111 protein-coding genes (2 of these 111 running past the window's edge) are annotated in these 109,488 nt (G+C 68.4%); 63 read left to right on the top strand and 48 right to left on the bottom strand.

Annotated features, from left to right (window positions below):
- The 14 genes in view from AC3A6G_RS02055 to AC3A6G_RS01990 are tightly spaced (at most 37 nt apart) and all read left to right on the top strand, a layout consistent with a single transcriptional unit that may run on beyond the window.
- Positions 1-782, top strand: partial view of an NADH-quinone oxidoreductase subunit D gene (locus AC3A6G_RS02055; protein WP_487858043.1) — the 3' portion only. 472 nt of this gene lie to the left of the window's left edge; the window shows 782 of its 1,254 coding nt (coding positions 473-1,254); its start codon lies off the left edge, out of view; its stop codon occupies positions 780-782.
- 10 nt (positions 783-792) lie between these two features.
- Complete coding sequence (locus AC3A6G_RS02050; RefSeq protein ID WP_487863925.1) at positions 793-1,338, top strand: NADH-quinone oxidoreductase subunit NuoE family protein; 546 nt, start codon at positions 793-795, stop codon at positions 1,336-1,338.
- Complete coding sequence (gene nuoF / locus AC3A6G_RS02045) at positions 1,338-2,678, top strand: NADH-quinone oxidoreductase subunit NuoF (protein ID WP_487873249.1); 1,341 nt, start codon at positions 1,338-1,340, stop codon at positions 2,676-2,678. Before AC3A6G_RS02050 ends, nuoF begins: the two co-directional genes overlap by 1 nt.
- A 20-nt stretch (positions 2,679-2,698) precedes the next feature.
- A complete protein-coding gene (nuoG, locus tag AC3A6G_RS02040) occupies positions 2,699-4,861 on the top strand; it encodes an NADH-quinone oxidoreductase subunit NuoG (protein ID WP_487863923.1) in 2,163 nt (720 codons plus the stop codon).
- Entirely contained in the window at positions 4,858-5,934 is a 1,077-nt protein-coding gene (nuoH, locus tag AC3A6G_RS02035; RefSeq protein ID WP_487858039.1) for an NADH-quinone oxidoreductase subunit NuoH, read from the top strand. Before nuoG ends, nuoH begins: the two co-directional genes overlap by 4 nt.
- Positions 5,935-5,951: 17 nt before the next feature.
- Positions 5,952-6,476: an NADH-quinone oxidoreductase subunit NuoI gene (gene nuoI / locus AC3A6G_RS02030; protein WP_487858038.1), complete on the top strand. Its 525-nt coding sequence runs from the start codon at positions 5,952-5,954 to the stop codon at positions 6,474-6,476.
- Between the two features lie 37 nt (positions 6,477-6,513).
- A complete protein-coding gene (locus AC3A6G_RS02025; protein WP_487858037.1) occupies positions 6,514-7,179 on the top strand; it encodes an NADH-quinone oxidoreductase subunit J in 666 nt (221 codons plus the stop codon).
- The gene (gene nuoK, locus AC3A6G_RS02020; RefSeq protein WP_487858036.1) at positions 7,176-7,484 is read left to right on the top strand and encodes an NADH-quinone oxidoreductase subunit NuoK; all 309 of its coding nucleotides are present in this window, start codon (positions 7,176-7,178) and stop codon (positions 7,482-7,484) included. The genes AC3A6G_RS02025 and nuoK overlap by 4 nt, the downstream gene beginning before the upstream one ends.
- Before the next feature lie 15 nt (positions 7,485-7,499).
- A complete protein-coding gene (nuoL, locus tag AC3A6G_RS02015; protein ID WP_487872927.1) occupies positions 7,500-9,533 on the top strand; it encodes an NADH-quinone oxidoreductase subunit L in 2,034 nt (677 codons plus the stop codon).
- 25 nt (positions 9,534-9,558) lie between these two features.
- Entirely contained in the window at positions 9,559-11,034 is a 1,476-nt protein-coding gene (locus AC3A6G_RS02010) for an NADH-quinone oxidoreductase subunit M (protein WP_487863921.1), read from the top strand.
- 24 nt (positions 11,035-11,058) lie between these two features.
- Positions 11,059-12,546: an NADH-quinone oxidoreductase subunit NuoN gene (nuoN, locus tag AC3A6G_RS02005; protein WP_487858033.1), complete on the top strand. Its 1,488-nt coding sequence runs from the start codon at positions 11,059-11,061 to the stop codon at positions 12,544-12,546.
- Positions 12,547-12,566: 20 nt separating this feature from the next.
- On the top strand, positions 12,567-12,872 hold the full coding sequence (locus tag AC3A6G_RS02000) for a DUF2818 family protein (RefSeq protein WP_487858032.1): 306 nt from the start codon (positions 12,567-12,569) through the stop codon (positions 12,870-12,872).
- Positions 12,873-12,882: 10 nt separating this feature from the next.
- Entirely contained in the window at positions 12,883-13,491 is a 609-nt protein-coding gene (locus AC3A6G_RS01995; RefSeq protein ID WP_487872926.1) for an NUDIX domain-containing protein, read from the top strand.
- Between the two features lie 7 nt (positions 13,492-13,498).
- Positions 13,499-13,954 (top strand): DUF1178 family protein, encoded by a 456-nt coding sequence (locus AC3A6G_RS01990; protein ID WP_487858030.1) that lies wholly within the window; start codon positions 13,499-13,501, stop codon positions 13,952-13,954.
- Between the two features lie 31 nt (positions 13,955-13,985).
- Here AC3A6G_RS01990 and AC3A6G_RS01985 read toward each other — a convergent pair whose 3' ends face one another.
- Positions 13,986-15,770, bottom strand: coding sequence for an ABC transporter transmembrane domain-containing protein (locus tag AC3A6G_RS01985; protein ID WP_487858029.1), 1,785 nt, complete (start codon positions 15,768-15,770; stop codon positions 13,986-13,988).
- 79 nt (positions 15,771-15,849) lie between these two features.
- Here AC3A6G_RS01985 and AC3A6G_RS01980 point away from each other — a divergent pair, with 79 nt between their 5' ends.
- From AC3A6G_RS01980 to AC3A6G_RS01940, 9 genes are all read left to right on the top strand, one after another.
- Positions 15,850-16,383 (top strand): MarR family winged helix-turn-helix transcriptional regulator, encoded by a 534-nt coding sequence (locus AC3A6G_RS01980; RefSeq protein ID WP_487858028.1) that lies wholly within the window; start codon positions 15,850-15,852, stop codon positions 16,381-16,383.
- Entirely contained in the window at positions 16,376-17,857 is a 1,482-nt protein-coding gene (locus AC3A6G_RS01975; RefSeq protein WP_487872925.1) for an efflux transporter outer membrane subunit, read from the top strand. Before AC3A6G_RS01980 ends, AC3A6G_RS01975 begins: the two co-directional genes overlap by 8 nt.
- A gap of 38 nt (positions 17,858-17,895) precedes the next feature.
- Positions 17,896-19,212, top strand: coding sequence for an EmrA/EmrK family multidrug efflux transporter periplasmic adaptor subunit (locus AC3A6G_RS01970; RefSeq protein WP_487858026.1), 1,317 nt, complete (start codon positions 17,896-17,898; stop codon positions 19,210-19,212).
- Between the two features lie 27 nt (positions 19,213-19,239).
- A complete protein-coding gene (locus AC3A6G_RS01965; RefSeq protein WP_487872924.1) occupies positions 19,240-20,805 on the top strand; it encodes a DHA2 family efflux MFS transporter permease subunit in 1,566 nt (521 codons plus the stop codon).
- Positions 20,806-21,011: 206 nt separating this feature from the next.
- Complete coding sequence (locus tag AC3A6G_RS01960; RefSeq protein ID WP_487858024.1) at positions 21,012-21,782, top strand: ABC transporter ATP-binding protein; 771 nt, start codon at positions 21,012-21,014, stop codon at positions 21,780-21,782.
- Positions 21,782-22,501, top strand: a complete 720-nt coding sequence (locus AC3A6G_RS01955) for an ABC transporter ATP-binding protein (protein ID WP_487858023.1) — start codon at positions 21,782-21,784, stop codon at positions 22,499-22,501. Before AC3A6G_RS01960 ends, AC3A6G_RS01955 begins: the two co-directional genes overlap by 1 nt.
- A 31-nt stretch (positions 22,502-22,532) precedes the next feature.
- A complete protein-coding gene (locus tag AC3A6G_RS01950) occupies positions 22,533-23,822 on the top strand; it encodes an ABC transporter substrate-binding protein (RefSeq protein ID WP_487858022.1) in 1,290 nt (429 codons plus the stop codon).
- Between the two features lie 52 nt (positions 23,823-23,874).
- Positions 23,875-24,750, top strand: coding sequence for a branched-chain amino acid ABC transporter permease (locus AC3A6G_RS01945; protein WP_487858021.1), 876 nt, complete (start codon positions 23,875-23,877; stop codon positions 24,748-24,750).
- A gap of 14 nt (positions 24,751-24,764) precedes the next feature.
- Positions 24,765-25,751 carry a branched-chain amino acid ABC transporter permease gene (locus AC3A6G_RS01940; RefSeq protein ID WP_487858020.1) on the top strand — a complete coding sequence of 329 codons (987 nt, stop codon included), beginning with the start codon at positions 24,765-24,767 and terminating at the stop codon, positions 25,749-25,751.
- Positions 25,752-25,811: 60 nt separating this feature from the next.
- Here AC3A6G_RS01940 and AC3A6G_RS01935 read toward each other — a convergent pair whose 3' ends face one another.
- The 5 genes from AC3A6G_RS01935 to AC3A6G_RS01915 all read right to left on the bottom strand — a co-directional run bounded on the left by AC3A6G_RS01935 (position 25,812) and on the right by AC3A6G_RS01915 (position 33,047).
- Positions 25,812-27,629, bottom strand: a complete 1,818-nt coding sequence (locus AC3A6G_RS01935; RefSeq protein ID WP_487872923.1) for a bifunctional metallophosphatase/5'-nucleotidase — start codon at positions 27,627-27,629, stop codon at positions 25,812-25,814.
- Between the two features lie 84 nt (positions 27,630-27,713).
- The gene (locus AC3A6G_RS01930; protein ID WP_487872922.1) at positions 27,714-28,166 is read right to left on the bottom strand and encodes a hypothetical protein; all 453 of its coding nucleotides are present in this window, start codon (positions 28,164-28,166) and stop codon (positions 27,714-27,716) included.
- A 72-nt stretch (positions 28,167-28,238) separates the two neighbouring features.
- On the bottom strand, positions 28,239-29,315 hold the full coding sequence (locus tag AC3A6G_RS01925; protein ID WP_487872921.1) for a lipocalin-like domain-containing protein: 1,077 nt from the start codon (positions 29,313-29,315) through the stop codon (positions 28,239-28,241).
- The gene (locus tag AC3A6G_RS01920) at positions 29,315-30,340 is read right to left on the bottom strand and encodes a PLP-dependent cysteine synthase family protein (protein ID WP_487873248.1); all 1,026 of its coding nucleotides are present in this window, start codon (positions 30,338-30,340) and stop codon (positions 29,315-29,317) included. The genes AC3A6G_RS01925 and AC3A6G_RS01920 overlap by 1 nt, the downstream gene beginning before the upstream one ends.
- 115 nt (positions 30,341-30,455) lie before the next feature.
- Positions 30,456-33,047, bottom strand: coding sequence for an FtsX-like permease family protein (locus tag AC3A6G_RS01915; protein ID WP_487872920.1), 2,592 nt, complete (start codon positions 33,045-33,047; stop codon positions 30,456-30,458).
- Between the two features lie 77 nt (positions 33,048-33,124).
- Here AC3A6G_RS01915 and AC3A6G_RS01910 point away from each other — a divergent pair, with 77 nt between their 5' ends.
- Positions 33,125-34,564, top strand: a complete 1,440-nt coding sequence (locus AC3A6G_RS01910) for a serine hydrolase domain-containing protein (protein WP_487872919.1) — start codon at positions 33,125-33,127, stop codon at positions 34,562-34,564.
- 12 nt (positions 34,565-34,576) lie between these two features.
- On the opposite strand, the gene AC3A6G_RS01905 is transcribed toward AC3A6G_RS01910, so the two are convergent.
- From AC3A6G_RS01905 to AC3A6G_RS01890, 4 genes are all read right to left on the bottom strand, one after another.
- Positions 34,577-35,794: an RNA polymerase sigma factor gene (locus AC3A6G_RS01905; protein ID WP_487872918.1), complete on the bottom strand. Its 1,218-nt coding sequence runs from the start codon at positions 35,792-35,794 to the stop codon at positions 34,577-34,579.
- Positions 35,795-35,902: 108 nt separating this feature from the next.
- Positions 35,903-37,264, bottom strand: a complete 1,362-nt coding sequence (locus tag AC3A6G_RS01900) for an NAD(P)H-dependent oxidoreductase (RefSeq protein ID WP_487872917.1) — start codon at positions 37,262-37,264, stop codon at positions 35,903-35,905.
- 4 nt (positions 37,265-37,268) lie between these two features.
- Positions 37,269-38,144 carry a phytanoyl-CoA dioxygenase family protein gene (locus AC3A6G_RS01895; protein WP_487872916.1) on the bottom strand — a complete coding sequence of 292 codons (876 nt, stop codon included), beginning with the start codon at positions 38,142-38,144 and terminating at the stop codon, positions 37,269-37,271.
- Complete coding sequence (locus AC3A6G_RS01890) at positions 38,141-38,860, bottom strand: GntR family transcriptional regulator (RefSeq protein WP_487872915.1); 720 nt, start codon at positions 38,858-38,860, stop codon at positions 38,141-38,143. The genes AC3A6G_RS01895 and AC3A6G_RS01890 overlap by 4 nt, the downstream gene beginning before the upstream one ends.
- Positions 38,861-38,980: 120 nt before the next feature.
- Between AC3A6G_RS01890 and AC3A6G_RS01885 the strand changes: the two genes are divergently transcribed.
- Positions 38,981-39,943, top strand: a complete 963-nt coding sequence (locus AC3A6G_RS01885) for a threo-3-hydroxy-L-aspartate ammonia-lyase (RefSeq protein WP_487872914.1) — start codon at positions 38,981-38,983, stop codon at positions 39,941-39,943.
- Positions 39,944-39,949: 6 nt separating this feature from the next.
- Here the strand turns inward: AC3A6G_RS01885 and AC3A6G_RS01880 are convergent, their stop codons facing one another.
- From AC3A6G_RS01880 to AC3A6G_RS01860, 5 genes are all read right to left on the bottom strand, one after another.
- A complete protein-coding gene (locus AC3A6G_RS01880; RefSeq protein ID WP_487858009.1) occupies positions 39,950-40,600 on the bottom strand; it encodes an ABC transporter ATP-binding protein in 651 nt (216 codons plus the stop codon).
- Positions 40,597-41,580, bottom strand: coding sequence for a tRNA (adenosine(37)-N6)-dimethylallyltransferase MiaA (gene miaA / locus AC3A6G_RS01875; RefSeq protein ID WP_487872913.1), 984 nt, complete (start codon positions 41,578-41,580; stop codon positions 40,597-40,599). Before miaA ends, AC3A6G_RS01880 begins: the two co-directional genes overlap by 4 nt.
- Before the next feature lie 67 nt (positions 41,581-41,647).
- Entirely contained in the window at positions 41,648-42,619 is a 972-nt protein-coding gene (locus tag AC3A6G_RS01870; RefSeq protein WP_487872912.1) for an alpha/beta hydrolase, read from the bottom strand.
- A gap of 191 nt (positions 42,620-42,810) precedes the next feature.
- Entirely contained in the window at positions 42,811-44,670 is a 1,860-nt protein-coding gene (gene mutL, locus AC3A6G_RS01865; protein ID WP_487872911.1) for a DNA mismatch repair endonuclease MutL, read from the bottom strand.
- 55 nt (positions 44,671-44,725) lie between these two features.
- Positions 44,726-45,946: a dienelactone hydrolase family protein gene (locus AC3A6G_RS01860; protein ID WP_487872910.1), complete on the bottom strand. Its 1,221-nt coding sequence runs from the start codon at positions 45,944-45,946 to the stop codon at positions 44,726-44,728.
- A 61-nt stretch (positions 45,947-46,007) separates the two neighbouring features.
- Here AC3A6G_RS01860 and AC3A6G_RS01855 point away from each other — a divergent pair, with 61 nt between their 5' ends.
- A complete protein-coding gene (locus AC3A6G_RS01855; RefSeq protein ID WP_487872909.1) occupies positions 46,008-46,676 on the top strand; it encodes a DedA family protein in 669 nt (222 codons plus the stop codon).
- 54 nt (positions 46,677-46,730) lie between these two features.
- On the opposite strand, the gene AC3A6G_RS01850 is transcribed toward AC3A6G_RS01855, so the two are convergent.
- The 3 genes from AC3A6G_RS01850 to tsaE all read right to left on the bottom strand — a co-directional run bounded on the left by AC3A6G_RS01850 (position 46,731) and on the right by tsaE (position 49,245).
- On the bottom strand, positions 46,731-47,024 hold the full coding sequence (locus tag AC3A6G_RS01850; RefSeq protein WP_487858003.1) for a YMGG-like glycine zipper-containing protein: 294 nt from the start codon (positions 47,022-47,024) through the stop codon (positions 46,731-46,733).
- Positions 47,025-47,155: 131 nt separating this feature from the next.
- A complete protein-coding gene (locus AC3A6G_RS01845; protein ID WP_487858002.1) occupies positions 47,156-48,733 on the bottom strand; it encodes an N-acetylmuramoyl-L-alanine amidase in 1,578 nt (525 codons plus the stop codon).
- On the bottom strand, positions 48,730-49,245 hold the full coding sequence (tsaE, locus tag AC3A6G_RS01840) for a tRNA (adenosine(37)-N6)-threonylcarbamoyltransferase complex ATPase subunit type 1 TsaE (RefSeq protein ID WP_487872908.1): 516 nt from the start codon (positions 49,243-49,245) through the stop codon (positions 48,730-48,732). The genes AC3A6G_RS01845 and tsaE overlap by 4 nt, the downstream gene beginning before the upstream one ends.
- Here tsaE and queG point away from each other — a divergent pair.
- A complete protein-coding gene (queG, locus tag AC3A6G_RS01835; protein ID WP_487872907.1) occupies positions 49,231-50,316 on the top strand; it encodes a tRNA epoxyqueuosine(34) reductase QueG in 1,086 nt (361 codons plus the stop codon). The genes tsaE and queG overlap by 15 nt on opposite strands.
- Here the strand turns inward: queG and AC3A6G_RS01830 are convergent.
- On the bottom strand, positions 50,313-51,230 hold the full coding sequence (locus AC3A6G_RS01830) for an AEC family transporter (RefSeq protein ID WP_487872906.1): 918 nt from the start codon (positions 51,228-51,230) through the stop codon (positions 50,313-50,315). The genes queG and AC3A6G_RS01830 overlap by 4 nt on opposite strands.
- A gap of 102 nt (positions 51,231-51,332) precedes the next feature.
- Between AC3A6G_RS01830 and AC3A6G_RS01825 the strand changes: the two genes are divergently transcribed.
- The 7 genes from AC3A6G_RS01825 (at position 51,333) to AC3A6G_RS01795 (ending at position 57,536) form a co-directional block, all read left to right on the top strand.
- Positions 51,333-52,307 carry a tripartite tricarboxylate transporter substrate binding protein BugE gene (locus AC3A6G_RS01825; protein WP_487872905.1) on the top strand — a complete coding sequence of 325 codons (975 nt, stop codon included), beginning with the start codon at positions 51,333-51,335 and terminating at the stop codon, positions 52,305-52,307.
- An 87-nt stretch (positions 52,308-52,394) separates the two neighbouring features.
- On the top strand, positions 52,395-53,306 hold the full coding sequence (gene xerD, locus AC3A6G_RS01820) for a site-specific tyrosine recombinase XerD (protein WP_487857997.1): 912 nt from the start codon (positions 52,395-52,397) through the stop codon (positions 53,304-53,306).
- Between the two features lie 78 nt (positions 53,307-53,384).
- On the top strand, positions 53,385-54,158 hold the full coding sequence (locus AC3A6G_RS01815; RefSeq protein ID WP_487872904.1) for a DUF72 domain-containing protein: 774 nt from the start codon (positions 53,385-53,387) through the stop codon (positions 54,156-54,158).
- Positions 54,155-55,165, top strand: coding sequence for a Bug family tripartite tricarboxylate transporter substrate binding protein (locus tag AC3A6G_RS01810; RefSeq protein WP_487872903.1), 1,011 nt, complete (start codon positions 54,155-54,157; stop codon positions 55,163-55,165). The genes AC3A6G_RS01815 and AC3A6G_RS01810 overlap by 4 nt, the downstream gene beginning before the upstream one ends.
- Before the next feature lie 45 nt (positions 55,166-55,210).
- Entirely contained in the window at positions 55,211-55,798 is a 588-nt protein-coding gene (locus AC3A6G_RS01805; protein ID WP_487872902.1) for a TetR/AcrR family transcriptional regulator, read from the top strand.
- 92 nt (positions 55,799-55,890) lie between these two features.
- Positions 55,891-57,024 carry a thiolase family protein gene (locus AC3A6G_RS01800; protein WP_487872901.1) on the top strand — a complete coding sequence of 378 codons (1,134 nt, stop codon included), beginning with the start codon at positions 55,891-55,893 and terminating at the stop codon, positions 57,022-57,024.
- Positions 57,025-57,062: 38 nt separating this feature from the next.
- A complete protein-coding gene (locus AC3A6G_RS01795; protein ID WP_487857992.1) occupies positions 57,063-57,536 on the top strand; it encodes a MaoC family dehydratase in 474 nt (157 codons plus the stop codon).
- 4 nt (positions 57,537-57,540) lie between these two features.
- Here AC3A6G_RS01795 and AC3A6G_RS01790 read toward each other — a convergent pair whose 3' ends face one another.
- The gene (locus tag AC3A6G_RS01790) at positions 57,541-58,356 is read right to left on the bottom strand and encodes a ferritin-like domain-containing protein (protein ID WP_487857991.1); all 816 of its coding nucleotides are present in this window, start codon (positions 58,354-58,356) and stop codon (positions 57,541-57,543) included.
- A gap of 36 nt (positions 58,357-58,392) precedes the next feature.
- On the opposite strand from AC3A6G_RS01790, the gene AC3A6G_RS01785 reads away from it, so the two are divergent.
- Complete coding sequence (locus AC3A6G_RS01785) at positions 58,393-58,917, top strand: gamma carbonic anhydrase family protein (RefSeq protein WP_487872900.1); 525 nt, start codon at positions 58,393-58,395, stop codon at positions 58,915-58,917.
- Positions 58,918-58,947: 30 nt separating this feature from the next.
- Complete coding sequence (gene hslO, locus AC3A6G_RS01780; RefSeq protein ID WP_487872899.1) at positions 58,948-59,946, top strand: Hsp33 family molecular chaperone HslO; 999 nt, start codon at positions 58,948-58,950, stop codon at positions 59,944-59,946.
- A gap of 12 nt (positions 59,947-59,958) precedes the next feature.
- Here hslO and AC3A6G_RS01775 read toward each other — a convergent pair whose 3' ends face one another.
- Both AC3A6G_RS01775 and AC3A6G_RS01770 read right to left on the bottom strand, forming a co-directional pair.
- Positions 59,959-60,822, bottom strand: coding sequence for an NAD(P)-dependent oxidoreductase (locus AC3A6G_RS01775; RefSeq protein ID WP_487872898.1), 864 nt, complete (start codon positions 60,820-60,822; stop codon positions 59,959-59,961).
- Between the two features lie 29 nt (positions 60,823-60,851).
- Entirely contained in the window at positions 60,852-61,643 is a 792-nt protein-coding gene (locus AC3A6G_RS01770; RefSeq protein ID WP_487872897.1) for an SDR family oxidoreductase, read from the bottom strand.
- Between the two features lie 105 nt (positions 61,644-61,748).
- Here AC3A6G_RS01770 and AC3A6G_RS01765 point away from each other — a divergent pair, with 105 nt between their 5' ends.
- Entirely contained in the window at positions 61,749-62,624 is an 876-nt protein-coding gene (locus AC3A6G_RS01765; protein WP_487857986.1) for a helix-turn-helix domain-containing protein, read from the top strand.
- A 21-nt stretch (positions 62,625-62,645) separates the two neighbouring features.
- Here AC3A6G_RS01765 and AC3A6G_RS01760 read toward each other — a convergent pair whose 3' ends face one another.
- From AC3A6G_RS01760 to pyrG, 8 genes are read right to left on the bottom strand one after another with little or no spacing between them, the layout of a single operon-like run.
- Positions 62,646-63,605, bottom strand: a complete 960-nt coding sequence (locus AC3A6G_RS01760; RefSeq protein ID WP_487872896.1) for a hypothetical protein — start codon at positions 63,603-63,605, stop codon at positions 62,646-62,648.
- Positions 63,605-64,312: an AAA family ATPase gene (locus AC3A6G_RS01755; RefSeq protein ID WP_487872895.1), complete on the bottom strand. Its 708-nt coding sequence runs from the start codon at positions 64,310-64,312 to the stop codon at positions 63,605-63,607. Before AC3A6G_RS01755 ends, AC3A6G_RS01760 begins: the two co-directional genes overlap by 1 nt.
- Complete coding sequence (pnuC, locus tag AC3A6G_RS01750; RefSeq protein ID WP_487872894.1) at positions 64,309-64,932, bottom strand: nicotinamide riboside transporter PnuC; 624 nt, start codon at positions 64,930-64,932, stop codon at positions 64,309-64,311. Before pnuC ends, AC3A6G_RS01755 begins: the two co-directional genes overlap by 4 nt.
- Positions 64,933-64,948: 16 nt before the next feature.
- On the bottom strand, positions 64,949-65,227 hold the full coding sequence (gene ftsB / locus AC3A6G_RS01745; protein ID WP_487857982.1) for a cell division protein FtsB: 279 nt from the start codon (positions 65,225-65,227) through the stop codon (positions 64,949-64,951).
- Between the two features lie 18 nt (positions 65,228-65,245).
- Entirely contained in the window at positions 65,246-66,529 is a 1,284-nt protein-coding gene (gene eno, locus AC3A6G_RS01740) for a phosphopyruvate hydratase (RefSeq protein ID WP_487857981.1), read from the bottom strand.
- 44 nt (positions 66,530-66,573) lie between these two features.
- Positions 66,574-66,864, bottom strand: coding sequence for a DUF1330 domain-containing protein (locus tag AC3A6G_RS01735; RefSeq protein WP_487857980.1), 291 nt, complete (start codon positions 66,862-66,864; stop codon positions 66,574-66,576).
- On the bottom strand, positions 66,861-67,718 hold the full coding sequence (gene kdsA / locus AC3A6G_RS01730; RefSeq protein WP_487872893.1) for a 3-deoxy-8-phosphooctulonate synthase: 858 nt from the start codon (positions 67,716-67,718) through the stop codon (positions 66,861-66,863). The genes AC3A6G_RS01735 and kdsA overlap by 4 nt, the downstream gene beginning before the upstream one ends.
- A gap of 55 nt (positions 67,719-67,773) precedes the next feature.
- On the bottom strand, positions 67,774-69,453 hold the full coding sequence (gene pyrG / locus AC3A6G_RS01725) for a CTP synthase (RefSeq protein WP_487857978.1): 1,680 nt from the start codon (positions 69,451-69,453) through the stop codon (positions 67,774-67,776).
- Positions 69,454-69,577: 124 nt separating this feature from the next.
- Here pyrG and coaBC point away from each other — a divergent pair, with 124 nt between their 5' ends.
- From coaBC to AC3A6G_RS01705, 4 genes are all read left to right on the top strand, one after another.
- On the top strand, positions 69,578-70,801 hold the full coding sequence (coaBC, locus tag AC3A6G_RS01720; protein ID WP_487872892.1) for a bifunctional phosphopantothenoylcysteine decarboxylase/phosphopantothenate--cysteine ligase CoaBC: 1,224 nt from the start codon (positions 69,578-69,580) through the stop codon (positions 70,799-70,801).
- The gene (locus AC3A6G_RS01715) at positions 70,801-71,259 is read left to right on the top strand and encodes a hypothetical protein (RefSeq protein ID WP_487872891.1); all 459 of its coding nucleotides are present in this window, start codon (positions 70,801-70,803) and stop codon (positions 71,257-71,259) included. The genes coaBC and AC3A6G_RS01715 overlap by 1 nt, the downstream gene beginning before the upstream one ends.
- Positions 71,260-71,706, top strand: a complete 447-nt coding sequence (dut, locus tag AC3A6G_RS01710; RefSeq protein WP_487872890.1) for a dUTP diphosphatase — start codon at positions 71,260-71,262, stop codon at positions 71,704-71,706.
- Between the two features lie 165 nt (positions 71,707-71,871).
- A complete protein-coding gene (locus AC3A6G_RS01705) occupies positions 71,872-72,372 on the top strand; it encodes an outer membrane lipoprotein (protein ID WP_487857974.1) in 501 nt (166 codons plus the stop codon).
- A gap of 71 nt (positions 72,373-72,443) precedes the next feature.
- Here the strand turns inward: AC3A6G_RS01705 and AC3A6G_RS01700 are convergent, their stop codons facing one another.
- Entirely contained in the window at positions 72,444-72,968 is a 525-nt protein-coding gene (locus tag AC3A6G_RS01700) for an FKBP-type peptidyl-prolyl cis-trans isomerase (RefSeq protein WP_487857973.1), read from the bottom strand.
- Positions 72,969-72,982: 14 nt separating this feature from the next.
- Between AC3A6G_RS01700 and AC3A6G_RS01695 the strand changes: the two genes are divergently transcribed.
- The 3 genes from AC3A6G_RS01695 to AC3A6G_RS01685 all read left to right on the top strand — a co-directional run bounded on the left by AC3A6G_RS01695 (position 72,983) and on the right by AC3A6G_RS01685 (position 75,001).
- Positions 72,983-74,125: a JmjC domain-containing protein gene (locus AC3A6G_RS01695; protein ID WP_487857972.1), complete on the top strand. Its 1,143-nt coding sequence runs from the start codon at positions 72,983-72,985 to the stop codon at positions 74,123-74,125.
- The gene (locus AC3A6G_RS01690; protein ID WP_487872889.1) at positions 74,115-74,636 is read left to right on the top strand and encodes a hypothetical protein; all 522 of its coding nucleotides are present in this window, start codon (positions 74,115-74,117) and stop codon (positions 74,634-74,636) included. Before AC3A6G_RS01695 ends, AC3A6G_RS01690 begins: the two co-directional genes overlap by 11 nt.
- Positions 74,637-74,731: 95 nt before the next feature.
- Positions 74,732-75,001 (top strand): hypothetical protein, encoded by a 270-nt coding sequence (locus AC3A6G_RS01685; RefSeq protein WP_487857970.1) that lies wholly within the window; start codon positions 74,732-74,734, stop codon positions 74,999-75,001.
- 108 nt (positions 75,002-75,109) lie between these two features.
- Here the strand turns inward: AC3A6G_RS01685 and AC3A6G_RS01680 are convergent, their stop codons facing one another.
- The 6 genes from AC3A6G_RS01680 to AC3A6G_RS01655 form a co-directional block, all read right to left on the bottom strand.
- Entirely contained in the window at positions 75,110-75,886 is a 777-nt protein-coding gene (locus tag AC3A6G_RS01680; RefSeq protein ID WP_487872888.1) for an MBL fold metallo-hydrolase, read from the bottom strand.
- A 5-nt stretch (positions 75,887-75,891) separates the two neighbouring features.
- Positions 75,892-76,983 carry an NlpB/DapX family lipoprotein gene (gene bamC, locus AC3A6G_RS01675; RefSeq protein ID WP_487857968.1) on the bottom strand — a complete coding sequence of 364 codons (1,092 nt, stop codon included), beginning with the start codon at positions 76,981-76,983 and terminating at the stop codon, positions 75,892-75,894.
- Positions 76,984-77,118: 135 nt separating this feature from the next.
- Positions 77,119-78,009 (bottom strand): 4-hydroxy-tetrahydrodipicolinate synthase, encoded by an 891-nt coding sequence (gene dapA, locus AC3A6G_RS01670; protein WP_487872887.1) that lies wholly within the window; start codon positions 78,007-78,009, stop codon positions 77,119-77,121.
- Between the two features lie 36 nt (positions 78,010-78,045).
- A complete protein-coding gene (locus tag AC3A6G_RS01665; protein ID WP_487872886.1) occupies positions 78,046-78,657 on the bottom strand; it encodes a class I SAM-dependent methyltransferase in 612 nt (203 codons plus the stop codon).
- A 22-nt stretch (positions 78,658-78,679) separates the two neighbouring features.
- On the bottom strand, positions 78,680-78,820 hold the full coding sequence (locus AC3A6G_RS01660) for a hypothetical protein (protein WP_487857965.1): 141 nt from the start codon (positions 78,818-78,820) through the stop codon (positions 78,680-78,682).
- A gap of 16 nt (positions 78,821-78,836) precedes the next feature.
- A complete protein-coding gene (locus AC3A6G_RS01655; protein WP_487872885.1) occupies positions 78,837-80,060 on the bottom strand; it encodes an MFS transporter in 1,224 nt (407 codons plus the stop codon).
- Between the two features lie 166 nt (positions 80,061-80,226).
- Here AC3A6G_RS01655 and AC3A6G_RS01650 point away from each other — a divergent pair, with 166 nt between their 5' ends.
- The 4 genes from AC3A6G_RS01650 (at position 80,227) to AC3A6G_RS01635 (ending at position 85,825) form a co-directional block, all read left to right on the top strand.
- A complete protein-coding gene (locus AC3A6G_RS01650) occupies positions 80,227-82,224 on the top strand; it encodes a DNA topoisomerase IV subunit B (protein ID WP_487857963.1) in 1,998 nt (665 codons plus the stop codon).
- Between the two features lie 29 nt (positions 82,225-82,253).
- Positions 82,254-83,153: a lytic transglycosylase domain-containing protein gene (locus AC3A6G_RS01645; protein WP_487872884.1), complete on the top strand. Its 900-nt coding sequence runs from the start codon at positions 82,254-82,256 to the stop codon at positions 83,151-83,153.
- An 87-nt stretch (positions 83,154-83,240) separates the two neighbouring features.
- Entirely contained in the window at positions 83,241-85,637 is a 2,397-nt protein-coding gene (parC, locus tag AC3A6G_RS01640) for a DNA topoisomerase IV subunit A (protein WP_487857961.1), read from the top strand.
- The gene (locus AC3A6G_RS01635) at positions 85,637-85,825 is read left to right on the top strand and encodes a hypothetical protein (protein WP_487857960.1); all 189 of its coding nucleotides are present in this window, start codon (positions 85,637-85,639) and stop codon (positions 85,823-85,825) included. Before parC ends, AC3A6G_RS01635 begins: the two co-directional genes overlap by 1 nt.
- On the opposite strand, the gene AC3A6G_RS01630 is transcribed toward AC3A6G_RS01635, so the two are convergent.
- Both AC3A6G_RS01630 and AC3A6G_RS01625 read right to left on the bottom strand, forming a co-directional pair.
- On the bottom strand, positions 85,826-86,806 hold the full coding sequence (locus AC3A6G_RS01630) for a tripartite tricarboxylate transporter substrate binding protein (protein ID WP_487857959.1): 981 nt from the start codon (positions 86,804-86,806) through the stop codon (positions 85,826-85,828). It abuts the gene before it with no gap.
- Positions 86,807-86,868: 62 nt separating this feature from the next.
- On the bottom strand, positions 86,869-88,428 hold the full coding sequence (locus AC3A6G_RS01625; RefSeq protein WP_487872883.1) for a class I adenylate-forming enzyme family protein: 1,560 nt from the start codon (positions 88,426-88,428) through the stop codon (positions 86,869-86,871).
- Between the two features lie 284 nt (positions 88,429-88,712).
- Here AC3A6G_RS01625 and AC3A6G_RS01620 point away from each other — a divergent pair, with 284 nt between their 5' ends.
- Genes AC3A6G_RS01620 through AC3A6G_RS01605 form a run of 4 tightly spaced genes read left to right on the top strand, consistent with a single transcriptional unit; the run spans position 88,713 to position 91,913 of the window.
- Positions 88,713-89,441 carry an SDR family oxidoreductase gene (locus tag AC3A6G_RS01620; RefSeq protein ID WP_487872882.1) on the top strand — a complete coding sequence of 243 codons (729 nt, stop codon included), beginning with the start codon at positions 88,713-88,715 and terminating at the stop codon, positions 89,439-89,441.
- A 2-nt stretch (positions 89,442-89,443) separates the two neighbouring features.
- A complete protein-coding gene (locus AC3A6G_RS01615) occupies positions 89,444-90,085 on the top strand; it encodes a DsbA family protein (protein ID WP_487872881.1) in 642 nt (213 codons plus the stop codon).
- Positions 90,082-91,053, top strand: a complete 972-nt coding sequence (locus AC3A6G_RS01610; RefSeq protein WP_487857955.1) for an NAD(P)H-dependent flavin oxidoreductase — start codon at positions 90,082-90,084, stop codon at positions 91,051-91,053. The genes AC3A6G_RS01615 and AC3A6G_RS01610 overlap by 4 nt, the downstream gene beginning before the upstream one ends.
- Positions 91,054-91,073: 20 nt before the next feature.
- A complete protein-coding gene (locus AC3A6G_RS01605; protein ID WP_487857954.1) occupies positions 91,074-91,913 on the top strand; it encodes an IclR family transcriptional regulator in 840 nt (279 codons plus the stop codon).
- Positions 91,914-92,001: 88 nt separating this feature from the next.
- Here AC3A6G_RS01605 and AC3A6G_RS01600 read toward each other — a convergent pair whose 3' ends face one another.
- Together AC3A6G_RS01600 and AC3A6G_RS01595 are read right to left on the bottom strand one after the other, a co-directional pair.
- A complete protein-coding gene (locus AC3A6G_RS01600; protein ID WP_487872880.1) occupies positions 92,002-93,210 on the bottom strand; it encodes a porin in 1,209 nt (402 codons plus the stop codon).
- A gap of 194 nt (positions 93,211-93,404) precedes the next feature.
- Entirely contained in the window at positions 93,405-94,532 is a 1,128-nt protein-coding gene (locus tag AC3A6G_RS01595; RefSeq protein ID WP_487872879.1) for an MBL fold metallo-hydrolase, read from the bottom strand.
- Between the two features lie 208 nt (positions 94,533-94,740).
- On the opposite strand from AC3A6G_RS01595, the gene AC3A6G_RS01590 reads away from it, so the two are divergent.
- Complete coding sequence (locus AC3A6G_RS01590; protein WP_487872878.1) at positions 94,741-95,271, top strand: cysteine hydrolase family protein; 531 nt, start codon at positions 94,741-94,743, stop codon at positions 95,269-95,271.
- 27 nt (positions 95,272-95,298) lie between these two features.
- Here the strand turns inward: AC3A6G_RS01590 and AC3A6G_RS01585 are convergent, their stop codons facing one another.
- Genes AC3A6G_RS01585 through AC3A6G_RS01560 form a run of 6 tightly spaced genes read right to left on the bottom strand, consistent with a single transcriptional unit; the run spans position 95,299 to position 100,897 of the window.
- Complete coding sequence (locus tag AC3A6G_RS01585) at positions 95,299-95,547, bottom strand: FmdB family zinc ribbon protein (RefSeq protein WP_487857950.1); 249 nt, start codon at positions 95,545-95,547, stop codon at positions 95,299-95,301.
- Positions 95,548-95,560: 13 nt separating this feature from the next.
- On the bottom strand, positions 95,561-96,973 hold the full coding sequence (hydA, locus tag AC3A6G_RS01580; protein WP_487872877.1) for a dihydropyrimidinase: 1,413 nt from the start codon (positions 96,971-96,973) through the stop codon (positions 95,561-95,563).
- A gap of 40 nt (positions 96,974-97,013) precedes the next feature.
- Positions 97,014-97,949 carry a dihydrodipicolinate synthase family protein gene (locus tag AC3A6G_RS01575; RefSeq protein ID WP_487857948.1) on the bottom strand — a complete coding sequence of 312 codons (936 nt, stop codon included), beginning with the start codon at positions 97,947-97,949 and terminating at the stop codon, positions 97,014-97,016.
- A gap of 23 nt (positions 97,950-97,972) precedes the next feature.
- The gene (locus AC3A6G_RS01570) at positions 97,973-99,115 is read right to left on the bottom strand and encodes an NAD(P)/FAD-dependent oxidoreductase (protein WP_487872876.1); all 1,143 of its coding nucleotides are present in this window, start codon (positions 99,113-99,115) and stop codon (positions 97,973-97,975) included.
- Positions 99,112-100,572 carry an FAD/NAD(P)-dependent oxidoreductase gene (locus tag AC3A6G_RS01565; protein WP_487872875.1) on the bottom strand — a complete coding sequence of 487 codons (1,461 nt, stop codon included), beginning with the start codon at positions 100,570-100,572 and terminating at the stop codon, positions 99,112-99,114. The genes AC3A6G_RS01570 and AC3A6G_RS01565 overlap by 4 nt, the downstream gene beginning before the upstream one ends.
- The gene (locus AC3A6G_RS01560; protein ID WP_487857945.1) at positions 100,565-100,897 is read right to left on the bottom strand and encodes a (2Fe-2S)-binding protein; all 333 of its coding nucleotides are present in this window, start codon (positions 100,895-100,897) and stop codon (positions 100,565-100,567) included. Before AC3A6G_RS01560 ends, AC3A6G_RS01565 begins: the two co-directional genes overlap by 8 nt.
- Before the next feature lie 222 nt (positions 100,898-101,119).
- Here AC3A6G_RS01560 and AC3A6G_RS01555 point away from each other — a divergent pair, with 222 nt between their 5' ends.
- Genes AC3A6G_RS01555 through AC3A6G_RS01540 form a run of 4 tightly spaced genes read left to right on the top strand, consistent with a single transcriptional unit; the run spans position 101,120 to position 104,029 of the window.
- Positions 101,120-101,953 carry a transporter substrate-binding domain-containing protein gene (locus AC3A6G_RS01555; RefSeq protein WP_487872874.1) on the top strand — a complete coding sequence of 278 codons (834 nt, stop codon included), beginning with the start codon at positions 101,120-101,122 and terminating at the stop codon, positions 101,951-101,953.
- 3 nt (positions 101,954-101,956) lie between these two features.
- The gene (locus AC3A6G_RS01550) at positions 101,957-102,625 is read left to right on the top strand and encodes an amino acid ABC transporter permease (RefSeq protein ID WP_487857943.1); all 669 of its coding nucleotides are present in this window, start codon (positions 101,957-101,959) and stop codon (positions 102,623-102,625) included.
- Positions 102,625-103,314: an amino acid ABC transporter permease gene (locus AC3A6G_RS01545; RefSeq protein ID WP_487857942.1), complete on the top strand. Its 690-nt coding sequence runs from the start codon at positions 102,625-102,627 to the stop codon at positions 103,312-103,314. Before AC3A6G_RS01550 ends, AC3A6G_RS01545 begins: the two co-directional genes overlap by 1 nt.
- Positions 103,292-104,029, top strand: a complete 738-nt coding sequence (locus tag AC3A6G_RS01540) for an amino acid ABC transporter ATP-binding protein (RefSeq protein WP_487857941.1) — start codon at positions 103,292-103,294, stop codon at positions 104,027-104,029. The genes AC3A6G_RS01545 and AC3A6G_RS01540 overlap by 23 nt, the downstream gene beginning before the upstream one ends.
- Before the next feature lie 45 nt (positions 104,030-104,074).
- Here the strand turns inward: AC3A6G_RS01540 and AC3A6G_RS01535 are convergent, their stop codons facing one another.
- Positions 104,075-104,857, bottom strand: coding sequence for a GntR family transcriptional regulator (locus tag AC3A6G_RS01535; protein ID WP_487872873.1), 783 nt, complete (start codon positions 104,855-104,857; stop codon positions 104,075-104,077).
- Between the two features lie 207 nt (positions 104,858-105,064).
- Here AC3A6G_RS01535 and AC3A6G_RS01530 point away from each other — a divergent pair, with 207 nt between their 5' ends.
- From AC3A6G_RS01530 to AC3A6G_RS01505, 6 genes are all read left to right on the top strand, one after another.
- Positions 105,065-105,736: an amino acid ABC transporter permease gene (locus AC3A6G_RS01530; RefSeq protein WP_487857939.1), complete on the top strand. Its 672-nt coding sequence runs from the start codon at positions 105,065-105,067 to the stop codon at positions 105,734-105,736.
- A 24-nt stretch (positions 105,737-105,760) separates the two neighbouring features.
- Positions 105,761-106,414: an amino acid ABC transporter permease gene (locus AC3A6G_RS01525; protein ID WP_487872872.1), complete on the top strand. Its 654-nt coding sequence runs from the start codon at positions 105,761-105,763 to the stop codon at positions 106,412-106,414.
- 162 nt (positions 106,415-106,576) lie between these two features.
- The gene (locus AC3A6G_RS01520) at positions 106,577-107,374 is read left to right on the top strand and encodes a transporter substrate-binding domain-containing protein (RefSeq protein WP_487857937.1); all 798 of its coding nucleotides are present in this window, start codon (positions 106,577-106,579) and stop codon (positions 107,372-107,374) included.
- Positions 107,375-107,411: 37 nt separating this feature from the next.
- Entirely contained in the window at positions 107,412-108,167 is a 756-nt protein-coding gene (locus AC3A6G_RS01515) for an amino acid ABC transporter ATP-binding protein (protein WP_487857936.1), read from the top strand.
- A complete protein-coding gene (locus AC3A6G_RS01510) occupies positions 108,168-108,926 on the top strand; it encodes a sugar phosphate isomerase/epimerase family protein (RefSeq protein WP_487872871.1) in 759 nt (252 codons plus the stop codon).
- Positions 108,923-109,488: the 5' portion of a sugar kinase gene (locus AC3A6G_RS01505; protein ID WP_487872870.1), read on the top strand. 388 nt of this gene lie beyond the right edge of the window; 566 of the gene's 954 nt are visible here — the first part of the coding sequence; it begins with the start codon at positions 108,923-108,925; its stop codon lies off the right edge, out of view. The genes AC3A6G_RS01510 and AC3A6G_RS01505 overlap by 4 nt, the downstream gene beginning before the upstream one ends.

Genomic DNA, 109,488 nt, shown 5'->3' with positions numbered 1-109,488 from the left:
GCGTCTACCGCGACCTGCCCGACGCGATGCCGCAGTACAAGGTCAGCAAGATCAAGAACGCCAAGGCGATCGAGAAGCTCAACGAGAACCGCCAGGGCTCGCTGCTCGACTTCATCGACGACTTCTGCAAGCGCTTCCCGAAGATGGTCGACGAGTACGAGACGCTGCTCACCGACAACCGCATCTGGAAGCAGCGCACCGTGGGCATCGGCGTGGTGACGCCGGAGCGCGCGCTGAACCTCGGTTTCACGGGTCCGATGCTTCGCGGTTCGGGCGTCGAGTGGGACCTGCGCAAGAAGCAGCCATACGACGTCTACGACCGCATGCAGTTCGACGTGCCCGTCGGGCGCACCGGCGATTGCTATGACCGCTACCTCGTGCGCGTGGAAGAAATGCGCCAGGCCAACCGGATCATCCAGCAGTGCTCGGCCTGGCTGCGCGTCAACCCGGGCCCGGTCATCACCGACAACCACAAGGTCGCCGCGCCTGCGCGCGAATCGATGAAGGCGAACATGGAGGAGTTGATCCACCATTTCAAGCTCTTCACCGAAGGCTTCCACGTGCCCGAAGGCGAGGCGTATGCCGCCGTCGAGCATCCGAAGGGCGAGTTCGGCATCTACCTCGTGAGCGACGGCGCCAACAAGCCCTATCGCCTGAAGATCCGTGCGCCCGGTTTCCCGCATCTCGCCGCCCTCGACGAAATGTCGCGCGGTCACATGATCGCCGACGCTGTCGCGGTGATCGGCACGATGGACATCGTGTTCGGCGAAATCGACAGGTGAGAAAGAGCGAATGACTTCCTCGACCCACCACGACACGGCGCCCTCGGCGCCTTCTGCTCCTTTGAGGGCCGACATTCTCGAGCGCTTCGCGCGCGAGGTCGCCAAGTACCCCGAGGCCGGCAAGCAGTCGGCCGTGATGGCGTGCCTGGCCATCGTCCAGCAGGACGAGGGCCACGTGAGCATCCCGCGCGAGCGCGAGATTGCCGACTACCTGGGCATGGCGCCGATCGCCGTGCACGAGGTCACGACCTTCTACAACATGTACAACCAGCATCCGGTGGGCCGCTTCAAGCTCAACGTGTGCACCAACCTGCCGTGCCAGCTGCGCGACGGCGCCACCGCGCTCGTGCACCTCGAGAAGAAGCTCGGCATCAAGATGGGCGAGACCACGGCCGACGGCCTGTTCACGCTGCAGCAGAGCGAATGCCTTGGTGCCTGCGCCGATTCGCCGGTGATGCTGGTCAACGACCGCACGATGTGCAGCTTCATGAGCAACGAGAAGCTCGACCAGCTCGTCGACGGCCTGCGCGATTCGGCCAAGGGAGAGGCTGCATGATGTCGCCCGAACAAGTGCTCCAGCAGTTCCGCGCCACGGGCGTGCAGACCTGCTTCCACGATCGCCACCTCGAGCCGCAGATCTATGCCGGCCTCGACGGCACCAACTGGCGCCTGGCCGACTACGAGGCGCGCGGCGGCTATCAGGCGCTGCGCAAGATCCTCACCGAAGGCCTCACGCCCGACCAGGTGATCGCCGAAGTCAAGGCCTCGGGCCTGCGCGGCCGCGGCGGCGCGGGCTTCCCGACCGGGCTCAAGTGGAGCTTCATGCCCCGCCAGTTCCCGGGCCAGAAGTACCTCGTGTGCAATTCCGACGAGGGCGAGCCGGGCACCTGCAAGGACCGCGACATCCTGCAGTTCAACCCGCACATCGTGATCGAAGGCATGGCCATTGCTGCCTACGCCATGGGCATCAGCGTGGGCTACAACTACATCCACGGCGAGATCTTCCAGAGCTACGAGCGCTTCGAAGAGGCGCTCGAGGAAGCGCGCGCGGCGGGCTACCTCGGCGACAACATCATGGGCAGCGCGTACAGCTTCCAGCTGCATGCGTCGCATGGCTTCGGTGCCTACATCTGCGGCGAGGAAACCGCGCTGCTCGAATCGCTCGAGGGCAAGAAGGGCCAGCCGCGCTTCAAGCCGCCGTTCCCGGCGAGCTTCGGCCTCTACGGCAAGCCGACCACCATCAACAACACCGAGACCTTCGCGGCGGTGCCCTGGATCATCCGCAACGGCGGCCAAGCCTACCTCGAATGCGGCAAGCCGAACAACGGCGGCACCAAGATCTACTCGGTGAGCGGCGACGTCGAGCTGCCCGGCAACTACGAAGTGCCGATGGGCACGCCGTTCTCGAAGCTGCTCGAGCTCGCGGGCGGCGTGCGCAAGGGCCGCACGCTCAAGGCTGTGATTCCCGGCGGATCGTCGGCGCCGGTGCTGCCGGCCGAGATCATGATGCAGTGCACGATGGACTACGACTCCATCGCCAAGGCCGGCTCCATGCTGGGCTCGGGCGCCGTGATCGTCATGGACGACAGCCGCTCGATGGTCGAGTCGCTGCGCCGCCTCTCGTACTTCTACATGCACGAATCCTGCGGCCAGTGCACGCCGTGCCGCGAGGGCACGGGCTGGCTCTACCGCGTGGTCGACCGCATCTACAACGGGCAGGGCAGGGCGACCGACATGGACCTGCTCAACTCCGTGGCCGACAACATCCAGGGCCGCACCATCTGCGCGCTGGGCGATGCCGCGGCCATGCCGGTGCGCGCCATGATCAAGCACTTCCGCCACGAGTTCGAGGCACTGATCCCGGGCTATGTCCCGAAGGCGCCTGTTCAGGCCTGAGCGCGAGAAGAAACACACTCATGATCGAAATCGAACTCGACGGCAAGAAGGTCGAAGTGACCGAAGGCAGCATGGTGATGCATGCGGCCGACAAGGCGGGCACGTACATCCCGCACTTCTGCTATCACAAGAAGCTCAGCATCGCGGCCAACTGCCGCATGTGCCTGGTCGACGTGGAGAAGGCGCCCAAGCCGATGCCGGCCTGCGCCACGCCCGTGACGCAGGGCATGATCGTTCGCACCAAGAGCGAGAAGGCCATCAAGGCGCAGCAGTCGGTGATGGAGTTCCTGCTGATCAACCATCCGCTCGACTGCCCGATCTGCGACCAGGGCGGCGAATGCCAGCTCCAAGACCTGGCCGTGGGCTACGGCGGCTCTTCCTCGCGCTACGAGGAAGAGAAGCGCGTCGTGTTCCACAAGGACGTCGGCCCGCTGATCAGCATGGAAGAAATGAGCCGCTGCATCCATTGCACGCGCTGCGTGCGCTTCGGCCAGGAAGTGGCCGGCGTGATGGAGCTCGGCATGATCCACCGCGGCGAGCATTCCGAGATCACCACCATCCTCGGCGAGACCGTGGATTCCGAACTCTCGGGCAACATGATCGACCTGTGCCCGGTCGGTGCGCTCACGAGCAAGCCGTTCCGCTACAGCGCCCGCACCTGGGAGCTGTCGCGCCGCAAGTCGGTGAGCCCGCACGATTCGACCGGCGCGAACCTGATCGTGCAGGTCAAGAACAACCGCGTGATGCGCGTGGTGCCGCTCGAGAACGACGACGTCAACGAATGCTGGATCGCCGACCGCGACCGCTTCTCGTATGAGGCGCTCAACGGCCCCGAGCGCCTCACGCAGCCCATGCTCAAGCAGGGCGGCCAGTGGCAGCAGGTCGACTGGCAGACCGCGCTCGAGTACGTCGCCAACGGCCTCAAGCAGATCAAGGCCGACCACGGCGCGCAAAGCATCGGCACGCTCGTGAGCCCGCACAGCACGCTCGAGGAGCTCAAGCTCGCGGCCATGCTCACGCGCGAGCTCGGCAGCGACAACATCGACTACCGCCTGCGCAACGCCGAGTTCCCGGCATTCGAAGGCGTGCGCTGGCTCGGCACTTCGGTCGCATCGCTGTCGCAACTGCAGCGTGCGTTCGTCATCGGCTCGAACCTGCGCAAGGACCATCCGCTGTTCGCGCTGCGCATCCGCGAAGCCGTGCGCAAGGGTGCGGCGCTGTCGGTGCTGACCTCGCAAGGCCTGCTGGCCGATCCCGAGGCATGGGCCATGACCGTGGCCCAGGCCGCCGTCGTCGACGCCGGCCAATGGGTCGAGGTGCTCGCAGGCGTTGCCGCGGCGATCGGCCAGACCACGGGCGTCACATCGCCGCTCGCACCCGCCAACGCACCCGACGACACCGCCAAGGCCATCGCGGCTTCGCTGCTCGGCGGCGAACGCAAGGCGATCCTGCTCGGCAACGCCGCGGCGCACCATGCGCAGGCCAGCAGCCTGCTGGCCCTCGCGAACTGGATCGGCGCGCAGACCGGCGCCACCGTCGGCTACCTGACCGAAGCCGCCAACACCGTGGGCGCACAGCTCGTGGGTGCGTTCCCGAAGAACGGCGGCCTCGATGCCGGGCGCATGCTCGCGGCCGGTTCGGGCCTCAAGGCGGTGCTGCTGCTCAACAACGAACCGGTGTTCGACTCGGCTGCGGGCGCCGCGGCCGCCGATACCATCGGCAATGCCCAGATGGTCGTCACGCTGAGCCCATTCAAGGCCAACCTCGAATTCAGCGACGTGCTGCTGCCGATCGCGCCGTTCACCGAAACGCCGGGCACCTTCGTCAATGCCGAAGGCCGCGTGCAGAGCTTCCATGCCGTCGTCAAGCCGCAAGGCGAGGCGCGTCCGGCCTGGAAGGTGCTGCGCGTGCTCGCGAACCTGCTCGGCCTGCCGGGCTTCGCCTTCGAATCGACCTCGGAAGTGCTCGCCACGGTGGGTGACAACGGCGCGCTGCCGGCCGGTGCGCTGGCCAACGCCACCGCCGCAAAGGCCGTGGCCGCCGACGCGGGCCTGCCCGCGCCCGTGGTCGCGAGCATCTACCAGCTCGATTCGATCGTGCGCCGCGCGCCGTCGCTGCAGCTCACCGCCGATGCGCGCAGTGCATCGGCCGCACCGGCCCGTGCCGAGGAGGCCTTGGCATGATCGACGCACTGCACGCTTTCGGCCAGGGCCTGGTTCAGGCCGGCTGGTGGACCGGCATGGCCTGGCCCGTGATCTGGACGCTCATCAAGATCATCGCGGTCGTGATCCCGCTGATGCTTGCGGTCGCCTACCTCACGCTCTGGGAGCGCAAGGCCATCGGCTTCACGCAGATCCGGGTCGGGCCGAACCGCATCGGGCCGCTGGGCCTGCTGCAGCCGATTGCCGACGCGCTCAAGCTGATGACCAAGGAAATCATCCTTCCGACGGTTGCCAACAAGGGCCTGTTCCTGCTCGGTCCGATCATGACGATCATGCCGGCGCTCGTCGCATGGGTCGTGATTCCCTTCGGTCCCGACCAGGCGCTGGCCAACATCAATGCCGGCCTGCTGTTCGTGATGGCCATCACCTCGCTCGAGGTCTACGGCGTGATCATCGCCGGCTGGGCCTCGAACTCGAAGTACGCCTTTCTGGGCGCGCTGCGCGCGTCGGCCCAGATGGTGAGCTACGAGATCGCGATGGGCTTCTGCTTCGTCGTGGTGCTGATGGTCTCGGCCAGCCTCAACATGACCGACATCGTGACGGGGCAGGGCAAGGGCATGTTCGCGGACATGGGCATCGGCTTCCTGTCGTGGAACTGGCTGTCGCTGCTGCCGATCTTCGTCGTCTACTTCATCTCGGGCCTGGCCGAAACGAACCGCCATCCTTTCGACGTGGTCGAGGGCGAATCCGAGATCGTCGCGGGCCACATGATCGAGTACTCGGGCATGAGCTTCGCGATGTTCTTCCTGGCCGAGTACGCCAACATGTGGCTGGTCTCGATCCTGTGCGTCGTGCTGTTCCTCGGTGGATGGCTGCCGCCCTTCGAGTTCCTCGCCTTCATTCCGGGCTGGATCTGGCTCGGCATCAAGACCTTCTGCGTGGTCACCATGTTCCTGTGGGTCCGCTCGACCTTCCCGCGCTTCCGCTATGACCAGATCATGCGGCTCGGCTGGAAGATCTTCATTCCGGTCACGCTCGTGTGGCTGGTGGTGGTCGGTGCCTGGATGCAGACCCCGTTCAATATCTGGAATTAACTGGAAGCGCCAACATCATGTCTGCGCACACCGCAACCACCACCGCGTCCGCACCGTTCTCGCTCAAGGACTTCCTGAGCAGCTTCATGCTGCTCGAGCTGTTCAAGGGCCTGGCGATCACGGGCAAGTACGCCTTCGCACGCAAGATCACCGTGCAGTTCCCCGAAGAGAAGACGCCGCTGTCGCCGCGCTTCCGGGGCCTGCATGCGCTGCGCCGCTATGAGAACGGCGAAGAGCGCTGCATCGCCTGCAAGCTGTGCGAGGCCGTGTGCCCCGCGCTCGCGATCACGATCGAATCCGACGTGCGCGACGACGGCTCGCGGCGCACCACGCGCTACGACATCGACCTGACCAAGTGCATCTTCTGCGGCTTTTGCGAAGAGAGCTGCCCGGTCGATTCGATCGTCGAGACCCACATCTTCGAATACCACGGCGAAAAGCGCGGCGACCTGTACTTCACCAAGGACATGCTCCTGGCGGTGGGCGATCGCTACGAAAAAGAAATCGCGGCGAACAAGGCGGCCGACGCCAAGTACCGCTGATCCGATCGGCCCGAACCCCGTACCCATCCGAATTCCAATGGACGTCAAGACCGGTCTGTTCTATCTGTTTGCCGCGGTGCTGCTGTTCGCGGCATTCCGCGTCATCACCGCACGCAATCCCGTGTACGCCGCGCTGTACCTGGTGCTGGCCTTCTTCCAGGCCTCGGCCATCTGGCTGCTGCTGCGTGCCGAGTTCCTTGCGATCGCGCTGGTGCTCGTCTACGTGGGGGCGGTGATGGTGCTGTTCCTGTTCGTCGTGATGATGCTCGACATCAACATGGACGGCTTGCGGCAGGGCTTCTGGAAGCACTTTCCGCTGGCCGCCGGCGTGGGCGCGCTCATCGCGCTCGAGATGGCCGCGGTGCTGATGGGCGGCTTCCGCCTGTCCGAGGCGCCGCGCGCGGCGACCGAGGCCGCGGCCAACAGCTCGAACACGCTCGAGCTCGGCAAGTTGCTGTATTCGGAATATCTGTATCCGCTCGAGATCGCAGCTGTGATCCTGCTCGTGGCCATCGTGGCGGCCATTGCCCTGACGCTGCGCACCCGCAAGGACAGCAAGTACGTCAACCCGGCCGACCAGGTTCGCGTCAAAGCGCGTGACCGCGTGCGCATCGTGCAGATGTCCGCCACGCGCGCAGCCGAGCCCGTGGTGGAAGCACCAGCCGCCGCCGACGCGCCTGCAGCAAAGGAAAACAAGGCATGACGCTCACGCTCGGACACTTTCTCTCGCTCGGCGCGATGCTCTTCGCGCTGTCGGTGATCGGCATCTTCCTGAACCGCAAGAACCTCATCGTGCTGCTGATGGCGATCGAGCTGATGCTGCTCGCGGTGAACATGAACTTCGTGGCGTTCTCGTACTTCCTGGGCGACATGCACGGCCAGATCTTCGTGTTCTTCATCCTGACGGTGGCGGCGGCCGAGTCGGCCATCGGCCTCGCGCTGCTGGTCCTGTTGTTCCGCAACAAGTCCAACATCAACGTCGATGAGCTCAACACGCTCAAGGGATAACGACAAGAACTCACCATGAGCGCAACCCTCTCTGCATCCACGCTGCTGGCCGTTCCGCTGGCACCCCTGGTCGGCGCGGTCCTCGCGGGCCTGTTCGGCACCAAGTTTGCCGGCAACCACATCGGCCGCAAGGTCACGCATTCGCTGACGATCCTCGGCGTGCTCGTCGCATTCGTGATCTCGGCCATGACGCTGAAGTCGGTCATCGTCGACGGCGCCCGCTTCAACGAGACCATCTACGAATGGATGATGGTCGGCGGCCTCCGGATGGAGGTCGGCTTCCTTGTCGACGGCCTCACCGCCATGATGATGTGCGTCGTGACCTTCGTGTCGCTGATGGTGCACATCTACACCATCGGCTACATGGAGGAAGACGAGGGCTACAACCGCTTCTTCGCGTACATCTCGCTCTTCACCTTCTCGATGCTGATGCTCGTCATGAGCAACAACATGCTCCAGCTGTTCTTCGGCTGGGAAGCGGTGGGCCTGGTGTCGTACCTGCTGATCGGCTTCTGGTTCAACCGGCCGACCGCGATCTTCGCGAACATGAAGGCGTTCCTGGTTAACCGCGTGGGCGACTTCGGCTTCATCCTCGGCATCGGCCTGATCGCGGCCTATGCGGGCACGCTGAACTACGGCGAAGCCTTTGCCAAGGCCGACACGCTGGCCGGCATCACCTTCCCGGGCACCGAATGGATGCTCGTGACCGTGATCTGCATCTGCCTGTTCATCGGCGCCATGGGCAAGAGCGCGCAGTTCCCGCTGCACGTGTGGCTGCCCGACTCGATGGAAGGCCCGACCCCGATCTCGGCACTGATCCACGCGGCGACCATGGTGACAGCGGGCATCTTCATGGTGGCGCGCATGTCGCCGCTGTTCGAGCTCAGCGACACGGCGCTGTCGTTCATCCTCGTGATCGGTGCCATCACCGCGCTGTTCATGGGCTTCCTGGGCATCATCCAGAACGACATCAAGCGCGTGGTCGCGTACTCCACGCTGTCGCAGCTCGGCTACATGACGGTGGCGCTCGGCGCCTCGGCGTACTCGGTGGCGGTGTTCCACCTGATGACCCACGCCTTCTTCAAGGCGCTGCTGTTCCTCGGCGCCGGCTCGGTGATCATCGGCATGCACCACAACCAGGACATCCGCTGGATGGGCGGCGTGCGCAAGTACATGCCGATCACCTGGATCACGTCGCTGCTGGGCTCGCTTGCGCTGATCGGCACGCCGCTGTTCTCGGGCTTCTACTCGAAGGACAGCATCATCGAGGCGGTGAAGGAAAGCCATCTCTGGGGCGCGCAGTTCGCGTACTGGGCGGTGCTGGCCGGCGTGTTCGTGACCGCGTTCTATTCGTTCCGCATGTACTTCCTGGTGTTCCACGGCAAGGAGCGCTACGACCAGAACCCCGATGCCCACCATGACGACCATGGTGCACACGGCGACGACGGCCATGGCCACCACGACCACAAGCCGCACGAATCGCCGATGGTGGTGTGGCTGCCGCTGGTGCTCTTGGCCATTCCGTCGGTCGTGATCGGCTACTTCACGATCGAGCCGATGCTGCACGGCGATTTCTTCAAGGACGCGATCTTCGTGGACGCCGCGAAGCACCACGCCATGAAGGAACTCGGCGAGGCCTTCCACGGCCCGATGGCGATGGCCCTGCACGGCCTGCAGACGGCGCCGTTCTGGCTGGCGCTCGCGGGTGTGGTGCTCTCGTACTACATGTACATGGTCAACCCGGCGCTGCCGGCGGCCATCAAGCGCGGCTTTGGGCCGGTCTATCGCCTGCTCGAGAACAAGTACTACCTCGACTGGATCAATGAGAACATCGTGGCGCGCGGCGCGCGCGCGCTCGGTACCGGCCTCTGGAAGGGCGGCGACCAGGCGCTGATCGACGGTGCCGTGGTCAACGGTTCCTGGAAGCTCATCGGCCGCCTCGCGGGCGTGGTGCGCTGGCTGCAGTCGGGCTTCATCTATCACTACGCCTTCGCGATGCTGCTCGGCATCTTCATCCTGATGACGTACTTCGTCTGGTTCAAACGCTGAGTCCAAGCGCTGGAGAAAAAGAAAAATGGGTTTGTTGAGCCTTGCCATCTGGGTGCCGATCGCATTCGGCACCGCGCTGCTGGCGTTCGGCCGCGACGAAAACGCCCGGGGCGTGCGCTGGGTCGCGCTCGTCGGCGCCATCGCGAGCTTCCTGGTGACCGTGCCGCTCTTCACCGGCTTCGAGAACGGCACTGCCGCCATGCAGTTCGTCGAGAAGGCGAGCTGGATCACGCGCTTCAATGTCAGCTACCACCTCGGCGTGGACGGCCTCTCGCTCTGGATGGTGCTGCTGACGTCGTTCATTACTGTCGTGGTGGTGATCTCGGCCTGGGAAGTGATCACCGAGCGCGTCAACCAGTACATGGGCGCGTTCCTGATCCTGTCGGGCCTGATGATCGGCGTGTTCTCCGCGCTCGACGGCATCCTGTTCTACGTGTTCTTCGAAGCCACGCTGATCCCGATGTACCTGATCATCGGCATCTGGGGCGGCCCGAACAAGATCTACGCGGCGTTCAAGTTCTTCCTCTACACGCTGCTCGGCTCGCTCCTGATGCTGGTGGCGCTGATCTACCTGTACAACACCTCGGGCGGCAGCTTCGACATCCTGACCTGGCACAAGCTGCCGCTGGATGGCACCGCGCAGACCTTCCTGTTCTTCGCCTTCTTCGCCGCCTTTGCCGTCAAGGTGCCGATGTGGCCGGTCCACACCTGGCTGCCCGACGTGCACGTCGAGGCGCCCACGGGCGGCTCGGCCGTGCTGGCGGCGATCATGCTGAAGCTCGGCGCCTACGGCTTCCTGCGCTTCTCGATGCCGATCGCCCCCGATGCGTCGCACGAATGGGCCTGGCTCATGATCGCGCTGTCGCTGATCGCGGTGATCTACGTTGGCCTCGTGGCGCTGGTGCAGCAGGACATGAAGAAGCTCGTGGCTTATTCGTCGATCGCGCACATGGGCTTCGTGACGCTCGGCTTCTTCATCTTCAACGAACTCGGCGTGTCGGGCGGCATCGTGCAGATGATCGCGCACGGCTTCGTGTCGGCCGCGATGTTCCTGGGCATCGGCGTGCTGTACGACCGCGTGCATTCGCGCCAGATCGCCGACTACGGCGGCGTGGTCAACACCATGCCCAGGTTCGCGGCCTTTGCGCTGCTGTTCGCCATGGCCAACTGCGGCCTGCCGGGCACGGCCGGCTTCGTGGGCGAGTGGATGGTGATCCTCGGTGCGGTCAAGTTCAACTTCTGGATCGGCCTGGCGGCCGCCACCGCACTGATCTTCGGCGCGGCCTACACCCTGTGGATGTACAAGCGCGTCTACCTCGGCCCGGTCGGCAACGACCACGTCAAGGAACTCACCGACATCAATGCCCGCGAGTTCCTGATGCTCTCGCTGCTGGCGATCGCGGTGCTGTGGATGGGCCTCTATCCGAAGCCCTTCACCGATGCGATGGACGCGTCCGTGGTCGAACTGCTGCGCCATGTCGCCGTGTCGAAACTGCCCTGATGCCACGCTGAACAAGAGAACGAGATGATTGACAAACTCAGCTGGGTCGCGATCTACCCGGAAATCGTGCTGCTGGTCATGGCCTGCATCATTTTGCTGGTCGACCTGTCGACCACGAGCCCACGCCGCACGCGCACCTATGTGCTCACGCTGCTCACGCTCGCTGTGGTGGCGGTGCTGACCGGCCTCGCGGCCAACGACGGCAAGACCGTCTACGGTTTCGGCGGCATGGTCGTGAGCGACCCCATGGGCAACTGGCTCAAGTGCTTCGCCACGCTGGCGCTGATGGTCACGCTGGTCTATGGCCGTCCGTATGCGGCCGACCGCGAGATGCTGCGCGGCGGCGAACTGTTCACCATCAGCATGTTCGCGCTGCTGGGCATGTTCGTGATGATCTCGGGCAGCAACTTCCTGCTGATCTACCTCGGCCTCGAACTGCTCACGCTGTCGAGCTATGCGCTGGTGGCGCTGCGCCGCGACAACGCGGTGGCCAGCGAGGCGGCCATGAAGTACTTCGTGCTCGGCGCGATGGCGAGCGGCTTCCTGCTCTACGGGCTTTCGATGATGTACGGCGCGACCGGCTCGCTCGACGTCAACGAGGTGTTCAAGATCATCGCGAGCGGCAAGGTCAACCACCAGGTGCTGGTGTTCGGCCTGGTGTTCATCGTGGCGGGCCTGGCGTTCAAGGTCGGCGCGGCACCGTTCCACATGTGGGTGCCCGACGTCTACCAGGGCGCGCCGACGGCCGTCACGCTGCTGATCGGTGCGGCGCCCGAGCTGGCTGCGTTCGCCATCATCATCCGCCTGCTGGTCGAGGGCCTGCTGCCGCTTGCCTTCGACTGGCAGCAGATGCTGGCCGTGCTGGCCATCGCGTCGCTCGTGATCGGCAACCTGGCCGCGATCGCGCAGACCAACCTCAAGCGCATGCTGGCCTATTCGACCATCGCGCAGATGGGCTTCATGCTGCTCGGCCTCGTGGCGGGCGTGGTCAACGGCAACACCTACAACGCGCAGTTCGCGTACAGCGCCTCGATGTTCTACATCGTGACCTACGTGCTGACGACGCTCGCGAGCTTCGGCATCATCCTGCTCTTGGCACGCGAAGGCTTCGAGAGCGAGGAGATCACCGACCTCGCGGGCCTGAACCAGCGCAGCCCGCTGTACGCTGGCGTGATGGCCGTGGCGATGTTCTCGCTCGCGGGCCTGCCGCCGCTGGTCGGCTTCTACGCCAAGCTCGCGGTGTTGCAGGCGCTGATTGCCTCGGGCCAGGCGATCTACATCGGCCTCGCGGTGTTCGCGGTGGTCATGTCGCTGATCGGTGCCTTCTACTACCTGCGCGTGGTCAAGGTCATGTACTTCGATGCGCCTGTCACCGTCAGCACCGTGTCGGCACCGCGCGACGTGCGCGTCGTGCTGTCGGCAAACGGCCTGCTGATCCTCGTGCTGGGCATCGTGCCGGGCGGCCTGATGGCGCTGTGCGCCAAGGCCATCGTGGCCACGTTGGCCAACTGATTCCGGACTGAGCACGCTCGGTGTCGCAAACCGCATCGGTCTGGGTCGTGCTGCTGGTGGCCCTGGTGGCCGCCAACCTGCCGTTCCTCAACGAACGGCTGTTCGGCGCCGTGCCGCTGGCCACGCAGCCCAAGCCGCTGGCCGTCCGCTTCGCGGAGCTGGTGGTGATGTACTTCATTGCCGGCGGCGTCGGCCTGCTGTTCGAGCGCAGGGCAGGGCAGATCGCGCCGCAGGGCTGGGAGTTCTATGTGGTGACCGGCGCGCTCTTCATCGTGCTGGCCTTCCCAGGGTTCACCTGGCGCTACTTGATGAAGCACAGGCACTGAAACTGAAGAAATGACTTCTTCTCCAATCGCCGATTCGCACCTGAGGGAAGAACGCACGGGCAGCGAGATGCTGCTCGAGGGCAACTTCCTCAAGGTCTGCCGCGACACGGTGCGCCTGCCCGACGGGCACAGCGCGACGCGCGAGTACGTGATCCATCCGGGCGCCGTCGTCGTGGTGCCGCTGCTCGACGACGGCCGGGTGGTGATGGAGCGCCAGTACCGCTATCCGGTCGAGCGCGTGATGGTCGAGTTCCCGGCCGGCAAGCTCGATGCGGGCGAGGACCCCTTCGTCTGCGGGCGCCGCGAACTGCTCGAGGAAACCGGCTACACCGCGCGCGAATGGGCCCATGCAGGCGCCATGCACCTGGCGGTGGCCTATTCCACCGAGATCATCCATATCTACTTTGCGCGCGGCCTCTCGCTCGGCGAGCGCCAGCTCGACCACGGCGAGTTTCTCGACGTGTTCACCGCCACGCCGCATGACGTGGCGCTCTGGTGCCGCGACGGCACGATCACCGATGCCAAGTCGCTCACCTGCGCGCTCTGGCTGCAGAACGTCCTTTCGGGGGCATGGGCTCTGGACTGGCAGGCCGCCCCGGAACAAGGCGGCGCGGGATAATCCGCGCATGAAGGTTCTCGATCTCCGCTGCACGCACGGCCACGGCTTCGAAGGCTGGTTCGCGTCCAATGAGGCATTCGAGTCCCAGCTCGCCGCCGGGCTGGTCGAGTGCCCGATCTGCGCCGACACAGGCATCGTCAAGCTGCTGAGCGCCCCGCGCCTCAACCTAGGCAACCCCAGGCCGCCCGAAGCGGCCTCGGCGCCGTCGAAGTCGCAGCTGCCCGCCGAGTTGCCACAGTCGCCCGAGGCGCGCTGGATGCGCGCCGTGCGCGAGGTGCTCGCCAGGACCGAGGACGTCGGCGACCGCTTTGCCGACGAGGCCCGCCGGATGCACTACGGCGAAGCCGAGGAGCGCGGCATCCGTGGCCAGGCCACGCCCGAGCAGACGGTCGCGCTGCTCGAAGAAGGCATTCCCGTGCTGCCGCTGCCGATCCCGGCCGCGCTCAAGGAAACCCTGCAGTAGTCAAACCGCCGGGCCGTCCGTTCACAGCTTTTCAGCTCGTGAACTGCAGCGCGGCCAGCCGCGCATAGACCCCGCCCTGCGCCACCAGCGCCGCATGCGTGCCCTGTTCGACGATGCCGCCGTGGTCGAGCACCACGATGCGGTCGGCGCGCTGCACTGTCGCCAGCCGGTGCGCGATCACCACCGTCGTGCGGTTTTCCATCGCCGACTCGAGCGCGGCCTGCACCATGCGCTCGCTTTCCGCGTCGAGCGCGCTCGTGGCCTCGTCGAGCAGCAGCAGGGGCGGGTTCTTGAGGATCGCGCGCGCGATCGCGATGCGCTGGCGCTGCCCTCCCGACAGTCGCACGCCACGCTCGCCGAGGAAGGTGTCGTAGCCCTCGGGCAGCGCGCTGAGGAAGTCGTGCGCGAAGGCTGCACGGGCCGCGGCATGCACCTCGTCGGCGCTCGCCTCGGGCCGGCCGTAGCGGATGTTCTCGAAGGCGCTGGCCGAGAAGATCACCGCATCCTGCGGCACCAGGCCGATGCGCGTGCGCAGGTCGGCGAGCGCGAGCCCGGCGAGCGGCGCGCCGTCGAGCAGCAGCCCGCCCGACTGCGGGTCGTAGTAGCGCAGCAGCAACTGGAACACCGTGCTCTTGCCCGCGCCGCTCGAACCCACGAGCGCCACCGTCTCGCCGGGGGCCACGTCGAGGCTGAAGTCCTTCAGCGCCGGTGTCCCGGGCCGTGAAGGGTAGTGGAAGGTCACCGCGTCGAAGCGGATCGTGCTGCCTGCGGCGGGCGTCGGCGCCATGGCCGGGCTGGGCGGCGACACGATGGCCGAGGGCGCGTGGAGCAGCTCCATGAGCCGCTCGGTGGCGCCGGCCGCACGCAGCAGGTCGCCGTAGACCTCGCCGAGCACCGCGGTGGCCGCCGCGAGGATCGCGACATACACCACCGTCTGGCCCAGGTGGCCGGCCGTGATGTCGCCGCGCAGCACCGCCTGCGTGCCCTGGTACAGGCCCCACAGCAGCGCCGCCGAAGTGGCGATGATGATGAAGGCCACGAGCACCGAACGCGCGCGCGTGCGCCGCACGGCGGTGCCGAACGCGTTCTCGGTCGAGGCGCGGAACCGATCGGCCTCGCGCGCCTCGGCCGTGTAGCTCTGCACCACGGGAATGGCATTGAGCACCTCGGCCGCGATCGCACTCGCGTCGGCCACCCGGTCCTGGCTGGCGCGCGAGAGCTTGCGCACGCGGCGACCGAACCACATGCTTGGCAGCACCACCAGCACCAGGATGCCCATCACTTGCACCATCACGTAGGGATTGGTCCAGATCAGCACCGCGAGCGCGCCCACGCCCATCACCGCATTGCGCAGCCCCATGCTGAGCGACGAGCCCACCACCGTCTGCACCAGCGTGGTGTCGGCCGTCAGGCGCGACAGGACCTCACCGGTCTGCGTGGTTTCGAAGAAGGCCGGGCTCTGGCGCAGCACGCGCTCGTAGACCGCATTGCGCAGGTCGGCCGTGACGCGCTCGCCGAGCCAGCTCACCGTATAGAACCGGGCGGCCGAGAAGAGGCCCAGCGCCACCGCCACCGCGAACAGGGCACCGAAGTGCTCGCGCAGCGCCATGGTCTGCGCGCCCTTGTCGCTGCTGACCAGGCCGCCGTCGATCAGGCTGCGCAGCGCGAGCGGAAACGCCAGCGTGGTGACCGCTGCCATGACAAGAAAGATGCCGGCGAGCGCGATCTGCACGCGGTAGGGCCGAAGAAAAGGGCCCAGGCCCGAGAGCGATCGGGGTGAGCCCTTGGCCGGCGAGGACAGGGGAGGAGATGCCATGCGGCGATTCTAACGAGCGACCTTTGCCGTCTCAAAGGTAGCCTTGACAATGATTGCCTGGGCAAGTAATATTTCGGCCATGAGCGATGCAGATACCCCGCAGGGCACCCAGGCCCCGGCTTCCAACCGCGAGCCGGCCGATTTCTATCGTCCCGAGACCTACCGGGCCGAGGACAGCATCGGCTACCTGATGCGCCGCATCGTGAGCTCGGTCGCGCAATCGGTGGAAACCGGGCTGTGCGAACCGGGCGGGCCGACCTATCCGCAATGGATGCCGCTCTACAAGCTGCACGTGGGAGCGGCCACCACGGTGGCCGAACTGGCACGCGCCTGCGAACTCGATGCGGGCGCAATGACGCGCCTGCTCGACCGTCTGGAGGCCAAGGGCCTGTGCCGCCGCGTGCGCTCGCTCGAAGACCGCCGCGTGGTCAACATCGAACTCACCGACGAAGGCCGCGCCGCCGCCAAGGAGGTGCCGCATGTGCTGTGCCGCGTGCAGAACGATGTCCTCGCGGGCTTCAGCAAGGAAGAGTGGGTGCAGCTCAAGGGCTACCTGCGCCGCGTGCTCGACAACGCACAGACCCTCTCGGCCCGTGGAGAAAAGAATGACTGAATCCTTCGTCGCGCGCGCGATGCGCCGCACCCCCGTGGTTGCCGCCGCGCTGCTCGTGGTGGCGTTGGCCGGCTGTGCCGACATGGGCGGCATCCGATCCCAGGCCACGCTGCGCGACGCCACGTCGCTCGGTATCGCCGCCGACACCCATGCCGCCGCCATGCCGGCCGTCGACAGCCACTGGTGGCGCGCCTTCGGCGATGCGCAGCTCGATGGCCTCGTCGACCGCGCGCTGGCCGGCAACCCGAACCTCCAGGTCGCCCGGGCGCGCCTCGCGCGGGCCCAGGCGTCGGCCGACATCGCCGGCGCGGCGCTGAAACCCCGGGTCGATGCCACGCTCGACCTGAAGCGCCAGAAGTTCAACAGCAACTACATCTATCCCGCGCCGCTCGGCGGCTCGACCCAGAACACCGGCCTGCTGCAGCTCGGCGCGAGCTGGGAGCTCGACTTCTTCGGCAAGCACCGCAGCGCGCTCGATGCGGCGATCGGCAGCGCCAACGCCGCGGCCGCCGAGGCCGATGCCGCGCGCGTGCTGCTGGCCAGCAACGTGGCGCGCAGCTACTTCCAGTGGGCGCGCCTGAACGAACAGCTCGGCGTGGCCCAGCGCACGCTGGCGCAGCGCGACGAGACGCTGAAGCTCGTGCGCGACCGCGTCGCCGCCGGCCTCGACACGCGGCTCGAGCTGCGCCAGAGCGAAGGCGGCCTGCCCGAGGCGCGCCAGCAGATCGAGGCGCTCAACGAGCAGATCGCGCTGCAGCAGCATGCGCTCGACGCGCTCGTGGGCCAGCCCGGCGTCACCGCGTCGCTGAAGCCGCCAATGCTCGAGGCCGTCAAGCCGATCGCGCTGCGCCCCGACATGCCTGCCGACCTGCTCGGGCGGCGCGCCGACATCGCGGCCGCGCGCTGGCGCGTCGAGGCGGCCACGAGCGACGTGGCGAACGCGCGCACCCAGTTCTATCCCAACGTCAACCTCACCGCCTTCGTCGGCTTCCAGAGCTTGGGGTTGGGCAAGCTGCTCAAGTCGGGCAGCGAGCAGTGGGGCGTTGGCCCCGCGGTCCATCTCCCGATCTTCGAGGGTGGCCAGTTGCGCGCCAACCTGCGCGGCAAGGCAGCCGACCTCGATGCCGCGATCGAGAGCTACAACGCCACCGTGCTCGACGCAGTGCGCGATGCGGCCGACCAGGTGTCGAGCGCGCAGTCGATCACGCGCCAGCAGGCCGAGCAGCGCGCCGCGCAGGCCGCGGCGGAGGGCGCCTACGAAATCGCCGTGCAGCGCTACCGCGCAGGCCTCGGCAACTACCTCAACGTGTTGACGGCAGAAACCGCTGTGCTCTCGCAGCGCCGGCTGGCGGTCGACCTCGCCGCGCGCGCACTCGACACCCAGGTCGGCCTGGCGCGTGCGCTCGGCGGCGGTTGGCAGGCGCCTTCCATCGCGACCGCCGCCGCGCCGTCGCCAGGGGCCGCACCGAACTGAGCGCGCCGTCGACCAACTTCGGAAAGAACTTCATCACCATGAACGACAACAACACACCGACGCCCGCTGCACCCGCAGCCTCCCTCGCGACCGAAGCCCCGGCCGGCAACGGCAAGCGCCGCCGCGCACTGACTGCACTCGCGGCCGTGGTGATCGTGGCCGGCAGCGGCTGGGGCCTCTACGAATGGCTGGTCGCCAGCCACTACGAAGAGACCGATAACGCCTACGTGCAAGGCCACGTGATCCAGATCACGCCGCAGATCGGCGGCACCGTCATGGCCATCAACGCCGACGACACCGACTTCGTGAAGGCCGGCCAGCCGCTGGTGCAGCTCGACCCCGCCGATGCGAAGGTCGCGCTCGAGCAGGCCGAGGCCGCGCTGGCGCAGGCCGTGCGCCAGGTGCGCACGCTCTATGCCAACAACGGCTCGCTGGCGGCGCAGGTGTCGCTGCGCCAAGCCGACATCGCCAAGGCGCAGAGCGACGTCGCCAAGGCCCAGGACGACCTGCAGCGCCGCCGCTCGCTCACGGGCAATGGCGCGGTCTCGAAGGAAGAACTCAACCATGCCGAGACGCAACTCGCCAACGCGAAGAGCGCGCTGGCGGCGGCGCAGGCCGGCGTGCTCGCCGCGCGCGAGCAGCTCGCGAGCAACCAGTCGCTGACCGAGGGCACCACGGTGGCCGAGCATCCGAGCGTGCTGGCTGCCGCCGCCAAGGTGCGTGAGGCCTACCTCGCGACGCAACGCGTCGCGATGCCCGCGCCGGTCGACGGCTACGTCGCGCGCCGCACGGTGCAGCTCGGCCAGCGCGTGGCGGCCGGCACGCCGATGATGTCGATCGTGCCGCTCAACCAGCTCTGGGTCGATGCCAACTTCAAGGAAGTGCAGCTGCGCAACATCCGCATCGACCAGCCCGTGAAGCTTACGGCCGACGTCTACGGCAAGAAGGTCGAATACACCGGCCGTGTGGCGGGCCTGGGCGTGGGCACGGGCAGCGCGTTCGCGTTGCTGCCGGCGCAGAACGCGACCGGCAACTGGATCAAGGTGGTGCAGCGCGTGCCGGTGCGCATTGCGCTCGACCCCGCGCAGCTCAAGGCCAACCCGCTGCGCATCGGCCTGTCGATGCTGGCCGAGGTCGACATCACGCAAAAGGACGGCAAGATGCTGGCCGATGCGCCGCGCACCACGCCGCTCTCGCAGACGCAGGTCTACAGCCGGCTCGACCACGGCGCCGATGCCGAGGTGGACCGCATCATCGCGGCCAACCTCGGACGCGGAGCGGCGGCCGGCCATGCCGCGAAGCCGGCCGCCGGCACGAAGCAACAGCAGCTCGCCTCTCAATCGCATCCCGGCTGATCGCCGCCGGACCCCGAGGCAAAGCCCATGGCCACTGCTGCTGCTCCCGCCTACGTCGCGCATCCGCCGCTCGAGGGCGCCGCCCGCGTCTGGGGCACGATCGCGCTGTCGGCCGCGACCTTCATGAACGTGCTCGATTCGTCGATCGCGAACGTGTCGCTGCCGGCCATCTCGGGTGACCTGGGCGTGAGCACCACGCAAGGCACCTGGGTCATCACCAGCTTCGCGGTGGCCAACGCCATTGCGGTGCCGCTCACGGGGTTCATGACCCAGCGCTTCGGCCAGGTGCGGCTCTTCATGGCGAGCGTGATCCTCTTCATGATCAGCTCGCTCCTGTGCGGCCTGGCACCGAACATGACCATGCTGATTGCGTTCCGCGCGCTGCAGGGCTTCGTCGCGGGGCCGATGATCCCGCTGTCGCAGACGCTGCTGCTGTCGAGCTATCCGCGCGCCAAGGCCGGGCTCGCGATGGCGATGTGGTCGATGACCACGCTGGTCGCGCCGGTGATGGGGCCGCTGCTCGGTGGCTGGATCACCGACAACATCTCGTGGCCGTGGATCTTCTACATCAACATCCCGGTCGGCATCGTCGCGGCGGTCATCACCTGGGCGCTCTACCGCAAGCGCGATAGCGGCACGCACAAGGTGCCGATCGATGCCATCGGCCTCGCGCTGCTGGTGCTCTGGGTCGGTGCGATGCAGCTGATGCTCGACAAGGGCAAGGAGCTCGACTGGTTCCACTCGCCCGAAATCATTGCGATGGCGGTGATCTCCGTGGTCGGCTTCGCGTTCTTCCTGATCTGGGAGCTGACCGACAAGCACCCGGTGGTCGACCTTTCGCTCTTCAAGCGGCGCAACTTCTGGTCGGGCGCGGTGGCCACGGCGGTGGCCTACGGTCTGTTCTTCGGCAACGTGGTGCTGCTGCCGCTGTGGTTGCAGCAGTGGATGGGCTACACCGCGACGCAGGCCGGCATGATCATGGCGCCCGTAGGGCTGCTCGCAATCTTCTTCTCGCCGCTGGTCGGGCTCACGGTGTCGAAGATCGATCCGCGGCAGTACGCAACCTTCTCGTTCCTGATCTTTGCGCTGGTGCTCTGGATGCGCTCGAACTTCAACACGCAGGCCGACTTCGTGACGATCATCATCCCGACGGTCATCCAGGGCATTGCGATGGCGTTCTTCTTCATCCCGCTGGTGACCATCACGCTGTCGGGCCTCACGCCGGACCGCATACCGGCCGCCTCGGGGCTGTCGAACTTCCTGCGCATCACCGCGGGCGCGATGGGCACCTCGATCACCACCACGCTGTGGGAGAACCGTGCGGCGCTGCACCACGCGCAGCTTGCCGAGTCGGTGAACCAGGGCAATGCCGCGGCGACCAGCGCAATGTCGGGCCTGGCGAGCAGCGGGCTCAGCAGCGACCAGGTGCTGGCCCAGATCAACCGCGTGGTCGACCAGCAGGCCTTCATGCTGGCCACGAACGACATCTTTTATGCGTCGGCGCTGCTGTTCCTGCTCCTGATCCCGCTCGTGTGGCTCGCGAAGCCGCAGCGCGGCGGTGCCGGCGGCGACGCCGCGGCCGGCGCGCACTGAGCGCGCAGCGCGCGCCGGGCGCGCTGCCAATGTCGTTGCGGCGACAGTCGCCTGCGGGCAGCCGCGAGGTTGCACCGCAGCATAGGCATTTGCCCCAGTATGCAATCACGGGGCGCCCCTCAACAATCGGTCCGCGTTCGACAGTGGCGCGACAAGATGGACCGCATGACTTTTCTATCCTTTCTGAACCCGGGCGACTTCGCGAGATGAGCGACGTCATCCTAGAAACGCGCCAGCTCACCAAGGAGTTCAAGGGGTTCACCGCGGTCAGCAAGGTCGACCTCTCGGTGGTGCGCGGCTCCATCCATGCGCTCATCGGCCCGAACGGCGCCGGCAAGACCACCTGCTTCAACCTGCTCACCAAGTTTCTCGAACCCACGAGCGGCACCATCCTGTTCAACGGCAACGACATCACCGGCGAGCGGCCGGCGCAGATCGCGCGGCGCGGCATCATCCGCTCGTTCCAGATCTCGGCGGTGTTCCCGCACCTCACCTTGCGCGAGAACGTGCGCCTCGGGCTGCAGCGCGCGCTCGGCACCTCGTACCATTTCTGGAAGAGCGAGAAGACGCTCGCGCCGCTCGATGCGCGCGCGCTCGAGCTGCTGGCCGAGGTCGGCCTCGCCGAGCAGGCCGACGAACTCACGGTGAACCTGCCCTACGGACACAAGCGTGCGCTCGAGATCGCCACCACGCTCGCGATGGATCCCGAGCTGATGCTGCTGGACGAACCCACGCAGGGCATGGGCCATGAAGACGTGCACCGCGTGGCCGAACTCATCAAGCGCGTGTCGGCAGGGCGCACCATCCTCATGGTCGAACACAACATGAGCGTGGTCTCGACCATCGCCGATACCATCACCGTGCTCCAGCGCGGCGCCGTGCTGGCCGAAGGCCCGTATGCCGAAGTCTCGAAGAACCCGCAGGTGATGGAGGCCTACATGGGCACCACCGACGGCCAGCTGCAGGGAGCCCACTGATGGCCGCGCCCGCACTCGAGATCAAGGGCCTGAACGCCTGGTACGGCGAATCGCACGTGCTGCACGGCGTCGACATGGTGGTGCAGCCCGGCGAGGTCGTCACCCTGCTCGGGCGCAACGGCGCCGGGCGCACCAGCACGCTGCGCGCGATCCTTGGCCTGACCGGCACGCGCAAGGGCAGCATCCAGGTCAATGGCGTGCAGACCATCGGCATGGCCACGCACCGCATCGCGCACCTCGGCATCGGCTATTGCCCCGAGGAGCGCGGCATCTTCGCGAGCCTCTCGGCCGAGGAGAACCTGCTTTTGCCGCCTCCGCTCAAGAGCGCCAAGGGCGCGGGGCAGGGCATGTCGGTGGCCGAGATCTACGAGATGTTCCCGAACCTCGCCGAGCGGCGCCACAGCCCCGGCACCCGGCTCTCGGGCGGCGAGCAGCAGATGCTCGCGGTGGCGCGCATCCTGCGCACCGGCGCCCGGCTGCTGCTGCTCGACGAGATCTCCGAAGGCCTCGCGCCGGTGATCGTGCAGGCCCTCGCCCGCATGATCCAGACGCTGCGCGGCAAGGGCTACACCATCGTGATGGTGGAGCAGAACTTCCGCTTCGCCGCGCCGCTGGCCGACCGCTTCTACGTGATGGAGCACGGCCGCATGGTCGAGGCTTTCAGTGCCCGCGAACTCGACGCGAAGATGCCCGTGCTCGGCGAGCTGCTCGGCGTCTAGGCTTTCCCCGATTTTTCCAAGGAGACATTCCATGAACTCGAAATTCCTGATTCCATCGCTGGTGGCGGTTGCCGTGCTCGCGGCCTGCGGCAAGAAGGAAGAGCCCGCGCCGGCGCCCGCACCTGCGGCGCCGACGGCACCCGCCCCGGCTGCGGCCCCTGCACCTGCCGCCGCACCCACCGCGGACGCACCATCGCCCAACAAGGTCACGATCGGCTACATCAGCGATCTCTCGGGCCTCTACGCCGACCTCGAAGGCAAGGGCGGCGCCACGGCCATCCAGATGGCCATCGACGACATGGGCGGCAAGGTGCTCGGCCAACCCGTCGAGGTGCTGTCCGTCGACCACCAGAACAAGCCCGACATCGCGGCCTCGAAGGCGCGCGAATGGATCGACACCGCCGGCGCCACGATGATCTTCGCGGGCACCAATTCGGGTGTGGCACTGGCGACCGCCAAGGTCGCGCAGGAAAAGAAGCGTGTGTTCTTCACCAACGGCGCCGCCACCTCGGCGCTGACCAATGCGCAGTGCAGCCCCTACACCGTGCACTACGCCTACGACACCGTGGCGCTCGCCAAGAGCACCGGCGGCGCGGTGGTCGACACCGGCGGCAAGAGCTGGTTCTTTCTGACGGCCGACTACGCCTTCGGCCATGCGCTCGAAGCCGACACCTCCAAGGTCGTCAAGGCCAAGGGCGGCACGGTGGTAGGCACGGTCCGCGCGCCGCTCAATGCGTCCGACTTCTCCTCGTTCCTGCTGCAGGCGCAGAACTCCAAGGCCCAGGTGCTGGGGCTCGCCAACGCCGGCGGCGACTTCGTCAATTCGATGAAGGCCTCGAAGGAGTTCGGCATCGACAAGACCATGAAGCTCGCGGGCCTGCTGGTGTTCCTGACCGACGTGAAGAGCCTCGGCCTCGAGGCCACGCAGGGCCTGCTGCACACCACCAGCTGGTACTGGGACGCCGATGACGCCTCGCGCAAGTGGGCGGCCCGCTACGAGGAAAAGACCGGCAACAAGCCTTCGGACATCCAGGCCGCCGACTACTCGGCCACCATGGCCTACCTCAAGGCCGTCGAGGCGGTGCAGACCACCGACGCCGACAAGGTCATGGAGCAGCTCAAGAAGACGCCGATCGACGACTTCTACGCCAAGGGCGTGATCCGTCCCGACGGCCGCATGGTGCACGACATGCTGCTGGCCGAGGTCAAGAAGCCTTCGGAGTCGAAAGGCCCGTGGGACCTGCTGAAGATCGTCAAGAAGGTGCCGGGCGACGAGGTCTACACGACCAAGGAAGAAAGCACCTGCGCCCTCTGGAAGTAAACCTGCTGTCCCGCGCGAAACCGCTGCCGCCACTCCGAACCCAGTTGCCACGATGAATATTTCCATGCCCGCCCTGTTGAGCCAGCTCCTGCTGGGGCTGGTCAACGGGTCGTTCTACGCGATCCTGAGCCTGGGGTTGGCGGTGATCTTCGGCCTGCTCAACGTCATCAACTTCGCACACGGTGCGCTGTTCATGATGGGGGCGGTGCTGTCGTGGATGGCGATGACGTACTTCAACGTCAACTACTGGGTCATGCTGGTGGCAGCGCCGCTCATCGTCGGCGTCTTCGGCATGCTGATCGAGCGGCTGCTGCTGCGCTGGATCTACAAGCTCGACCACCTCTACGGCCTGCTGCTCACGCTCGGCCTCACGCTGCTCATCGAGGGCGGCTTCCGGTCGGTGTACGGCGTGTCCGGCCTGGCCTACAGCCCGCCCGCGGCGCTCAGCGGCGGCACCAACCTGGGCTTCATGTTCCTGCCGAACTACCGCGCCTGGGTGGTCGTCGCGTCGCTCGTGGTGTGCTTCGCCACCTGGTATGCGATCGAGAAGACCCGGCTCGGCGCCTACCTGCGTGCCGGCACCGAGAACCCGCGGCTGGTCGAGGCCTTCGGTGTCAACGTGCCGCTGATGGTCACGCTGACCTACGGGTTCGGGGTGGCGCTCGCGGCCTTTGCCGGCGTGCTCGCCGCACCGGTCATCCAGATCTCGCCCCTCATGGGCCAGAACCTCATCATCATCGTGTTCGCGGTGGTGGTCATCGGCGGCATGGGCTCGATCATGGGCGCCATCATCACGGGCCTTTCGCTCGGCGTCATCGAGGGGTTCACCAAGGTGTTCTATCCCGAGGCTTCATCCACCGTGGTCTTCGCGATCATGGTCGTGGTGCTGCTGATCCGCCCGGCCGGCCTGTTCGGCAGCGAGAAGTGAACGGGCGCCAAGACATGAAGAAGATCTCCCTCGCCGTCTACGCACTGCTCCTGGTGGCGCTGATCGCCGCACCGTTCATCGGTTTCTATCCGGTGTTCGTGATGAAGGTGCTGTGCTTCGCGCTGTTTGCCTGCGCGTTCAACCTGCTGCTCGGCTACACCGGGATGCTGTCGTTCGGCCACGCCGCCTTCCTGGGCGGGGCCGCCTACCTCACGGGCCATGCGCTCAAGGTCTGGCACCTCACGCCCGAACTGGGCCTGCTCGCGGGCACGGCGGCCGGCGCGCTGCTGGGGCTGGTGTTCGGCTGGCTGGCCATTCGCCGCCAGGGCATCTACTTCTCGATGATCACGCTGGCGCTCGCGCAGATGATCTTCTTCGTTGCGCTGCAGGCGCGCTTCACCGGCGGCGAGGACGGCCTGCAGTCGGTGCCGCGCGGCAAGCTCTTCGGCCTGATCGACCTGCGTGACGACCTCACGATGTACTACGTCGCGCTGGTGATCGTGGTGGCGGCCTTCCTGCTGATCGCGCGCACCGTGCACTCCCCGTTCGGGCAGGTGCTCAAGGGCATCAAGGAAAACGAGCCGCGCGCCATCTCGCTCGGCTACGACGTCAACCGCTTCAAGCTGCTGGCCTTCGTGATCTCGGCCGCGCTGTCGGGGCTGGCGGGTTCGCTCAAGACGCTGGTGCTCGGCTTCGCGTCGCTCAGCGACGTGCATTGGACCGCCTCGGGCCACGTGATCCTCATGACGCTGGTCGGCGGGCTCGGCACGCTGTCGGGGCCGCTGGTGGGCTCGGCCGTCGTGGTGCTGCTCGAGAACAAGGTCGGCGACTTCGGCGTCTTCATGGCGAACCTGACGGGCATCAACTGGTTCAACACCCTCGGCGAGTCGGTCACCATGGTCACGGGCCTGATCTTCGTGATCTGCGTGCTGGCGTTCCGCAAGGGCATCATGGGCGAGATCATCGCCTTCGTCGACCGGCGGCGCGGCAAGCGAACCTGAAGCGAAAGAAGGCGGACCCGGTCCGCCTTCTTCGTTTTAAGGCCGGGCTCCGCCCGATGCTCAGGGCAGCGCCGTGATGCGGTTCGTCGCAGGCGGAACGAGCGTGCCGCTTGCCTTGATGTAGGCCTCCAACGCATCCACGTCCTGGTCGCCGCCGAGCGTGTCGGTTCCCTGGTTGAAGACCGTGAAGTTGTCGCCGCCCGTGGCCAGGAAGCTGTTCATCGTGACGCGGTAGCTCGTGGCGTCGCCCATCGCGGTGCCGTTGAGCGCCATGTTCGAGATGCGCGAGCCGGCCGGTGCCGACAGGCTGTAGCTGTAGCGGAGGCTGTGCGAGGGCAGCAGCACCCGAGGGGCGGCGACCGTGTTGCTGCCGCTGTTGAACTGCTGCTCGAGCAGGGCCTTGATCTGCGCGCCGGTCATCGTCTTCACCACCAGGCTGTTGCCGAAGGGCTGCACGCTGAAGATCTGGCCATAGGTCACGTTGCCCTTGTCGTCGGGTACGAGGTCGGCCCGCACGCCGCCCGGGTTCATGAAGGCGATCTGCGCGCCGCCCTTGTCGCTGGCGCGGGTCGCGGCGAGCTGTGCGTCGGCAATCAGGTTGCCGAGCACGCTTTCGCGCGACGGGGCCTGCGTGCGCGTGGCCGCCCCCGAGAGCGAGCCCACCACGCGTTGCACCAGCGGCGCGGCGACCGAGAGGTACTGGCTGACGAGCGCCGCCACCTCCTGGTTCTTGCCGAACACCGGGTACTGGTCGGTCAGCGCGATGGTGGTGGCGCCGCTGGTGAAGGCCTCGCCCTGGACGATCACGTTGTCGGCCGATTTGGCCGAGACCTTGCGGGTGCGCGTGTCGATCGTCAGGTTGATGTCGGTCAGCAGCGTGCCGTACTGGCCGGCGCTCGTCAGCAGGAAGGGCCGGGCCGGATTCGACTTGCCGTAGTCGCAGACGTAGGAGCGGTGCGTGTGGCCCGAGATCACCACGTCCACCGCCGGGTCGAGCTTGTCGAGGATCGGCAGGATGTCGCCGCTGAGGCCGGTGCAGCTCTTGTCGTTGTAGCCGACCGTGGTCGTGGCGCCTTCGTGGACCACGACGACGATGGCGTCGGCGCCCTCGGCCTTGAGCTGCGGGATCAGCGCATTGGCGGTGTCCGCCTCGTCCTTGAAACTCAAGCCTGCCACGCCGGCCGGCGTCACGATGCTCGGCGTGTTCTTCAGCGTCATGCCGATGAAGGCCACCTTCACGGTGGCACCGTCCTTCGTGAAGGTCTTCATGCCGGTGGCGGGGAACAGCGTGTTGCCGTCGGTCTTGACGGTGTTGGCCGCCAGGAAGCCGAAGTTCGCGCCCGGGAAGGATTTGTTGACCCGGCAGGGCTCCAGCGGCGTGTGCTTGTCGCAGCCGCCGTTCTTCATGCGCATCAGTTCGTTCTGGCCTTTGTCGAACTCGTGGTTGCCGACCGCGTTGAAGTCGATCTTCATCGCGTTCACCGCCTCGATCGTGGGCTCGTCGAGGAACAGCGCCGACACCAGCGGCGAGGCGCCGATCATGTCCCCGGCCGAAACCACCGCGTGGTTCTCGTTCCTGGCCTTGAGCGACGCGATGGCCGAGGCGAGGTAGGCGGCGCCGCCCGCGGGCACCGGGACCGTGCCGCCACCGCTGGCCGGCGCGGTGATCGAAACCCGCGGCGGCTCGAGGTTGCCGTGCAGGTCATTGAAAGCAATGATCTTCACGTCGACGCTGCCGGGTGGTGCCGGCGCGGGGGCGGGCGCCGGTGGCGGGAAGAACGGGATGAATGCGTTCGAGCCGCCGCCGCTGCCGCCGCAGGCCGCCAGCGTGGCCAGGACCGCGCCGGCCGCGGCGAGATGTTTGATCGATGCGTGCACGAGCCTCTCCTCGGTGAATGGACTGGTCGCATGCTGGCCGCGGCAGATGACGTCGGCGTGACCGGCTGCCGCGCCCACGGCGTCTCAGGGCAGGTCGATCAGCCGCACCGGCAGGTCGGGGCCGAAGGCCCGCTGCAGCAGTTCGCGCGCGGGCGCGCTGTGCGCAGGGTCCGGGCGTGGCAGGGCCAGCGATCCCTCGGCGGCGCGGCGCTGCAGGTGCCAGCCTTCCTGGCCGAGGCGGATCAGTTGCGCGAGCGCCGCGGCGTCGGCCACGGGCAGGGCGTCGGGCCGGATGTCGAGCCAGTCGACCACCTGGCCGGACTCGCCGCCGAGCCGCGCGGTCGCACCTTCCACCAGCGCCTGCTGCGTGGCTGCGTCGCGCACCGCGCCCTGCAGCACGATGCCGTGGCCGTGCCAGCGGATCTCGAGCGCGGCACCGCCCGGGGGTGCCGCGGGCGGCAGGCGCGCGGCCAGCCATGCGGCGCCCGCAGCGGCTGTCAGCAGCACTGCGAGCACGGCGATCCATCGTCTTCTCATCGGCAAGGCAGGTTCATCGTTCGAGTTCAAGCGCGCGGCATGACGGCCTGATGACGACCTCGGGGCGGGGCTTCAGAGCCGCAGCGGTGCGGCGTAGCCCGTCATCTCGAGGTAGCCGCGGCCGATGCGGCGGCCCTGCGCGTCGCGCAGGTCGCTCAGGCCTTCCCAGTACACGCCGCCGGTCGAGCCGCGGCTGTCGAGCTCCTGGTCGTCGAGCAGCGCATGCACCTCGAACTCGCCCGCCGGCGTGCCCACGCGCCACTGCGTCGGGTAGCGGGCCTGGGTGCGTGGGCTGGTCCAGGCACGGCCGGCCTCGAAGTGCACCTCCTCGTGGCCGAAGATGCGCAGAGCACCGTCGCGCGTGCGGAACGATCCGCCCGCCCACAAGGCGCTGCCGTCGCGCCGGCGCAGGTGAAAGGCGGTGAGCGCACTGCCGTCGTCGAGGTTCATGCCGGTCCAGTCCCAGCCGACGGCCTCGGGGTGCAGCAGCGCCTCGCTCCATTCGTGGTCGAGCCAGGCGCTGCCCGCGACATCGAACGGCGCCTGCCCCTGCAGCGCGATGTGCCCGCGCGCCTGCAACTGCGGTTCGCTGTAGTAGTAGCTCGCCTGGGCTTCCTCGGGGCCCTTGCGCGAGAGGCCGGCGTTGCCTTGCAGCAGCAGCGGCTGCGTCGGCGAGAAACGCAGGTCGAGCGAGAACCCGGCGGCCGGAATGCGCGCCGCGTAGCTGCCGTCGCTTCCGCGCACCAGCGACCAGTCGCGCAGGCGCAGGTCGGTGTCGTGCTCGCTGGCCGACGCAACACCCTGGCCCGCACGCGCGATGCGCTGGTCGTGGCGCAGCGCGCCGGCCTCGAGGTCGGTGATGGCGGCATGCGCGAACACCAGCTGCTTGGCTGCGAAGGCCGAGCGCAACTGCTGCGTGGCGTCGACGCGCGAGCGGAAGAAGGTCACTTGAAAGCCGAAGGTGCGCCCGGCCGGCGTCGTCGCGTGGCCGGTGATGTACCACCACTCGGTTCGCAACTCGGGATGGCTGCCGAAGTCGCGCGGGAACTGCAGGGTGCGTGCGGGCAAGGCCCAGCCCGCGGGCGCGGCGGCCAGCGCCGCCAGCAGCAGGCTGCGCCGCGAGAGTGCGAGGGGCGCCCGCGCCGGCATCAGCCTCTCACAAGTTCGTCGATGCGCTGCCGCGCGGGAGCGATGTCGCCGAATGCGTCGCGCACCCAGCCAGCGTCGTGGTAGCTCGGCAGGTAGCGCTCACCCGCATCGCACAGCAGCGAGAGGATCGATCCCTGGCGGCCCGCCGCACGCATCTCGTGCGCGATCGCGAGCATGCCCGCGAAGTTGGTGCCGGTGGAAGGCCCGACCTTGCGCCCGAGCAGCGCCGAGAGCGCATGCATCGCGGCCACCGAGTCGAGGTTCGGCACCTCGATCATGCGGTCGACCAGCGTGCGGATGAAGCTGGGTTCCACGCGGGGCCGGCCGATGCCTTCGATGCGCGAGCCCGTCGCCGTGAGCGCGGCGTCGCCGCTCTGGTGATAGGCCGAGAAGACCGAGCCCTCGGGGTCGGGCACGCAGAGCTGCGTGTCGTGGCAGCAGTAGCGCACGTAGCGGCCGATGGTGGCGCTGGTGCCGCCGGTGCCCGCGCCGACCACGATCCAGGCCGGCACCGGATGCCGCTCGCGCGCCATCTGCCGGAACATGCTCTCGGCGATGTTGTTGTTGCCGCGCCAGTCGGTCGCGCGCTCGGCATTCGTGAACTGGTCCATGTAGTGGCCGCCGGTCTGTTCGGCCAGCGCGCGGGCCTCGTCGTAGACCTCGGCCGCATGGTCGACGAAGTGGCAGCGCGCGCCGTAGAAGGCGATCTGCGCGATCTTCTCGGGCGAGGTGCTGCGCGGCATCACCGCGATGAACGGCAGGCCGAGCAGCCGTGCGAAGTACGCTTCGCTGACCGCCGTGGAGCCGCTCGAGGCCTCGACCACCGTCGTGCCTTCGCGCACCCATCCGTTGCACAGCGCATACAGGAAGAGCGAGCGTGCGAGCCGGTGCTTGAGGCTACCGGTCGGATGCGTCGATTCGTCCTTCAGGTAGAGGTCGATGCCGGCCCCGGCGAGCGTGGGCAGGGGCAGCGGGATCAGGTGCGTGTCGGCGCTGCGCTGGTAGTCGGCCTCGATGCGGCGCATCGCAGCGTCGCGCCATGCGGTGCGGGGCGATGAAGAAGCAAGGGACGAAGAAGGAGAGGGGGTGTGCGGCTGCTGCATGGAAGAGGCAGTCTACAAGCCATGCGCCAGAGGCCGCCTACCAGTCTTCCTTCACCGCCAGCACCGCGTCGCTGCCCGCGGCGGCGCGGCCCGCGAGCCAGGCCGTGACGGTGCCGGCGGCCACCACCGCCGCGCACAGCGCCGCGAGGCGCCCCCAAGGGACCAGCAGGTCCATGGTCCAGTGGAAGCTCTGCGGATTGACCACCTTCACGAGGACCAGCGAGACTGCGAGCCCGAGGCCCAGCCCCGCCACCGCGCCGATCGCGGTCCAGGCCGCACCTTCGCCTGCCACCACGGCCAGCACCTGCCGCCGCGTGAAGCCCAGGTGCGCGAGCAGGCCGAACTCCTTGCGCCGCGCCAGCACCTGGGCGCTGAAGCTCGCGGCGATGCCGAACAGGCCGATCGCGATGGCCACCGCCTGCAACCAGTAGGTCACGGCGAAGCTGCGGTCGAAGATGCGCAGCGACGTGGCGCGGATCTGGCCGACCGACGAGATCTCGATGCCGGTGTCGGGCGCCGCGCCATGGCGTGAAGCCAGGTCGCGGACCGCCGCCTGCACCGCGGCTTCCGAAGCGCCCGGCACGAGCCACAGCGACACGTCGCTGACCTCTCGCTCGCCGGTGAGCCGCTCAAAATCGCGCGCATCCATCGCGATCGCGCCGAACTGGCGCGCATAGTCGCGCCACACGCCCGCCACGAAGAACGGCTGCGGCGCCGTTCGGCCCGCACGGCCCAGCGCCGAAGCGAGCGGCGCGTACGGCGCGCCGGGCTTCGCGCCATGCAGCTCGACCATCGGCTCGCTCACGTAGATGCCGATCTGCCCGGGCGGTACCGGCAGTGCCGGCCCGGTGAGCGGCAGCGCCTGCGCCGCGCCGCCTTCGAGGCTGCGCGAGATCAGCGTGACCGCGGGCTGCGCGGGATCGAGCTGCAGCGCTCGGGTGCGCAGCGTGCCGGTGCGCGCCACGCCCGGCAATTGGCCGAGCGCCTGCACGAAGGCCGGCGAGAAGGCCGCGGTGTCGCCGCCGCCGCTGCCCGATGCGGCGCGCAGGTACAGGTCGGCCGGCAGCACGACGTCGAGCCATTGGGTCACCGAATCGCGGAAGCTCGCGACCATCACCGTGAGCGCGACCGCGAGGCTCAGGCTCGCGACCACGCCGCTCACGGCCACCGCCGCGGTGCCGCGCATGCGGCGCGCGCGCTCGATGGCCAGCATCGGCAGCAACCGGCGCGCGAACATCGGCGCCATCCGGTCATAGAGCAGCGCGACGAACCAGGGCAGGGCAGTGATGCCGCCCACCAGCAGGCAACCCACCGACACATAGGCCGCCACCGGAATGCCACCGATCGCAGGCAGGTTGGCCAGCAGCGCGCCCGCAACCACCAGGCCGAGCGCGAGCCAGTGGCTGTTGCCCTGCGTGGGCGCGGCGCCCAGGCCCTTGAGCGTCTGCGCCTCGGGCAGCGCCTGCGCCGCGCGCGCGGGCCACCAGCCGCCGGCCAGCGCCGCGAGCACGCCGAGCGCGCCGTACAGCAGCGCCGCGCCGCCGTTCCAATGCAGCGTCGGCGCCACGCCTTCGAAGTACCCGCCGCCGAGGTCGCCGCCGAGAACCCGCAGCGCGAAGGCCGCGAGCGCGGTGCCCAGTGCGAGGCCGGCCACGCTGCCGACCAGACCCAGCACCAGCGATTCCGCCAGCACCAGGCGCAGCCGCTCGCGCGGCGTGAGGCCCAGCACGCCGAGCAGCGCGAACTGCTGCGCGCGCTTGGCAACGCTGAGCGCCAGCACCGAGAACACCAGGAACGCGCCCGTGAACAGCGCCACCAGCGCCAGCACGGTGAGGTTGACGCGGTAGGCGCGCGAAAGGTTGCTCACGCGCTCGGCCGCATCGCCCGGCTCGGCGAACTGCAGGCCCGCGGGCCAGCCTGCCCCGCTCGGCGTTTGGGCGAGCGAGGCGGTGAACGAAGCCTGGTCGGTACCCGGCGCGAGCCGCAGGTCGATGCGGCTGAGCTGGCCGAGGCGGTCGAACAGGTCCTGCGCGGCCCCGATGTCCATCACCGCGATCGCGGCGCCGCCGGCCGCGACGTGGCCTGCGACCTCGAGCGTGCGCCAGGCGCCCCCGCCGCTGCGCAGCCGCACGGTCTCGGTGCCGCCCTCGGCGGCCTCGGGCGCGAGCCCCAGCGCACGGCGCGCCGCGGCGTTGAGGAACACATGGCCCGGCGCCAGCATCGCGAAGCGCGACGCATTCTGGCGCGGCTGCGGCATCAGCGCCGGCGCGATGGTGGGGAGTGCCAGCGCGTCGATGCCGATCACGCGCAGCGGCACCTGGCGCTCGTCGCCCGCGAGCGCAAGGCCCTGGATCTCGAGCACGGGGCTCGCGAGCACCACCTGCGGATGCCGCGCCAGCGTGGAGAACACGGCCTCGTCGAACCGGCCCTGCACCGCGCGCACTTCGAGGTCGGGCTGGCCGTTGACCGAACGCACCGCGCTGGAGAATTCGTCGAGCGCCGAGGCATTGATGAGCTGCACCGAGAACGCGAGCGCCACGCCGAGCATCACCGCGAGCACCGCGGCCGCATTGCGCCAGGGGTGATGGCGAAGTTCCTGCCATGAGAAGGTGGTGAGCAAGGCGCGCATGGGGCCATTGTGGCGGGCCGACCGGCGCACCGAGCGCGTGGCACCATGCGGCACCTGTCCATGTCCGGGAATCGACGATGAGCTTTCTCTCCGCGCACCGCCGCATGCTGGCTGCGCTGCTGGCCGCACTGCCGTGGCTGGTTGCCACCGGCGCCGCCGCGCAGTTGGCGCCGTCCGTCGCCGATGCGGGCGCGGCGCCGCTGTCGCTCGCGAGCGACCCGGCCCTGATCGCGCGCACCGCGCTGGGCGGCGAGCGCGGCACGGTCGTGGTCGGGCTGCTGCGCGGCGGGGAGGCGCGCTACGGCGGCGCCCACAACCCCGCGCTACAGGACGGCCCGCGCCGGGTGCCGGCCGACGGCGCGGAGCAGCCGATGTTCGAGATCGGCTCGGTCACCAAGGTCTTCACCGGCCTGCTGCTCGCACAGGCCGTCGAGCGCGGCGACCTCCGGCTCGACGACGACCTGGGCCGGCTGCTCGCTGACAAGGTCGCGTCGCTGCCGCCGGCCGTGGCTTCGATCACGCTGCGCCAGTTGGTGACGCACACCGGCTGCATGCCGGTGATGGCCGACGGCGTGGCACGCGGCCCGGCGCTCGCGTCGCAGATGCGTGCGCTCGAACGCCAGGCGCTCTACGAGTCGCTGGCCCGCATCACGCTCACCGGTCCGGCGCCGCCCTGCGCGGGCAGCTACAGCAACCTCGGCATGGCGCTGGTCGGCCAGCTGGTGGCCGAGCGCTACCAGACCACCTGGGGCGAGCTGGTGCGCGCGCGCATCACCGAGCCGCTGGGCATGAACGACACCGTGGTGCTGCTCGGCGCCAAGGCTTCGCGCATGGCGCCCGCGTTCGCGGGCGACCGGCAGCGGTCGCTGCTCGACATGAAGGCCTATGCGCCGGTGGCCGCACTGCGCTCCACCGCGGCCGACATGCTGCGCTTCAGCCGCGCGATCCTGGCCGGCGCGCGCGGCCCGCTGGGCCCGGCCGCCGAGCGCCTGCTCACGCCGCTGGCGCGCTACGAGGGTGCGGAGATCGGCTACGCGGTGATGGTGCGCGGACGCGAGGGCGAGCGCCGCACCTACTACCACGCGGGCGTAACCGAGGGCTACCGCACGCTGTGGCTGCTCGCACCCGACACCGGCGAGGCCATGATCCTGCTGGCGAGCAACACGCGCGCGCCGCTGCAGCGCGTGATGCTTGCGATCGGCAAGAGCCGCTATCCGGTGGCGGCCGACGAGGTGCCCGTCGATGCCGCGGCGCTCGCACAGTACCGCGGCGAATACCGCGTGAGCCAAGGCAAGTCGCTCGAGTTCACTGTGCGCGGTGGCCGCCTGCTGGTGCGCGAGAGCGGGCGCGGCTACAACCCGCTCAAGCCCGTGGGCAGTGACCGCTTCGTGGTCGGCGAGATCGGCGCGCAGATCGTGTTTCGGCGCGAGCGCGGCGCGATCGTCGGTGTGACGCTGGCGCAGGGCGGCAGCGAGATCACGGCCCGGCGCGTGAATGACGCAGCGGCGCGCGAGTAGGCCGGCGGGCCTTCACAGCCGTTGTGCCAGCGCGCCCAGGTAGGCCCGCACTGCCGCATCCGCGCTGAGCCCGATCGCACGTTCAAAGGCCTGCCGCGCGGCGGCGCGCGCGCCGCCAGCCGCGAGCAGGTGTGCGCGTGCGGCCCAGAAAGGCTGGTAGTTCGACACCTCGTCGGCGGGCAGGGCGTCGAGCGCACGCAGACCCGCCTCGGGCCCGCGGGCCTTCGCGAGCGCACACGCCAGGCTCACTTGCGCGCCGATGCCGGGCCGCAGCCCAAGCAGGCTTTCGTAGAGCGACACCAGCGCTTCGCCGGACACCAGCGCTCCGACGCGGCGCTCGCAATGGGCCGACTGGATGGCGGCCTCGAGTTGGTAGGCGCCCGTGCGCTGCAGCGCCGTCGCGCGGCCCAGGCTGTGCTCGGCTTCGGCGAGCAGACCGGGGTCCCAGCGCGCGGTGTCCTGCTGGTCGAGCGGCACGTAGGCGCCGCTGTCGCTGCGGCGCGCGCCGGCGCGGCTTTCGCAGAACAGCATCAGCGCGAGCAGGCCCAGCGGCTCGGGCTCGTCGGGCAACAGGCCGCACAGCATGCGGCCCAGTTCGATGGCTTCGGCCGTGAGCCCGGTGGGCCGCGCATCTGCCCCGTCGACGTCGTCCCAGCCGCTGCCGTAGGCCGCGTAGATAGTGTCGAGCAGATCCTGCAGCCGCTGCGGCAGTTCACGTGGTGCAGGGCGTTCGAACGCATCGGCGATGCCGCGCAGCTGCACCTTGGCGCGTTTCAATCGCTGGGCCAGCGTGGCCGGCGCGGCGAGAAAGACGCCGGCCATGCGCGCGGTGTCGACGCCGAGCAAGGCCTGCAGCATCAGCGGCGTGCGTGCGCCGGCATCGACCTCGTAATGTGCGCAGGCGAACATCAGCCGCAGCCGCTCGTCGGGCAGGTCGCGGTGCTCGGCCTCGGCCGTGTCGGTCTCGCCAGCCAGGAGCAGCAGCGCGCGCGTGGCTTCGTCCTGCGAGCGCGTGTGGCGCCATGCGTCGAGCCGGCGGTTGCGCGCCACACCGAGCAGCCAGGCGTCGGGCCGCTCAGGCACCCCGTCGGCGGGCCAGCGTTCGAGCGCGCGCGCGAAGGCATCGGCCAACGCGTTCTCGGCGCCGGCGATGTCGCGCGTGCGCACGGCAAGGATGGCGAGCAGCCGGCCGTGGGACTGGCGGGCGGCCCTGGCGGGATCAGACTGCATGGTGCACCCCTTCCTCCAAAGCAACCCGGAGGATCGCTCTGCGCCATTCTTCGACTGCCGCGCCGGCGGCGCAAGGCCGATTTGCCCTGTAGGCCTTGCGACAGCCTCCTAGGCCGCGCGGGCCCGTTCGGCCGGGGCGAACATCGCCTCGAGCTCGCTGCGCAACCGGTAGGCGGCGGTGGTGGTGTCGATCGCCACGTCGGCCCAGCAGAGGCTCTGGCCCTTCTTCACCGGGCGCACCACCTTCACGTCGTGCGCGAGGCCGAGCGGCAGGCCACCCAGGCGCATCGACCGTTCGGCCGGCAGCAGCTTGCCCCAGACGGTGTAGCCGCCTTCACCGTCGAGCATCTCGCCGGGTGCGAGATCGCGCTTGGCGGTGGCGACCACGTCGGCATTCCAGCAGGTGGCCACGCCCGTGGCCTCGCCGCGCAGCGCCACGCTGGCCACCGACATGCCGACCTCGAGGCCGATCAGGTGCCAGCGCTTGTAGAGCGTGAAGTAGCGTCCGCTCGGGTCGGTGTGGGCGTTGTATTCCTCGAAGCAGTTCTTGATGTAGTCGGTCTCGGCCTCGACTGTGACCCACACGCCCATGCGGATGTCGTAGGGAATGCGGCGGCCGTCCGCCTCGAGCGAGGAAACCACCTCGACCATGCCCTTGCGTTCGAGCACGCCGCCTTCGCTCTTCGGCCGCGTGACGAAGGGAATGTCTTCCACGCTCGCGGGCGGATAGAGCAGGCCGTCCGACGGCACGCCAAGGCCGGTGGCATTGGCCACGGCCGAGCTTTCGATCGAAGGCTTGGAGCCATCGAGAAAGCTGTTGAACATCTTCGGATTGAGCCCGCCGCGCTGGGCCTGCTCGGGCGTGAGGCCGTAGTTTCCCCAAACCGTCTCGGGCGTCGATTCGCTGAAGTGCGGCAGCCACTTGTGGCCGCGCCCGGCAGCCACCACCGGAAAGCCGCAGGTGCGCGCCCAGTCCACGAGGTCGCAGATCAGCGCGGGCTGGTCGCCGAAGGCGAGCGAATACACCACGCCGGCCTGCTGCGCGCGCCGTGCGAGCAGCGGACCGCAGAAGGCGTCGGCCTCGACCGTCACGTTGACCACATGCTTGCCGTGCGCGAACGCGTCGAGGCAGTGGTCGACCGCCGCCACCGGGTGGCCGGTGCATTCGACCACGATGTCGATCGAGGGCTCGCGCGTCACCGCCTGCCAGTCGTCGGTGACCCAGGTGCTGCCGGTGTCCAGCGCTTCGGCCACCGAGCGTGCGGCGCTGCGCTCGGGCTGCCAGCCGACGCGCGCGAGATTGGCGCGCGCCGCGGCGGGCGAGAGGTCGGCAATGGCCACCAGCTGCACGCCGGGGGTGCGCGGAATCTGCGCCAGGTACATCGAGCCGAACTTGCCGGCGCCGATCAAGCCGATGCGGATCGGGCGGCCTTCGGCTTCGCGCTGCTGCAGGCGGGTGTAGAGGCTCATGGGGTCAGGCCTCCACGGTGTCGCGCACCTCGAGCGAGGTCGCCAGCGCGCTCTCGGGCAGGCCGTTCTTCCACGGCAGATCGACGGGGTAGGGCTTCAGCAGGCAGTCGTCGGGCAGCATCTCGATCGGCGCGAAGTCGCGGTGCGCGATGAATTCGGGCCGCTTGTGGCGGCGGATGTGGTTGCTGACCGCGCACAGGCTCAGGTACACCGCCACCCGGTTGAACGGCGACAGGTTGCTGCCCGAGGCATGCACCAGGCAGCTGTGGAACAGGATCATCGAACCGGCCGGGCCCTTGGGCGAGACGATGCCGCCCCGCTTGCCGCCGGCGCGCTCGACCAGCTGCCGGATCAGGTCGTTGTCGACCGTCCAGAGCGGATAGCTGGTCGTCGTGAGATCGTGCTTCGCATCGACCACGCCCTTCCTGTGGCTGCCCGGAATGAACATCAGCGGCCCGTTGTGCTCGGTCACCTCGTCGAGAAAGATCGCAACGTTCATCGCACGCTCGGTGGGCATCAGGTCGTCATTGAGCCAGGTGCCGTAGTCCTGGTGCCATTGCCACACGTCGCCCTCGAAGGCCATCTTGCCGTTGATCTTGAACTGGTGCATGTAGACCTCCTCCTCGAAGAGATCGCGCACCGGGCCGACCATGCGCGGATGGCGCGCGAGCTTCGCGAATGGTTCGCTGATCAGGTGGGCCGCGAAATTGGTGCGCACCGCGTCCGATCCCTTCTCGCGCACGTTGAAGGCCTCGCGCCGGCTGTAGAGCGCGGGCACGGCATCGGTCAGCACGCCGATCTCTTCCGGCGAGAAGTGGCCGGGAAAGAACAGGTAGCCCTCGCGCTCGAACTGCGCGCGTTGCTCGGATGTCAGCTTCATGCGGTGTCTCCTTGGGGGGTGGGGTTTGGGAAAGAGGGCGCGGCGTCCGTGCCGCGCGAAAGCTGTTCGGCAAGCCGCCGGCCGAGCGCCTCGCTGGCCTGGGCCACATGCGCTTCGCTCAGGCGCGCGGCCCGCTCGGCATCGCCCGCCGCAATGGCCGCTGCAATGGCTTCATGCTCGTCCCAGAGCGAGTCGCGCTGCGGCTCCGCCTGCAGCACCGCGCCCATCGCGCGGCGCAGGTGGCGCCAATGCTGGCCGGCGCTCTGGCCGATCAGCGGGTTGCCCGAGGCGTCGTAGATGGCCTGGTGGAAGGCCATGTCGGCGTCGATCATGGCCTCGACGTTGCGCCCGCGCGCGGCGCGGCGGCCGCGCTGCATGAGCTTCGGGTCGATGATGAAGCGTTCGCCCGCCGCGAGCCGTGCGGCCAGCACATCGAGCGCGCCGCGCACCTGGTAGACCTTCTTCGTCCACTCGGCATCGAGTGGCGCCACGAGCACGCCGCGCCCCGGCGCGTCGTGCACGAAACCGTCCTTCTTGAGCAGGCGCAGCGCCTGCAGCACCGGCTGGCGCGACACTGCGAGACGCTGGGCGATGTCTTCCTGAGTGAGCCGCTCGCCGGGCGCGAGCTCGCCGCTGCTGATGGCGCCGAGCAGGGCGCGGTACACCTGGTCGACGAGGTCGGGCGCGGTTTCGATGCTGACGAGCTGGGCGGGCATGGTGGTGGAAGGCTCCTGTTCCTGAAGTCTGTATACAGAGTACAGAGCTTGGCGCAGCCGCGCGCAGCGGGTTTTCACCCATGCCGGCCGAAAGAAAATGCAACCGGCTAAGCTGCGCGCATGCAGTCAATTCCCACCTACGACGACGTCGCCGCCGCGGCCGCGCGGCTCGAGGGCCATGCCCATCGCACGCCCGTGCTGCGTTCGCGCACGGCCGATGAACGCTGGGGCGCCAGCTTCTTCTTCAAGTGCGAGAACTTCCAGCGCATGGGCGCGTTCAAGTTCCGCGGCGCCTTCAACGCGTTGTCGAAATTCGACGCGGCCCAGCGCAAGGGCGGCGTGATCGCGTTCTCGTCTGGCAACCATGCGCAGGCGATCGCGCTGTCGGCGCGGCTGCTGTCGATGCCGGCCGTGATCGTGATGCCCCTGGACGCACCCACCGCGAAGGTCGCGGCCACGCGCGGCTACGGTGCCGAGGTGGTGACCTACGACCGCTTCACCGAAGACCGCGAGGCGCTGACGAAGCGGCTTGCCGAGGAGCGCGGCATGACGATGATCCCGCCCTACGACCATCCGGACGTGCTCGCCGGACAGGGCACCGCGGTGAAGGAGCTGATCGAGGAGAGCGGCCCGCTCGACCAGCTTTTTGTCTGCCTCGGCGGCGGCGGGCTGCTGTCGGGTTCGGCACTGTCGGCGCGCGCGCTGGCGCCGGCCTGCAAGGTCTACGGCGTCGAGCCCGAGGCCGGCAATGACGGACAGCAGTCGTTCCGCACGGGCCGCATCGTGCACATCGAGACGCCGCGGACCATCGCCGACGGCGCGCAGACGCAGCACCTGGGCGAGTACACCTTCGCAATCATCCGCCGCGACGTGGACGACATCCTCACGGTGACGGACGACCAGCTGGTCGAGGCGATGCGCTTCTTCGCCGAGCGCATGAAGATGGTGGTGGAGCCGACCGGCTGCCTGGCCTTCGCGGGCGCCATCGCCGCAGGCAAGGCCATCGCAGGGCAGCGCGTGGGCATCGTGGTGAGCGGCGGCAATGTCGACCTGGCGCGCTTCGCGTCGCTGATCGCGAGTTGAGCTTCTTCAGGCGCGAATGCCGCTGGCCGTGAGGTGCAGCAGGCGGTCGGCGCGGGCCGCGGCGCTTTCCGAGTGCGTCACCAGCACCAGCGAGGCGCCATGCTCGCGGGTCTGGCGCACGAGCAGTTCCATCACCTTGGCAGCGGTCGACGGGTCGAGGTTGCCCGTGGGCTCGTCGGCCAGCAGCAGCGCAGGGCGGTGCACCAGCGCGCGCGCGATCGCCACGCGCTGCAACTGGCCGCCCGACAGCGTCTGCGGCAGCCGTGCGCCCATGTCCCCCAGGCCGACCGCCTCAAGCATCTGCGCGACGCGACCCTCGTCGCGCGCCGCGCCCAGCAGCATCAGCGGCAGCGACACGTTCTGCGCCACGTCCAGGTGCGGCAGCACATGGAAGGCCTGGAACACGAAGCCCACATGCCGGCGCCGCCACAGTGCGCAGGCTTCGCCGTCGAGGGCGCCGATGTCGGTCTCGCCATGCCGCACCGTGCCGGTGTCCCAGCGATCGAGGCCGGCCATGCAGTTGAGCAGCGTCGACTTGCCGACGCCCGACTCGCCGACGATCGCGACGAACTCGCCAGGCGCGATGGTGAGCGTCACATGCTCGAACACGGGCACGTCGCCGTAGTGCTTGCCGAGGTCGGTGATGCACAACGTCATGCCTCGATCGCCTCCGCCATGCATTGCACGGCCGCGTCGGTGGCCCCGGGCGCGTCACAGACGATCACCGTGCGCTGCGGCATGCTGCGCAGCCAGGTGATCTGCCGCTTGGCGAGCTGGCGCGTGGCGGCAATGCCGCGCTCGCGCAGCGCATGCATCGCGGCAGCGTCGGGCGCGTCGAGCTCATCAAACATTTCCCAGGCCTGGCGATAGCCGACGCAGCGCATCGATGGCAACTCGGGCGAGAGATCGCCGCGTGCGCGCAGCGCGCGCACCTCGTCGAGGAGGCCAGCGGCCAGCATCGCGTCGAAGCGCTCGGCGATGCGGGCATGCAGCCAGCCGCGGTCGGCGGGTTCGAGCGAGAACAGGCGCCCGCCTGCGGCCGCGGGCGTGGTCTTGTGGGCGCCCGCATGAAAGCGCGACAGCGGCTGGCCGCTGCTTTCCCACACTTCGAGCGCGCGCTGGATGCGCTGGCTGTCCTGCGGCGCGAGCCGCGCGGCGGTGGCCGGATCGACCTCGGCGAGCCGCGCGTGCATCGCGGGCCAGCCGATCGCCGCGGCCTCGGCGTCGATGCGCGCACGCACCTCGAGGTCGGCCGCGGGCATCGCGTCGATGCCGTCGAACAGCGCCTTGAAATACAGCATGGTGCCGCCCGCCAGCAGCGGCAGGGCGCCGCGCGCGCGGATCTCGCCGATGAGCCGGGTGGCGTCGGCGACGAACGCCGCGGCGCTGTAGCGCTCGCTTGGATCGAGGATGTCGATCAGGTGGTGCGGCACGGCGCGCAATTCGCCGTCGCTCGGCTTCGCGGTGCCGATGTCCATGCCGCGGTAGACCAGTGCCGAGTCGACGCTGACGATTTCCACCGGAAGCCGGCGCGCCAGCGCGAGCGCGGCGGCGGTCTTGCCCGATGCCGTGGGCCCGGCCAGCGCGATGTACTTCAGGGGTTCGGGGCGGCCGGAGGCGGCGACGGAAGGCGGCATAAGCGCCCGAGGGTAGCAAACAACCAAAGCCGCGGTGCCGCGGCAGGGCAGCGCCTGCCGCCGGGGCTCAGATCGCCTGCGCGCCCGCCTGCCGTGCCCTGGTCTGGACTTCGGGCTGCGAACCGTCGGCGTCGATGCGGTTCGCGAGCGGCAGCACCGGCTGCGGCCGCGGCGCACGCGCGAACGTGGCTTCGGGGTTCATGCGGAACAACTGCGTGAGCGCCGAGCGGTATTGCGCCGCGCCGATCGAGTTGGTGTTGTGGTGCGAACCGCCTTCGACCAGCACGAACAGCTTCGGCACGGTGGCCGCCTCGTAGAGCTTGCGGCCCAGCGTGGGATTGATGAGGCTGTCGGCGGTGCCGTGCACCACCAGCAGCGGTGCGCCGATGTCCCTGACCTTGTTGATGGCCTCGAAGCGCTGCGTGATGAAGGGGCCGAACGGCAGCCAGCCCCACTTGAAGCTGCTCACCACGTCGGCGATCGAGGTGAAGGTGCTCTCGACCACGGTGCCGCTTTCGTCACCCACGCGCGAGGCGAGGTCGATGCCGATGGCGCCGCCGAGCGAGTGGCCGAAGATGTAGCGGTGCTGCTTCGGATGGCGCGCGGCGAGCCAGGTCCAGGCTGCGCGGGCGTCCTCGCGCGCGGATTCCTCCGACGGCAGGCCCTTGGTGCTCTTGCCGAAGCCGCGGTAGTCGATCGCGAGCACCGAGAAGCCCAGTTCGTGCATGCGCTGGATGCGCGGGGCCGAACCGGCCACGTTGTAGCGCGCGCCATGCAGGTAGAGCATCACGGGGCGGTCGGTCGTCTCGGGTTCGCCGCCGAGCCAGAGACCGTGCAGCCGCGCGGGCTCGCCGGTGATGGACGACTGGAAGTCGATCCAGACATCCTGCATGCCCGAGGTCATGCTGGCGCTGTTGCCCCAGCTCCGGTCGCTGGGCTGGAAGATCCATTCGCGTTGTCGTTCGTCGAACGTGGCGCAGCCGGCGGCCAAGAGGGCGCAAAGCGAAAGAACGGAGGCAAACAGGGACCAGCGTTTCATGGGCAAGGGACAGACAACGATGTCGGCGGAAAAGTTCATGTGCTTTCTTCCTGGAACACGCCGACACTGCATTCCAGGCCTCCCCCTGCCAAAGTGTTCATCGACACTTTGGTCCTCACATGCAACGCCCGTGCCCAGACCGCGGATGACGGCGAAATCTCCGGAAAAACCCTCAACAATTTGTAACGAACTTAGCGACCGCGCATGAAAAGCGCGTCGAGTTCGCGGACCGACAGCTGGCGCCAGGTCGGCCGGCCGTGGTTGCACTGGTCGGAGCGCTCGGTGGCTTCCATCTGGCGCAGCAGGGCGTTCATCTCGTCGATCGTGAGCTTTCGGTTGGCCCGCACCGCGCCGTGGCAGGCCATGGTCGAGAGCAGTTCGTTCTGCGCCCGCTGCACCACGGTGCTGGCGTCATGTTGGGCCAGTTCGGCCAGCACGCTGCGCGCGAGCTCGACCGGGTCGCCGTCCGCCAGCGTTCCGGGCACCGCGCGCACCGCCAGGGTGCGTGGCGAGAACGGCGTGATCTCGAGGCCCAGCGTGGGCAGCACCGCGGCGCAGGCCTCGGCGGTCGCCACTTCCTGCGGCGTGGCCGCGAAGGTGGCCGGAATCAGCAGCGGCTGGCTCGTGATGGCGGCGCCTTCGAGCTGCGACTTGAGGCGCTCGTAGACGATCCGCTCGTGCGCCGCATGCATGTCGACCACCACCAGCCCCTGGCTGTTCTCGGCGAGGATGTAGATGCCCTGCAGCTGCGCGAGCGCGCGGCCGAGCGGCCAGGCCTGCTCGCTGGTGGCGGCTGCCGGTGCCTCGGGCGCCGCGGACAGCCCCGTCGGGGCGCGGAACGGCACGCCCGGCGCCGCCTCGTCCTGGCCGGTGCGCCGCGGCCACATGGCCTCGAAGTCGCCGGCGCCGCGCTCGGCGGCCCTGAAATTGATGGCCGGCTGGGTCCAGTTCTCGCCGCTGGCGGGGACCGGCTGCTTCAGGAAGAAGGGCGTGGCGGCCGCGCTCGCCGATGCCACGGCGGCATCGCCCGCGCGCGGCGCGGCGAGCGCGTCCTCGATCGCATGGCGCACCGCCTGGTGCACCTCGCGGCCATCGCGAAAGCGCACCTCGATCTTGGTCGGGTGCACGTTCACGTCGACGCGCGCGGGATCGATCTCGAGGTACAGCACGTAAACCGGCTGGCGCTGGCCGTGCAGCACGTCTTCGTAGGCGCTGCGCACCGCGTGCGACAGCACCTTGTCGCGCACGAAGCGGCCGTTGACGTAGAAGAACTGCTGGTCGGCGCGCGAGCGTGCCGCGTCGGGGATGCCCGCGCGGCCGACCACGCGCACCGCGCCGCCGAGGTGCTCGACGGCCACGCTCTGCGCGACGAACTCATCGCTCAGCGCATCGGCGAGCCGCTGCTCGCGGCGCTCGGCCGCGCGCCACTGCTCGACGAGCTTGCCGTCGTGCCAGACCGAGAAACCGACCTCGGGGCGTGCCAGCGCATGGCGGCGCACCGCATCGACGCAGTGCGCCAGCTCGGTGGCATCGGTCTTCAGGAACTTGCGGCGCGCGGGCGTGGCGAAGAAGAGTTCGCGCACCTCGACCGTGGTGCCCACGGCGCGCGCCACCGGGCGCAGCTCGCCAGTGCGGCCGTCGAGCGCGAAGGCGCTGTCGGCGCCGCCAAAGCGCGACAGGATGCTGAGATCGGCAATGGCATTGATGGCCGCCAGCGCTTCGCCGCGAAACCCCATCGTGCCGACCGTCTCGAGGTCGTCGAGGCTCGCGATCTTGCTGGTGGCGTGGCGCCGCAGCGCCACCGTGAGTTCCTCGCGCGGAATGCCCTGGCCATCGTCCTCGACCGAGATCAGCCGCACGCCGCCCGAGGCCAGCCGCACCGTGACCTGGCGCGCCCCGGCATCGAGCGCGTTGTCGAGCAGTTCGCGCACCACCGAGGCCGGGCGCTCGACGACCTCGCCGGCGGCGATCTGGCTGATCAGCTCGTCGGGAAGCTCGCGGATCGGCCGGCGTTCGGAAGCAGGGGAAATGGAAGCGGGAAGGGCACTCACGAGCGGCATTCTAGAAGCGCATCCACCCGCGCCGCCGGTGGCCGGCAGATGCCCTTCAGCCCCGCGTCAGCAACGTGTTCGACGGCAGGGTCTCGTCGAGCAGCTTGCGCGCCGTCTCGACGCCGGCCACCGGCAGCAGCGCGGGGTCGAGCAGGCCGACCTGCACCAGCACGCTGGCCTGGTCCCAGTAGATGTGCTCGTGATAGAGCTTGTTGCCGCGGAACTTGATGACGGCCAGCAGCGGCACCTCGACGCGCCGCCCCGTGGGCGCCACGCCCGGCAGCATCCACGGAATTTCGGTGGTGTGGGTGAAGCTGAACAGCAGCTCGTCGACCACCTGCGTGGCGCCGACGGTACGCGAGATCGATGTCAGCGTGGTGTCGGGCGGATTGCTGTTGACGAAATGGTTGCTGTAGAAGGCATGCAACGCCTTGTAGCCCACGCCACCGGTCATGGTGGGAATGTGGTTTACGTAGGGCTCGGCGACCATGGTCGACATGGTGTCGTCGACGTTGCGCGTGCCGAACTCGTATTCGCAGTGCTTGTCCCAGAGCGCCGACAGGTCGTAGTTTGGGCCGATCGCGGCCTTCAGCGCGGCGATGCTGCGCTCGTGTGCCATGAGCGCCGAAGGCTTGTGGAAATGCTCGCCGCCCGCGCGTGCAAACGCATGGTCCATGCCCGTATAGACATGCAGCGTCACGTCGGGGCGGCCGGCAAGCGCCTGCACGATGCGCTCGCGGGCTTCGGGCGGACAGAACTTGTCGAGCTCGGCGATGTGCAGCATGAGCGGTCGGCGGATGCGCTCGGCCTCGTCGAGCGCTGCGTCGATGCCCACGCCGTAGTAGCCCACCGCCACATCCGCATCGGTGCGGCAGGCCGCGAGGTAGGCGAGCTTGCCGCCGAGGCAGAAGCCGAGCACGCCGGCCTTGCCGCCGTCCACCTCGGGCAGCGCGCGCAGCGCGTCGAGGGTCGACTGGATGTCTTCCATGCCTTTGGCCTCGTCGAAGCCCTGGTAGAAACCGAACGCGCGCTGCCAGTCGGCCTCGCTGTAGCCGAGCTCCACCTCGGGCTCCTGGCGCCAGAACAGGTCGGGCACCAGGACCACGTAGCCTTCCTCGGCGTAGTAGTCGGCAACCTCGCGCATCGTGTGGTTGATGCCGAAGATTTCCTGTGCGATCACCAGGCCGGGGCCGCTGCCGGCCTCGGGCGTTGCAAGGTAGGCGCGGAAGGTGCCGCTGCCGTCACGGGCATCGACGCGGATGTATCGACCTGTCATGTGGGATCTCCGAATTCATCATGGAACGCCGGACGGCGTGCAGCAAGGATAATCCGCGACCATGGAAATCATCAGCTTTCTCGTCGACTTCATCCTGCACGTCGACAAGCACCTCGAGGCCTTCGTCATCGCTTATGGCCCCTGGGTCTACGCGCTGCTCTTCCTGATCGTGTTCGTGGAGACCGGCGTGGTGGTGATGCCGTTCCTGCCCGGCGACTCGCTGCTGTTCATCGTGGGTGCGCTGTGCGGCGCGGGGTTCATGAGCTATCCGCTGGCCTGCGCGATCCTCATCGCGGCGGCGATCCTCGGCGACCAGTGCAACTACAGCATCGGGCGCTACTTTGGGCCGAAAGTGTTCAAGTGGGAGAACTCGCGCTTCTTCAATCGCAAGGCCTTCGATCAGGCCCACGCGTTCTACGAGCGCTACGGCGGCGTCACGATCATCCTGGCGCGCTTCATGCCCTTCATCCGCACCTTTGCGCCCTTCGTGGCCGGCGTGGCCGAGATGAACCGCGCGAAGTTCACCATGTACAACGTGGTGGGCGCGCTGATCTGGGTGCTCGGCATCGCCACCGCCGGCTACTTCTTCGGCAACTTGCCGTTCGTGCGCGAGCACCTCGACAAGATCATCTGGGCGCTGATCTTCGTGCCGGGCGTGCTCGCGATCTTCGGTGCCTGGCGTGCGTCGCGCGCCGAGAAGGCGCGCGCGGCGGTTCCCTCGAAGGCCTGAGCGTACGCGCAAAAAAAAGCGCGCCGGTGGCGCGCTCTTTCAATGCCGGTCCGCTCAGTAGCGCGGGCCATTGTTCGGATAGTAGGTTCCAGGCGGGTAGGCCTGCTGCTGCTGGTTGTAGTAGTTGCGCTCGTCGACGTTGCGCCCCACCTGATTGCCGATGACGCCGCCAATGGCCGCGCCGCCCAATGTGGCGCCGGTGTTGCCCCCGATGGCATGCCCCACGGCCGCGCCGCCGAGTGCACCGATGCCGGTGCCCAGGTTCTGGTTGGGGCCGGAAGCGCAGCCCGCCAGCGCCATGACCGTGGTAGCCGCTGCAGCGGTGATCCAGATTCGTGCCTTCATCATGATGTCCACCTTTCTAGAGTGATGGACTCATCATGCGCAAAAGTCGCATTCGCCCAGTGTAGGAGTCTGCCGCGCATAGGTGTGCGGTCTGACGGCCCGGGCCGCGTGGGACGGCAGGGCGGGGCGCGCCTTCAAAGCTGCCGGCTGCGCGCGAGCGGCGGATTCTGCGCGAAGTAGCGCTGGATGCCGCGCATCAGCGCATCGGAAAGGTCTTCCTGGTAGCTCGCGCTGCGCAGCTTGGCTTCTTCCTCGGGGTTGCTGATGAACGCGGTCTCGACCAGCACGCTCGGGATGTCGGGGGCCTTGAGCACCGCGAAGCCGGCCTGCTCGACGCGGGGCTTGTGCAGCCGCGCGCCGATGCCGCGGATCTCGCCGAGCATCGCGCCGCCGAGCTTGAGGCTGTCGTTGATCTGGGCCGTGGTGCTCATGTCGAGCAATGCGCGCTGCACCTGCACGTCGTGGTTGCCGACGTTCACGCCGCCGACCTTGTCGGCGTCGTTCTCCTTGTTCGCGAGCCAGCGCGCGGCGCTGCTCGACGCGCCGCTCTGGCTCAGCGCGAACACGCTTGCACCGCGGGCGGCGGGCGTGGTGAATGCGTCGGCATGGATGCTCACGAAGAGATCGGCCTGCACGCGCCGCGCCTTGTCGACCCGCACGCGCAGCGGCACGAAGAAGTCGGCATCGCGCGTGAGAAAGGCGCGCATCGGGTTGCCGTTGACGCTGCTCGCGTTGATGCGGTCGCGCAGCCGGTGCGCGATCTGCAGCACGATGTCTTTCTCGCGCGTGCCGTTGGGACCGATGGCCCCGGGGTCCTCGCCGCCATGGCCGGGATCGAGCGCCACGATGATGATGCGGTCGGTGCGGTTCGCGGTCGCGCCGCTGCGCGCCACGGCCACGGGCGGCGGTGCCGCGGGAGGGCGTGCCGAAGGCGCAGGCGGTGTGGGAGGCGCGGGCCGCGTGGCCTGCTGCGCCATCAGTTCGCCGAGCGGATCGGCCTGCGCTGGCGCATTGGCGACGGCGGGCGGGCGCGGCGGCATGACCGGCACAGGCACAGGCATCGGCACCGGCGGCGGAACCGGCGGGCGCGGCAGGGGCGGCGCGGGCACGTTCGGCGACGGCCGCACCAGGATCGGTGGCCCCCCGTCGGGGGCCAGGCCGGTGTAGCCGGCATAGGGCGCGGCCGGGGGCGCCGCTGCGACGGCGGCATCGTTGCTGCCGTTGCCGCGCCCGCGCGGCGCGTCGCGCAGGCGTTCGGCAATCAGGGCCTCCATCGGGTCGACCGGCTGCTCGGGGTACAGGTCGAGCACGAGCCGGTGCTTGTACGAGGCGATCGGCGCGAGCGAGAAGACCTGCGGCACCACCGCCTGCTTCAGGTCGAACACGATGCGCACCACCTTCGGTGCGTACTGGCCCACGCGCAGCCCGTTGATGTAGGGATCGCCGGGCTTGATCTTGCCGACGAGTTCGCGCAGCTCGGGGTTGAGGTCGATGCCCTCGATGTCGACCGCGAGCCGCGGCGGGCTGCCGACCACCAGCTGCTGCGACTTGAGCCGCGCGTCGGATTCGATGGTCACGCGCGTGTAGTCGGCCGCGGGCCACACGCGCACTGCCAGGATGGTGGCGCCGCGCGCGATCTGGTGCACGCCGAGCATCAGCGCGACGCTGCCGCCCTGCAGCAGCACGCGCCGCTTCAGCCCGCTCGCCTTCATGCGCCGGTCTGCGCCAGCAGGGCGCTGCCGCGGGGGGTGTTCGCAAGAAGGGTCACGTGGCGGGTTTCGTCGGTCATTGCTTCTATTTTAATAGCGAGGTCGGCAGCCGGTATATGGCCGGCGGCGTTGTCGGGCCATTCGGCGAGCTTGAGTCCGGGTCCGGCGAAGATGTCGCGGAAGCCCGCGTCCTCCCATTCGCGCGGGTCGTTGAACCGGTAGAAGTCGAAGTGGAAGATGGCGAGCCCATCGGGCGCCTCGTGCGGCTCGACCACGGCGTAGGTCGGGCTCTTGATGCGGCCGTCGATGCCGAGCGCACGCAGCAGGTGGCGAACGAAGGTGGTCTTGCCCGCGCCGAGGTCGCCGTGCAGTGCGACGAAGGCATCGCGCAGCGCCGGGGCGGCGGCGAGGGCGCGCGCAAAGGCGGCGGTGTCGTCCTCGCTTTGCCAGTGCAAATTGCGGCTGGCGTTCGGGGTCTTTTGCGTTTCTACAATCGGCAAGTGATCGTCAGCCATCCACTCGTTGCTCGTATTCAGGCCTTGGCCCGGGAACTCGGATTCTCCCAAATAGGGATCGCGGGCGTCGATCTGTCGAGCGCCGAGGCCGGTCTGATGCAATGGCTGGCCCATGGGTTCCATGGCGAGATGAAATACATGGCAACGCATGGCACGCGCCGCGCGCGGCCGGCCGAGCTGGTGCCGGGCACCGTGAGCGTGATCACGGCGCGCATGGACTACCTGCCGCGCGACACGCCCGAGGGCGAGTGGCAGGCGATCGAGTTCGATCGGCTCTCGCGTCCCGGCGAGGCGATCGTCTCGCTGTATGCGCGTGGCCGCGACTATCACAAGGTGATGCGCACGCGGCTCGCCAGGCTCGCCGAGCGCATCGCCGAGGAAGTGGGGCCGTTCGGGCACCGTGCCTTCACCGACTCGGCGCCGGTGCTCGAGGCCGAGCTCGCCTCGCGCAGCGGCCAGGGCTGGCGCGGCAAGCACACACTGGTGCTCGATCGCGACGCGGGCTCGATGTTCTTCCTCGGCGAGATCTACGTCGACATGGCACTGCCGGAGAGCGACCCGGTGAGCGCGCATTGCGGCAGCTGCAGCGCCTGCATCGACGTGTGCCCGACAAAGGCCATCGTCGCGCCCCACCGGCTCGATGCGCGGCGCTGCATCTCGTACCTGACCATCGAGCATGCCGGCGCGATCCCGCTCGAACTGCGCCCGCTCATGGCCAACCGCATCTACGGCTGTGACGACTGCCAGCTGACCTGCCCCTGGAACAAATTCGCGAAGAAGAGCGTGCTGCCCGACTTCGATGCGCGCGAAGGGCTCACGGGCCAGACGCTGGCAACGCTTTTCGCCTGGACAGAGGACGAGTTCCTGCGCCGCACCGAAGGCAGCCCGATCCGTCGCATCGGCCACGAGCGCTGGCTGCGCAACATTGCCGTGGCCCTCGGCAACGCCCTGCGCGCCGGCGAACCGGGCGCCGCCGAGGCGCTGGCCACGCGCGCGGACGATGCCAGCGCGCTGGTGCGCGAGCATGTGGCGTGGGGGCTTGCGCAAGGCGCCGGGGCCGATGCTGCCTAGCGCGGCAGCGCCAGCGCGAACGGCAGGCTCCCCACCCCCAGCAGCGTAGACAGCGTCACCAGCCCCGCCACGTACGGCCCGTTGTAGCCCATGCGCGCCGCGAGCACATAGGCGCTCGAAGCGGTCGGAACGGCCGAGAACGCCATCAGCACCGCGGCCTGGGTCGCGTCGAGGCGCAGTGCATGCGACAGGCCCCAGGCCACGAGCGGCAGGAACAGGTGGCGGATGGCGAGCACCGATACCGCGAGCGCCTTGCCGCGTCCCAGCGTTGCGAACTGCATGCCCGCGCCCGCGGCCATGAGGCCGAGCGCGAGCGACGCGGCACCGATGCGCGTGAGCGTCGGCGTCGCCCAGTTCGGTACGGTGAGCCCCAGCACGTTGGCGAGCAGCCCGGCGAGCGTGGCGACGATGAGCGGGTTGCGCACCAGTTGCCGCGCGAAGCCGGCCTTGGCATGCCGCGCCATCGGCCAGACGGCGGCGATGTTGAACATCGGCACGCACACGCCGATGAGCACCGCGATCAGCAGCAAGCCCTGCGGACCGGCAAGCCGCTCGGCGAGCGCCAGGCAGATGAAGGAGTTGAAGCGGAATCCGATCTGCGCACTGGCCGCGTGGTCGCGCCGGTCGATGTGCCGGCCGAGGCCGGGCACGAAGGGCAGGGCGTAGGCCATCGCGATGCCGCAGACGCCGACACCCACGCCGGCCGTGAGCAGGCTCGAGGTGGCGCCGAAATCGAGCGGGCTGCGCACGATCGAGTGGAACAGCAGCACCGGAAATAGAAAGTAGTACACGAGGCTCTCGACCTGGTCCCAGACGCGGCGGTCCAGCGCGGTGTAGCGGCAAAGTAGCCAACCGATGGCGATGAGCGAGAAATCCGGGAAGAGCAGCTGTGCAAAGTTCACCGCTTCGAGCATAAACCGTAGAAACCATGGGTAATCCACAGCACAGGGCGGCGCGTGCTGCGGCTAGCATCCGGGGCTTTGCTTTTTCGACCACAGTCAATCAAGGAGTTATAGATGCAACGTCGTCAATGGAGCGCCATCGTGGGTGCTGCCGCGCTGCTCGCGGCCACGGGCCAGAGCTTTGCCCAGGGCTATCCCACCAAACCGGTGGAACTGAGCGTTCCTTTCGCGCCGGGCGGCACCACCGACATCGTGGCGCGCGTGATCGCTGATCCGCTGGGCAAGGTGCTCGGCCAACCCGTGGTGGTGATCAACCGCGCCGGCGGCGGCGGCATCGTGGGCGCGGCCGAGACGGCGCGCGCGGCACCTGACGGCTACAAGCTCGGCGTGGCCACGGTCTCGAGCACGGCGGCCAACCCCGCCATCAACCCGAAGGTCCCCTACGACCCGATCAACGACTTCACGCCGATCATCAACATCGCGGCCACGCCGAACATCATTGCGGTGAACCCGAGCTTCCCGGCCAAGAACTACGCCGAGTTCGTGGCCGAGCTGAAGAAGAACCCCGGCAAGTATTCGTACGCGTCGTCGGGCACGGGCGGCATCGGCCACCTGCTGATGGAGCTCTACAAGAGCCTCACCAACACCTTCGTCACGCACATCCCGTACCGCGGCGCGGGCCCTGCGCTCAACGACGTGGTGGCGGGCCAGGTGCCGATCATTTTCGACAACATCCCCTCGGCGATGCCCTTCATCCAGAGTGGCCGCTTGGTGCCGATCGTGGTGTCGGCGCCGCAGCGCCTCGCCGCGCTGCCGAACGTGCCCACCTTCAAGGAAGTCGGGCTCGAGCCCGTCAACCGCATGGCCTACTACGGCATCCTCGGCCCCAAGGGCGTGCCGAAGGAAGTGGTCGACAAGATCAACGCCGGTGTGAAGAAGGCGGTCGAAGATCCGGCAGTGAAGAAGCGCATCGAGGACACCGGCTCGCTGATCGTGGCCAACACGCCCGAGCGGTTCGCCGCGCAGATCAAGGCCGAGTACGAGGTGTACAAGCAGGTGGTCGTAAAGCAGAAGCTCAAGCTCGAATGATCCGCCTCGCCTGAAAAAAGGGCCGCCCGCGCACGGGTGGCCCTTTTCTTTTGTTCTTCACCGTTTTCTTTTTGCTATCTTGCCGCCATGACCGAGGCCGCCGCCCCGCCCACCCGTGGAATCGACGACTTCATCGACGCCCTCTGGCTCGAGGACGGGTTGTCGAAGAACACGCTTGCCGCCTACCGGCGTGACCTAGCGCTGTTCGCGCAGTGGCTGCACAAGGAGCGTGCGGGACTCGCGCTCGAGGCGGCGAAGGAGAGCGACCTGCAGGCCTACATGGGTGCGCGCCTGTCCACGCGCGGCAAGGCCACGTCCGCGAACCGGCGGCTCACGGTGTTCAAGCGCTACTACCGCTGGGCCCTGCGCGAGCGGCGCATCGTGGCCGATCCGAGCCTGCGGCTCGCGCCGGCGCGCCAGATGCCGCGCGCGGTGAAGACGCTGTCGGAGAAGCAGGTCGACGACCTGCTCGCCGCGCCCGACGTCGACACGCCGCTCGGGCTGCGCGACCGCGCGATGCTCGAGCTGATGTACGCGAGCGGGCTGCGCGTGAGCGAACTGGTTTCGCTCAAGGTTACCGACCTGAGCCTCAACGACGGCGTGCTGCGCGTGCTCGGCAAGGGCAGCAAGGAGCGGCTCGTGCCCTTCGGCGGCGAGGCGCGGCGCTGGATCGAGCGCTACCTCGAGGAATCGCGGCCCGACATCCTCGGCGGCCAGCAGACGCAGGACCTGTTCGTGACCGCACGCGGTGCGGGCATGACGCGCGTGATGTTCTGGATGATCGTGAAGAAGCAGACCACCGCGGCCGGCATCCATGTGCCGCTGTCGCCGCACACGCTGCGCCATGCGTTCGCCACCCACCTGCTGAACCACGGCGCCGACCTGCGTGCGGTGCAGCTGCTGCTCGGGCATGCCGACATCTCGACCACCACCATCTACACGCACGTGGCGCGCGAACGGCTCAAGCAGCTGCATGCGCAGCACCATCCGCGCGGCTGATCCACTCGGCCGGGCACGGCGCGTGGGCCGAAGTGAAGATGTCGGCGTCGCTGCACGCCGCGTGCTTACCATGCGGGGATGCACCAGGCCATTCCCGCCGACCCCGCACGCATCGGCTGCGCAGGCTGGAGCCTGCCGCGCGCGATGTGGCCGCACTTTCCTGCCGAGGGGTCGCACCTTGCGCGCTATGCCCAGCGCTTCGACACCGTCGAGATCGACAGTTCCTTCTACCGCCCGCACCGCGCCGAGACCTACGCGCGCTGGGCCGCCGCCACGCCCGAGGGATTTCGCTTTGCCGTCAAGCTGCCGCAGGCCATCACCCACGAGCGCCGGCTCGCCGGCGCGATGCCGGCTTTCGACGATTTCCTGGCGCAGGTCGAAGGCCTGGGTGCGAAGCTCGGCTGCCTCGTCGTGCAACTGCCGCCGAGCCTGGCATTCGAGCCTCGCACAGTGCAGCGTTTCCTGGCGGCGCTGCGCCGCAGGCATGCCGGTGGCGTGGCGCTCGAGCCGCGCCACCGCAGCTGGTTTGCGCCAGCCGTCGACGCCCTGCTCGCGCGCTTTGGCGTAGCGCGTGTGCTGGCCGACCCGGTGCTGTTCGACGAGGCGGCAGCGCCCGGCGGCTGGCCCGCGCTGGTGTACCTGCGGCTGCACGGTTCGCCGCGCCGCTACTGGTCGGCCTACGACGATGCGCTGCTCGCACGCCTCGCCGAGCGATTGCAGCGTGCGCGCGAGGAGGGCGTGCAGTGCTGGTGCATCTTCGACAACACCGCTGGCGGCGAAGCGGTGGGCAACGCGATGACGCTGGCCCGCCGGCTTCGCGTCGCCGATGCGGCAGAATCCCGCGCGACATGACAGAACTTTCTTCTTCCTCCTCCTCCCCTGCGCGGCGCACCGCCGTGCTCGCCCTGCTGGCTGCGGCCGGCACGCTCCTGTCCGGCGCCGCGGCCGCGCAAACCGCGCCCGCACCGCCCAAGACGCTGAAGCTGATCGTCGCCTACCCGGCGGGCGGCGTCAGCGACGTGGTCGCACGTGCGCTCGGCGACCGGCTCGCGGCGCAGATGGGCGTCACCGTGGTGGTCGAGAACCGCGCCGGCGCGAGTGGCGCGATCGGCATGGACGCGGTTGCCAAGGCCGCGCCCGACGGCGCCACGCTGGGCTTCTCGGCCATCAGCCCGCTGGTGCTGAGCCCGCACCTGGGCAAGCTGCCCTTCGATCCGCTGAAGGACGTGGCGCCGGTCGCGAGCGTGATGTATTCGCCCGTGCTGCTGGTCGCCACGCCCGCGAGCAAGGCGCGCGATTTCCGCGCACTGGTCGCCGAGGCCAAGGCGCAGCCCGGCGCGGTGCGCTGGGCCACCTCCGGCCCGGCCTCGCTCGGCCACATCGTGCTCGAGCAGGTGCGCGCCGCGACGGGCGTAGACATCACGCACGTGCCGTACAAGGGCGGCGGCCAACAGCTCAACGACGCACTCGGCGGGCAGTTCGAGATTCTCTCGACCAATGCCAGCCCGACGCTCACCTCGCACATCCAGTCGGGCAAGCTGCGCCCGCTCGCAGTCGGCGCCCCGGCGCGGCTCGACAGCCTGCCGCAGGTGCCCACGCTCGGCGAACTCGGCTTCAACGCGGCCAACATCAGCTCGCAGTTCGGCGTCTTCGCGCCGGGTGCGATGCCGCCCGCCCTCGTGGCCCGCTACAACGCCGAGATCAACAAGGCGCTGGCAAGCCCCGAACTGCGCGCCAAGCTCACTGCCACCGACAACGTGCCGACCGGCGGCACCCCGGCCGCCTTCGCGAAGGAGATCGCGATCGAGTTCGAGAGCAACGCTCGGATCGTCAAGGCGGCAAACATCAAGGCCGATTGACCCTCCGGCTTGCAGGCTCGCCATTCCCTACCTTATAGTAGGTAGATGTCCACCAGAGCTACCGCCCTTGCCACCGGCAGCACCCGCGAGCAGATCCTCGCGGTGGCACGGTCGCTGATCGAGACGCGCTCGTACCTGGGCTTCAGCTTTCAGGACGTGGCCGACACCATCGGCATTCGCAAGGCGAGCCTCTACCACCACTTTCCGACCAAGGAAGCGCTCGGCATCGCGGTGATCCGCCAGGCGACCCAGCAGTTCAAGGATTGGGACGCAGCGCGGGTGCGTGCGCCGAAGGAGGCGCTCGAATCCTATTTCCGCATGTACCGCAACACGCTCAAGGCGGGTTCGGGCATGTGCCCGGCGGGGGCACTCACGCCGGGCTGGGATTGCATCGAGTCCGAGCTGCGCCAGGCCGTGCAGGACCTGCGCAACACGCAGGTGCTGTGGCTGACAGGCGTGCTGGGCGCGCTGGCGCCGCAGCAGCGGCAGACGCCAGGCGCGCCGTCGGCCGCTTCGCTGGCGGCCTATGTGTTCTCTGTCTGCCAGGGTGCGCTGCTTGCTTCGCGCATGACGGGACGGGCTGAGGACTTCGACGAGGCCATCGCCCAGCTCAGGAGTTCATTGTCCGCCTGAGGCGGGCAATACAGCGGGCGCAGTGCGCCCATTTTTTGGCCCAGAGTGCCTACCGATTGGATGGTAGGTTTGTTGCAACGAAGGAGTCTCCGATGAAAGCCGTGATATCTGCCTATGCCCGCTCGCCATTCCATTTCGCCAAGAAGGGGGCGCTCGCCGAAGTGCGCCCCGACACGCTCGCCGCCGGCGTGGTCCGGGGCCTGCTGCAGCGCACCGACCTCGACCCCGCGCTGCTCGAGGACGTGATTCTGGGCTGCGCCTACCCCGAGGCGTCGCAGGGCAACAACCTCGCGCGCATCGTTGGCCTGCTGGCCGGGCTGCCGCATGAAGTGGGCGGCATGACGGTCAACCGCTTCTGCGGTTCGTCGATGCAGGCCGTGCACATCGCCGCGGCGCAGATCGAGGCCGGCATGGGCGAGGCGTTTCTCTGCGTGGGCGTGGAATCGATGACGATGGTGCCGCAGGGCGGCTTCAACTTCTCGCCACACCCCGATCTGCAAGCCGGCACCGATGCCTACATCTCGATGGGCGAGACGGCCGAAAACGTGGCCGCGCGCTGGCAGGTGAGCCGCGCCGACCAGGAGGCGTTCGCTGTCGAATCGCACCGCAAGGCCGCCGCCGCGCGCGCCGAGGGCCGGCTCGCGGGCGAGATCGTGCCGGTGCGCGTGGCGTCGGGCGAGCAGGTCGAGGCCGACGGCTGCATCCGCCCGACGACCTCGGCCGAAGCGCTCGCGAGCCTGAAGCCCGCGTTCCGGCCCGACGGCGTGGTGACGGCCGGCACCTCGTCGCCGCTGACCGACGGCGCGGCGGCGGTGCTCGTGACCAGCGACGCCTTCGCCGCCAAGCACGGCCTGACGCCCCTCGCGCGCATCCGTTCGTTTGCGACCGTGGGCGTCGACCCGGCCATCATGGGCATCGGCCCGATTCCTGCGACCCGCAAGGCACTCGCGCGCGCGGGCCTTGCTGCGGCCGACCTCGACGTGATCGAAATCAACGAGGCGTTCTCGTCGCAGGCGCTGGCCTGCATTCGCGAGCTCGGCCTCGATGCCGCGAAGATCAACCTCGATGGCGGCGGGCTCGCGATCGGCCATCCGCTCGGCGCGACCGGCGCGCGCATCACCGGCAAGGCGGCTTCGCTGCTTGCGCGCGAGCACGGCCGCTATGCGCTCGCCACGCAGTGCATCGGCGGCGGGCAGGGCATCGCGACCATTCTCGAGCGCGCCTGATCGCCCGAGAATGGCGACCATCACCACACGGAGGCCCCATGGCTGCAATTCCTGAAGCGGGCGCGGCGCGCAAGCTCTACCTTGATGACCTGTCGGTCGGCGACCGTTTCCGAAGCGGCGAGCATGCGCTGGATGCCGCGCAGATCAAGGCCTTTGCGTCGCAGTTCGATCCGCAGCCGTTCCATACCGACGAAGAGGCCGCGAAGGCCACCTTCTTCGGTGGCCTTGCGGCGAGCGGATGGCACACCGCGGCGCTGACGATGAAGCTGCTGGTGGAAAGCGGCGTTCCGCTCGCCGACGGCATCATCGGTTCAGGCGGCCAGCTTCAATGGCCGAAGCCGACGCGACCGGGCGACGTGCTGCATGTGGTGAGCGAGGTGGTCGAGATCGCGCCTTCGCGCAGCAAGCCCGGCCGCGCGATGGTGACGATGCACTGCCAGACGTGCAACCAGCACGGCGAGGTGCTGCAGGACTTCAGGCCGAAGCTCGTGGTGCACGCTCGGCCGGCGTAGCGCTTCAGCCCTTGCCCGTGCCCGCAGCCAGTGCGCGCAGTTCCTCGTCACTGAAGCCGGCGCGGCTGCGCGCCTCGAGGTTGAACGGCGGCTTGTGCCGCGGGGCATCGTAGTGCGCCACGAGCTCGGGATAGCTCGTTTCGGGGTCGCGGCCCGCGCGCTCGCAGAGCCAGCGGTACCAGCGGTTTCCGATCGCGACATGGCCGATCTCGTCGCGCAGGATGATGTCGAGGATCTCGACCGCGCGCAACGCATCGGGCGTGTTCACGCGCCGCAGCTTGGCCTGGATCAGCGGCGTGGCGTCGAGGCCGCGGGCCTCGAGCGTGCGCGGCACCAGCGCCATGCGCGCGAGCACGTCGTCCTTCGTTTTCTCGCACATGTTCCAGAGCCCGTCGTGGCCCGGGAAGTCGCCGTAGCGCCAGCCCATGTCCTGCAGGTGCGCATGCAGCAGCGTGAAGTGCTGCGCTTCCTCATCGGCCACGCGCAGCCAGTCGCGGTAGTAGGACTCGGGCATGCCGTCGTAGCGCCACACCGCATCGAGCGCGAGGTTGATCGCGTTGAACTCGATGTGACAGATCGAATGGACCAGCGCGGCGCGGCCTTCGGGCGTGAAGGGCGAGCGCTTCTGCACCTCGGTCGCGCTGACGCGCAGCGGGCGCTCGGGGCGGCCCGGCACGCCGGTGTCGTCGCCTGCCGTGCGAATGGGTATCGGTGCTATGGATTCGGTAGCTGCGAGCGCAACGGTCGCGCGCGTTGCCGCCACCTTCTGTTCGGGATCGGTGAGGCGCAGCGCGGCCAGGGCGCTCAATCGGGGGTGCATCCCTACAATTCTAGTTTTGGCCCCGGAGACCCCACGATGGCGATTTATGAACTCGACGGCATTGCACCCAAGCTCGGCAGCGGCGCATGGGTCGCCGACAGTGCCGAGGTGATCGGCAACGTGCAGCTGGGCGAGAACGCGAGCATCTGGTTCGGCGCGGTGCTGCGCGGCGACAACGAAACCATGACCATCGGGCGCAACAGCAACGTGCAGGACATGTCGATGCTGCATTCGGACCCGGGCTCGCCGCTCACCATCGGCGAGAACGTCACCATTGGCCACCAGGTCATGCTGCACGGCTGCACCATCGGCGACAACTCGCTGATCGGCATCCAGGCGGTGGTCTTGAATAACGCGAAGATCGGCCGCAACTCGATCGTCGGTGCCGGCAGCGTCGTGACCGAGGGCAAGGAGTTTCCCGACAATTCCCTGATCTTCGGTTCGCCCGCGAAAGTGATGCGCACGATCAGCGACGAGGACGCTACCCGCCTGCGCCATGGCGCCGACCATTACGTACAGAACGCCGTTCGCTATGCGAAGGGCCTCAAGAAAATCGCCTGACCTGCGCAGGCCCCACAGAAAGAATCCGTTTTGAGCGAGCTGCACAAATTCCTGTTCGATGGCCTGCCGGTGCGCGGCATGATCGTGCGCCTGACGGATGCGTGGCAGGAGATCCTGGCGCGGCGCGCCTCCAACACCGCCACCGGCGCCTACCCGCCGCCCGTGGCCGAGCTGCTCGGCGAAATGACGGCCGCGGCCACGTTGATGCAGGCCAACATCAAGTTCAACGGCGCGCTGATCCTGCAAATCTTCGGCGATGGCCCGGTCAAGGTCGCGGTCGCCGAGGCGATGCCCGACCTGAGCCTGCGCGCCACCGCCAAGGTGATCGGCAACCTGCCGGCCGATGCACGCCTGCCCGAGATGGTCAACGTGGGAAACAAGGGCCGCTGCGCTATAACGCTCGACCCCAAGGACAAGCTGCCCGGCACCACCCCGTACCAAGGCGTGGTGCCGCTGTTCGACGACGAGGGCGAGAAGCTCGGCAGGCTCAGCGACGTGCTGCAGCACTACATGCTGCAAAGCGAGCAGCTCGACACCACGCTGGTGCTCGCGGCCGACGACAAGGTGGCCGCGGGCCTGCTGATCCAGCGCCTGCCGGTGAAGGGCGGGTCCAACCTCGAAGGCACCTCGGGCCGCGACCACGACCAGGCCAACGAAGACCAGATCGGCCGCAACGAGGACTACAACCGCATCGCGATCCTCGCTTCGAGCCTCACGCGCGACGAGCTGCTCACGCTCGATATCGAGACCATCCTGCGGCGCCTGTTCTGGGAAGAGAAGCTGCTGCGCTTCGAGCCGCAGGCCGGCCCGGCGGGCCCGCACTTCGCCTGCACCTGCGGGCGCGAGCGCGTGGCCCAGATGATCCGCGGGCTCGGCGCCAAGGAAGCCGAGGAAATCCTCGCCGAGCGCGGCGACATCGAGGTGGGCTGCGATTTCTGCGGCAAGCAGTACCGCTTCGATGCGGTCGATGCCGCGCAGCTCTTCAAGCCGCCCGGCGACCAGATCCCGGGCAGCTCGGTGGTTCAGTAACGCCTTTCTTTCTCACGCGGGCTGGCGCAGAACCTTCACCATCGCGGCGAGCCGCTCGTTGGCGAAGCCCGCGTCGAGCGCACGTTCGAACAGCCGCATCAGGAAGTCGGGAAAGCTCGTGTCGAGCTTCGCTTCGCGCGCCTGCTTCACGAACAGGCGGCCCGAGCCGGCGCAGGTGGCCATCGAACTTTCGGGCTCGCCGTAGCGGTTGGCGTGGATGTCCTCGCCCTCGGAGCGGATCATCTCGCCGAGCACCGGCGAAATGGCGCCGATCATGCGCGCGAACTCGTCCACGCGCAGGCCCTCTGATTCGCAGATGCGCGCACCATGGAAGAACCCGCTCATGGCGCCGAACATGCACGAGAGCGTCGCCAGGTCCCACGCGGCCGCATTGCCGATGGGCTCGCCCATGTAGAGGATGTTGCCGGCGATGGTTTCGAGCACCGGCCGCGCCGCCTCGAGCGCGCGGGCTTCGCCCGAGACGAACAGCGGCGTGTCGGCCCGGCCGATCTGGCTCGGCGTGGCGAGCAGGGCGCCGTCGAGGTAGGCGCAGCCGTCGGCCGCGGCCCAGGCATCGCGCGCGTCCTGCGGCGTGCCGGTGCTCAATTGCACCAGCAGTTTGCCGCGCAGCGCCTCGGCCATGCCGGGCGCGGCGAGGATCGCGCGGCTGGCGGCGTAGTCGGCCACGCAGACCAGCACCACCGGGCTTGCCTCGACCGCCGCGCGCGCATCGGGCGCGAGCTGCGTGCCCTGGTTCAAGAGCGGCTGCGCGCGTGCCGCGGTGCGGTTCCACAGCGTGAGGGTGAACTTCGATTGCAGCGCGCGCGCGAGCGCCACGCCCATGGGGCCGACGCCGATGAGGGAAACGTCTGTCATGTGCATCTTCTTTCTGCGCGTGGCCGGGCTCAACCGGCGGCGAGCGTGAGGTTCTGGCCGAGCCCGCCGTCGACGGTGAGCCGCGCGCCCGTGGTGAAGGTGGCCTCGAAGGCGAGGAACAGCACGGCACGCGCCACCTCCTTGGCGCTGCCGTGCCGACGCATCGGCGTGATCTGGTCGCCCAGGTTCATGAATTCCGCCCGCTCCGCGGCGGTGGCGTCGGTCACGCCGAGGGTCGGCGTGTCGATGAAGCCGGGGCTCACCACGTTCACGCGGATGCCCCGCGTCACGAGCTCGGCCGCGAAGCCGGAGGCGAGCGAACGCAGCGCGGCCTTGGTGGCGCTGTAGACGCTCAGGCCGTGCATGCCGCCTTCGTCGGCGATCGACGAGGTGAAGACGATTGCGCTGCCCGCGGGCATCAGCGGCGCCAGGCGCTGCACGGTGAAGAAGGGCCCCTTGGTGTTGACCGCGAAAGCCGTGTCGTAGGCAGCTTCGCTCACCTGCTCGAAGGGCTCCAGCGCCGAGATGCCCGCGTTGATGTGCAGCAGGTCGATTCGGCCTAGCGTCTCGCGTGCCAGCGCCGCGAGGGCGTCGATGTCGGCCAGCGAGGCTGCATCCGATGCCACCACGTGGGCGCGCGGCCCGAGCACGCGGCGCGCGGCCTCGAGGTTGTGCGGATTGCGGCCGGTGACGAGCACGTCGGCCCCGCCGTCGAGCAGCGCCTGCGCGGTGGCAAGGCCCATGCCGATGGTGCCGCCGGTGATGAGCGCCTTCTTGCCGGCGTAAGGCGCGAGGGAGGAGGAATGGTTCGTGGAGTTCATGGCTGCGATGATCGGCATCGCGCCGCCGGCCGTCGCGCACGATCAGCCGTGCGCGAGCACAAACGGCCGATGACATGCGGGGTGGCCGCGGCCGATAATGTTTCGATGCGCGATACCGACCTGGAAACCGACTTCCGCGGCGCGGGCCTGGGGTCCGACGTGGTGCTGCCGGACGACGGCTTCGCCGCGCCGCCGCCCTCGGGCGGGCTGCGCGTGGACCTGCGGCAGACGCCCGGCGGCGAGGTCGCCTACGAGGCACTGCCCGACCATCGCATCAAGCTGCATGCGGGCGCGCCGGTCGCGGGCGCCTGCCAGTACCACCGCTTCGTCTACACGCGCGGCGACCTCGACATCGTGCCGGCCGGCACCAGTGACATCTGGCACGAGGCATCGCCGAGCACCTCGGTGGTGGTGCGCATGGCGCCCGCGCTGCTCGAGCGCACGGCCGAAGAGATGGGGCTGCCGGCCGAACGTGCACGGCTCGGCGAGCGCCACCAGTTCCGCGACCCGCAGATCGAGCACATCGCCTGGGCGCTCGACGCCGAGCGCCGCGCGGGCTTTCCGAACGGCCGGCTCTACACCGACAGCCTCGGCACCGCGCTGGCGGTGCAACTGGTCGCGACCGGTCCGGTGCGCTCCGCAAAGTCGGCCGCGCAGGGCCTGACGCGGCTGCAGCTGCAGCGCGTGACGGCCTACATCGAGGACCACCTCGACGGCGACCTGTCACTGGCTGCGCTGGCCGGGGTGGCGGGCCTGAGCGCCTCGCACCTGAAGACGCAGTTCAAGCGCTCCACCGGGCTGCCGGTGCACGAATACGTGGTGCATCGCCGCGTCGATCGCGCGCGCAGCCTGCTGCTGACGAGCGAACTGCCCGTGAGCCTCGTCGCGCTGGAGAGCGGCTTCTCGCACCAGAGCCACATGGCGCGCTGCATGCGCCGCGTGCTCGGCGCCACGCCGGGCGAGGTGCGGCGCGCGCGCTAGCTAAAGGCCGCGCGCCGGCGCTCAGCGCGTGGCGGCGTCGTCGAAGCCGCCGAACAGGATGTCGGGCGCGCTCGTGTTGTGCTTCGAGGGCAGGCTGCGTCCGAAGCGGAACTGCGTGGCGTCCAGCGTCTTCACGTCGGGCAGCGGCAGCGCCTGCTCGGCGGCTTCGGGCGATGCCTGCCAGCGCACTTCGCTCATGTCGGCGTTGTCGGGCGCGACGTACATCGAGCGCAGCGCCGCGAACGGGCGCCCCTTCGCGGTCGGCGACGAAAGCCGCACGTCGAGCGCGGTGCGCGTGCGGCTGATCTCGGTGGCCTTGACCACGGCGCTGCCGCCGCGCGTGAAGCGCAGGTGGATCGACAGCGGCTGCGCAACGATGCGGATCGACGCGATGTCCACCACCGGCCGGCCGGCCTGCTCGACTGGGCCCAGCAGGAACGAAGAGCCGTACACGCCGTCGCCGAAGCGGGCCTCGGGCAGTGGCTTGATGCGCCAGTAGCCGTCGGCCGGGTAGAGCACCATCGCCTCGAGCGCCTTGCCGTCTTCCTTGCGAAACACCTGCAGCAGGTGAAAGCCGCGGTCCTTGCGCGCACCCACGCGCACCGGCACCTGTTGCGGCCGCCAGAAGCTAGCGAGCGTCATGCCGACGATGCGCCACTGCGCGTCCTCGTGCAGCACCACGGTGCGGGGCTCGAACTTGTGCGCGGGATCGGTGGGATGGGCACCGCCATCGAAATTGCAGTTCGAGAAGTCGGGCGCGGTCGTGTCGGTGCGGATGCTGTCGAGATAGGCCGGCTGCAGCGCCTCGATGCGCAGCCGGCGGATGCCTTCGCCGCGCAGCACCAGCGAGACGTTGTCCTCTTCCGCGCAGGCGGTGGGGGTGGTGCCGTTTTCCACGGTGGCTGCCACGGGGGCGGCCGTTGCGGCACTCGTGGCCAGCCATGCGGCAAGCAGCAGGACGCGAGAAACGTGGGGGGACATCAGATCTCCGGACTGTGGGGGGTGGAAGATGGCGGGTCGCCGCGGCGTTCGAGCAGTTCGCTGAAGAGGCGGTGCTCGCACGCCGGGTCCGAGCATTTGTCGCAGGCCCACGACCAGCGGGCGGGTGTCGGTTCGGCCTGGCCGCGCAGGCCGGCGGGCGCTTCGTGCCCGGCGCTGGCAAGGATGGCATTCCAGGCACTGGCGAGCCTTTCGCCTCCGCTGCCGTGGACCACCGCGAACGACAGCCCGGCGCCCGACAACGCGGCGCGCAGCAGCCTGTCGGTCGGCTCGCGTGCATGGTCGCCGTCGCGCAGCGCGTCGGCCACCCAGGGAATGTCGAGCGCGGTGAGCAGCGTGATCGCGCAGCGGCGCTGGGCGGCGAGGGCGTCCGGGTAGAGCGAGGGGTCGCCGAACAGCTGTTCACTGTAGACGGCGGTCATGAGCGCCGTCGTGTCCGCCACCACGACGCCAGACGCTGCCGCGGCCTCGATGCGGCGGGTCTGCTCGTCGGCGATGGCCCGTTGCTCGTCGGGGCGCGGCGTGCGGCCTTCGCGCTCGCACCACTCGCGCAGGTATTCGCCCACGAAGGTGGCGGCCGTGCCGCGGGCCTGCAGCCGCTCGGCGAGCGCTTGTGCGAGTTCGGTCTTGCCGGTGCTTTCGGCGCCCACGAGCGCAATCACGCAGCCGACGGGCAGCACGGGCGTCATGCGCGTGCGGCCCCGCCGTGCAAGCGCATCCGCCAGGCCAGGAAGCCGGCCACGCTGAGCACCGCGAACACGGCGTAGAGCCCGACCGTGAGCCACAGGCCCTTGTGGATGAAGAGGCCCACGCTCACCACATTGACCGCGAGCCAGACCAGCCAGTTTTCAATGAACTTGCGCCCGAGCAGGAACTGGCCCACGAGGCTGAGCCCGGTCGCGAAGCCGTCCCACCAGGGCACGTCGGAATCGGTGAAGCGGCGCAGGAACAGTGCCACCGCGGGCCATGCAATGGCGCAGGCGGCGAGTGCCAGCGCGATGCCGCGCGGCGAAAGCCGGCTCACGCGCAGCGTGCTGCCGTCGGCTCGGTGGCCGCGCAGCCACTGGAACCAGCCCCAGAACGCGACGACCGCGAAGAACACCTGGAGCGAGGCGTCGCCGTAGATGCGTGCCTCGGCGAACACCGCCACATAGAGCAGCGAGCTGACGATCGCGAGCGGCCAGCCCCAGTGGATCTCGCGCATGTTGCAGCCGACCATCGCGAGCGCGAGCACGGCGGCCACGAGTTCGAGCCAGCTGACCGGGGCGCCCCAGAGCGCGAAGGCGGGGGCCGAGAAGAACTCGGGCATCGGCAGCGGCCGCGCGTTACCTGGTCACCTGAACGAAGACTTCGTTCGGCTTCACCATGCCGAGCTCCTGCCGCGCGCGCTCCTCGACCATCTCGAGGCCGACCTTGAGGTCGTTGACCTCGGAGGCGAGCCGCTCGTTGGTCACGGCGGCCTTGGCGTTCGCATCCTTTTGCGCCGTCAGCTTGTCTTGCAGCTGCGTGACCTCGGGAACGCTTCCGCGCCCGCTCCACAGCTGCCACTGCAGGATGACCAGCAGCAGCAGCAGCACGATGGGTGGAGCGAGTCGCGAGCGCATTGCCGCCGGCTACGGGCGCTACTTGAGGTTGTAGAAGGCGCCGCGGCCCGGGTAGCTTGCGATGTCGCCGAGGTCTTCTTCGATGCGCAGCAGCTGGTTGTACTTGGCAATGCGGTCCGAGCGCGAGAGCGAACCGGTCTTGATCTGGCCCGCGTTGGTGCCCACGGCGATGTCGGCGATGGTGCTGTCCTCGGTTTCGCCCGAGCGGTGCGAGATCACGGCCGTGTAGCCGGCGCGCTTGGCCATCTCGATGGCGGCGAAGGTCTCGGTCAGCGTGCCGATCTGGTTGATCTTGATCAGGATCGAGTTGGCGATGCCCTTCTCGATGCCTTCCTGCAGGATCTTGGTGTTGGTGACGAACAGGTCGTCGCCCACCAGCTGCACGCGCTTGCCGAGGCGATCGGTCAGCAGCTTCCAGCCGTCCCAGTCGCCTTCATGCATGCCGTCCTCGATGCTGATGATCGGGTACTTGTCGACCCAGGTCGCGAGCATGTCGGCCCAGTTGCCGGCCGACAGCGTGAGGTTCTCGCCCGACAGCACGTAGTTGCCGTCCTTGTAGAACTCGCTGGCGGCGCAGTCGAGTCCGAGCGCGATCTGCTCGCCCGCCACGAACCCGGCCTTGTCGATGGCCTCGAGGATCAGCTGGATCGCCGCTTCATGGCTCTCGACGCTGGGGGCGAAACCGCCTTCGTCGCCGACGGCCGTGCTGATGCCGCGGTCGCCCAGGATCTTCTTGAGCGCATGGAACACCTCGGCGCCGTAGCGCACGGCCTCGCGGAAGCTCGGCGCGCCCACGGGGATGATCATGAACTCCTGCAGGTCGAGGCTGTTGTTGGCATGCGCGCCGCCGTTGATGACGTTCATCATCGGCACCGGCAGCTGCATGCCGCCCATGCCGCCGAAATAGCGGTACAGCGGCAGGCCCGACTCTTCGGCCGCGGCACGTGCCACGGCCATCGACACCGCGAGGGTGGCATTGGCGCCCAGGCGGGCCTTGTTGTCGGTGCCGTCGAGGTCGATCATCGTGCGGTCGAGGAAGGCCTGCTCGCTGGCATCGAGGCCGAGCACGGATTCCGAGATCTCGGTGTTGATGTTCTCCACGGCCTTGAGCACGCCCTTGCCGAGATAGCGGTTCTTGTCGCCGTCGCGCAGCTCGATGGCTTCGCGCGAACCGGTCGATGCGCCCGAGGGCACGGCCGCGCGGCCCATGGTGCCCGATTCGAGCAGCACGTCGCACTCAACGGTGGGATTGCCGCGGCTGTCGAGGATTTCTCGGCCGACGATGTCAACGATTGCACTCATGCGTTTTTCTCTTTCCTTGGAGTCTCGAATTCTTCAGGTATAGCTCACAAGCCTTCGACGGCGACCATGCGCATCACGGCCGCGCCGGCACGCGCCTCGCGCGCTTTGAGGTACTCGGGCGTTTCATAGAAGGCCTTGGCCTTCTCGAAGCTCGGGAATTTCAGGATCACGATGCGCGACGGCGTCCAGTCGCCCTCGAGCACCTCGACCTGGCCGCCGCGCACGCACACTTCGGCGCCGTGCGCCTGCATCGCGGCGCCCGACCATTTCTTGTATTCCTCGTACTGCGTCGGGTTCGTGACTTCGACGTGGGCGATGACGTAACCACTGCTCATGATTGAAAGGTGTCCTCTAGAAAAGCGTTCTTCTTCGTGATCTGGTCGAGCGCCAGCAGCGTTTCGAGCAGGGCCTTCATGTGCTTGAGCGGCACCGCGTTGGGGCCGTCGCTCAGTGCCTTGGCGGGATCGGGGTGCGTCTCCATGAAGAGCCCGGCCACGCCCACGGCCACGGCCGCACGCGACAGCACGGGCACCATCTCGCGTTGGCCGCCCGAGGTCGTGCCCTGGCCGCCCGGCAACTGCACCGAGTGGGTCGCATCGAACACCACGGGCGCGCCGGTCTCGCGCATGATCGCGAGCGAGCGCATGTCGGAGACGAGGTTGTTGTAGCCGAAGCTCGCGCCGCGTTCGCAGGCCATGAAGCTGTCTTCGTCGAGGCCGGCTTCCTTGGCTGCCGCGCGCGCCTTGTCGATCACGTTCTTCATGTCGTGCGGCGCGAGGAACTGGCCCTTCTTGATGTTCACGGGCTTGCCCGACTGCGCCACCGCACGGATGAAGTCGGTCTGGCGGCACAGGAAGGCGGGCGTCTGCAGCACGTCGACCACCTTGGCGGCCTCGGTGATGTCGTCTTCGGTGTGCACGTCGGTCAGCACCGGCAGGCCGAGCTCGCGCTTGACCTTGGCGAGGATCTCCAGGCCCTTGTCGCGGCCCGGACCGCGAAAGCTCGTGCCCGAGGAACGGTTGGCCTTGTCGAAGCTGCTCTTGAAGATGAACGGAATGCCGAGCGAGGCGGTGATCTCCTTCAGCGTGCCGGCGGTGTCCATCTGCAGCTGCTCGGATTCGACCACGCAGGGTCCCGCGATCAGGAAGAAGGGCTGGTCGAGCCCGATGTCGAATCCGCAGAGTTTCATAGAGATACCTCCGTGCTGCGCACTTCGGAATTCGCCTTGGGAGCGGCCCGGCGGCTCATGCGACGACCTTCAGGTTCGTTGCGCCGCCCGCGCTCTGCGCCTTGTGCTCGAGCGCTGCCTTGATGAAGGCGTTGAAGAGCGGATGGCCGCTCCACGGCGTGGACTTGAACTCGGGGTGGAACTGCACGCCCATGTACCAGGGGTGCACGTCCTGCGGCAGCTCGACGATCTCGGTCAGGTGCTCGCGCTGCGTGAGCGCGGAGATCACCAGGCCCGCGGCGCGCAGCTGGTCGAGGTAGTTGACGTTGGCTTCGTAGCGGTGGCGGTGGCGCTCGGTCACCACGTCGCCGTAGATGCTGTGCGCGAGCGTGCCGGCCGTGACGTCGGAGCTCTGCGCGCCCAGGCGCATCGTGCCGCCGAGGTCGGACTTCTCGTCGCGCGTCTTCACGGTGCCGTCGGCGTCCTTCCACTCGGTGATCAGCGCGATCACGGGGCAGGGCGTCTCGGGGTCGAACTCGGTGCTGTTGGCGTTCTTGAGGCCCGCCACGTGGCGCGCGTATTCGATCGTGGCCACCTGCATGCCCAGGCAGATGCCGAGGTAGGGCACCTTGCTTTCGCGCGCGAAGCGGGCGGCGGCGATCTTGCCTTCGACGCCGCGCTGGCCGAAGCCGCCCGGCACGAGGATCGCGTCGTACTTGGCGAGGCGCGAGACGTCCTGCGCCGAGATGGTCTCGGAATCGATGTAGTCGATCTTCACGCGGGCATGGTTCTTCATGCCGGCATGGCGCAGCGCCTCGTTGAGGGACTTGTAGCTGTCGGACAGGTCGACGTACTTGCCGACCATGGCGATGGTCACTTCCTGCTGCGGATGCTCGACCTCGTAGACCAGGTCGTCCCAGCGCTGCAGCTTGGCCGGCGGGGTGTTGATGCGCAGCTTGTCGCAGATCAGGCCGTCGAGGCCCTGCTCGTGCAGCATGCGCGGCACCTTGTAGATGGTGTCGACGTCCCACATCGAGATCACGCCCCATTCGGGCACGTTCGAGAACAGCGAGATCTTGGCGCGCTCGTCGTCGGGGATCGGGCGGTCGGCGCGACACAGCAGCGCATCGGCCTGGATGCCGATGGCGCGCAGCTCCTTGGCGGTGTGCTGCGTGGGCTTGGTCTTGAGCTCGCCGGCAGCGGCGATCCATGGCACATAGCTCAGGTGCACGAAGGCCGAGTTGTTCGGGCCCATGCGCAGGCTCATCTGACGCACGGCCTCGAGGAAGGGAAGCGACTCGATGTCGCCCACGGTGCCGCCGATCTCGACGATGGCCACGTCGACCTCGTGCGCGGTGCCGAGGCCGGCGCCGCGCTTGACGTACTCCTGGATCTCGTTGGTGATGTGCGGGATCACCTGCACCGTCTTGCCGAGGTAGTCGCCGCGGCGTTCCTTCTCGAGCACGGTCTTGTAGATCTGGCCGGTGGTGAAGTTGTTGGCCTTGCGCATCCTCGTGGTGATGAAGCGCTCGTAGTGGCCGAGGTCGAGGTCGGTTTCGGCGCCGTCGTCGGTGACGAACACCTCGCCATGCTGGAACGGCGACATCGTGCCGGGGTCGACATTGATGTACGGATCGAGCTTGATGAGGGTGACCTTGAGGCCGCGCGATTCAAGGATCGCGGCGAGGGAGGCGGATGCGATTCCCTTGCCAAGGGAAGATACGACACCACCGGTGACGAAGACAAATTTGGTCATGCCAGTTCCGGACGCTGTAAATCCGGGCAGTGGGAAATTGCGATTGTATATGCCGGCCCCGTGCTGCCGCGAACCGCAAGCGGCATCTCCTTCGCGGCGGGCCGGGTCATTACACTCCAGCGCTATGCAAGATCTCGCCGGCAAGCACATCGTTCTCGGTCTCACGGGCGGCATCGCCTGCTACAAGTCGGCCGAGCTGTGCCGGCTGTTCGTCAAGGCGGGTGCGACCGTGCAGGTCGTGATGACCGAAGCGGCGGAACAGTTCATCACGCCGGTCACGATGCAGGCGCTCTCGGGGCGCAGCGTCTACACCTCGCAGTGGGACGCGCGCGAGCCCAACAACATGCCCCACATCAACCTGAGCCGCGAGGCCGATGCGATCGTGCTGGCGCCCTGCAGCGCCGATTTCATCGCGCGGCTGGTGCAGGGCAGGGCCGACGACCTGCTGAGCCTGATGTGCCTCGCGCGTCCGGCCGACCGCGTGCCGCTCTTGATCGCGCCGGCCATGAACCGCGAGATGTGGGCTCATCCCGCGACCCAGCGCAACCTGATGCAGGTGGCCGCCGACGGTGCCACGGTGCTCGGCGTCGGCAGCGGCTGGCAGGCCTGCGGCGAGACCGGCGACGGCCGCATGCTCGAAGCGGCGCAGCTGCTCGAGGACGTCACCGCCTTCTTCCAGCCCAAGGTGCTGGCCGGGCAGAAACTGCTCGTGACCACGGGGCCGACCTTCGAGGCGCTCGACCCGATCCGCGGCATCACCAACCATTCGTCGGGCAAGATGGGCTTCGCGATTGCGCGCGCGGCGCGCGAGGCCGGCGCGGAGGTCACGCTGGTGGCCGGCCCGGTCCACCTGCCGACGCCGCGCGGCGTGAGCCGCATCGACGTGCTCTCGGCCCAGCAGATGCTCGAAGCGACAACGGCGGCGGCCCAGGCTGCTAGCATTTTCGTAGCAACCGCGGCGGTCGCCGACTGGCGCCCGGCCACCCACAGCGAGCAGAAGATCAAGAAGGACGGCAGCGGCAACACGCCAGTGCTGAACTTCGTCGAGAACGCCGACATCCTGCTCACCGTGGCGAGCAGCGAACGCGCAAAGAGCCGGCAGCTGTTCTGCGTCGGCTTCGCGGCCGAGAGCGAGAACCTCGTCGAACATGCCAAGGCCAAGCGCGCACGCAAGGGCATTCCGCTCCTGGTCGGCAACATCGGCCCGCTGACTTTCGGCCAGGACGACAATGCGCTGCTACTGGTGGATGCCAACGGCGTGCGCGAGCTGCCACGCGCACCCAAGCTCAGGCTCGCGCGCGAGCTGATGGTCGAAATTGCCGCACGACTTCCTGAATGGAGAGCCTGATGAACACCACGAACAACACCGACTGGAACACGCCGCCCAACGGCGACTTCGCACGCTACGTGGAGCAGCTGTCGGCCCAGGCCGCGCGCCGCGTGGTGGCGCAGGGCAACCCCGAGATGGACGCCGGCATGACGGCAGCGAGTCCGGGCGCGGTGCTCACGCCCGCGCAGCAGCAGCGCCGGCGCACACCGGCCGGGAACAGCGCCGCAGCCGCGAAGACCGCCCTCGGGTCCACGGGTTTCAAGATGCTCGCGGGCATCGGCGCGGTCGTCTTCCTGGTGCTCTGGGCGGCCGGCGTGCCTTTCGGTGCGCTGGCTGTTGCGCTGGCCGTCGTGTTCTGGCTCGGCAGAGGCCTCGTCAAGGGCCTGGCCTCGCCCGGTGTCGCCAAGTGGCAGCAGGTGCTCGAAGAAGCCAACCGCAATCAAAGAGAACAGCCAACCAAGCAAGGCAGCAACTAAGTGAAAGTCGACGTCCGCATCCTCGATCCCCGCATGGTGGATCAATTGCCCACCTACGCCACGCCCGGCAGCGCGGGGCTCGACCTGCGGGCCTGCCTCGATGCACCGCTCACGCTGGCGCCCAATGCCTGGCAGCTGGTGGGCACCGGCATCGCGATCCACCTGGCCGACCCGGGTTTTGCGGCCCTGATCCTTCCGCGCTCGGGCCTCGGCCACAAGCACGGCATCGTGCTCGGCAACCTCGTCGGCCTGATCGACAGCGACTACCAGGGCGAGCTCAAGGTCAGCGCGTGGAACCGCAGCAGCACGCCCTTCGTGCTCGAGCCGATGGAGCGGCTTGCGCAGCTGGTGATCGTACCGGTGGTGCAGGCGCAGTTTCAGGTCGTCACCGAATTTTCAGCTTCGCAACGCGGCGAAGGCGGCTACGGGTCGACCGGCAAGCACTGACGAACGCATGGCGGCGGCTTCATGTCGTAGCCGTAAAGACCGGAACCCGAAGCGCGCGGCATGCTCCTACATCGTGCTGTGTGTTGGGCGTCATCTCGCTGGCGGCCAGAACGTTAGACACAGGCTTGGTGCAACGGATGCACCCACCATTTCGAGGAGCCTCCCATGAAAATCTCAACGCGCTTCGTTTCCATTGCCGCCTCGGTGGTGGCCCTGGCCACGCTCACCGCCTGCGTCGCGCCGGCGCCGGTCTATCACACCACGCGCTATCCCTACCAGGCGCCGCCGCAGGCGGTGCCCTACCAGGAAGCGGCCTACGTCGACTACGGCCACGTGGCCAACATCGAGGTGCTGCGCAGCGAAACCGGGGGCACCGGCCCCACGGGCGGCGGCGCCGTCGCGGGTGGCGTGCTGGGCGGCGTCGTGGGCAACCAGTTCGGCCACGGCAGCGGCCGTGCGGCGGCCACGGCGCTCGGCATCGTAGGTGGCGCGCTGCTGGGCAACACCATCGAGTCCCAGAACAACGGCCCGCGCGCCTACGAGAGCTACCGCATCTCGGTGCAGACCGATCGTGGCGGCTACCGTGCCTTCGACGTGCCGCACCCGGGCGACCTGCGCGTGGGCGACCGCGTGCGCATCGACAACGGGCACATCTCGCGCATGTAGGCGCACCGTCGGCCTGCAGAAAAGCCGGGCGCTGCCCGGCTTTTGCTTGTGCGCCTTCGACGAGTGGGGCGTCAGTGCAGCAGGTCGTTGCCGGGCGCCGTCGGCGGCACCTTGAAGAAGGCGGTGCCCGCAGTGCCGCTGCCGATCTCTTCCTCGGTCGCTTCGCGCACCGAGCGCACCGTGATGTCGAGCCGCACCGCGATGCCGGCGAGCGGATGGTTGCCGTCGAGCACGAGGTGTTCGGGGTAGATCTCGGCCACGGTGTAGATCACGTCCTTGGGCATCGCCTCGCTCACGCCCTTGGGCAGCGCGGCGCCGTCGAAGGTCATGCCTTCTTCAGTCCCCTCGGGGAACAGCGCGCGCGGCTCCAGGAAGAGCAACTGGTCGTTGAAGTCGCCGAAGCCCTGCTCGGGCTCGAGCTGCAATTGCACGCGTGCGCCGGGCTCGTGGCCCTGCAGCGCCGCTTCGATCACATCGAAGAGGTCGTCGCCGCCGACGAGGAACTCCACCGGCTCGTCAAGCACGTCGAGCACCTCGCCGAGGGTGTCTTTCATGGTCCAGGTCAGGCCGACCACGCATTGTTCAGAGATTTCCATTGCAGAATTCTCCCATGGAGATCACACAACCGCTGCCGCTGCTCGGCGGCCTGAGCGCCGCGCAGTTCATGCGGCGACATTGGCAGAAAAAGCCGCTGCTGGTGCGCCAGGCCGTGCCCGCCATGGTGCCACCGATAGCGCGCAGTGCGCTCTTTGCCCTTGCCGGGCGCGAGGAGGTGGAGTCGCGGCTCATCCGCCATGGCAGGGCCGGCTGGACCCTGCGGCACGGCCCCTTCGGGCGCCGCGCCCTGCCGCCGCTTTCGCAGCCCGCATGGTCGCTGCTGGTGCAGGGCGTCGACCTGCACGATGACGGGGTGCATGCACTGCTTCAGCAGTTCCGCTTTTTGCCCGATGCGCGGCTCGACGACCTGATGATCAGCTATGCGAGCGACCAGGGTGGGGTCGGCCCGCATTTCGATAGCTATGACGTGTTCCTGCTCCAGGCGCAGGGCCGGCGCCGCTGGTCGATCGGCAGGCAGGACGACCTGCGCCTGCAGCCCGGCGTGCCGCTCAAGATCCTCGAGCATTTCGAACCCGAAGAGAGCTTCGTGCTCGAGCCGGGCGACATGCTCTACCTGCCGCCGCGCTATGCGCACGACGGCGTGGCCCTGGGCGACGACTGCATGACCTGCTCGATCGGCTTGCGCTCGCCGGCTGCCGGCGAGTTCGGTGCCGACCTGCTGGCCCGCATGGCGCAGGCTTATTCGGAAGCGCTGGAGGATGCGGGCCCGGCCGAACTGGCGCGCTACCGCGATCCCTCGCAGCCCGCGGTCGATGCACCTGCCGCGATGCCGGCGGCAATGCAGGCCTTCGCGCGCAAGGCCATCGACGCGGCGCTGCGCGATCCCGATGCCATCGACCGCGCGCTCGGCGAGTCGCTCACCGAGCCCAAGGCCAATGTCTGGTTCGACGACGGCGGCGAGGTGCCCGACGTGCTGCGGCATGTGGCGCTCGACCGCCGCACCCGCATGCTCTACGACGCGCGGCACCTCTACATCAACGGCGAGAGCTTCCGCGCGGGCGGCGCCGACGCCACGCTGATGCGCCGGCTGGCCGATCGGCGCGCACTCGGTCCGCGCGAACTGGCGCGGGCGAGCGAAGGCGCACTGGCGCTGTTGTCCGAATGGTGCGAGGCGGGGTGGGTCCATGCCGGCTGAAGAAGCGCAGGCCGTGGCTTTGCCTCCGAATCTGCCCGAAGGCCGCTTCGACGGCCGCGAAGCCTTCGACGGCATCGTGCGTGCTGCGCTCGCGAACGCGGCCCGCGAGGGCTGGAACGAACTGGTCTTCAGCGACCCGGATTTTGCCGACTGGCCGCTCGGCGAGCGTGCCGCCGTCGAAGCGCTCACGGCCTGGTCGGCTCCGGGCCGGCGCTTCGTGCTGCTCGCTGAGCGTTTCGACGTGATCGAGCGCGTGCATGCGCGCTTCTTGCCGTGGCGCCGCATGTGGGATCACATCGTCGAATGCCGCAGCTTGCGCGGCGCAGCCGGCGTGCAAATGGTGCCGAGCGCCATCTGGACGCCCGCATGGTTCATGCACCGCATCGACCCCGAGCGCAGCCGCGGCGTCTGCGGCTTCGATCCGCGCGCCCGGCGCGCGCTGCGCGAAACATTCGATGAATCGTGGCGGGCCGGGCGGCTGGCATTTCCGGCAACGACATTGGGCTTGTAAGCCAATGCCGCGAATGCGACCGCAAGACACAAAGGGATGACGATGGGGGTCTAGAATTTTTTCGTCCAGACATCCCAATACAAAGGAGTTTCTCTATGAAGAAGTCGTCTTCCGTCTTGCTCGCCTCGCTCATCGCCGTTGCCGCCCTCACGGCCTGCGGAAAGAAAGAGGACGCCGCGCCGGCGGTCGTGACGCCGCCGCCCGCACCGGTGACCGAACCCGCCCCGGCCATGCCGCCCGCATCGAGCCCGTCGACCATGAGCGATCCGGCGGCCGCCACGCCGTCTACGGGCGCATCGTCCGCACTCGACGCGGCCAATGCCGCGACCGACGCTGCCAAGAAGGAAGAAGCGCCCAAGCAGTAATCCGGAGCCTGCTGCCGGCGCGTCCTGCGCCTGGCACGACCGCAAAAAAAGCCGCCCTCATCATCGGGCGGCTTTTTTGCGTGGGCTCGTCGAAGCCCGCCGGCCTGTTCAGACCTCGAGCCACGGCGAGCCGTCGAGCGCGTTCGCTGTAAGCATTTCGGCCTCGTGTCCGCCCAGGGCCTCGGCCATGAGCCGGCGCACGATCTCGGGACGGTTGTTCTGCTCGCTCAGGTGCGCTGCAACCACGTGGCGCAGGCCGTCGTGATGCACTGCGCGCGCGATCTCCGCGGCGGCCGCGTTCGACAGATGGCCGTGCCGGCCGCCCACACGCAGCTTCAAAAACGGCGGGTACGAGGAATTCGCCAGCAGGTCGCTGTCGTGGTTGAACTCCAGCAGCAGCGCATGCACGCCGCTGAGCCTCGACAGCACATGGCTCGTGGCATGACCCAGGTCGGTGAGCACACCGAGCGTGCGCGCGCCGTCGGAGCAGCGAAGCTGCAGCGGCTCGCGCGCATCGTGCGGCACGGTGAAGGGCTGTACCGACAGGTCGCCGACCTCGAAGGCCGCATCGTCGCGCGCCAGATGGAGCCGGCCCTCGAAATCGCGCCCGCCCGTAGCGAGCCAAGTGCCTTCGCTCATCCAGACCGGAATGCGCTCGCGGCGCGAGAGTGCATGGGCGCAGCCGATGTGGTCGCCGTGCTCGTGCGTGATGAAGATCGCGTCGATGTCGGCCGCTGTGAGGCCCGCCTTCGCGAGCCGCAGGTCGAGCTGGCGAATGCCGAAGCCGCAGTCGATCAGGAGCCGCGAAGTGCGGCCGCCGCTGGTCGCCTCGACCAGCGCGGCATTGCCCGTGCTGCCGCTGCCGAGGCTTCGGAAGCGGAGCATGCGGCTTACTTCAGGTCGTCGGCAATGACCTTGACGATGCGTTCTGCATTGGCCGAGGCCTCCGGCGCGCCGGCTTCGTTCTGCACGGCGACGGTCGTCATCTCGCCCTGGCCCTTGACCACGATGCGGAACTTGACGGGTGCCTCGTCCTTCTTCGAGCCGCTGAACAGCTTGCCGAAGAAGCCCGATTCCTTCTTGTCGGCGTTCGGGGTCACGTAGCGAACGTAGTAGATGCCGGCGCTGCGGTCGCGGTCTTCGACGGTGAAGCCGGTGCGGTCGAGCGCGAGGCCGACGCGGCGCCAGGCGCGGTCGAAGCCTTCGCTGATCTGGACGACCGGCTGTCCGCCGACGTTGGCGATGGTGGCGGTCTTGGTCGGCGCGGTGGTGGCGGCGAGGATCTTCGACTGCTCCTGCGAGACGCCGAGCTTGACCATCAGGCGGCGCAGGAATTCGGTCTCGAGTTCGGGGTCGCTCGGGCGCGGCTGCCAGACGGTCTGGTCCTGGCGGCTGTTGGTGTAGATCTCTTGCATGCCGCGGTGGCTGATGAAGATCTCGGTGCCGTTGGGCGTGCGCTCCATGCGGGTGCGGAAGCGGTCGAGTTCACCGGTCGAGTAGACCGAGTCGACCAGCTTGCCGAGCGTGCCGCGGATGATGTCCTGCGGCAGCTTGGCGCGGTTCTCGGCCCAGTCGGTTTCCATGATGCCGAGGTTGCGCTGCTCGGTGGTCAGCAGGAAGCCGCTTTCCTGCCAGAAGTCCTTGACCGGATCCCAGAGCTGGTCGGGCGAGCGGTTGATGACGATCCAGCGCTGCGTGCCCGCGCGTTCCATGCGGACGTCGCCGATGTTGGCGACCGCCGTGGGGATGCCCGGCGCATTCGCCGCGCCGGCCTGGTAGGCATTGGCCGTGACCGGGCCGCCCGGCACCGCATAGCGGTTTTCGCGCGACAGTTGCGACAGGTCGGGCGGGACTTCGAGCGTGGGGGCCTTGCCGGCGCTCTTGTAGTCGATCTTGTCGCCCTCGAGGACGGAGCAGGCGGCGAGGCTGACAACGAGGGTGGCCAGCAGTGCAGCTCGCGGGATGTGCGCAATGTTCTTCAACGTCGTCTTCCTTGTTGGAATGGGTTCGGTCAGTCTGTGGTGGGCCGCGATGCCCGCACTCTCAGAGCGCGGTTCAGGCAAAAGGTTGCGTCACCTCTGTGCGGCGGAGAGGAAATGATGGCAGCGGGGAGCCGCTCAGCCCTTGAGGAGGCCGGTGGCGCGCAGTGCGGCCTCGACCACCGGATGGTGTGCGTCCGAAAGCTCGGTGAGCGGCAGCCGCAGCGTACCGCCGCAGAGCCCGAGCCGGGCCATGGCCCACTTCAGCGGGATGGGGTTGGGTTCGACGAACAGGTGGCGGTGCAGTGGCATCAGCTCGAACTGGATCTGCATCGCGCGGCGCACGTCGCCCGCCAGGGCCGCCACGCACAGTTCGTGCATCTTGCGCGGCGCGATGTTGGCCGTGACGCTGATGTTGCCCTTGCCGCCGCACAGCATCAGTGCCACTGCGCTGGGGTCGTCGCCCGAGTACACGGCGAAATGTGCGGGGAGGTCGCGGATCAGCCATTGCGCGCGCTCGATGTTGCCGGTGGCTTCCTTGATGCCGATGATGCCCGGCACCTGCGCGAGCCGCAGCACGGTCTCGTGCGCCATATCGGCCACGGTGCGGCCCGGCACGTTGTAGAGCACGGTGGGCAGGTCGCCCACGGCCTCGGCAATGGCCTTGAAGTGCTGGTACTGGCCTTCTTGCGTCGGCTTGTTGTAGTAAGGCACGACCTGCAGCTGCGAGTCGGCGCCCACGCCCTTGGCGAAGCGGGCGAGTTCGATCGCTTCCTTGGTGGAGTTGGCGCCGCAGCCGGCCATGATGGGCACGCGGCCCTTGGCCTGCTCGACCGACACGCGGATGATTTCGCAATGCTCTTCCACGTCGACCGTGGGCGATTCGCCCGTGGTGCCGACGATGCCGAGGCAATCCGTGCCTTCGTCGATGTGCCAGTCGATCAGCCGGCGCAGGGCGGGATAGTCGACACTGCCGTCGTCGTGCATTGGCGTGACGAGAGCGACGATGCTGCCTGTCAGTTGCTCCAAGGGGAATCTCTCTGTCGGTGGACGAAAGTGTCGATTCTACTGACTCCGGGGGGCCTGGAAATCCCGGGCCCGGCGGGCTCGGCCGGCCCGCAGCGGATGGCGCACCGGCGCTCCCGGAACGGGCAGGTCCTCCCGGACGGCCGCAATGCGCTGCACGAAGCGGTCGGGCGCGGCCAGAAAGCCGTCTTCATACGCCACCACGCGCAAACCCTGGCAGGCGGCAAGCAGTTCGCCGGGCTGCAGCAGGAAGTCGGGGCGCGAGGGCTTGCCGACGGTTTCGTTGCCGGCCGCGAAGGTTTCGTAGAGCAGCACGCCGCCCGGTGCGACGGCGGCCAAGATGTCGTCCATGCGCGGACGCCAGAGATAGTGGGTGACGACCACCGCGCCGAACGCCTGGCCGGCGAAGGGCCACGGACCGGCCTCGATGTCGGCGGCCAGCACCTTGCCGAAGGCCCCCGCGGCCGCGACGGCTTCGGCGTCGCGGTCCACGCCCGTCGCCGCATGCCCGCGTTCGGCGAACCAGCGCATGTGCCGTCCGCGGCCGCAGGCCACGTCGAGCACCGTGGCGCCCGGTGCGAGCAGGTGCGACCACCGAACGATCCATTCCGACGGCTCGGTGCCGGCGTGCGGAGGCACTGCGTCTTTCATTCTGGGCGATGGGGCGAAAGGTTCAGAAACAGGACCAGACCTGGTCCACCAGCGTGACCAGGAAGCTCGGTTCGACGTAGAGCGCGAACACGCCGCCGAGCACGGCCAGCGCGGCGGCGAGCCAGCCGGCGTGGACGAGTTGGCGGTGCGTTTGCGGCGTCATGGGCCTATTTTCGCTCTCAGCCCGGCACCCCGGCAGGCCGGGCGGCACGCGTGATCGCGCCTTCCTTGACCGGCAGGTTGATCAGCGCAGCGAACACGCCGAGGGCGATCGCGAGGTACCAGACGACGTCGTAGCTGCCCGTGGTGTCGTAGAGATAGCCGCCGAGCCAGACGCCGAGGAACGACCCGACCTGGTGGCTCAGGAACACGAAGCCGCTGAGCATCGACAGGTGGGCCACGCCGAAGATGCCGGCGACGATCGCGTTCGTCGCGGGCACGGTCGAGAGCCACAGGAAGCCCATGGCGGCCGAGAACAGGTAGACGCTCGCGGGCGAGAGCGGCGCCACCAGGAACAGCGCGATAGCGATCGCCCGCGCGAAGTAGATTGCCGCGAGGATCTTGCGCTTGGCGAGCGTCTGGCCCAGCAGCCCCACGGTGTAGGTGCCGAACACGTTGAAAAGCCCGATCAGCGCCAGCGCATAGCCCGCCACCTCGGGCGGCAGGCTGCGGTCGCGCAGGTAGGTGGGCATGTGGATGCCGATGAACGCCAGCTGGAAGCCGCAGACGAAGTAGCCGGCCATCAGCAGCCCGAAGCTCGGGTAGCGGAAGGCCTCGCCCACCGCCTGCAGCACCGACTGATTGCGGTGCCCCGAGAGCGCCGCGGTCTTCGGCTCGCGCAGCCCGAAGGCCAGCGGAATGATCACCAGCACCAGCACCGCGACCACCGCGAGCGCGGTCTGCCAGCCCAGGCTGCCGATCAGCCGGCCCTCGATCGGCGCCATGAGGAACTGCCCGAACGAGCCCGCCGCGGCCGCCACGCCCATGGCCCACGAGCGCCGCTCGGCCGGGATCTGCCGCCCGATCACGCCGTAGATCACCGCATAGGTGGTGCCCGCCTGGGCCGCGCCGATCAAGATGCCCGCGCTCAGCGTGAAGAGCAGCGGCGTCGGCGAATGCGCCATGCCGAAGAGGCCCAGCGCGTAGAACACGGCACCGCCGATCAGCACGCGGAAGGCGCCGAAGCGGTCGGCCAGCATGCCCGCGAACACGCCGAAGATGCCCCAAGAGAGGTTCTGGATGGCCAGGGCGAACGAAAAGGTCTGCCGGCTCCAGTCCTGCGCCTGGGTGATCGGCTGCAGCCACAGACCGAAGCCGTGCCGGATGCCCATCGACAGCGTGACGATCATCGCCCCGCAGAACAGGACTTGCTTGACCGAGAGGGCGGGCGCGGACGTTGACATGGCGTCGAATGTAGCGATTTGCCCGTCCCCGCGCCGGCGTGCGGGCCTTCGCGATTGATGATTTATCCGCGGCAATGCAATGCGCCGGACGCATCAACGGCGCCGGCGGCAGGGCGGCTGTACGGGCATCCAGTTGTTTGGTGGCGACTGACTACAATCCGCCCCCATGGCGACTCCCCCCAAGACTTCTCCCGCTTCAGCGTCCGCTGCCTCCGGCTATTCGGAAGGTTCCATCCGCGTGCTCAAGGGCCTCGAGCCCGTGAAGCAGCGCCCGGGCATGTACACCCGCACCGACAACCCCCTGCACATCATCCAGGAGGTGCTCGACAACGCCGCCGACGAGGCGCTCGCGGGGCACGGCAAGAAGATCAAGGTCACGCTGCATGCCGACGGCTCGGTCAGCGTCGAGGACGACGGCCGCGGCATCCCTTTCGGTCTGCATCCCGAGGAGAACGCCCCCGTGATCGAGCTGGTCTACACCCGGCTGCACGCGGGCGGCAAGTTCGACAAGGGCTCGGGCGGCGCCTACAGCTTCTCGGGCGGCCTGCATGGCGTGGGCGTGTCGGTGACGAATGCGCTGTCGAAGCGGCTCGAGGTCAGCTCGCACCGCGAGGGCTCGGTGGCGAAGCTGGCCTTCGGCGGCGGCGACGTGATCGAGGCGCTCGAGGTACGCAAGCTCGAGGCCGGCGAGCGCAAGCAGGGCACCACGGTGCGCGCCTGGCCCGACGCGAAGTATTTCGAGAGCGCCGTGCTGCCCATGGCCGAACTCACCCACCTGCTGCGCAGCAAGGCGGTGCTGATGCCCGGCGTGAGCGTCACGCTCGCGAACGAGAAGACCAAGGAAACGCAGCAGTGGCTCTACAAGGGCGGCCTCAGCGACTACCTGATGCAGACGCTCAACGGCGATCCCGTGATCCCGCTGTTCGAGGGCGCCGGCCATGCCGACCGCAATGCCGACAACTTCGCCGAAGGCGAGGGCGCCGAGTGGTGTGTGGCTTTCACCGAAGACGGCCAGCCGGTGCGCGAGAGCTACGTCAACCTGATTCCCACCAGCGCCGGCGGTACGCACGAAAGCGGCCTGCGCGACGGCCTCTTCACGGCCGTGAAAGGCTTCATCGAGCTGCATTCGCTGCTGCCCAAGGGCGTGAAGCTGCTGCCCGAGGACGTGTTCGCGCGCGCCTCGTACGTGCTCAGCGCCAAGGTGCTCGACCCGCAGTTCCAAGGCCAGATCAAGGAGCGCCTGAACTCGCGCGACGCGGTGCGCCTGGTGTCGAGCTTCGTGCGCCCCGCGCTCGAACTCTGGCTCAACCAGCACGTCGACTACGGCAAGAAGCTCGCCGAACTCGCCATCAAGGCGGCGCAGACGCGCCAGCGCGCCGGCCAGAAGGTCGAGAAGCGCAAGGGCTCGGGCGTGGCCGTGCTGCCCGGCAAGTTGACCGATTGCGAAAGCAAGGACATCAGCCACAACGAGGTCTTCCTGGTCGAGGGCGATTCCGCCGGCGGCAGCGCCAAGATGGGCCGCGACAAGGAAAGCCAGGCCATCCTGCCGCTGCGCGGCAAGGTGCTCAACACCTGGGAAGTGGAGCGCGACCGCCTGTTCGCCAACACCGAGATCCACGACATCTCGGTGGCCGTGGGCGTCGATCCGCACGGGCCGAACGACACGCCCGACCTGAGCGGCCTGCGCTACGGCAAGATCTGCATCCTGTCGGACGCCGACGTCGACGGCTCGCACATCCAGGTGCTGCTGCTCACGCTGTTCTTCCGCCACTTCCCGAAGCTCATTGAAACCGGTCACGTCTATGTGGCAAAGCCGCCACTGTTCCGGGTCGATGCACCGGCGCGCGGCAAGAAGCCGGCCTCCAAGGTCTATGCGCTCGACGAGGGCGAGCTGACGGCCACGCTCGACAAGCTGCGCAAGGACGGGGTCCGCGAGGGCGCCTGGAACATCAGCCGCTTCAAGGGCCTGGGCGAAATGAGCGCGGAACAATTGTGGGAAACCACGCTCAATCCGGACACCCGGCGCCTGATGAAGGTCCAATTGGGCAGGTTCGACTTCACGGCCACCCAGGGCGAGATCACCAAGCTCATGGGCAAGGGCGAAGCGGCGGCGCGGCGCGAGCTGATGGAGCTGCGCGCCGACGATGTCGACATCGATGTTTGACCCCCCTCTGCCCACTCTGCCCATCCCGCATGTCTGCCTTCAAGCGTTCGCTGCTCCTCGCTCTCGTGCTGCTCGCACAGCAGGGGCTTGCGCGCGCGGCTGACGTCTACGGCTACATCGACAGCAAGGGCGTGGCGCACTTCGCCGCCGAGAAGCTCGACGAGCGCTACCAGATCTTCTTTCGCCGCGGCCAGAGCTTCGACACCGCGAAGGGCCTCCCGTCCGCCGGCACGCGCGGCAAACGCGGCGGCGACGGCAAGGTCTCGCCCGCGGCCCAGACGCTGCTGGCGCTGTTCGAGTCGTCGCCGAGCCACAAGGCCGCCAAGGCGGCGCTGCGCGATGCGTCGAGCAAGCATTCGATCGACTACGAGCTGCTGCAGGCGCTGATCGCCACCGAATCGGGCTTCGATGCCGAGGCCGTGTCGCCCAAGGGCGCGCGTGGCCTCATGCAGCTGATGCCCGCCACCGCGCAGCGCTATGGCGTGGCGGCCGACAAGCGCGGCAGCATCGAGAAAAAGCTAGCCGACCCGCGCGTCAACATCGCGGCCGGCTCGCGCTACCTGCGCGACCTGATCGCGATGTTCCCGGGCCAGCTCGAACTGGCGCTGGCGGCCTACAACGCGGGCGAGGGCGCGGTGCAGCGCGCGGGCAACAAGATCCCGAACTACAAGGAAACGCAGAACTACGTGCGCACCGTGCTGCAGCTGTATGCCTACCTCAAGCCTTCGGCGGGGCTCGGCGGTGGTGGTGTGCGCGGCGGCAAGGCGCCGGGGCGTGTCCGCATGGAGCTCACTGTGAAGGGCGGCGCCTTCGGGCGTGGCAACATGCCGTCCAAATCGCCCGCGGCCCTGCCGGCCCTGCCCGAGGTGTCGGAGGCGCCCGGGTCGCCGGCCGTACCTGCCGCCGGCGCCGATGCGCCCGCGTCCTGACGGGGCACGCGCGCGGCGCGCCGGGCCCACGGCGGACAACGACAACCCACATCAACGAACAACGACGGTTTCTCTTCTTTCTTCTCCATGGACGACTCCCAACCCCCGCTCGATCTCATCGGTCCTACCGACGGCGACACCACCCTCACGCTGGCCGACTACGCCCAGACCGCCTACCTCGAGTACGCGCTGAGCGTGGTCAAGGGCCGTGCGCTGCCCGATGTGTGCGACGGCCAGAAGCCGGTGCAGCGGCGCATCCTGTACTCGATGTCGCGCATGGGCCTGGGCTTCGGCGGCACCAATGGCAACGTGGGCGCCAAGCCGGTCAAGAGCGCGCGCGTGGTCGGCGACGTGCTCGGCCGCTTCCATCCGCACAGCGACCAGGCCGCCTACGACGCGCTGGTGCGCATGGCGCAAGACTTTTCGCAGCGCTATCCGCTGGTCGACGGCCAGGGCAACTTCGGCAGCCGCGACGGCGACGGCGCCGCGGCCATGCGCTACACCGAGGCGCGGCTCGCGCGCATCACCAGCCTGCTGCTCGACGAGATCGACGAAGGCACGGTCGACTTCATTCCCAACTACGACGGCAGCACCGAGGAGCCGCGCCTTTTGCCCGCGCGGCTGCCGTTCACGCTGCTCAACGGCGCGAGCGGCATCGCGGTGGGCCTGGCGACCGAGATCCCGAGCCACAACCTGCGCGAGATCGCCGACGCCTGCGTCGCGCTGATCAAGTCGAACGGCAAGCTCAGCGAGGAAGAACTCGTCGCCATCGTGCCGGGCCCCGACTACCCGGGCGGCGCGCAGATCATCAGCGGCGCGAGCGACATCGCCGACGCCTACCGCACCGGCCGCGGCTCGCTCAAGGTGCGCGCGCGCTGGAAGATCGAGGACCTCGCCCGCGGCCAGTGGCAGCTCGTAGTCAATGAGCTGCCGCCGGGCGTCAGCACGCAGCGGGTGCTCGAGGAGATCGAGGAAATCACCAACCCGAAGGTCAAGGCCGGCAAGAAGGCGCTGACCGCCGATCAGACGCAGCTCAAGGCCGCGATGCTCTCGGTGCTCGACGTCGTGCGCGACGAGTCGAGCAAGGATGCTGCCGTGCGCCTGGTGTTCGAGCCCAAGACCTCGCGCATCAGCCAGGAAGACTTCATCACCACGCTGCTCGCGCAGACCTCGCTCGAGACCTCGTCGCCGATCAATCTCACGATGGTCGGCATCGACGGAAAGCCCACGCAGAAGTCGCTGCGCCAGATGCTCAACGAGTGGATCGCATTCCGCGAGATCACCGTCGAGAAGCGCTCGCGCCACCGCTTGGGCAAGGTGCAGGACCGCATCCACATCCTCGAGGGCCGGCAGCTGGTGCTGCTGAACATCGACGAAGTGATCGCGATCATCCGCGCGGCCGACGAGCCGAAGGCCGCGCTGATCGCGCGTTTCAACCTCAGCGAACGGCAGGCCGAGGACATTCTTGAAATCCGCCTGCGCCAACTCGCGCGGCTGGAAGCCATCAAGATCGAGCAGGAGCTCAAGGGCCTGCGCGACGAGCAGAAGAAGCTCGAGGACATCCTCGCCAGCCCGGCCGCGCTGCGCCGCCTGCTGGTGAAGGAGATCGAGGCCGATGCCAAGACCTTCGAAGACCCCCGCCGCACGCTGATCCAGGCCGAGAAGCGCGCCGTGGCCGAGGTCAAGGTGGTCGACGAGCCGGTCACGGTGATCGTCTCGCAGAAGGGCTGGGTGCGCGCGCAGAAGGGCTGGCCCGCGGCGGCTGGCGCCAATGGCGAGAAGGCAGCGCCCGAGTACAGCTTCAAGTCGGGCGATGCGCTCTACGGCGCCTTCGAATGCCGCACCGTCGACACGCTGCTGGTGTTCGGCTCGGCCAAGGACAAGACCGTGCGCGTCTACACCGTGCCCGTGGCCTCGCTGCCCGGCGCCCGCGGCGACGGCCAGCCGGTCACCACGCTCATCGAGCTCGAGGCCGGCACGCACGTCACGCACTTCTTCGCGGGGCCGGTGGGCGCCAGCCTGCTGCTGGCCAACACCGGCGGCTACGGCTTCATCGCCACGGTCGAGAACATGATGTCGCGCCAGCGCGGCGGCAAGGCTTTCATCGACGTGGGCGAAGGCGAGGCGCTGTGCCGTCCGTCGCTCGTCGGCGGCGCCAGCGGCGCCGAGCCGATGCCGGCCGCCACGCACGTGGCCTGCGCCTCGACCGGCGGACGCATCCTGACGTTCGAGATCGCCGAGCTCAAGAGCCTGCCGAAGGGCGGCCGCGGCCTCACGCTGATCGACCTGGAGGCCAAGGACACGCTCGCGGGCGCCGCGGCCTACACGCGCAGCGTGCGCATCGAGGGCATCGGCCGTGGCGGCAAGGAACGCGACGAGACGCTCGAGATCCGCACGCTCAACAACGCGCGCGGCACCCGCGCGCGCAAGGGCAAGGCGGCCGACCTGGGCTTCAAGCCGGCAACCATCGTGCGCGTGCTGTGATGGGCGGCCTCGACTTCAGCACCATCGGCCTGTTGCTTGCGGTGGTGACCGGCATCGGCAGCTTCGCGGTCGGCCGCTACCTGCGCACGAAGCACGTGGCGAAGAAGCGGGCCAAGGACCGCATCGCGGCCCAGGCCAGCGAGACCCGCCAGCAGCGCCGGGCGCGCGAGCGGCGCGAGCGGGGCTAGCTAGCGGGCCAGCCCGAGCACGCCCAGGATCTCCTTCTCGCGCTTCATCGCGTCGAGGGCGAATGCGCGGTAGTCCTTCGGGCTCTTGTAGTCCGGCTCCATCTCGTAGCGCGCGAGCACGTCCTTGAACGCCTTCGTCTGCATCGCCTCTTTGAACGCGTCGTGCAGGCGGACGGCGATGGCCGGGTCCAGCCCGCGCGGGCCCACCAGCCCCCAGGGCGAGGTCTGCACGATGTCGACACCGCTTTCCTTGAGCGTGGGCACGTCGGGATAGCGCGCCATGCGCTTGTCGCCCCAGACTGCGATCAGGCGCAGTTTCCCGGCGTCCACGTAGGGAACGAATGCCGAAGTCTCCGCCGCCGAATCGACCTGGCCGCTCACGATCGCCTGCAGCGATTCGGCGCTGCCCTTGTACGGAATGTGGTTGAGCTGGATGCCGAACTGCCGCGAGACCTGCTCCATCGTCAGGTGGTTGGTGGTGGCGACGCCGGGCGTGCTGTAGGTCAGCGTGCCGGGCTTGGCGCGCGCCTGTGCCACGTAGTCCTTCAGCGTCCCGATGGGCGAGCTCGCGGGCACGACGATGCCGAAGGCGTAGCCGGTCAGGCCAATGATGTAGCTCAGGTCCTTGGCGGGATCCCACTTGATGTCGTTGGTGTAGGGCAGGCGATACACGCCGGCCGGCGCGATCGCGAGCGTGTAGCCGTCGGGCGCGGCCGACTGCAGGCTCTGCACCGGGATCGTGCCGCCGACGCCGGGCTTGTTCTCGATGACGATGGGCTGCTTGAGGATGGCGCCCGCCTTTTCCGCAAGCACGCGCATCGGCGCGTCGGTCGAGCCGCCGGGCGCGAAGCCGATCATGATCTTGATCGGGCGGGAAGGATAGGCGTCGGGCTTCTCCTGCGCATGGGCCGGCGCTGCGGCAGCAAGCATTGCGGCGGCAAGTAGCGCGGTGGCCAGGCGGCCGAGGTTTCGAGCGGACATGGTGTCTCCTTGGGGCATGAAATGCCCTGTCGTTGGTGGAAAAAATCGGGATACCGCGCCGGCTACGTGCCGACGTCGTTTGGAACTTGCGCGAGCGCCCTCAGCACGCCCTTCTGCACCTTGCCGTTCGGCGCCGACGGCAGCGTGGCCATCGTGCGGATCTCGCTGGGCTGCTTGTAGGGCGACAGGTGCTCGCGCAAGTACGCGCGCAGGCGGTCGAGGTCGATCGCCACGCCTTCGCCGGTTTCGAGAAAGGCCACGATCTCCTCGTTGTCGCCGGCCTCGCGCCCGACGACGGCCGACTGCACGACGCCGGGGTAGGTGTTGAGCACCTGTTCGACCTCGAGCGGATAGACGTTGAAGCCCGAGCGGATGATGAGCTCCTTGGTGCGCCCACAGATGACCAGCGCGCCATCGGCCTCCTGGCGCGCGAGGTCGCCGGTGTCGAACCAGCCAGCGCCGTCGATGGCCGCCGCCGTGAGCTCGGGGCTGCGATAGTAGCCCTTCATCACGCCGGGGCCGCGCACCCAGAGCGCGCCTGCCTCGCCGGGAAGCACGTCGCGGCCGTCGGCCGCGCGGATGCGCACCTCGACCTGCGGGATCGGCGGCCCGACCGCGCAGTCGCCGCGTGGCGATGCGAGCCGCGTTTGCGCGACCGTCGGGCCGGTCTCGGTCAGTCCGTAGCCGTTGTGCAGCGGCTGGCCGAAGGTGCGCTCCACCTCGGCCTTGAGGCTCGGTGTGAGCGGCGAGCCGGCCACGCTGATGAGCCGCAGCCGCGGGGCCAGCAGTGCCGCACCGTGCTGGCGCGACCATTCGAGCAGCCGTGCGAAGAGGGCCGGTACGCCGGTGAAGATCGTGATGCCGTCCTCGCGCAGCGCGCGGGCCGTGCCCTCGGCCGAGAAGCGCGGCTCGAGCACCAGCGTGGCGCCGGCGCTCATCGCGCCGAGGAACTGGGTCGACAGCCCCACCACATGCGCCATCGGCAGCACGCCGTAGCCCACGTCGCCCGGGCCCATGGCGCGCAGCTCGCGTGCGGCGGTGGCGACGAAGATCAGGTTGGCATGCGTCAGCATCACGGCCTTGGGCGCGCCCGTGGTGCCCGAGGTATAGACCATGGCGGCGACCTGCCGGCGCGGATCGGCTTCGCCCGGTTCGGGCACGGCGCCCTCGGCCAGTGGCCCGATCGCGAGTTCGCCGCCGAGCGCGCTGGCGAGTTCGCTGGCAAAAGGCTCGGCGCCGTGCCGCCGTGCATGCGCGCCCGCCTCGGGCGAGACATGGCACAGGTAGAGCACGCGGCGCGCGCCCGAATGGTCGATGAACGCATCGATCTCGCGCGGTGACAGCCGCGCATTCACCACGACGGCCCAGGCGTCGAGCTGGCTGAGCGCGAGGAACGCGACGCACAGCGCGGCGCTGTTCTCGCCCACGATCAGCACGCGGTCGCCTACGCGCACGCCGGCGGCGGCGAGCTGGGCGGCCATCCATTCGGTCTCTCGGCCGAGTGCACCATAGCTCAGCGCCACAAAGGCATCGCGCAGCGCCAGGGCCTCGGGACGCTGCGCGATCCAGCGCGCGGGCAGCTCGTGGACCCGTTGCGGCGGCGGGTAGGTCTCGGCAGTCATCGTTCAGTCGGTCTCCTGTGCGTTGTCGGGGGCGAGTCTAGGCAACAGGACGCCAAGGCGGCAGATCCTCAAGACTGCATTGCAGAACACCAAGGCAGCATTCTTCGCAAAGGAGGGCGCACTCCTCAGGTGAGAAGCAGGGTCCAGCGCCACTCGCATGTGAGACGCAAATTCTGCAGTGCAGTTTTGTCTATCGCCTCGATGACACCGCGGCGCCAGACTGCATCCCAGAATGGCAGGCCGCGCACCGAATCCGGCGCGCACTTGACCGACGAAAGAACCGCATGACCGACAAGAAAGCCATCCTCGTGATCGGTGCCGGGGACGCCACCGGCGGCGCGATCGCCCGCAGATTCGCCCGCGAGGGCTACATCGCCTGCGTGACCCGGCGCAGCGCCGACAAGCTGCAGCCGCTGGTCGACGAGATCCGCGCCGCGGGCGGCGAGGCCCATGGCTTCGGCAGCGACGCGCGCAAGGAAGAGGAGATGGCGGCGCTCGTGGAAAACATCGAGACCAACATCGCACCGATCGAGGTGGCCGTGTTCAACATCGGCGCCAACGTGCGCTTCGGCATCACCGAGACCACGGCGCGCGTGTACTTCAAGGTCTGGGAGATGGCCTGCTTCGGCGGCTTCCTCATGGGCCGCGAGGTGGCCAAGCGCATGCTCGAACGCGAGCGCGGCACCATCATCTTCACGGGCGCGACCGCGAGCCTGCGCGGGCGCGAGGGCTTTGCCGCCTTCGCGGGCGCCAAGCATGCGCTGCGCGCGCTGGCGCAGAGCATGGCGCGCGAGCTGTGGCCCAAGGGCATCCACGTGGCGCATCCGGTGATCGACGGCGCCATCGACACCGACTTCATCCGCACCAATTTTCCCGAGCGCTATGCGCTGCTCGAGCAAGGCGGCATCGTCTCGCCCGAGAGCATCGGCGAGGCCTACTGGCAGATCCACCAGCAGCCGCGCAACGCCTGGACGCATGAGACGGAGCTGCGCCCCTGGATGGAGGCATGGTGAGCATGCGCCCGGTGAAAGTCGAGTTCCTGTTCGATTTCGGCAGCCCCAATGCCTACCTGTGCCACAAGGTGCTGCCCGCGATGGCGGCGCGCACCGGCGTGGCGGTGGCCTATGAGCCGATCCTGCTGGGCGGGCTGTTCAAGCTCACCAACAACCGATCGCCGGCCGAAGCCTTTGCCGACATTCCGAACAAGCGCGCCTACGACGCGCTCGAGGTCCAGCGCTTCATCGCGAAGCACGGCATCACGGCCTACCGCCGCAACGCCTTCTTTCCCGTGAACACGCTCACCATCATGCGCGGCGCCGTGGCGGCGCAGCGGCTCGGCTGCTTCGAGCGCTACCTCGACACGGTGTTCGCCTGCATGTGGGAGCGCAGCCTCGACATGGCCGACCCGCAGGTGGTGGCCGCTGCGCTGGCCGAAGCCGGCCTGCCCGCGGCGGAGCTGCTGGCCGCCACGCAGGCCGCCGAAGTGAAGCAGGCGCTGCTCGCGAACACGCAGCGGTCCTTCGAGCGCGGCGCGTTCGGCTCGCCGACCTTCTTCGTCGACGACCAGATATTCTTCGGCAAGGACCGGCTGCGCGAGGTCGAGGAAGCGATCGTCCTTGCATCGACAACATCCCAGGAATCCACCCCCTCATCATGAAGACCAGAATCACCCAACTCTTCGGCATCGAGCACCCCATCATCCAGGGCGGCATGCATTTCGTCGGCCTGGCCGAACTGGCCTCGGCCGTCTCGAACGCGGGCGGGCTCGGCATCATCACCGGCCTCACGCAGAAGACGCCCGAGCTGCTCGCGCGCGAGATCGCGCGCTGCAGGGAGATGACCGACAAGCCCTTCGGCGTGAACCTCACCTTCCTGCCGACCTTCGCCGCGCCGCCGTACCCGGAGTACATCCAGGCCCTCATCGAAGGCGGCGTGCGCATCGTCGAGACCGCCGGCCGCAGCCCCGAGCAGTACATGCCGCAGCTCAAGCAGGCCGGCGTCAAGGTGATCCACAAGTGCACGTCGGTACGACATTCGCTGAAGGCGCAGGCCATCGGCTGCGATGCGGTGAGCGTCGACGGCTTCGAGTGCGGCGGCCATCCGGGCGAGGACGACGTGCCCAACTTCATCCTGCTGCCGCGCGCGGCCGAGGCGCTCGACATTCCGTTCGTCGCATCGGGCGGCATGGCCGACGGCCGCAGCCTGGTGGCCGCGCTGGCGCTCGGCGCCGAGGGCATCAACATGGGCACGCGCTTCATCGCCACGCGCGAGGCGCCGGTGCACGACAACGTGAAGGCGGCGATCGTCGCGGCCTCGGAGCTCGATACGCGGCTCGTGATGCGGCCGCTGCGCAACACCGAGCGCGTGCTAAAGAACGCGGGCGTCGAGGCGCTGCTGGCCATCGAGAAGGAGAAGGGCGCCCAGACCACGATCGACGACATCCGCGAATTCGTCGGCGGCGTCTACCCCAAGGTGATGGTGGACGGTGACATGGAAGCCGGCGCGTGGAGCTGCGGCATGGTCGCGGGCCTGATCCACGACGTGCCGACGGTCGGCGAGCTGGTGTCGCGCATCATGCGCGAGGCCGAGGACATCGTCTCCCAGCGCCTCGCGCGGCTGCTCTGAGCAGCCGCGCAGAGAGCAGCGTGAAGCGCGCAGAAGTCCATTCGAAGCGGGCGCTCGGCGAATACCAGGACGTCGAGCACAAGCCGCATGCCAAGGAGGACCGGCACTTCGTGACGGCGCTCGCGCGCGGACTGCAGGTGCTGCAGTGCTTCTCGTCGGGCGAGGAGCGGCTGGGCAACCAGGAGTTGTCCGAGCGCTGCGCGCTGCCGAAGTCCACGGTCACGCGCCTGACCTACACCTTGACCAAGCTCGGCTTCCTGCACCATGTGCCCGAAGCGGGCCGCTACCGGCTCGGCATGGCGACGCTGCGGCTCGGCGGCACCACGCTGTCGCGGCTCGACGCCAAGGAAGTGAGCCGGCCGCTGATGCAGCAACTCGCCAACGAGACCGGCTGCCTGGTGTCGCTCGGCATGCGCGACGGCATGTCGATGCTCTACGTGGAGACCTGCCGCAGCGATTCGATCGTCACCATCCGCCTGAACATCGGCTCGCGCATTCCGCTCGCCACCACCGCGATGGGGCGCGCCTACCTCGCGGGCGCCAAGCCGGCTGCGCGCCGCGGGCTCGAGGAACGCATCCGCACGCTCGATGCGGAGAACTGGCCACGCATCGAACGCGGCATCCGGCAGTCGGTCGAGGACATCGAGCGCCATGGCTGCTGCAGCTCCTTCGGCGACTGGCGTGGCGAGGTCAACGCCATCGCGTCCCCGCTGCGCGTCGGCAAGGGCATGCCGCTCATGGTGCTGAGCGCGGCGGGCCCGCGATCGATGGCACCCGACTTCTTCATGCAGGACGTCCGCCCCAAGCTGTGCGAGACCGTCGAGGCCATCGAGCGGCATTTCCGCCAGCCCGAGCGCTGAGGCGCTGGCGCAAAAAAAAAGCCCGCACGAGGCGGGCCTGAAAAGGATCGGTTGGAAGACCCTCGGAGAAAGCGTTGTCGGTCGAGGATCAGAACGTGTGGCGAATGCCGAACTCGTAGCCAGTCGAGGTCTTGGGACGCAGCGCCACGGCATTGGCGCTGGTCAGGTACGACGGACCGGCACCGATCGTGAGGTTCGCGCCGTTCTTGTTCGAGACGCGAGCGATCGTTCCGTAGAGCGCAGTGCGCTTCGACAGGTTGTGCACGTAGCCGAGCGCCAGCTTGTCGGCCTTCGGATCGGCCGTCGTCAGGCCGAACAGGTCCTGACGGTTGAAGTCGTACTTGACGCGCGAGTACGACGCGCGGATCACGCCTGCGCCCACCGGCACCGAAACGCCCAGCAGGTAGCCCGTCAGGTCGAGGTCGGGCGTCTGCGTGAAGATGTTGAGCGGATCGCGTTCGTCGGTCGAGCGCGAGACGATGCCGAACACCTTCGCAACGCCGAAGTCGTAGGTCGAGCCGATGTTGAAGGTCTTGATCTTGCCTGGCCGCGCCACGGCGGCAGCGCCGCTGCCCGTGGTGAACGTGGTGTCGTTCTGCGCGTAGCTGGCCGAGATGTCGAACGGACCGTTGGCATAGCCGATGCGGCCGGCAACGTGGCGTCCGGCGTTCGAGCGGTCGGCGCCGGGGAAGGTGTCGGGCGAGGTGCGCGTGCGTTCGTGCAGCGCGTACTCGAAGCTGCCGTAGACGCCGCCGAGCTTCGGGGGCAGGAAGTACTGCACCATGTTGCCGCTGCGCTTGTAGCTGCTGTTGGAGCCGAAGCCCGTGCCGCTCACGCCGGTCTCGTTGGCGTCGATGATCAGCGAGCCGCCGATGCCGGTGTCGCCGAACGGGTCGTACTGCTCTTCGGCGTAGACCGTGGCGGTCTTGTCGCGGCCGATGCGGAATTCGCCGAAGGCGCCCGACAGGCTCACGGTGGAGCGGCGCGTGAACGACGAGACGCCTGTGGCGCCGTCGTCGTTGGTGATCGGTGCCTCGAGCCAGAAGCCGGCTGCGAGGCCGCCGCCGAGGTCTTCGACGCCGCGGAAGCCGAGGCGGCTGGAGCTGAGGCCCGAGTTGGCCAGTTCGGTGCGGCTGGCCTTGGCCGAGAAGGACGGGCCGAAGACGGTGGCGGACTCGCTCTTGTTCGAGACATTGCGCACGGCGGCATCGACGACGCCGAACAGCGTGACGGTGGACTGCGCCGACGCTGCGCCGCACGCGGCGAGCGCGGCCAGGACGACCAGGGATTTCTTCATTCGTATCACTCCATGATGGGGAATCGCCGCTCGGTCGGTCAACGACGAAGCGGGCATCGGGTGCCTCGGGCTTTTCATCGCCCCGAGACAGTCATGGAGTGTGGGTCGCCAACAAGACAGTCAGGTTGCGAACCAAAGTTGTCCGGGTGCGGGCGAGGGCTGTCATGCCCGTGCCGCAAAACGGCGCTATCCAGCTAGCGCAGCCCCGTCCACCACCGCGTGTTGGTGCGCGCCTTGCCGACGGTGAGCACTTCGCCGATCACCGGCGTCGCGAGCTCGATCTTCTTTTCTGCCGCGAGATTGGCGATGCGCTCGAGCGGGTCGCGCCATCCGTGGAACGCCAGGTCGAAGGTGCTGTTGTGCACCGAATAGAGCACCTTGCCGCGCAGGTCTTCGAAGGCCTTGATGCTCTGCTCGGGCGTCATGTGCACGCCGGGCCAGTAGCTGTCGTAGGCGCCGTTCTCCATCAGCGCCAGGTCGAAGCCGCCGAAGCGTTCGCCGATCTGCCGAAAGCCCTGGAAGTAGCCCGAGTCGCCGCTGTAGAAGATGCGCTCGGCGCCGCTTTGCAGCACCCACGAGGCCCACAGCGTGCGGTCGCGGTCGGCCAGCGTGCGGCCCGAGAAATGCTGCGCGGGCGTGGCCGTGAGCTTCACGCCCGCATGTTCGGTGCCCTCCCACCAGTCGAGTTCCGTCACGCGCTCCGCGGGAACGCCCATGGCGACGAGCCGCGCACGCACGCCCAGCGGCACGAAGTAGCGCTGCACGCGGGCCGCGAGGTATTCGATCGTCGGCACGTCGAGATGGTCGTAGTGGTCGTGCGAGAGGATCACGGCCTCGATCGGCGGCAGCTCCTCGAGCGTGATCGGCGGTTTGTGGAAGCGCCGCGGGCCGGCCCAGGTGAACGGCGACGCGCGCTCGCCGAACATCGGGTCGATCAGCCAGTATTTGCCCTGCAGCTTGAGCAGGTGCGACGAATGGCCGAGCCGCACCACATGGCTGGTGTTGGCGTCGAGCGCCTCCAGGTCGGCGCGGGCCAGCGGCTGCACGGGGACCGGGTCGACCGGCACGGTGTCGACCTTCTTGGCAACGATGAAGCGCGACCAGATGCGCCATGCGCTCGCTGAGGGCAGCGCCTCGGGGTTCTCCATGTTGCGGAACACGCCGTCCTTGAACTGCGGCGAGCTGTCGTAGCGGGTCTCGCCACCGCCTGCGGCGCTGCAACCCGCGAGCAGGGCGCAGCAGCCCGCGGCCGCGAACGCGCTGCCGCGGCGCAGCAGGCGTGGCAGGTAGGAGTCTGGTTGCGGATCGGGATGGTCGGGCATCGAAAAACCTCGTGTCTGTGTATCAGTGCTGGGGCGCGAGGCTAACGGCTTGTGGCGCGCCGATGGTTTCAGGCGCAGAAACATTCGAGGCGCGAGGGGATTTCGGACGGGCGGAGGCCCGCGCCGGCGCTGCAGATGCGCGCCATACTTGCTTGCACCGGCGCGACTTCCTCTTCGATTCACCACCACCAACCACCCCCATCGAACCATGAAAACTGCCGTTCTCGTCATCGACATGCAGCGTGGCCTTTGCGACGATCCGCCTCGCCCCCACGAGGCCGAAGCCGTGGTCGAACGCATCAATGCGCTCACCGCACGCGCGCGTGCCGCGGGTGTGCCGGTGGCTTTCGTGCAGCACGAGAACGCGGTCGACCTTGAGTTCGATTCCGAGCGTTGGCAGCTCGCGGGCGGGCTCGAAGTGGACGCCGCCGACACGAAGATCCGCAAGACCACGCCCGACGCGTTCCTGCGCACACCGCTCGAAGCGTGGCTCATGGAGCAGGGCGTGCGCCGCCTCGCGATCTGCGGCTATTCGTCGGAGTTCTGTGTCGACACCACCACGCGGCGCGCCGCCGCGCTGGGCTACGAAGTGGTGCTCGCGGCCGATGCGCACACCGCGCACGACAAGGCGCATGCCACGGGCGCCTTCATCCGTGCGCACCACAATGCCACCTTGTCGGACATCCAAAGCTTCGGGGTGCCGATTCGCGCGGCGGACAGCGCAGACATCGGGTTCTGAGCGCGCCTCGGCCGCCTCGACCGGTCCTCAGGGAGGACAGCAGGCGCATCCGCCGCCATGCCGCAGCCGCCGATAGCCCTCGGCCTCCTGCGTGCCGGGCGATGCCGCCGCGCTCGCGTTGCCTCGGCGTGGCATCGCCCATGCCGCGGGGACGCTGAGCGCCCGCGCCGACGGCGCACCGCAGGTGGGGCAGGGCACCGGCCGGTCGAACAGCGCGAGCGGCTGCCGCGCCGTGAAGCCGCCGCAGCCTTCGCAGCGATAGTCGTAGATCGGCACGGGCTGCTTGCCGCTACCAGCCGCCCGACTCGCCGCGCGGCACGTAAGCGCCACGGCCAGCGCGGCCCAGCCACCGCTCACCATCGACGATGAGCTCGCCGCGCAGCAGCACCTTCTGCACCTTGCCGGCCACCTGGCGGCCCTCGAACAGCGTGAAGTCGCAGTTGCCGTGCTGCGTCTCGGCCGAGATCACGTGGCTGCCGTCAGGGTCGAACAGCACCAGGTCGGCGTCGCTGCCGACCGCGATCGTGCCTTTGCGCGGAAACAGGCCGAACAGCTTGGAAGGCGCCGTCGAGGTCAGCTCGACGAAGCGGTTGAGCGAGATGCGGCCGGCCCGCACACCGCCGTCGTACAGCGTTGCCATGCGCGTCTCCACGCCCGGCACGCCGTTGGGGATCTTCGAGAAGTCATTGCGGCCATAGGGCTTCTGGTTGACCCGGCCCAGGTGGCCTTCCTTCATGCAGAACGGGCAATGGTCGGTCGACACCAGCTGCAGGTCGTCGGTGCGCAGCGCCGTCCACAGTGCGTTCTGCGATTCCTTCGAGCGCAGCGGCGGGCTCATCACGTAGCGCGCGAGGTCGAAGTCCTCGCTGTCGTAGGCGCTGTCGTCGAAGAACAGGTAGTGCGGGCACGTCTCGGCGAACACCGGCACCCCCATGTCGCGCGCCTCGATCACGTGCTTGAGCGCCTCCTTGGCCGACAGGTGCACGAAGTACACCGGCGCGTCCGCCAGTTCCGCCAGCTTGATGCCGCGGTGCGTGGCTTCGCCCTCCATGATGGCCGGGCGCGTGAGAGCGTGGTACTTGGGGGCGGTGTGGCCCTGGGCCAGCGCTTCCTGGATCAGCAGTTCGATGATGGTGCCGTTCTCGGCGTGCAGCGCGATCATGCCGCCGTGCTGGCCGACCATGCGCATGGCCCGGAAGATGGCCGCGTCGTCCACCATGACCGAGCCCGGATAGGCCATGAACATCTTGAAGCTCGACACGCCTTCGTGGCGGATGGCCTGCTGCATGTCGGCCAGCGCCTGGTCGTCCACGCCGGTCACGATCACGTGGAAGCCGTAGTCGATGCAGGCGCCGGCCTCGCCCTTGGCGCGCGCGCGTTCGATCGCCTCCAGCACGCCCACGCCCTGGCGCTGGAACGCGAAGTCGACGATCGTGGTCGTGCCGCCGAAGGCCGCCGAGCGCGTGCCCGATTCGAAGCTGTCGCAGGTGGTCGAGTCGCCGAAGGTGTTGTCCATGTGGGTGTGGCAGTCGACGCCGCCCGGCAGCACGAGCAGGCCGGTGGCGTCGATGACTTCCACGTCGGGGCCGACGTCGAGTGCCAGGCCGATGGCGGCGATGCGGCCATCGGCCACCAGCAGGTCGGCGGTGTAGTCGTCCACGGCCGTGACGATGCGGCCGTTGCGGATGAGCGTTCGGTTCATGGCGGTTGCTTCCTTGTTGCGCTGGAATGGGGTGGCGGCTTCAGGCGCTCACGCCGGCTTCGGCGAGCGCGCGTTCGAGCATGGCGACCTCGCTGGCGGCGAGCGGCCCGATCGGGGGGCGCATCGTGTCGCGCGGAATGCGGCCGAGCAGCTTCAGGCAGGTCTTGAGCCGTGCGTTCGCATGGCCGCCGGGGGCTGTGCCGTAGATGGCCTTGGCGAGCGGATAGACGCGCTCGTTCAGTTCGCGCGCCTTGGCCAGGTCGCCCGCGCGCACGGCGGCGTCGAGCGCGATCACGAGCTCGGGCACCACGGCGGCCAGGCTCACGAGGCTGCCTTCGGAGCCGACGGCAAAGCAGGTCAGCAGGTGCTCGTCGCCCGAGGCCATCATCGCCACGTGGGGGGCCAGGCGCCGCACGAGGCGACGGTTGCCTTCGTAGGCGGCGGCTTCCCAGCTGCCTTCCTTGACGCCGACCACGTGCGGCAGCTGCGCAAGCCCGGCCAGCACCTCGGGCGTGTAGGCCATGGTGCCCGCATTGACCCCGGCCTGGTAGAGCATGAGCGGCATCTGCGCCCGGGCATTGGCGATCGTGTGGTGCGCGAGCGCCATGTCGGCGTCTTGCGAGAGCGCCCACGAGAACGGCGGAAAGACGAGCACCGCGTCGGCGCCCGCCGCCTTCGCGTCGTCGACGTGGCGTTGGGCCTCCAGGCTGTCTTCGGCGTTGATGCCGCAGACCAGCACCGACTTCCGGCCGCAGACCTCGAAGGCGATCTCGGTGACGCGCCGCTTCTCTTCGCGCGACAGCATGAAGTTCTCGCCGGCGTGCCCGTTGATGAGCAGGCCCTTCATGCCGGCGACGGTGGCGTTCGCCTCCAGGTGGCGCGCGAGCGTGGGCTCGTCGATGCGGCCATCGTCGAGCAGGGGGCACACGGTGGCGGCGTAGATGCCGTGGAAGGCGTCGGGTTGTTGGGTAATCATCGAAATGGAAGTGGAAAAGGAGTTCAGGCGCCTGGCATGGGCATGCCCAGCAGGCGCGCGGGATCGAAAAGCGGAAGCTCGGGCTGCTGCCCGAGCATGTGCTGCGCAAGGATCCGGCCCATGAACGGGCCGCTGGTGTAGCCCGAGTGGGCGCTGCCCACCACGTAGGCCTCGGGCACGCCCGGCACCTCGCCGATGATGGGCATCGCGTCGGCCGTCTCGGCTTCCAGGCCGAGCCAGATGCGCGCGATGCGGGCCTCGGCCAGTGCGGGCACGGCATAGGCGGCCAGCCGCATGTTGCCCACGAGGTTCTCGGGCCGGGCCTCGACGCCGCCGCGCTCGCGGTCGCCGACGCCCTGCCAGCCGCCACCGATCAGCACCGTGCCGTTGGCGAACTGCTTGAGCGAGAGCAGGCCGTTGGCCACGCTGAGCACGGTGCCCATCACCGGCCGGACGCGCTCGGTGACGATGAGCTGGTTGACCAGCACCTTGATGGGAATCTGCACGCCGAGCCAGCCGAGCATCTGCTCGATCCAGACGCCGCCGGCAAGCACCACGCGGCGGGCATGCAACGGGGCGCGGCCGCCATCGGCGAAGTGCACCGCGTGGCCGCCATCGCCCGAGTCGATGCCGTCGACCGCAGCGTTCTCGATCACGTCCACGCCGGCCTTCAGCAGCGCATGGCGAAAGGCGCGGCCGGTGAGATAGGCGCTCGCGAAGCCGTCGATCTCGCAGTAGCCCGCTTTCAGCAGGCCCGGGTGCAGGCCCGGCTCGATCTGGCGCGCGCGCTCGGGCCCGATGACCTCGATCGGCGCGCCGTATTCGCGGCGCGCCCGGGCGCGCAGCTCGACGAGTTCGCATTCGGCCTCGGTGAAGGCCAGCGTGAGGCCTGGCACCGCGGTGGCGAGCACGCCCATGCCGAGCCATCGTTCGGCGTCCATCCACATCTGCCAGGCGCGCATGGCATAGGGGACCAGTGCGGCCCGCGTCATGTGCAGCGTGAGCGTGCCGGCATTCACGCCGGAGGCTTCGCGGCACAAAGGGCCGCGGTCGACGATGGCGCAGCGCATGCCGCCCTCGGCCAGGTGCAGCGCGGTGGCGCAGCCCATGACGCCGCCGCCGATCACCACGGCGTCGTAGCGCAGGTTGGAGCCGGCCGGGGTCATAGCGGTGCCGCCTTCGGTATCGGGATGTCGGCGTAGCTGTAGTCGCCCGCCACCTCGGCCAGCGACACCGGTCGCAGGGGCGCCCGCGCGGTGAAGCAGCCTGCGGCCTCGCGGCTGCCGACGTGGGCCGACAGCAGCTGGCCCGCGACGTCGCCGCAGGTGCGGCCCTGGCATGGGCCCATGCCACAGCGGGTCCAGGCCTTGAGCTGATTCATGTCGCGTGCGCCGTCGCGCGCCGCGGCATCGATCTCGGCGCGCGTCACGTCTTCGCAGCGGCAGACCACGGTGTCCGGCGCGATGTCGGCGACCGCGCCCTCGCGCAGCGCCATCAGCCTGGCCATCGCCTGGCCGAAGCGCGCGGGTCCGCGCCATTGCGCCTGCAAGGTGCCGCTGGCCGCCGCGCAGGCTTGCGCGTCGATCAGGCCGAGGTCCTGCGCACAGGCCAGAGCGGCGAGCTCGCCGTGAAAGCCCGCGGCCGCAGCGCCCGAGATGCCCGCGCCGTCGCCGGCCACGTACAGGCCCGGCACCGAGGTGCGGCCGGCCGCATCGGTCTCGGCGATCCAGCCGCCGCGCTCCGCCACATGGCGGTGGCGCGCACGCAGCAGCCGAGTGATGTCGGTGCCGGGCACGAGGCCGTGGCCGACGGCCACCGCGTCGGCCTCGAAGACGGGCCCGGCTGCGGCACCCGCGGCGCGGCGCCCGCTGGCGTCGACGGCGGTGGTGCGCACCGTGAACGTGCCTTGCGCCGCGTCGGCGACCTCGACGGCTTCGATGCCGTGGCGGTAGAGCAGGGGCACGCCCGCGGCGCGCAGCTGCAGCTGCCATTTCATGCCTTGCCAGAGCAGGTCGGGCCGGCCGCGCAGCGAGGGCAGGGTGCGCAGCCATTCGCCGCGCCCCGCAAGGTCGACCACCGCGGCCACTTCGCCGCCCGCCTTGAGGATGCCCGCGGCCACCGCGAGCAGCAGCGGGCCGCCGCCGGCCACCAGCGTGCGCCGGCCGGGCAGCATGTTCTGCGACTTCAAGAGGATCGTGGCCGCGGCCAGGCCGATCACGCCGGGCAGCGTCCAGCCGGGGAAGGGCACCACGCGCTCGGTGGTGCCGGTGGCCACGAGCAGCGCGCGCGGCTGGATGCTCTGCACGCCCCCGGGGCCGACCAGGTCGGTGCGAAGGTTGGTGCCGATGTTCCAAGCCTTGTGGCCGAACAGGCACTGCACATTCGCGCGGCGCAGTTCTGCGCGCAGCGCGTCGCCGTCGCGGGCTTCGGGCGTGGGCGCGGCGTTCGGCATGCGCGAGAACCCGGCGGGCAGCGGCCGCCAGACCTGGCCGCCGGCATCGGGGTTCTCGTCGACCAGCAGCACGCGAAGGCCGCAGGCCTGGGCGCGCAGCGCCGCCCGCGCGCCGGCCGGGCCGGCGCCGAGGATCAGCAGGTCCACTGTCGACGGGGCGTTGTCATTCACCAAGGCCACGCTCCCGGAACGCGAGCGATTCCACCACCAGGCCCTCGGCCACCGGCACCTGGCAGGACGGCAGCTTGCGCGCCCCGACCCAGACCAGGCATTCCTGGCACGAGCCCATGAGGCAAAACATGCCACGCGGCGCGCCCGCACGCGGGCTGCGCCGGAGTTCGCGGCAGCCGGCCGCGAACAGCGCCGCGGCCACGCTCTCGCCCTCGAAGGCCTCGATCGTTCCGCCGTCGGCTGAAAAGCGCACCGCGCGCCCGCGCCGCACCGCGCGGTCGCTGCGCAGCGGCTTTGCTTTCGAAGAAACAGAAGGATCGCTCATGGAAGTAAAGGATCGGGAAGAAAAAAACGGTGATCTGCCGGACTGCGGCGCCTGGTGCCCGCGTGCGTGCTGGACCTCAGGGTTTTTATTGTATACATTGCATATATTGTTGTCATATAGTTTGAAGACATTCTGCGTTCTGGCATCGGTCTTGCGTTCGCTTTCCTCGTGCCCGGCCCGCATCCGCGACCGGGTTCCATGCAACCTTCAGGAGTTTTTTTGATGAAGCAAACAACGAACGCCGTGCGCCGCGGCCTTCTCATGGCCGGCTCGCTCGCCCTCGGCTCGACGCTGCTGGGCCTTTCGGCGTCCGCCGCCGCGCGCACGCTCGACGAGATCCTGGCAAGCAAGAAGCTCGTCATCGGCGTCAACCCGACGCTGCCGCCGCTGGGCATCTTCAACGACAAGAACTTGATCGACGGCTTCGACGTGGACGTGGCGCGCAAGCTCGGCGAACTGCTCGGCGTGAAGACCGAGATCGTCCAGGTCGGCTCGCCCGACCGCATTCCCTTCGTGAGCAGCGGCAAGATCGACGCCGTGCTCGGCGCGATGACCATCACCGCGGAGCGCCAGAAGGTGATCGACTTCACCGTGCCGCTGCACACCGAGGTGCTGGGCGTGCTGACGACCAAGTCCAAGCCCTACAAGGACTGGATGGAGCTCAACGATCCCTCGGTCAAGCTGGTCGAGGTGCGCGGCGCCACGCCGGTGAAGCTGGTGCAGGAGAAGCTGCCCAAGGCGCAACTGCTGCTGCTCGACAACTACCCCGACGCGGTGCGCGCTATTGCGCAGGGGCGCGCCGACGCGATGATCGACGTGATGGACTTCATGACCGAGCACACGTCCCGGCACAAGATCGACTGGCGCATCGTGGACGCGCCGATCGAGGTCTACTTCTGCGCCATCGGCGTTCGCAAGGGCAACGACGCACTGCGCGAGAAGCTCAACGGGGCCATCAAGGAGCTGCACCGCAACGGCTACGTGGACGAGCGCTGGAAGAAGTGGTTCGGCGGCCCGATGCTGCACGACCCGCGCACCGCGCCGACCTACAAGTAAGGCATGCAGTTCGACTTCACGCCGATCCTGGAGCGCCTGCCCTATCTGGCGGGCGGCGCCTGGCTGAGCCTGCAGATCGCGTTTCTCGCGTTTGCGTTCGGCATGCTGATCGGCCTGGGCGGCGCATCGGTGCGCGCCTACGGCCCCGGCTGGGCCCGGCGCATCGTCGGCGCCTACGTGGTGTTCTTCACCAACACGCCGCAGCTGATCCAGATCTTCTTCATCTTCTTCGCGCTGCCCGATGCGGGCATCCTGCTGTCGCCGTACCAGGCGGTGCTGATCGGCATGACGCTCAATGCGGGTGCATACCTCACCGAAATACAGCGTGCGGGCTTCGAATCGGTGCGCCTGCCCGAACTCGAGGCCGCCGAAACGCTGGGCTTCTCGCGCATGCAGACCATTCGCTACGTGATCCTGCCGCACATCGTGCGCGTGCTTTTTCCGCCGCTGTCGAACCAGTACATCCTGATGACGCTCGGCACCTCGATGGCCGCGGTCTTCGGTGTCGAGGAGCTCACCGGGCGCGCCTACAACATCAACGCCGAGACCTTCCGCTCGATCGAGGTGTTCACCGTGGCCGCGGGCCTCTACATCGTGATCACGCTGATCGCCACGCTGTCGCTCGCCTTCGTCGGACGCCGCGTGTTCCGCGCCAAGATGAGGTGGTTCTGATGTGGGGCCAGATCGTCGAGGAGCTGCCGCGCTTCTTCAGCTACTACAACCTGCTGTTCTTCGCGAAGGCGCTGGGCGCGACCTTCGCGCTCTCGGCCATCGGCTGCGTGGCCGGCTTCACGCTGGGCTTCGGCCTCGCGGCGGTGCGGTTGAGCACGCTGCGCGCGCTCTGGCCGCTGCGGCTCGCGGCGCAGCTCTTCATCGAGCTGTTCCGGCGCATCCCGTTCCTGGTCACGCTGATGCTGGTGTTCTTCATCTTCCAGGCGCTGAACGCCGACCTGTCGATGTTCTCGGTGGCGCTCATCAGCGTGTGCCTGATCGCCACCGCCTACATCGCGGAGATCGTGCGCAGCGGCCTCGAGTCGGTGCACCAGAACCAGTGGGATGCGGCCGTCACGATGAACTTCGGCTACCTGCAGACGCTGCGCCTGGTGATCGTGCCGCAGGCCTGGAAGATCATCCTGCCGCCGGTGTTCGGCTTCTTCGTGCTGTTCATCAAGGACACCGCGCTCGCATCGCAGATCGGCGTGGTGGAGCTGGCCTTTGCCGGCAAGACGATGAACAACAAGGGCTTCTCGGCCGCGCTCGTCTACGGCACGGTCCTCGTCCTTTATTTCATGCTGTCCTATCCGCTCTCGCGGTTCGGCCTCTATTTGGAGAGAAAACTTGCCCCTGCTCGAAATCGTTGACCTGAAGGCCAACTACGGCGCCCACACGGTGCTCGAAAGCGTGAACCTCAGTGTCGAGAAAGGCGAGATCGTCAGCCTCATCGGCCCCTCGGGGTCGGGCAAGAGCACCTTGCTGCGGGTGCTGGTGGGCCTGCTGCCGCCGATCGGCGGCAGGGTGCGCATCGACGGCGAGGTGCTCGACCATCGCGACCGGGCCCAGCTCAAGCGCATCCGCTCGCGCATGGCCATCGTGTTCCAGCAGTACAACCTGTTCCAGAACATGACCGTGCTCGACAACGTGACCGTGGCCCCGGTGAAGGTGAAGGGCCGGCCGCGCAAGCAGGTCGAGGACTACGCCATCGGCCTGCTCGAGAAGGTCGGCCTCGGCGAGAAGCTCAAGTCGTACCCCGACCAGCTCTCGGGCGGCCAGCAGCAGCGCGTGGCAATCGCACGCGCGCTCGCGCTGCAGCCCGACATCGTGTTGCTCGACGAGGTGACCGCCGCGCTCGACCCCGAGCTGGTCAACGAGGTGCTCGACACGGTGCGCATGCTCGCGGCCGAAGGCATGACCATGTTCATCGTCTCGCACGAGATGGGCTTTGTGCGCGAGGTGTCGAGCAAGGTGGTGTTCATGGACGGCGGCCGCGTTGTCGAGGCCGGAACGCCGCAGCAGATCTTCGACGACCCGCGCGAGGCGCGCACGCGCGAGTTCGTGGGGAAGATCTTGCGGCACTGAGTTGCGGGGCGAAGCGGCTGCGCGGCCGCTTCGCTCAGGGCTTTCTCAGATCACGAGCCCATTGCTGAGCCGCGACAGCGTGTAGCGCGCGAGGTTGCGCAGGTGCGCCACCACCGCATCTTCGGCGGCGCGCGCGTCGCCCGCCACGTAGGCGTCGAGGATCGCGAGATGCTCCACGCGGTCTTCCTCGATGCGGTTGAACGGGTCGACGACCTCGAACAGGCGGCACAGCACGCGCAGGTGGGCAATGGTCTCCGCGAGCATCTCGTTGCCCGATGCCCGCGCGAAGAGCCCGTGGATCTGGTCGTCGGCCTGCCAGTGGCCGGAGCCCTGGTGGCCCGGCTCGAGCGACACGATCGCCGAACGCAGTGCCTCGATGTCCTTCACCGGCACGCGGCCCAGGGCCAGCGACACGGCCTGCGACTCGAGGCGCTCGCGCACCTGCAGGCACTGGAAGTAGTGCGACGCGGTGATGCGGCGCACCGCATACGAACGTGCGTTGGCGCGCACCAGCAGGCCCTCGCCCTCGAGCCGCAGCAGCGCTTCGCGCAACGGCGTGCGCGACATCCGCAGGCGCTCCGCCAGCCGGCCTTCGACCAGCACTTCCCCGCCCGTGAGTTCGCGCTGCAGAATCAGGCGGCGAACCACTTCATAGGCGCGGTCGGTGAGGTTCTTGGGAGAATTCGTGTCCGCCCCGAGGTGGGCTGCTTCATCGGTCGGCGCGGGGCGCGGTGCGGCAGCACGTCCACGCAACACCATCTTCTTGGGTGCGCCGGGCTTCTTCGCCGTCGCTTTTGCCGTGGACTTGGTTGCGACCGTGGATTTCATATGTTTTGTCTACAAACTGTGTGCAATCGCCGGAGCAGAGCATACGACAGCCGCGCGGCTGCGGAGCGCGACCTGATGAAAGCCCACGGGGACTGCGCACCGAACGTGATGTACGGGAAATCCCTAACGTGAACTGAAACCGGTTTCATATAAGCTGCCAGCATTGCTTTCGAGGCCCCGCACGGTCCCCCGTGCACCGCCGCCGACATGAATTACCAGTTCCAATTCGACGCTGTCTTCGCCGCCTGGCCGTTGCTGCTCAAGGGCACCTGGATCACGGTCCAGCTCTCGCTCTCGGCCACGCTGCTGGGCCTGGTGGTCGCCATCTTCTGCGCCTGGGGCAAGACCTCGGGGCCGGGCTGGCTGCGCTTCATCATCAATGCCTACATCGAGGTGATCCGCAACACGCCGTTCCTCGTGCAGTTGTTCTTCTTCTTCTTCGCGCTGCCCGCCATCGGCTTGCGCTGGTCGCCGCAGACGGCCGCGCTGGTGGCGATGGTGGTGAACCTCGGCGCCTATGCGACCGAGATCATCCGCGCGGGTATCGAGTCGATTCCCAAGGGGCAGATCGAGGCCGGCAGGGCGCTGAACCTCAAGCCGTGGGAGATCTTCCGCTTCGTGATCATCAAGCCCGCGCTGAAGGCGATCTATCCGGCGCTGACGAGCCAGTTCATCCTGCTGATGCTGAGTTCGGCCGTGGTGTCGGTGATCTCGGCCGACGACCTGACCTCGGTGGCCGCCAACCTGCAGTCGCAGACCTTCCGCAGCTTCGAGATCTACATCGTGGTGGCGGGCATCTACCTCGCGCTGGCAATGGCGTTCTCCGCGCTTTTCAAGCTGATCTACAAGCGCACGCTCAACTATCCCGACCGCCGATAGATAGCACGACAGGAAGAAGTCAACATGCGTACCTTCGGCTTTCCCGAATTTCTGTTCATCCTCGAAGCGGCCAAGTGGACGCTGGCGCTCTCGGCCATCGCGTTCGTGGGCGGCGCGATCCTGGGGCTGGCGATCGCGCTGGCGCGCACCTCCGGCTCGCGCTGGGCGCGTGGCATCTCGACCACCTTCATCCAGATCTTCCAGGGCACGCCGCTGCTGCTGCAGCTGTTCCTGGTGTTCTTCGGCGCGCCGGTGCTCGGCCTGGACATCAACCCCTGGGTCGCCGCGGGCGTGGCGCTCATCCTCAACAGCGCGGCATTCCTCGGCGAGATCTGGCGCGGCTGCATCGAAGCCGTTCCGCGCGGCCAGTGGGAGGCAGCCGAGGCGCTGAGCCTCCGGTACCGCGACCGCATGCGCGACGTGGTGCTGCCGCAGGCCTTCAAGATCGCGCTCGCGCCCACGGTGGGCTACCTGGTGCAGATCATCAAGGGCACCTCGCTCGCGGCCATCATCGGTTTCGTCGAGGTCACGCGGGCCGGGCAGATCGTCAACAACGCGACCTTCCAGCCGCTGATCGTGTTCTCGGTGGTGGCCTGCATCTACTTCGCGATCTGCTGGCCGCTGTCGCTGCTGGCGGGACGCATGGAGCGCAAGCGCGCGCGTGCGCTGGCGAGATGAGTACTCCCCCAGTCTTCGCGCACTTCGTGTCGCTTCGCCAACCCCCTCGCCGGGGGCAACACCAGCGGCCCGGCGAAGCCGGTTCCGCGGTGTTCCACGAATAAATCGTCAATCAAGCTGAGTTTCTCGTTGCATTCCTACTTTTTTCAGGAGACACATTCCATGACCCGTACCCCCACGCGCCGCATCGCGCTCGCAGCCCTCGGCCTCGGCGCCGCGCTCACCGTGTTCGCTCCCTTCGCCTCGGCACAGACCGTGGCCGACATCAAGAAAAAGGGCGAGATCACCATCGGCATGCTGGTCGACTTTCCGCCCTACGGCACCACCAACCTGCAGAACCAGCCCGACGGCTACGACGCCGACGTGGCGAAGCTGCTCGCCAAGGACTGGGGCGTGAAGGCCAACATCGTGCCGGTGACCGGCCCGAACCGCATTCCGTTCCTGTTGACCAACAAGGTCGACCTGCTGGTGGCCTCGCTCGCCGTCACGCCCGAGCGCGCCAAGCAGGTGCAGTTCTCGCAGCCCTATGCGGCCGCGACGATCGTGCTGTATGGCGAGAGCAAGAAGGCCATCAAGTCCGCCGCCGACCTGAAGGGCCTGCGCGTGGGCGTGGCCCGCGCGTCCACGCAGGACGTGGCCGTCACGAAGGCCGCGCCCGAAGGCACCGAGATCCGCCGCTTCGACGACGACGCCTCGGCCATGCAGGCGCTGATCTCCGGCCAGGTCGATGCCATCGGCTGCTCGGTGACCGTGGCCGCGCAGATCGCCAAGCGCGTGCCCGCCGGCACCTACGAGAACAAGTTCACGCTGGTGCAGCAGGCGATGGCCATCGCGATGCGTCCGGGCCAGGAAGAGCTGACCAAGGCGGTCAACGAATTCGTGCAGAAGAACACCGCCAACGGCGAGCTCAACAAGCTCTACCAGAAGTGGCTGCAAGCCGACCTGCCGAAGATGCAGTAAACGCCGGAGCGGACACGACAAACGGAGTGAAAAGTCCATGACCGAACCCATCATCCGCATGGAAGCCGTCAACAAGTGGTACGGCGACTTCCAGGTGCTGACCGGCATCGACCTCGACGTGCGCCAGGGCGAGCGCATCGTGATCTGCGGGCCTTCGGGTTCGGGCAAGTCGACGCTGATCCGCTGCATCAACCGCCTCGAGACAGTGCAGAAGGGCCGCATCGTGGTCGACGGCATCGAGCTGACCGCGGGCGGCAAGAACGTCGACGCGGTGCGTGCCGAAGTGGGCATGGTGTTCCAGCAGTTCAACCTGTTCCCGCACCTCACGATCCTCGAGAACTGCACGCTCGCGCCGATGCGCTCGCGCGGCATGTCCAAGGCCGAAGCCGAGGAGGTTGCCATGAAGTACCTCACGCGCGTGCGAATCCCCGAGCAGGCAAGCAAGTACCCCAGCCAGCTGTCGGGCGGCCAGCAGCAGCGCGTGGCGATTGCGCGCGCGCTGTGCATGACGCCCAAGATCATGCTGTTCGACGAGCCCACCTCGGCGCTCGATCCCGAGATGGTCAAGGAGGTGCTCGACACCATGATCGGCCTGGCCGAAGACGGCATGACCATGCTGTGCGTGACCCACGAGATGGGCTTCGCCCGCAGCGTGGCCGACCGCGTGATCTTCATGGCCGACGGCAAGATCGTCGAGCAGGCGCCGCCCGAGCAGTTCTTCGGCAACCCGCAGCACGAGAAGACGCGCCAGTTCCTCGGCCAGATCCTCAGTTCGCACCAGGCACAGAGCTGAATGTCGTTCGAGGTCCTGATTTCCCTCTCGTCCTTCGGGGCGGCCGAGGTGGGCCGGCACGGCCAGCTCTGGTGTTCGCAACTGGCGCGCGCGGCGGGCGCGGATTCGGTCGAGGTGCGCGGCGAGATGCTGCGCGACGCCGAAGCCGAACTGCCCGCGCTACACGGACTTGCCTCGGTGTTCTCGAGCCCCGAGGGCCTTTGGGCCGAGAGCGGTGGGCTCGACGCCGACGCGCTGCTGCGCGGCATTGCATCGGCCACGCGGCTGGGTGCGAAGCGGCTCAAGATGGCGATCGGCGGTTTCCGTGCGTCGTCGTCGCAGGGCTCACTGCGCGAAGTCGAGACGCTGCTCGCCGACACGGGCATCGAACTGCTGATCGAGAACGACCAGACGCCGCGTGCCGGCACGCTGGCCGCGCTGCAGGCCTTCTTCGATGCGGCCGACCGCGCCGGCCTTTCGCTCGGCATGACCTTCGACATGGGCAATTGGCATTGGCTCGGCGAATGCCCGCTGCAGGCTGCGAAGGCGCTCGGCCACCGCGTGCGCTACGTGCATTGCAAGGGGGCGCAACGCCTTGCCCACAAGTGGGTCGCGGTGCCGCTCGATGACTCTGCCGCGCCCTGGCGCGCGGTGCTGCGCGCATTGCCGTCCGACGTGCCGCATGCCATCGAATACCCGCTCGTAGGCGACGATCTCGAGGCCGTCACGCGCGCGCAGATCGCCTTCATCCGTGCTGCACGGGCCCTGGAGCATCCATGACACCACCCACCGCCTTCGATGTCGTGCTGTTCGGCGAAGCCATGCTGCTGCTCGTAGCTGACCGGCCCGGCCCGATCGAGAACGCGCAGTCTTTCCACAAGCGCACCGCGGGTGCCGAGACCAACGTGGCCATCGGCCTCTCGCGGCTCGGGCTCAAGGTGGGCTGGGCCAGCCGGCTCGGCACCGATTCGATGGGCCGCGCACTGCTCGCGACCATGCAGGCCGAGGGCATCGATTGCTCGCACGTGACCTGCGATCCGGCGCAGCGCACCGGCTTCCAGTTCAAGGGCCGCGTCACCGACGGCAGCGATCCGCCGGTCGAATACCACCGCAAGGGCTCCGCCGCGAGCCACATGGGCCCGCCGGATGTCGACGAGGACTGGTTGCGTTCGGCGCGGCACCTGCACGCGACCGGTGTGTTCGCCGCGATCTCCGAGACCAGCCTGCAGGCCGCGCTCAAGTCGATGGACGTGATGCGTGCGGCCGGCCGCACGATCTCGTTCGACACCAACCTGCGCCCCACGCTGTGGTCGTCCACCGAGACCATGCGCCACTGGGTCAA

Source organism: Variovorax sp. Soil_C_26 (assembly GCF_057657075.1).
Note: the sequence above shows the minus strand (reverse complement) of the source record. Positions and strands in the feature narration are given on the sequence as shown.

What these genes read in the sequence shown, in the direction of transcription:
- AC3A6G_RS02050 (WP_487863925.1), top strand. Translation starts at nt 793, where the DNA reads ATGACTTCCTCGACCCACCACGACACGGCGCCCTCGGCGCCTTCTGCT.
- nuoF (WP_487873249.1), top strand. Translation starts at nt 1,338, where the DNA reads ATGTCGCCCGAACAAGTGCTCCAGCAGTTCCGCGCCACGGGCGTGCAG.
- nuoG (WP_487863923.1), top strand. Translation starts at nt 2,699, where the DNA reads ATGATCGAAATCGAACTCGACGGCAAGAAGGTCGAAGTGACCGAAGGC.
- nuoH (WP_487858039.1), top strand. Translation starts at nt 4,858, where the DNA reads ATGATCGACGCACTGCACGCTTTCGGCCAGGGCCTGGTTCAGGCCGGC.
- nuoI (WP_487858038.1), top strand. Translation starts at nt 5,952, where the DNA reads ATGTCTGCGCACACCGCAACCACCACCGCGTCCGCACCGTTCTCGCTC.
- AC3A6G_RS02025 (WP_487858037.1), top strand. Translation starts at nt 6,514, where the DNA reads ATGGACGTCAAGACCGGTCTGTTCTATCTGTTTGCCGCGGTGCTGCTG.
- nuoK (WP_487858036.1), top strand. Translation starts at nt 7,176, where the DNA reads ATGACGCTCACGCTCGGACACTTTCTCTCGCTCGGCGCGATGCTCTTC.
- nuoL (WP_487872927.1), top strand. Translation starts at nt 7,500, where the DNA reads ATGAGCGCAACCCTCTCTGCATCCACGCTGCTGGCCGTTCCGCTGGCA.
- AC3A6G_RS02010 (WP_487863921.1), top strand. Translation starts at nt 9,559, where the DNA reads ATGGGTTTGTTGAGCCTTGCCATCTGGGTGCCGATCGCATTCGGCACC.
- nuoN (WP_487858033.1), top strand. Translation starts at nt 11,059, where the DNA reads ATGATTGACAAACTCAGCTGGGTCGCGATCTACCCGGAAATCGTGCTG.
- AC3A6G_RS01995 (WP_487872926.1), top strand. Translation starts at nt 12,883, where the DNA reads ATGACTTCTTCTCCAATCGCCGATTCGCACCTGAGGGAAGAACGCACG.
- AC3A6G_RS01990 (WP_487858030.1), top strand. Translation starts at nt 13,499, where the DNA reads ATGAAGGTTCTCGATCTCCGCTGCACGCACGGCCACGGCTTCGAAGGC.
- AC3A6G_RS01985 (WP_487858029.1), bottom strand. Translation starts at nt 15,770, where the DNA reads ATGGCATCTCCTCCCCTGTCCTCGCCGGCCAAGGGCTCACCCCGATCG.
- AC3A6G_RS01980 (WP_487858028.1), top strand. Translation starts at nt 15,850, where the DNA reads ATGAGCGATGCAGATACCCCGCAGGGCACCCAGGCCCCGGCTTCCAAC.
- AC3A6G_RS01975 (WP_487872925.1), top strand. Translation starts at nt 16,376, where the DNA reads ATGACTGAATCCTTCGTCGCGCGCGCGATGCGCCGCACCCCCGTGGTT.
- AC3A6G_RS01970 (WP_487858026.1), top strand. Translation starts at nt 17,896, where the DNA reads ATGAACGACAACAACACACCGACGCCCGCTGCACCCGCAGCCTCCCTC.
- AC3A6G_RS01965 (WP_487872924.1), top strand. Translation starts at nt 19,240, where the DNA reads ATGGCCACTGCTGCTGCTCCCGCCTACGTCGCGCATCCGCCGCTCGAG.
- AC3A6G_RS01960 (WP_487858024.1), top strand. Translation starts at nt 21,012, where the DNA reads ATGAGCGACGTCATCCTAGAAACGCGCCAGCTCACCAAGGAGTTCAAG.
- AC3A6G_RS01955 (WP_487858023.1), top strand. Translation starts at nt 21,782, where the DNA reads ATGGCCGCGCCCGCACTCGAGATCAAGGGCCTGAACGCCTGGTACGGC.
- AC3A6G_RS01950 (WP_487858022.1), top strand. Translation starts at nt 22,533, where the DNA reads ATGAACTCGAAATTCCTGATTCCATCGCTGGTGGCGGTTGCCGTGCTC.
- AC3A6G_RS01945 (WP_487858021.1), top strand. Translation starts at nt 23,875, where the DNA reads ATGAATATTTCCATGCCCGCCCTGTTGAGCCAGCTCCTGCTGGGGCTG.
- AC3A6G_RS01940 (WP_487858020.1), top strand. Translation starts at nt 24,765, where the DNA reads ATGAAGAAGATCTCCCTCGCCGTCTACGCACTGCTCCTGGTGGCGCTG.
- AC3A6G_RS01930 (WP_487872922.1), bottom strand. Translation starts at nt 28,166, where the DNA reads ATGAGAAGACGATGGATCGCCGTGCTCGCAGTGCTGCTGACAGCCGCT.
- AC3A6G_RS01925 (WP_487872921.1), bottom strand. Translation starts at nt 29,315, where the DNA reads ATGCCGGCGCGGGCGCCCCTCGCACTCTCGCGGCGCAGCCTGCTGCTG.
- AC3A6G_RS01920 (WP_487873248.1), bottom strand. Translation starts at nt 30,340, where the DNA reads ATGCGCCGCATCGAGGCCGACTACCAGCGCAGCGCCGACACGCACCTG.
- AC3A6G_RS01915 (WP_487872920.1), bottom strand. Translation starts at nt 33,047, where the DNA reads ATGCGCGCCTTGCTCACCACCTTCTCATGGCAGGAACTTCGCCATCAC.
- AC3A6G_RS01910 (WP_487872919.1), top strand. Translation starts at nt 33,125, where the DNA reads ATGAGCTTTCTCTCCGCGCACCGCCGCATGCTGGCTGCGCTGCTGGCC.
- AC3A6G_RS01905 (WP_487872918.1), bottom strand. Translation starts at nt 35,794, where the DNA reads ATGCAGTCTGATCCCGCCAGGGCCGCCCGCCAGTCCCACGGCCGGCTG.
- AC3A6G_RS01900 (WP_487872917.1), bottom strand. Translation starts at nt 37,264, where the DNA reads ATGAGCCTCTACACCCGCCTGCAGCAGCGCGAAGCCGAAGGCCGCCCG.
- AC3A6G_RS01895 (WP_487872916.1), bottom strand. Translation starts at nt 38,144, where the DNA reads ATGAAGCTGACATCCGAGCAACGCGCGCAGTTCGAGCGCGAGGGCTAC.
- AC3A6G_RS01890 (WP_487872915.1), bottom strand. Translation starts at nt 38,860, where the DNA reads ATGCCCGCCCAGCTCGTCAGCATCGAAACCGCGCCCGACCTCGTCGAC.
- AC3A6G_RS01885 (WP_487872914.1), top strand. Translation starts at nt 38,981, where the DNA reads ATGCAGTCAATTCCCACCTACGACGACGTCGCCGCCGCGGCCGCGCGG.
- AC3A6G_RS01880 (WP_487858009.1), bottom strand. Translation starts at nt 40,600, where the DNA reads ATGACGTTGTGCATCACCGACCTCGGCAAGCACTACGGCGACGTGCCC.
- miaA (WP_487872913.1), bottom strand. Translation starts at nt 41,580, where the DNA reads ATGCCGCCTTCCGTCGCCGCCTCCGGCCGCCCCGAACCCCTGAAGTAC.
- AC3A6G_RS01870 (WP_487872912.1), bottom strand. Translation starts at nt 42,619, where the DNA reads ATGAAACGCTGGTCCCTGTTTGCCTCCGTTCTTTCGCTTTGCGCCCTC.
- AC3A6G_RS01860 (WP_487872910.1), bottom strand. Translation starts at nt 45,946, where the DNA reads ATGACAGGTCGATACATCCGCGTCGATGCCCGTGACGGCAGCGGCACC.
- AC3A6G_RS01855 (WP_487872909.1), top strand. Translation starts at nt 46,008, where the DNA reads ATGGAAATCATCAGCTTTCTCGTCGACTTCATCCTGCACGTCGACAAG.
- AC3A6G_RS01850 (WP_487858003.1), bottom strand. Translation starts at nt 47,024, where the DNA reads ATGATGAAGGCACGAATCTGGATCACCGCTGCAGCGGCTACCACGGTC.
- AC3A6G_RS01845 (WP_487858002.1), bottom strand. Translation starts at nt 48,733, where the DNA reads ATGAAGGCGAGCGGGCTGAAGCGGCGCGTGCTGCTGCAGGGCGGCAGC.
- tsaE (WP_487872908.1), bottom strand. Translation starts at nt 49,245, where the DNA reads ATGGCTGACGATCACTTGCCGATTGTAGAAACGCAAAAGACCCCGAAC.
- AC3A6G_RS01830 (WP_487872906.1), bottom strand. Translation starts at nt 51,230, where the DNA reads ATGCTCGAAGCGGTGAACTTTGCACAGCTGCTCTTCCCGGATTTCTCG.
- AC3A6G_RS01825 (WP_487872905.1), top strand. Translation starts at nt 51,333, where the DNA reads ATGCAACGTCGTCAATGGAGCGCCATCGTGGGTGCTGCCGCGCTGCTC.
- xerD (WP_487857997.1), top strand. Translation starts at nt 52,395, where the DNA reads ATGACCGAGGCCGCCGCCCCGCCCACCCGTGGAATCGACGACTTCATC.
- AC3A6G_RS01815 (WP_487872904.1), top strand. Translation starts at nt 53,385, where the DNA reads ATGCACCAGGCCATTCCCGCCGACCCCGCACGCATCGGCTGCGCAGGC.
- AC3A6G_RS01810 (WP_487872903.1), top strand. Translation starts at nt 54,155, where the DNA reads ATGACAGAACTTTCTTCTTCCTCCTCCTCCCCTGCGCGGCGCACCGCC.
- AC3A6G_RS01805 (WP_487872902.1), top strand. Translation starts at nt 55,211, where the DNA reads ATGTCCACCAGAGCTACCGCCCTTGCCACCGGCAGCACCCGCGAGCAG.
- AC3A6G_RS01800 (WP_487872901.1), top strand. Translation starts at nt 55,891, where the DNA reads ATGAAAGCCGTGATATCTGCCTATGCCCGCTCGCCATTCCATTTCGCC.
- AC3A6G_RS01795 (WP_487857992.1), top strand. Translation starts at nt 57,063, where the DNA reads ATGGCTGCAATTCCTGAAGCGGGCGCGGCGCGCAAGCTCTACCTTGAT.
- AC3A6G_RS01790 (WP_487857991.1), bottom strand. Translation starts at nt 58,356, where the DNA reads ATGCACCCCCGATTGAGCGCCCTGGCCGCGCTGCGCCTCACCGATCCC.
- AC3A6G_RS01785 (WP_487872900.1), top strand. Translation starts at nt 58,393, where the DNA reads ATGGCGATTTATGAACTCGACGGCATTGCACCCAAGCTCGGCAGCGGC.
- AC3A6G_RS01775 (WP_487872898.1), bottom strand. Translation starts at nt 60,822, where the DNA reads ATGACAGACGTTTCCCTCATCGGCGTCGGCCCCATGGGCGTGGCGCTC.
- AC3A6G_RS01770 (WP_487872897.1), bottom strand. Translation starts at nt 61,643, where the DNA reads ATGAACTCCACGAACCATTCCTCCTCCCTCGCGCCTTACGCCGGCAAG.
- AC3A6G_RS01765 (WP_487857986.1), top strand. Translation starts at nt 61,749, where the DNA reads ATGCGCGATACCGACCTGGAAACCGACTTCCGCGGCGCGGGCCTGGGG.
- AC3A6G_RS01760 (WP_487872896.1), bottom strand. Translation starts at nt 63,605, where the DNA reads ATGTCCCCCCACGTTTCTCGCGTCCTGCTGCTTGCCGCATGGCTGGCC.
- AC3A6G_RS01755 (WP_487872895.1), bottom strand. Translation starts at nt 64,312, where the DNA reads ATGACGCCCGTGCTGCCCGTCGGCTGCGTGATTGCGCTCGTGGGCGCC.
- pnuC (WP_487872894.1), bottom strand. Translation starts at nt 64,932, where the DNA reads ATGCCCGAGTTCTTCTCGGCCCCCGCCTTCGCGCTCTGGGGCGCCCCG.
- ftsB (WP_487857982.1), bottom strand. Translation starts at nt 65,227, where the DNA reads ATGCGCTCGCGACTCGCTCCACCCATCGTGCTGCTGCTGCTGCTGGTC.
- eno (WP_487857981.1), bottom strand. Translation starts at nt 66,529, where the DNA reads ATGAGTGCAATCGTTGACATCGTCGGCCGAGAAATCCTCGACAGCCGC.
- AC3A6G_RS01735 (WP_487857980.1), bottom strand. Translation starts at nt 66,864, where the DNA reads ATGAGCAGTGGTTACGTCATCGCCCACGTCGAAGTCACGAACCCGACG.
- kdsA (WP_487872893.1), bottom strand. Translation starts at nt 67,718, where the DNA reads ATGAAACTCTGCGGATTCGACATCGGGCTCGACCAGCCCTTCTTCCTG.
- pyrG (WP_487857978.1), bottom strand. Translation starts at nt 69,453, where the DNA reads ATGACCAAATTTGTCTTCGTCACCGGTGGTGTCGTATCTTCCCTTGGC.
- coaBC (WP_487872892.1), top strand. Translation starts at nt 69,578, where the DNA reads ATGCAAGATCTCGCCGGCAAGCACATCGTTCTCGGTCTCACGGGCGGC.
- AC3A6G_RS01715 (WP_487872891.1), top strand. Translation starts at nt 70,801, where the DNA reads ATGAACACCACGAACAACACCGACTGGAACACGCCGCCCAACGGCGAC.
- AC3A6G_RS01705 (WP_487857974.1), top strand. Translation starts at nt 71,872, where the DNA reads ATGAAAATCTCAACGCGCTTCGTTTCCATTGCCGCCTCGGTGGTGGCC.
- AC3A6G_RS01700 (WP_487857973.1), bottom strand. Translation starts at nt 72,968, where the DNA reads ATGGAAATCTCTGAACAATGCGTGGTCGGCCTGACCTGGACCATGAAA.
- AC3A6G_RS01695 (WP_487857972.1), top strand. Translation starts at nt 72,983, where the DNA reads ATGGAGATCACACAACCGCTGCCGCTGCTCGGCGGCCTGAGCGCCGCG.
- AC3A6G_RS01690 (WP_487872889.1), top strand. Translation starts at nt 74,115, where the DNA reads ATGCCGGCTGAAGAAGCGCAGGCCGTGGCTTTGCCTCCGAATCTGCCC.
- AC3A6G_RS01685 (WP_487857970.1), top strand. Translation starts at nt 74,732, where the DNA reads ATGAAGAAGTCGTCTTCCGTCTTGCTCGCCTCGCTCATCGCCGTTGCC.
- AC3A6G_RS01680 (WP_487872888.1), bottom strand. Translation starts at nt 75,886, where the DNA reads ATGCTCCGCTTCCGAAGCCTCGGCAGCGGCAGCACGGGCAATGCCGCG.
- AC3A6G_RS01665 (WP_487872886.1), bottom strand. Translation starts at nt 78,657, where the DNA reads ATGAAAGACGCAGTGCCTCCGCACGCCGGCACCGAGCCGTCGGAATGG.
- AC3A6G_RS01660 (WP_487857965.1), bottom strand. Translation starts at nt 78,820, where the DNA reads ATGACGCCGCAAACGCACCGCCAACTCGTCCACGCCGGCTGGCTCGCC.
- AC3A6G_RS01655 (WP_487872885.1), bottom strand. Translation starts at nt 80,060, where the DNA reads ATGTCAACGTCCGCGCCCGCCCTCTCGGTCAAGCAAGTCCTGTTCTGC.
- AC3A6G_RS01650 (WP_487857963.1), top strand. Translation starts at nt 80,227, where the DNA reads ATGGCGACTCCCCCCAAGACTTCTCCCGCTTCAGCGTCCGCTGCCTCC.
- AC3A6G_RS01645 (WP_487872884.1), top strand. Translation starts at nt 82,254, where the DNA reads ATGTCTGCCTTCAAGCGTTCGCTGCTCCTCGCTCTCGTGCTGCTCGCA.
- parC (WP_487857961.1), top strand. Translation starts at nt 83,241, where the DNA reads ATGGACGACTCCCAACCCCCGCTCGATCTCATCGGTCCTACCGACGGC.
- AC3A6G_RS01635 (WP_487857960.1), top strand. Translation starts at nt 85,637, where the DNA reads ATGGGCGGCCTCGACTTCAGCACCATCGGCCTGTTGCTTGCGGTGGTG.
- AC3A6G_RS01630 (WP_487857959.1), bottom strand. Translation starts at nt 86,806, where the DNA reads ATGTCCGCTCGAAACCTCGGCCGCCTGGCCACCGCGCTACTTGCCGCC.
- AC3A6G_RS01625 (WP_487872883.1), bottom strand. Translation starts at nt 88,428, where the DNA reads ATGACTGCCGAGACCTACCCGCCGCCGCAACGGGTCCACGAGCTGCCC.
- AC3A6G_RS01620 (WP_487872882.1), top strand. Translation starts at nt 88,713, where the DNA reads ATGACCGACAAGAAAGCCATCCTCGTGATCGGTGCCGGGGACGCCACC.
- AC3A6G_RS01615 (WP_487872881.1), top strand. Translation starts at nt 89,444, where the DNA reads ATGCGCCCGGTGAAAGTCGAGTTCCTGTTCGATTTCGGCAGCCCCAAT.
- AC3A6G_RS01610 (WP_487857955.1), top strand. Translation starts at nt 90,082, where the DNA reads ATGAAGACCAGAATCACCCAACTCTTCGGCATCGAGCACCCCATCATC.
- AC3A6G_RS01600 (WP_487872880.1), bottom strand. Translation starts at nt 93,210, where the DNA reads ATGAAGAAATCCCTGGTCGTCCTGGCCGCGCTCGCCGCGTGCGGCGCA.
- AC3A6G_RS01595 (WP_487872879.1), bottom strand. Translation starts at nt 94,532, where the DNA reads ATGCCCGACCATCCCGATCCGCAACCAGACTCCTACCTGCCACGCCTG.
- AC3A6G_RS01590 (WP_487872878.1), top strand. Translation starts at nt 94,741, where the DNA reads ATGAAAACTGCCGTTCTCGTCATCGACATGCAGCGTGGCCTTTGCGAC.
- hydA (WP_487872877.1), bottom strand. Translation starts at nt 96,973, where the DNA reads ATGAACCGAACGCTCATCCGCAACGGCCGCATCGTCACGGCCGTGGAC.
- AC3A6G_RS01575 (WP_487857948.1), bottom strand. Translation starts at nt 97,949, where the DNA reads ATGATTACCCAACAACCCGACGCCTTCCACGGCATCTACGCCGCCACC.
- AC3A6G_RS01570 (WP_487872876.1), bottom strand. Translation starts at nt 99,115, where the DNA reads ATGACCCCGGCCGGCTCCAACCTGCGCTACGACGCCGTGGTGATCGGC.
- AC3A6G_RS01560 (WP_487857945.1), bottom strand. Translation starts at nt 100,897, where the DNA reads ATGAGCGATCCTTCTGTTTCTTCGAAAGCAAAGCCGCTGCGCAGCGAC.
- AC3A6G_RS01555 (WP_487872874.1), top strand. Translation starts at nt 101,120, where the DNA reads ATGAAGCAAACAACGAACGCCGTGCGCCGCGGCCTTCTCATGGCCGGC.
- AC3A6G_RS01550 (WP_487857943.1), top strand. Translation starts at nt 101,957, where the DNA reads ATGCAGTTCGACTTCACGCCGATCCTGGAGCGCCTGCCCTATCTGGCG.
- AC3A6G_RS01545 (WP_487857942.1), top strand. Translation starts at nt 102,625, where the DNA reads ATGTGGGGCCAGATCGTCGAGGAGCTGCCGCGCTTCTTCAGCTACTAC.
- AC3A6G_RS01535 (WP_487872873.1), bottom strand. Translation starts at nt 104,857, where the DNA reads ATGAAATCCACGGTCGCAACCAAGTCCACGGCAAAAGCGACGGCGAAG.
- AC3A6G_RS01530 (WP_487857939.1), top strand. Translation starts at nt 105,065, where the DNA reads ATGAATTACCAGTTCCAATTCGACGCTGTCTTCGCCGCCTGGCCGTTG.
- AC3A6G_RS01525 (WP_487872872.1), top strand. Translation starts at nt 105,761, where the DNA reads ATGCGTACCTTCGGCTTTCCCGAATTTCTGTTCATCCTCGAAGCGGCC.
- AC3A6G_RS01520 (WP_487857937.1), top strand. Translation starts at nt 106,577, where the DNA reads ATGACCCGTACCCCCACGCGCCGCATCGCGCTCGCAGCCCTCGGCCTC.
- AC3A6G_RS01515 (WP_487857936.1), top strand. Translation starts at nt 107,412, where the DNA reads ATGACCGAACCCATCATCCGCATGGAAGCCGTCAACAAGTGGTACGGC.
- AC3A6G_RS01510 (WP_487872871.1), top strand. Translation starts at nt 108,168, where the DNA reads ATGTCGTTCGAGGTCCTGATTTCCCTCTCGTCCTTCGGGGCGGCCGAG.